General features: G+C 59.1%; 111 protein-coding genes and 1 tRNA gene (2 of these 112 cut by a window edge). 69 read left to right on the forward strand and 43 right to left on the reverse strand.

The genetic code is table 11. The features are described 5' to 3' along the window. The 5 genes in view from IF204_RS13610 to IF204_RS13630 are tightly spaced (at most 29 nt apart) and all read right to left on the reverse strand, a layout consistent with a single transcriptional unit that may run on beyond the window. Positions 1–241, reverse strand: partial view of a metallophosphoesterase family protein gene (locus tag IF204_RS13610; protein ID WP_194097644.1) — the beginning only. The gene continues 554 nt to the left of window position 1, outside the view; only the first 241 of its 795 coding nucleotides appear in the window; the start codon lies at positions 239–241; its stop codon lies off the left edge, out of view. After that, on the reverse strand, positions 238–1,134 hold the full coding sequence (locus tag IF204_RS13615; RefSeq protein ID WP_194097645.1) for a diacylglycerol/lipid kinase family protein: 897 nt from the start codon (positions 1,132–1,134) through the stop codon (positions 238–240). Before IF204_RS13615 ends, IF204_RS13610 begins: the two co-directional genes overlap by 4 nt. 29 nt (positions 1,135–1,163) lie before the next feature. Then, positions 1,164–1,763, reverse strand: a complete 600-nt coding sequence (locus IF204_RS13620) for a Smr/MutS family protein (RefSeq protein WP_194097646.1) — start codon at positions 1,761–1,763, stop codon at positions 1,164–1,166. Next, positions 1,763–2,701 (reverse strand): murein transglycosylase A, encoded by a 939-nt coding sequence (gene mltA, locus IF204_RS13625; protein WP_194097647.1) that lies wholly within the window; start codon positions 2,699–2,701, stop codon positions 1,763–1,765. The genes IF204_RS13620 and mltA overlap by 1 nt, the downstream gene beginning before the upstream one ends. A gap of 18 nt (positions 2,702–2,719) precedes the next feature. Next, positions 2,720–3,379, reverse strand: coding sequence for a Tim44/TimA family putative adaptor protein (locus IF204_RS13630; RefSeq protein WP_194097648.1), 660 nt, complete (start codon positions 3,377–3,379; stop codon positions 2,720–2,722). A gap of 102 nt (positions 3,380–3,481) precedes the next feature. Between IF204_RS13630 and IF204_RS13635 the strand changes: the two genes are divergently transcribed. Beyond that, complete coding sequence (locus tag IF204_RS13635) at positions 3,482–3,964, forward strand: FxsA family protein (protein ID WP_194097649.1); 483 nt, start codon at positions 3,482–3,484, stop codon at positions 3,962–3,964. A gap of 57 nt (positions 3,965–4,021) precedes the next feature. Next, the gene (gene secB, locus IF204_RS13640; RefSeq protein WP_194097650.1) at positions 4,022–4,519 is read left to right on the forward strand and encodes a protein-export chaperone SecB; all 498 of its coding nucleotides are present in this window, start codon (positions 4,022–4,024) and stop codon (positions 4,517–4,519) included. Here the strand turns inward: secB and dnaQ are convergent. From dnaQ to IF204_RS13660, 4 genes are read right to left on the reverse strand one after another with little or no spacing between them, the layout of a single operon-like run. Further along, positions 4,512–5,240, reverse strand: a complete 729-nt coding sequence (dnaQ, locus tag IF204_RS13645) for a DNA polymerase III subunit epsilon (protein ID WP_194097651.1) — start codon at positions 5,238–5,240, stop codon at positions 4,512–4,514. The genes secB and dnaQ overlap by 8 nt on opposite strands. After that, positions 5,233–5,826 (reverse strand): dephospho-CoA kinase, encoded by a 594-nt coding sequence (coaE, locus tag IF204_RS13650; protein ID WP_194097652.1) that lies wholly within the window; start codon positions 5,824–5,826, stop codon positions 5,233–5,235. Before coaE ends, dnaQ begins: the two co-directional genes overlap by 8 nt. Continuing rightward, positions 5,823–6,656, reverse strand: coding sequence for a shikimate dehydrogenase (locus IF204_RS13655; protein ID WP_194097653.1), 834 nt, complete (start codon positions 6,654–6,656; stop codon positions 5,823–5,825). The genes coaE and IF204_RS13655 overlap by 4 nt, the downstream gene beginning before the upstream one ends. Next, positions 6,653–7,252: a Maf family protein gene (locus tag IF204_RS13660; protein ID WP_194097654.1), complete on the reverse strand. Its 600-nt coding sequence runs from the start codon at positions 7,250–7,252 to the stop codon at positions 6,653–6,655. Before IF204_RS13660 ends, IF204_RS13655 begins: the two co-directional genes overlap by 4 nt. A gap of 398 nt (positions 7,253–7,650) precedes the next feature. On the opposite strand from IF204_RS13660, the gene IF204_RS13665 reads away from it, so the two are divergent. The 7 genes from IF204_RS13665 to IF204_RS13695 all read left to right on the forward strand — a co-directional run bounded on the left by IF204_RS13665 (position 7,651) and on the right by IF204_RS13695 (position 15,000). Beyond that, a complete protein-coding gene (locus tag IF204_RS13665) occupies positions 7,651–8,127 on the forward strand; it encodes a CopD family protein (RefSeq protein ID WP_194097655.1) in 477 nt (158 codons plus the stop codon). Positions 8,128–8,241: 114 nt separating this feature from the next. Beyond that, positions 8,242–9,513 carry a transcription termination factor Rho gene (rho, locus tag IF204_RS13670; RefSeq protein WP_167636336.1) on the forward strand — a complete coding sequence of 424 codons (1,272 nt, stop codon included), beginning with the start codon at positions 8,242–8,244 and terminating at the stop codon, positions 9,511–9,513. 16 nt (positions 9,514–9,529) lie between these two features. Continuing rightward, positions 9,530–10,810 carry a tRNA uridine-5-carboxymethylaminomethyl(34) synthesis GTPase MnmE gene (mnmE, locus tag IF204_RS13675; RefSeq protein WP_194097656.1) on the forward strand — a complete coding sequence of 427 codons (1,281 nt, stop codon included), beginning with the start codon at positions 9,530–9,532 and terminating at the stop codon, positions 10,808–10,810. Positions 10,811–10,821: 11 nt separating this feature from the next. Beyond that, complete coding sequence (gene mnmG, locus IF204_RS13680) at positions 10,822–12,684, forward strand: tRNA uridine-5-carboxymethylaminomethyl(34) synthesis enzyme MnmG (protein ID WP_194097657.1); 1,863 nt, start codon at positions 10,822–10,824, stop codon at positions 12,682–12,684. Further along, complete coding sequence (rsmG, locus tag IF204_RS13685) at positions 12,681–13,286, forward strand: 16S rRNA (guanine(527)-N(7))-methyltransferase RsmG (protein ID WP_194097658.1); 606 nt, start codon at positions 12,681–12,683, stop codon at positions 13,284–13,286. The genes mnmG and rsmG overlap by 4 nt, the downstream gene beginning before the upstream one ends. After that, on the forward strand, positions 13,279–14,076 hold the full coding sequence (locus tag IF204_RS13690) for a ParA family protein (protein ID WP_194097659.1): 798 nt from the start codon (positions 13,279–13,281) through the stop codon (positions 14,074–14,076). The genes rsmG and IF204_RS13690 overlap by 8 nt, the downstream gene beginning before the upstream one ends. Before the next feature lie 15 nt (positions 14,077–14,091). Then, positions 14,092–15,000 carry a ParB/RepB/Spo0J family partition protein gene (locus tag IF204_RS13695; RefSeq protein ID WP_194097660.1) on the forward strand — a complete coding sequence of 303 codons (909 nt, stop codon included), beginning with the start codon at positions 14,092–14,094 and terminating at the stop codon, positions 14,998–15,000. Here IF204_RS13695 and hemW read toward each other — a convergent pair. Genes hemW through rph form a run of 3 tightly spaced genes read right to left on the reverse strand, consistent with a single transcriptional unit; the run spans position 14,997 to position 17,465 of the window. Further along, positions 14,997–16,154 (reverse strand): radical SAM family heme chaperone HemW, encoded by a 1,158-nt coding sequence (gene hemW, locus IF204_RS13700; protein WP_194097661.1) that lies wholly within the window; start codon positions 16,152–16,154, stop codon positions 14,997–14,999. The genes IF204_RS13695 and hemW overlap by 4 nt on opposite strands. Continuing rightward, the gene (gene rdgB, locus IF204_RS13705) at positions 16,147–16,758 is read right to left on the reverse strand and encodes an RdgB/HAM1 family non-canonical purine NTP pyrophosphatase (RefSeq protein ID WP_194097662.1); all 612 of its coding nucleotides are present in this window, start codon (positions 16,756–16,758) and stop codon (positions 16,147–16,149) included. The genes hemW and rdgB overlap by 8 nt, the downstream gene beginning before the upstream one ends. Then, complete coding sequence (rph, locus tag IF204_RS13710; RefSeq protein ID WP_167636344.1) at positions 16,755–17,465, reverse strand: ribonuclease PH; 711 nt, start codon at positions 17,463–17,465, stop codon at positions 16,755–16,757. Before rph ends, rdgB begins: the two co-directional genes overlap by 4 nt. A 112-nt stretch (positions 17,466–17,577) precedes the next feature. Here rph and hrcA point away from each other — a divergent pair, with 112 nt between their 5' ends. After that, positions 17,578–18,636, forward strand: coding sequence for a heat-inducible transcriptional repressor HrcA (hrcA, locus tag IF204_RS13715; protein WP_194097663.1), 1,059 nt, complete (start codon positions 17,578–17,580; stop codon positions 18,634–18,636). A gap of 11 nt (positions 18,637–18,647) precedes the next feature. After that, positions 18,648–19,196: a nucleotide exchange factor GrpE gene (locus tag IF204_RS13720; RefSeq protein WP_194097664.1), complete on the forward strand. Its 549-nt coding sequence runs from the start codon at positions 18,648–18,650 to the stop codon at positions 19,194–19,196. Between the two features lie 66 nt (positions 19,197–19,262). Here the strand turns inward: IF204_RS13720 and mutS are convergent, their stop codons facing one another. Continuing rightward, on the reverse strand, positions 19,263–21,881 hold the full coding sequence (mutS, locus tag IF204_RS13725; protein WP_228069202.1) for a DNA mismatch repair protein MutS: 2,619 nt from the start codon (positions 21,879–21,881) through the stop codon (positions 19,263–19,265). A 128-nt stretch (positions 21,882–22,009) separates the two neighbouring features. On the opposite strand from mutS, the gene IF204_RS13730 reads away from it, so the two are divergent. Both IF204_RS13730 and IF204_RS13735 read left to right on the forward strand, forming a co-directional pair. Continuing rightward, complete coding sequence (locus IF204_RS13730) at positions 22,010–24,265, forward strand: NADP-dependent malic enzyme (RefSeq protein WP_194097665.1); 2,256 nt, start codon at positions 22,010–22,012, stop codon at positions 24,263–24,265. 12 nt (positions 24,266–24,277) lie between these two features. Further along, positions 24,278–25,144 carry a ribokinase gene (locus IF204_RS13735; RefSeq protein WP_194097666.1) on the forward strand — a complete coding sequence of 289 codons (867 nt, stop codon included), beginning with the start codon at positions 24,278–24,280 and terminating at the stop codon, positions 25,142–25,144. A 125-nt stretch (positions 25,145–25,269) separates the two neighbouring features. Here the strand turns inward: IF204_RS13735 and IF204_RS13740 are convergent, their stop codons facing one another. Next, positions 25,270–25,563: an SCP2 sterol-binding domain-containing protein gene (locus IF204_RS13740; RefSeq protein WP_194097667.1), complete on the reverse strand. Its 294-nt coding sequence runs from the start codon at positions 25,561–25,563 to the stop codon at positions 25,270–25,272. 72 nt (positions 25,564–25,635) lie between these two features. Beyond that, the gene (locus tag IF204_RS13745; protein WP_194097668.1) at positions 25,636–26,868 is read right to left on the reverse strand and encodes an argininosuccinate synthase; all 1,233 of its coding nucleotides are present in this window, start codon (positions 26,866–26,868) and stop codon (positions 25,636–25,638) included. A gap of 129 nt (positions 26,869–26,997) precedes the next feature. On the opposite strand from IF204_RS13745, the gene IF204_RS13750 reads away from it, so the two are divergent. Then, on the forward strand, positions 26,998–27,804 hold the full coding sequence (locus IF204_RS13750; RefSeq protein ID WP_194097669.1) for a YjgN family protein: 807 nt from the start codon (positions 26,998–27,000) through the stop codon (positions 27,802–27,804). On the opposite strand, the gene IF204_RS13755 is transcribed toward IF204_RS13750, so the two are convergent. Next, a complete protein-coding gene (locus tag IF204_RS13755) occupies positions 27,789–28,229 on the reverse strand; it encodes an NUDIX hydrolase (RefSeq protein ID WP_194097670.1) in 441 nt (146 codons plus the stop codon). The two genes, IF204_RS13750 and IF204_RS13755, sit on opposite strands and share 16 nt — an antisense overlap. Positions 28,230–28,306: 77 nt before the next feature. On the opposite strand from IF204_RS13755, the gene hslO reads away from it, so the two are divergent. The 7 genes from hslO (at position 28,307) to IF204_RS13790 (ending at position 36,543) form a co-directional block, all read left to right on the forward strand. Beyond that, positions 28,307–29,311, forward strand: coding sequence for an Hsp33 family molecular chaperone HslO (hslO, locus tag IF204_RS13760; protein WP_194097671.1), 1,005 nt, complete (start codon positions 28,307–28,309; stop codon positions 29,309–29,311). Beyond that, positions 29,295–29,888, forward strand: a complete 594-nt coding sequence (locus tag IF204_RS13765; RefSeq protein ID WP_194097672.1) for an NUDIX hydrolase — start codon at positions 29,295–29,297, stop codon at positions 29,886–29,888. The genes hslO and IF204_RS13765 overlap by 17 nt, the downstream gene beginning before the upstream one ends. Then, a complete protein-coding gene (locus tag IF204_RS13770; protein ID WP_194097673.1) occupies positions 29,879–31,018 on the forward strand; it encodes a CCA tRNA nucleotidyltransferase in 1,140 nt (379 codons plus the stop codon). The genes IF204_RS13765 and IF204_RS13770 overlap by 10 nt, the downstream gene beginning before the upstream one ends. Before the next feature lie 50 nt (positions 31,019–31,068). Then, positions 31,069–32,901 carry an ABC transporter ATP-binding protein gene (locus IF204_RS13775; RefSeq protein ID WP_194097674.1) on the forward strand — a complete coding sequence of 611 codons (1,833 nt, stop codon included), beginning with the start codon at positions 31,069–31,071 and terminating at the stop codon, positions 32,899–32,901. Next, a complete protein-coding gene (locus tag IF204_RS13780) occupies positions 32,898–34,718 on the forward strand; it encodes an ABC transporter ATP-binding protein (RefSeq protein WP_194097675.1) in 1,821 nt (606 codons plus the stop codon). The genes IF204_RS13775 and IF204_RS13780 overlap by 4 nt, the downstream gene beginning before the upstream one ends. Positions 34,719–34,760: 42 nt before the next feature. After that, positions 34,761–35,954 carry a class I SAM-dependent RNA methyltransferase gene (locus IF204_RS13785; RefSeq protein ID WP_194097676.1) on the forward strand — a complete coding sequence of 398 codons (1,194 nt, stop codon included), beginning with the start codon at positions 34,761–34,763 and terminating at the stop codon, positions 35,952–35,954. 82 nt (positions 35,955–36,036) lie between these two features. Next, the gene (locus IF204_RS13790; RefSeq protein ID WP_194097677.1) at positions 36,037–36,543 is read left to right on the forward strand and encodes a L,D-transpeptidase family protein; all 507 of its coding nucleotides are present in this window, start codon (positions 36,037–36,039) and stop codon (positions 36,541–36,543) included. Positions 36,544–36,549: 6 nt separating this feature from the next. Here the strand turns inward: IF204_RS13790 and dalA are convergent, their stop codons facing one another. Then, on the reverse strand, positions 36,550–37,065 hold the full coding sequence (dalA, locus tag IF204_RS13795; protein WP_194097678.1) for a divisome-associated lipoprotein DalA: 516 nt from the start codon (positions 37,063–37,065) through the stop codon (positions 36,550–36,552). Positions 37,066–37,238: 173 nt separating this feature from the next. Here dalA and IF204_RS13800 point away from each other — a divergent pair, with 173 nt between their 5' ends. Beyond that, complete coding sequence (locus IF204_RS13800) at positions 37,239–37,820, forward strand: L,D-transpeptidase (RefSeq protein ID WP_194097679.1); 582 nt, start codon at positions 37,239–37,241, stop codon at positions 37,818–37,820. Positions 37,821–37,968: 148 nt separating this feature from the next. Here the strand turns inward: IF204_RS13800 and hemH are convergent, their stop codons facing one another. After that, the gene (hemH, locus tag IF204_RS13805; protein ID WP_194097680.1) at positions 37,969–39,042 is read right to left on the reverse strand and encodes a ferrochelatase; all 1,074 of its coding nucleotides are present in this window, start codon (positions 39,040–39,042) and stop codon (positions 37,969–37,971) included. Between the two features lie 49 nt (positions 39,043–39,091). Continuing rightward, complete coding sequence (locus tag IF204_RS13810; RefSeq protein ID WP_194097681.1) at positions 39,092–39,913, reverse strand: methyltransferase domain-containing protein; 822 nt, start codon at positions 39,911–39,913, stop codon at positions 39,092–39,094. A gap of 25 nt (positions 39,914–39,938) precedes the next feature. On the opposite strand from IF204_RS13810, the gene IF204_RS13815 reads away from it, so the two are divergent. Genes IF204_RS13815 through IF204_RS13835 form a run of 5 tightly spaced genes read left to right on the forward strand, consistent with a single transcriptional unit; the run spans position 39,939 to position 42,985 of the window. Further along, a complete protein-coding gene (locus tag IF204_RS13815) occupies positions 39,939–40,697 on the forward strand; it encodes a ComF family protein (protein ID WP_194097682.1) in 759 nt (252 codons plus the stop codon). Further along, positions 40,684–40,938 (forward strand): glutaredoxin 3, encoded by a 255-nt coding sequence (grxC, locus tag IF204_RS13820; protein WP_194097683.1) that lies wholly within the window; start codon positions 40,684–40,686, stop codon positions 40,936–40,938. Before IF204_RS13815 ends, grxC begins: the two co-directional genes overlap by 14 nt. Then, positions 40,935–41,768: a carbon-nitrogen hydrolase family protein gene (locus IF204_RS13825; RefSeq protein WP_194097684.1), complete on the forward strand. Its 834-nt coding sequence runs from the start codon at positions 40,935–40,937 to the stop codon at positions 41,766–41,768. Before grxC ends, IF204_RS13825 begins: the two co-directional genes overlap by 4 nt. After that, on the forward strand, positions 41,761–42,207 hold the full coding sequence (locus tag IF204_RS13830) for a MarR family winged helix-turn-helix transcriptional regulator (RefSeq protein ID WP_167636367.1): 447 nt from the start codon (positions 41,761–41,763) through the stop codon (positions 42,205–42,207). Before IF204_RS13825 ends, IF204_RS13830 begins: the two co-directional genes overlap by 8 nt. After that, positions 42,200–42,985 carry a GNAT family N-acetyltransferase gene (locus IF204_RS13835; RefSeq protein ID WP_194097685.1) on the forward strand — a complete coding sequence of 262 codons (786 nt, stop codon included), beginning with the start codon at positions 42,200–42,202 and terminating at the stop codon, positions 42,983–42,985. The genes IF204_RS13830 and IF204_RS13835 overlap by 8 nt, the downstream gene beginning before the upstream one ends. On the opposite strand, the gene ubiG is transcribed toward IF204_RS13835, so the two are convergent. Then, the gene (gene ubiG / locus IF204_RS13840) at positions 42,982–43,716 is read right to left on the reverse strand and encodes a bifunctional 2-polyprenyl-6-hydroxyphenol methylase/3-demethylubiquinol 3-O-methyltransferase UbiG (RefSeq protein WP_194097686.1); all 735 of its coding nucleotides are present in this window, start codon (positions 43,714–43,716) and stop codon (positions 42,982–42,984) included. The genes IF204_RS13835 and ubiG overlap by 4 nt on opposite strands. Positions 43,717–43,772: 56 nt before the next feature. Here ubiG and pip point away from each other — a divergent pair, with 56 nt between their 5' ends. The 6 genes from pip to infB all read left to right on the forward strand — a co-directional run bounded on the left by pip (position 43,773) and on the right by infB (position 51,769). Continuing rightward, positions 43,773–44,744 carry a prolyl aminopeptidase gene (pip, locus tag IF204_RS13845; RefSeq protein ID WP_194097687.1) on the forward strand — a complete coding sequence of 324 codons (972 nt, stop codon included), beginning with the start codon at positions 43,773–43,775 and terminating at the stop codon, positions 44,742–44,744. Between the two features lie 57 nt (positions 44,745–44,801). After that, positions 44,802–46,250, forward strand: coding sequence for an ABC transporter substrate-binding protein (locus IF204_RS13850; RefSeq protein WP_194097688.1), 1,449 nt, complete (start codon positions 44,802–44,804; stop codon positions 46,248–46,250). A gap of 132 nt (positions 46,251–46,382) precedes the next feature. Continuing rightward, entirely contained in the window at positions 46,383–46,970 is a 588-nt protein-coding gene (gene rimP, locus IF204_RS13855) for a ribosome maturation factor RimP (protein ID WP_194097689.1), read from the forward strand. A 5-nt stretch (positions 46,971–46,975) separates the two neighbouring features. Further along, positions 46,976–48,583 carry a transcription termination factor NusA gene (gene nusA, locus IF204_RS13860; RefSeq protein ID WP_194097690.1) on the forward strand — a complete coding sequence of 536 codons (1,608 nt, stop codon included), beginning with the start codon at positions 46,976–46,978 and terminating at the stop codon, positions 48,581–48,583. 19 nt (positions 48,584–48,602) lie between these two features. Then, positions 48,603–49,238 carry an RNA-binding protein gene (locus IF204_RS13865; RefSeq protein WP_194097691.1) on the forward strand — a complete coding sequence of 212 codons (636 nt, stop codon included), beginning with the start codon at positions 48,603–48,605 and terminating at the stop codon, positions 49,236–49,238. Further along, on the forward strand, positions 49,235–51,769 hold the full coding sequence (infB, locus tag IF204_RS13870; protein ID WP_194097692.1) for a translation initiation factor IF-2: 2,535 nt from the start codon (positions 49,235–49,237) through the stop codon (positions 51,767–51,769). The genes IF204_RS13865 and infB overlap by 4 nt, the downstream gene beginning before the upstream one ends. A 343-nt stretch (positions 51,770–52,112) precedes the next feature. Here infB and IF204_RS20230 read toward each other — a convergent pair whose 3' ends face one another. From IF204_RS20230 to IF204_RS13885, 4 genes are all read right to left on the reverse strand, one after another. Further along, positions 52,113–52,247: a hypothetical protein gene (locus IF204_RS20230; protein ID WP_265588444.1), complete on the reverse strand. Its 135-nt coding sequence runs from the start codon at positions 52,245–52,247 to the stop codon at positions 52,113–52,115. Between the two features lie 85 nt (positions 52,248–52,332). Next, entirely contained in the window at positions 52,333–52,737 is a 405-nt protein-coding gene (gene mutT / locus IF204_RS13875; protein ID WP_322743288.1) for an 8-oxo-dGTP diphosphatase MutT, read from the reverse strand. After that, complete coding sequence (gene argJ, locus IF204_RS13880) at positions 52,734–53,948, reverse strand: bifunctional glutamate N-acetyltransferase/amino-acid acetyltransferase ArgJ (protein ID WP_194097693.1); 1,215 nt, start codon at positions 53,946–53,948, stop codon at positions 52,734–52,736. Before argJ ends, mutT begins: the two co-directional genes overlap by 4 nt. A 4-nt stretch (positions 53,949–53,952) precedes the next feature. After that, positions 53,953–54,816: a peptidylprolyl isomerase gene (locus IF204_RS13885; protein ID WP_194097694.1), complete on the reverse strand. Its 864-nt coding sequence runs from the start codon at positions 54,814–54,816 to the stop codon at positions 53,953–53,955. 186 nt (positions 54,817–55,002) lie between these two features. On the opposite strand from IF204_RS13885, the gene secA reads away from it, so the two are divergent. Together secA and IF204_RS13895 are read left to right on the forward strand one after the other, a co-directional pair. Continuing rightward, entirely contained in the window at positions 55,003–57,714 is a 2,712-nt protein-coding gene (secA, locus tag IF204_RS13890; protein ID WP_194097695.1) for a preprotein translocase subunit SecA, read from the forward strand. A 255-nt stretch (positions 57,715–57,969) separates the two neighbouring features. After that, positions 57,970–58,938, forward strand: coding sequence for a hypothetical protein (locus IF204_RS13895; protein ID WP_194097696.1), 969 nt, complete (start codon positions 57,970–57,972; stop codon positions 58,936–58,938). Here the strand turns inward: IF204_RS13895 and radC are convergent. From radC to dnaK, 3 genes are all read right to left on the reverse strand, one after another. After that, positions 58,933–59,688 carry a RadC family protein gene (gene radC / locus IF204_RS13900; RefSeq protein ID WP_194097697.1) on the reverse strand — a complete coding sequence of 252 codons (756 nt, stop codon included), beginning with the start codon at positions 59,686–59,688 and terminating at the stop codon, positions 58,933–58,935. The two genes, IF204_RS13895 and radC, sit on opposite strands and share 6 nt — an antisense overlap. Positions 59,689–59,752: 64 nt before the next feature. Continuing rightward, on the reverse strand, positions 59,753–60,904 hold the full coding sequence (dnaJ, locus tag IF204_RS13905; RefSeq protein WP_194097698.1) for a molecular chaperone DnaJ: 1,152 nt from the start codon (positions 60,902–60,904) through the stop codon (positions 59,753–59,755). A 74-nt stretch (positions 60,905–60,978) separates the two neighbouring features. Further along, the gene (gene dnaK, locus IF204_RS13910; protein WP_194097699.1) at positions 60,979–62,898 is read right to left on the reverse strand and encodes a molecular chaperone DnaK; all 1,920 of its coding nucleotides are present in this window, start codon (positions 62,896–62,898) and stop codon (positions 60,979–60,981) included. Between the two features lie 189 nt (positions 62,899–63,087). Between dnaK and IF204_RS13915 the strand changes: the two genes are divergently transcribed. Continuing rightward, complete coding sequence (locus tag IF204_RS13915; RefSeq protein ID WP_194097700.1) at positions 63,088–63,705, forward strand: alpha-ketoglutarate-dependent dioxygenase AlkB family protein; 618 nt, start codon at positions 63,088–63,090, stop codon at positions 63,703–63,705. Here IF204_RS13915 and IF204_RS13920 read toward each other — a convergent pair. Further along, the gene (locus tag IF204_RS13920; protein WP_194098236.1) at positions 63,702–64,523 is read right to left on the reverse strand and encodes an ABC transporter permease; all 822 of its coding nucleotides are present in this window, start codon (positions 64,521–64,523) and stop codon (positions 63,702–63,704) included. The genes IF204_RS13915 and IF204_RS13920 overlap by 4 nt on opposite strands. Positions 64,524–64,652: 129 nt before the next feature. On the opposite strand from IF204_RS13920, the gene cysQ reads away from it, so the two are divergent. The 9 genes from cysQ (at position 64,653) to IF204_RS13965 (ending at position 74,886) form a co-directional block, all read left to right on the forward strand. Beyond that, the gene (gene cysQ / locus IF204_RS13925; RefSeq protein ID WP_194097701.1) at positions 64,653–65,450 is read left to right on the forward strand and encodes a 3'(2'),5'-bisphosphate nucleotidase CysQ; all 798 of its coding nucleotides are present in this window, start codon (positions 64,653–64,655) and stop codon (positions 65,448–65,450) included. Continuing rightward, positions 65,451–66,251: a 3-deoxy-manno-octulosonate cytidylyltransferase gene (locus IF204_RS13930; RefSeq protein ID WP_194097702.1), complete on the forward strand. Its 801-nt coding sequence runs from the start codon at positions 65,451–65,453 to the stop codon at positions 66,249–66,251. It begins immediately after the preceding gene. Further along, entirely contained in the window at positions 66,248–67,477 is a 1,230-nt protein-coding gene (locus IF204_RS13935) for a glycosyltransferase family 2 protein (protein ID WP_194097703.1), read from the forward strand. Before IF204_RS13930 ends, IF204_RS13935 begins: the two co-directional genes overlap by 4 nt. Positions 67,478–67,616: 139 nt before the next feature. Next, entirely contained in the window at positions 67,617–68,510 is an 894-nt protein-coding gene (gene galU, locus IF204_RS13940; RefSeq protein WP_194097704.1) for a UTP--glucose-1-phosphate uridylyltransferase GalU, read from the forward strand. A 29-nt stretch (positions 68,511–68,539) separates the two neighbouring features. Beyond that, positions 68,540–69,523: a UDP-glucose 4-epimerase GalE gene (gene galE / locus IF204_RS13945; RefSeq protein ID WP_194097705.1), complete on the forward strand. Its 984-nt coding sequence runs from the start codon at positions 68,540–68,542 to the stop codon at positions 69,521–69,523. Further along, positions 69,483–70,736, forward strand: coding sequence for a glycosyltransferase family 4 protein (locus tag IF204_RS13950; protein WP_194097706.1), 1,254 nt, complete (start codon positions 69,483–69,485; stop codon positions 70,734–70,736). The genes galE and IF204_RS13950 overlap by 41 nt, the downstream gene beginning before the upstream one ends. Positions 70,737–70,750: 14 nt before the next feature. Further along, positions 70,751–71,761, forward strand: a complete 1,011-nt coding sequence (locus IF204_RS13955) for a glycosyltransferase family 2 protein (protein WP_194097707.1) — start codon at positions 70,751–70,753, stop codon at positions 71,759–71,761. Beyond that, on the forward strand, positions 71,758–73,461 hold the full coding sequence (locus IF204_RS13960) for a beta-1,6-N-acetylglucosaminyltransferase (RefSeq protein WP_228069207.1): 1,704 nt from the start codon (positions 71,758–71,760) through the stop codon (positions 73,459–73,461). Before IF204_RS13955 ends, IF204_RS13960 begins: the two co-directional genes overlap by 4 nt. Positions 73,462–73,464: 3 nt before the next feature. Continuing rightward, on the forward strand, positions 73,465–74,886 hold the full coding sequence (locus IF204_RS13965; RefSeq protein ID WP_194097708.1) for a sulfotransferase family 2 domain-containing protein: 1,422 nt from the start codon (positions 73,465–73,467) through the stop codon (positions 74,884–74,886). 2 nt (positions 74,887–74,888) lie between these two features. On the opposite strand, the gene IF204_RS13970 is transcribed toward IF204_RS13965, so the two are convergent. From IF204_RS13970 to IF204_RS14000, 7 genes are all read right to left on the reverse strand, one after another. Continuing rightward, a complete protein-coding gene (locus tag IF204_RS13970) occupies positions 74,889–75,356 on the reverse strand; it encodes a PTS sugar transporter subunit IIA (protein WP_167636393.1) in 468 nt (155 codons plus the stop codon). Between the two features lie 35 nt (positions 75,357–75,391). Further along, positions 75,392–75,958: a ribosome hibernation-promoting factor, HPF/YfiA family gene (gene hpf, locus IF204_RS13975; protein WP_167636394.1), complete on the reverse strand. Its 567-nt coding sequence runs from the start codon at positions 75,956–75,958 to the stop codon at positions 75,392–75,394. A gap of 228 nt (positions 75,959–76,186) precedes the next feature. Next, positions 76,187–76,939, reverse strand: coding sequence for an LPS export ABC transporter ATP-binding protein (gene lptB, locus IF204_RS13980; protein ID WP_194097709.1), 753 nt, complete (start codon positions 76,937–76,939; stop codon positions 76,187–76,189). Next, on the reverse strand, positions 76,939–77,418 hold the full coding sequence (gene lptA, locus IF204_RS13985) for a lipopolysaccharide transport periplasmic protein LptA (protein WP_322743289.1): 480 nt from the start codon (positions 77,416–77,418) through the stop codon (positions 76,939–76,941). The genes lptB and lptA overlap by 1 nt, the downstream gene beginning before the upstream one ends. 11 nt (positions 77,419–77,429) lie before the next feature. Further along, the gene (locus IF204_RS13990; protein ID WP_194097710.1) at positions 77,430–78,014 is read right to left on the reverse strand and encodes a hypothetical protein; all 585 of its coding nucleotides are present in this window, start codon (positions 78,012–78,014) and stop codon (positions 77,430–77,432) included. A gap of 3 nt (positions 78,015–78,017) precedes the next feature. Further along, entirely contained in the window at positions 78,018–78,983 is a 966-nt protein-coding gene (locus tag IF204_RS13995) for a KpsF/GutQ family sugar-phosphate isomerase (RefSeq protein WP_194097711.1), read from the reverse strand. A 12-nt stretch (positions 78,984–78,995) separates the two neighbouring features. Next, positions 78,996–79,607: a ribonuclease D gene (locus IF204_RS14000; RefSeq protein ID WP_194097712.1), complete on the reverse strand. Its 612-nt coding sequence runs from the start codon at positions 79,605–79,607 to the stop codon at positions 78,996–78,998. A 121-nt stretch (positions 79,608–79,728) separates the two neighbouring features. Between IF204_RS14000 and IF204_RS14005 the strand changes: the two genes are divergently transcribed. Next, positions 79,729–80,568, forward strand: coding sequence for a fumarylacetoacetate hydrolase family protein (locus IF204_RS14005; RefSeq protein ID WP_194097713.1), 840 nt, complete (start codon positions 79,729–79,731; stop codon positions 80,566–80,568). A gap of 144 nt (positions 80,569–80,712) precedes the next feature. On the opposite strand, the gene IF204_RS14010 is transcribed toward IF204_RS14005, so the two are convergent. Then, positions 80,713–80,799 (reverse strand) — tRNA-Leu (locus tag IF204_RS14010). A gap of 147 nt (positions 80,800–80,946) precedes the next feature. On the opposite strand from IF204_RS14010, the gene IF204_RS14015 reads away from it, so the two are divergent. The 9 genes from IF204_RS14015 to IF204_RS14055 all read left to right on the forward strand — a co-directional run bounded on the left by IF204_RS14015 (position 80,947) and on the right by IF204_RS14055 (position 92,753). Continuing rightward, positions 80,947–81,927 (forward strand): complex I NDUFA9 subunit family protein, encoded by a 981-nt coding sequence (locus IF204_RS14015; protein WP_194097714.1) that lies wholly within the window; start codon positions 80,947–80,949, stop codon positions 81,925–81,927. A 48-nt stretch (positions 81,928–81,975) separates the two neighbouring features. Beyond that, positions 81,976–82,773 (forward strand): undecaprenyl-diphosphate phosphatase, encoded by a 798-nt coding sequence (locus tag IF204_RS14020; protein ID WP_194097715.1) that lies wholly within the window; start codon positions 81,976–81,978, stop codon positions 82,771–82,773. A gap of 213 nt (positions 82,774–82,986) precedes the next feature. Further along, positions 82,987–84,414, forward strand: a complete 1,428-nt coding sequence (locus IF204_RS14025; protein ID WP_194097716.1) for an NAD(P)-dependent oxidoreductase — start codon at positions 82,987–82,989, stop codon at positions 84,412–84,414. Between the two features lie 9 nt (positions 84,415–84,423). Next, positions 84,424–85,131, forward strand: coding sequence for a hypothetical protein (locus IF204_RS14030; protein WP_194097717.1), 708 nt, complete (start codon positions 84,424–84,426; stop codon positions 85,129–85,131). A 12-nt stretch (positions 85,132–85,143) separates the two neighbouring features. Next, complete coding sequence (gene gltB / locus IF204_RS14035) at positions 85,144–89,685, forward strand: glutamate synthase large subunit (RefSeq protein ID WP_194097718.1); 4,542 nt, start codon at positions 85,144–85,146, stop codon at positions 89,683–89,685. A 320-nt stretch (positions 89,686–90,005) separates the two neighbouring features. Continuing rightward, positions 90,006–90,755 (forward strand): monofunctional biosynthetic peptidoglycan transglycosylase, encoded by a 750-nt coding sequence (mtgA, locus tag IF204_RS14040; protein ID WP_194097719.1) that lies wholly within the window; start codon positions 90,006–90,008, stop codon positions 90,753–90,755. 85 nt (positions 90,756–90,840) lie between these two features. Beyond that, positions 90,841–91,506: an FtsZ-binding protein FzlA gene (gene fzlA / locus IF204_RS14045; RefSeq protein ID WP_167636410.1), complete on the forward strand. Its 666-nt coding sequence runs from the start codon at positions 90,841–90,843 to the stop codon at positions 91,504–91,506. Next, the gene (queG, locus tag IF204_RS14050) at positions 91,487–92,539 is read left to right on the forward strand and encodes a tRNA epoxyqueuosine(34) reductase QueG (protein WP_194097720.1); all 1,053 of its coding nucleotides are present in this window, start codon (positions 91,487–91,489) and stop codon (positions 92,537–92,539) included. The genes fzlA and queG overlap by 20 nt, the downstream gene beginning before the upstream one ends. Before the next feature lie 25 nt (positions 92,540–92,564). After that, positions 92,565–92,753: a hypothetical protein gene (locus IF204_RS14055; RefSeq protein ID WP_194097721.1), complete on the forward strand. Its 189-nt coding sequence runs from the start codon at positions 92,565–92,567 to the stop codon at positions 92,751–92,753. On the opposite strand, the gene IF204_RS14060 is transcribed toward IF204_RS14055, so the two are convergent. The 3 genes from IF204_RS14060 to IF204_RS14070 all read right to left on the reverse strand — a co-directional run bounded on the left by IF204_RS14060 (position 92,750) and on the right by IF204_RS14070 (position 96,896). Continuing rightward, positions 92,750–94,957 (reverse strand): hybrid sensor histidine kinase/response regulator, encoded by a 2,208-nt coding sequence (locus tag IF204_RS14060; RefSeq protein WP_194098239.1) that lies wholly within the window; start codon positions 94,955–94,957, stop codon positions 92,750–92,752. The genes IF204_RS14055 and IF204_RS14060 overlap by 4 nt on opposite strands. A 5-nt stretch (positions 94,958–94,962) precedes the next feature. Continuing rightward, positions 94,963–96,135: an FIST N-terminal domain-containing protein gene (locus tag IF204_RS14065; RefSeq protein ID WP_194097722.1), complete on the reverse strand. Its 1,173-nt coding sequence runs from the start codon at positions 96,133–96,135 to the stop codon at positions 94,963–94,965. Positions 96,136–96,197: 62 nt separating this feature from the next. Continuing rightward, positions 96,198–96,896, reverse strand: a complete 699-nt coding sequence (locus IF204_RS14070; RefSeq protein ID WP_194097723.1) for a response regulator transcription factor — start codon at positions 96,894–96,896, stop codon at positions 96,198–96,200. 254 nt (positions 96,897–97,150) lie between these two features. Here IF204_RS14070 and IF204_RS14075 point away from each other — a divergent pair, with 254 nt between their 5' ends. The 5 genes from IF204_RS14075 (at position 97,151) to IF204_RS14095 (ending at position 102,446) form a co-directional block, all read left to right on the forward strand. Then, the gene (locus IF204_RS14075; RefSeq protein WP_194097724.1) at positions 97,151–97,672 is read left to right on the forward strand and encodes a CoxG family protein; all 522 of its coding nucleotides are present in this window, start codon (positions 97,151–97,153) and stop codon (positions 97,670–97,672) included. Positions 97,673–97,696: 24 nt separating this feature from the next. Further along, positions 97,697–98,182, forward strand: a complete 486-nt coding sequence (locus tag IF204_RS14080; RefSeq protein WP_194097725.1) for a (2Fe-2S)-binding protein — start codon at positions 97,697–97,699, stop codon at positions 98,180–98,182. 60 nt (positions 98,183–98,242) lie between these two features. Beyond that, a complete protein-coding gene (locus tag IF204_RS14085) occupies positions 98,243–100,606 on the forward strand; it encodes a xanthine dehydrogenase family protein molybdopterin-binding subunit (protein ID WP_194097726.1) in 2,364 nt (787 codons plus the stop codon). Between the two features lie 14 nt (positions 100,607–100,620). Next, positions 100,621–101,406, forward strand: a complete 786-nt coding sequence (locus tag IF204_RS14090) for an FAD binding domain-containing protein (protein ID WP_194097727.1) — start codon at positions 100,621–100,623, stop codon at positions 101,404–101,406. Between the two features lie 116 nt (positions 101,407–101,522). Continuing rightward, a complete protein-coding gene (locus IF204_RS14095; RefSeq protein ID WP_194097728.1) occupies positions 101,523–102,446 on the forward strand; it encodes a DMT family transporter in 924 nt (307 codons plus the stop codon). Positions 102,447–102,491: 45 nt separating this feature from the next. Here the strand turns inward: IF204_RS14095 and IF204_RS14100 are convergent, their stop codons facing one another. Beyond that, positions 102,492–103,358 carry a branched-chain amino acid aminotransferase gene (locus tag IF204_RS14100; protein ID WP_194097729.1) on the reverse strand — a complete coding sequence of 289 codons (867 nt, stop codon included), beginning with the start codon at positions 103,356–103,358 and terminating at the stop codon, positions 102,492–102,494. A 145-nt stretch (positions 103,359–103,503) separates the two neighbouring features. Here IF204_RS14100 and IF204_RS14105 point away from each other — a divergent pair, with 145 nt between their 5' ends. The 6 genes from IF204_RS14105 to dxs are packed head-to-tail and all read left to right on the forward strand — an operon-like array spanning position 103,504 to position 108,657. Then, positions 103,504–104,001: a MarR family winged helix-turn-helix transcriptional regulator gene (locus IF204_RS14105; protein WP_194097730.1), complete on the forward strand. Its 498-nt coding sequence runs from the start codon at positions 103,504–103,506 to the stop codon at positions 103,999–104,001. After that, positions 103,998–104,699, forward strand: coding sequence for a response regulator (locus IF204_RS14110; RefSeq protein ID WP_194097731.1), 702 nt, complete (start codon positions 103,998–104,000; stop codon positions 104,697–104,699). The genes IF204_RS14105 and IF204_RS14110 overlap by 4 nt, the downstream gene beginning before the upstream one ends. 2 nt (positions 104,700–104,701) lie before the next feature. After that, entirely contained in the window at positions 104,702–105,628 is a 927-nt protein-coding gene (locus IF204_RS14115; RefSeq protein ID WP_194097732.1) for a histone deacetylase family protein, read from the forward strand. Beyond that, positions 105,625–105,867 (forward strand): exodeoxyribonuclease VII small subunit, encoded by a 243-nt coding sequence (locus tag IF204_RS14120; RefSeq protein WP_167636429.1) that lies wholly within the window; start codon positions 105,625–105,627, stop codon positions 105,865–105,867. Before IF204_RS14115 ends, IF204_RS14120 begins: the two co-directional genes overlap by 4 nt. Before the next feature lie 53 nt (positions 105,868–105,920). Next, positions 105,921–106,724, forward strand: a complete 804-nt coding sequence (locus IF204_RS14125) for a polyprenyl synthetase family protein (RefSeq protein ID WP_228069509.1) — start codon at positions 105,921–105,923, stop codon at positions 106,722–106,724. Between the two features lie 7 nt (positions 106,725–106,731). Continuing rightward, entirely contained in the window at positions 106,732–108,657 is a 1,926-nt protein-coding gene (gene dxs / locus IF204_RS14130; RefSeq protein WP_194097734.1) for a 1-deoxy-D-xylulose-5-phosphate synthase, read from the forward strand. On the opposite strand, the gene IF204_RS14135 is transcribed toward dxs, so the two are convergent. Both IF204_RS14135 and IF204_RS14140 read right to left on the reverse strand, forming a co-directional pair. Continuing rightward, the gene (locus tag IF204_RS14135) at positions 108,654–109,499 is read right to left on the reverse strand and encodes an SDR family oxidoreductase (protein ID WP_194097735.1); all 846 of its coding nucleotides are present in this window, start codon (positions 109,497–109,499) and stop codon (positions 108,654–108,656) included. The genes dxs and IF204_RS14135 overlap by 4 nt on opposite strands. Before the next feature lie 16 nt (positions 109,500–109,515). Continuing rightward, entirely contained in the window at positions 109,516–110,244 is a 729-nt protein-coding gene (locus IF204_RS14140; RefSeq protein ID WP_194097736.1) for a DUF4253 domain-containing protein, read from the reverse strand. A gap of 192 nt (positions 110,245–110,436) precedes the next feature. Between IF204_RS14140 and IF204_RS14145 the strand changes: the two genes are divergently transcribed. From IF204_RS14145 to IF204_RS14155, 3 genes are all read left to right on the forward strand, one after another. Continuing rightward, positions 110,437–111,906, forward strand: a complete 1,470-nt coding sequence (locus tag IF204_RS14145; protein ID WP_194097737.1) for an AMP nucleosidase — start codon at positions 110,437–110,439, stop codon at positions 111,904–111,906. Positions 111,907–112,038: 132 nt separating this feature from the next. Then, positions 112,039–112,326 carry an HU family DNA-binding protein gene (locus IF204_RS14150; RefSeq protein ID WP_167636440.1) on the forward strand — a complete coding sequence of 96 codons (288 nt, stop codon included), beginning with the start codon at positions 112,039–112,041 and terminating at the stop codon, positions 112,324–112,326. Positions 112,327–112,396: 70 nt separating this feature from the next. Continuing rightward, positions 112,397–113,266: a DMT family transporter gene (locus IF204_RS14155; protein ID WP_194097738.1), complete on the forward strand. Its 870-nt coding sequence runs from the start codon at positions 112,397–112,399 to the stop codon at positions 113,264–113,266. Here IF204_RS14155 and aroC read toward each other — a convergent pair. Continuing rightward, positions 113,263–114,063: the 3' portion of a chorismate synthase gene (aroC, locus tag IF204_RS14160; protein WP_194097739.1), read on the reverse strand. It continues 303 nt past the right edge of the window; the window shows 801 of its 1,104 coding nt (coding positions 304–1,104); the start codon falls outside the window, past its right edge; its stop codon occupies positions 113,263–113,265. The genes IF204_RS14155 and aroC overlap by 4 nt on opposite strands.

Here is a 114,063-nt window from a genome sequence, read left to right on the forward strand (position 1 = left end):
GCTCGATCAGGTTTTCCAGCGGGGTGTCGTGATTGCCCGGCACCGAAAGTGTCGGCGCTTCGATACGGTCGAGGAACTGACGCGCATCAGCGAACTGCGAACGGCGCGCGCGCTGGGTGAAGTCACCCGACACACACACGAGGTCGGGCTTCAGATCGTTGATCGTCTTCACAAGCGGATCGACAAGCTCGTCTCTGATCTTGCCGAAGTGGAGGTCGGAAATATGGATTACGCGTTTCATGCACCTTCCTTGGGGACAAGGATCCGCAAAGCATCGGTGTGCATACGGAACTCTAACGGGGTTTTCATTTTGGCCTTCTCGCCATCGAACGCGACAAGTTCTTCTTTGCGGCCTGTGTCGATATCGAGCTCCTGAACCTTGTAAAGGTCGAAGTCGCGGCCCTGCTGCATCGTGCGGCGCACGAGACGCCAAACGTTTTTCAGCATGGTAAAGCGGCCTTGGCTGACAGCGGTGAAGACGGCGAAGTTGTCATCCTTGATGGCGTCCTCGCCTTCGAGGTTGAACATATCAAGCTGGTAGGAAGAGCGCGCGACGAACACGAGCGGGGTCTCGATGGTCTTTTGCACGCCTTCCGACATGATGCGGATTTTCAGCACTCGATCGAACTGCAGGAACGTCTTGAGCATGGAGATATGTGCAACGATCCGCGAACGACCCCAGTGTTTATAGGTCGCCTCGCGGTTCTTCAGGATCACCGGATAAACGCCGAGGCTGGCGTTATTGAGGAAAATCTGACCGTTCACCGACCCGACAGAGATCTTCTTCGGCTCGCCATGCAGCAGCGCCTTGGCAGCTTCCTCGGGGTCTTCGGGAATGCCCAATCCCCGCGAGAAGAAGTTGAACGTGCCAAGCGGCAGAACGCCCATCGTCACATCCTTGTCGAGCAGCAGCGACGAGATGCCCACGATGGTGCCGTCACCGCCCGCAGCGACGATTGTCGCGCAGCCTTGCTCCAGCGCCTTTTCGACGGCACCTTCGAAACCACTCTCGGGGTCGGTTTCGATCAGCTGGGCTTGGTCGCCCAGAATAGCCATCACGCGATCAATAGCATTCGCGTCATTGCTATTCGTTCCCGATTTCGGGTTGGTAATCACACAAATGGATTTCGACACAGTATCCGCACCTCAAATAGTGCGCCCTCTCAGCGCACTCGCTTGAGGTAGATGTAATAAGCGCCGTGTCCACCGTGTCGGGCGTGGGCGGGCGTAACTTGCAAAACAACGTGATTGAGGGGCGGTAGGCGAAGCCACTGCGGCACCTGATGGCGGAGAACGCCCATGCGCGTCGGGATCGGTCCGCCTTCGTCGCGGTCCTTGCCCTTGCCGGTGATGACGAGCAGCAGGCGGCGCTCCATCTCGAAGGACGACAGGACAAACGCGATAAGTTCGCTGTGCGCCTCGGCGATGGTCATGCCGTGAAGGTCGAGTTTGCCGTCCGGCACGATCTTGCCGCGGGTCATTTTGCGGTGCGTCTTGTGGTCCATCGACAGCGGCGCGGAACGAAGCGCGTCAGCAATCGGCGCGGCAAGGTCGTCTGCTTTGCGACCTTTGGATTTCTGACCGACGCGGAATTTTGGCAGCGGCGAAGGCGCCACGGGTTCCCGTTTCTTCGAGAGCGGGGCAGGCATCGCTTCGGGCGCGTCGATTTTTTTGCGGGTCGGGTCGAGCTTGGTCACCCGTTTCGCAACGAGGTCCCAGAGGTCCTTCTCTTCCTGCGAGATATGACGCGGACGGCGGGCCATTAGATGAGCCCCTCGGCCAGCTTGCACGGCAGCAATGCGACCATGCGGCCCGACTGCTGGTAGCTGCCCGCGATATGTCCTGCCTTTGCACCAGTGCCGACAAAGATGTCCGCGCGCTGTGCTCCTTTGATGGCTCCGCCAGTGTCCTGGGCGATCATCAAACTGGCGATAGCGTCAGGCGCGTCTTTCTCGATCCAAACCGGAGCGCCGTAGGTATTGTATTCTGGATCGACCGCAATCGTACGACCGGCCGTCACGCTACGGCCCATCACGCCAATGGGTCCGCTCTCGGGCGGGACATCCAGTTCGCGGAAAAAGACGTAGCTCTGGTTCTGTCGCATCAGTTCTTTAGCGTCGGTCGGGTGAGCACGCATCCAGTCCTTGATGCGCTCGGCCGATATCTCTGTCGGGTCAATCTTGCCTGCGTCTATCAGCTTTTTGCCAACGGATTGATAGGGGTAGCCGTTCTTTGCTGCGAAGCCGACACGCAGGGTGCCACCATCGGGCAAAGTCACGCGCCCCGAGCCTTGGATATGGAGGAAGAACGCTTCGACGGGATCGGAGAGCCACACGAGTTCGAGCCCGCGACCAGCCAGAGCACCGTCTTCAATCTCCGCGCGGGTCGGTAGGTCGCCTTCGGGCAGGCGATAGAGCGGATGACGGTAGGTGTCATCGGGCGTCAGACTGCCGGACAGTTCGGGTTCGAAATAGCCGGTGAACAGGGCAGGGTTGCCGTCGGTAATTTCGACAAGCACGAAGTGCGTTTCGAAATACATGCGCGCATCTTCAGCGCCATCCAACGCTACAACGCAATCAGCCCAATCGGGCCCCAGCAGATCGGCCGTGTTTCTGAAAACAGAAAGGGCCGCGGCGTGATCGTCCTCGGCCCATCCATTCAATTCGGAAAATGTCAGAAGCCTGTATGTGGCGTGAGCCATATCGGCCTCCGGCTTCTATTATTCGTCGGTCGCGACGAGCGTCCAGTTCGGATCGTTCTCGGTCATGCGGCGCGCAAAAGTCCAGATATCGCGCTGGCGCTTTGGAGTTTTATCTCCGCCCTCGACGATCTCACCCTCGGCGTTTCGCACGGTGTAGGTGAATTCACCAGTCATACGCATGGTGATCTCAGCCTCTTTGGTGGTCGGATCATACTCAGCGTGCTGGATGGCAACCTCGGAAACACCAAGGAATTCAGCGTCGATGGTCAGGCCCTGCGCGTTGCGTTCAGCAATCACGGACGAAAGAGCTTCGTCGACGTCAGCCGACAGGAAGGGACGCACGTCGGAAATGTCGCCTTTTTCGAACGCCATGAGGATCATCTCGTAAGCGCCGCGAGCGCCGCCAATGAAATCACCAACGGTGAATTCGGGATCCTGCTTTTTCATTTCAGCCAGAGCTTTGGCGGTCGGGCTGCTTTCGGGAACGTAGTCCACGATGTCGCGGTCCGGCCCACCTTCGATCACCTCGAAGTCGGCACGTTTCTGGACAGCGGCCTGATCGGCACGAACGGGCGGTTTTTCAAAGCCTTCACGAGTACCAAGAACACTCCGCAGCTTGATGATCAAAAAAATCGCAATGCCGGCAAGAACCAGCAGTTGGATAAGCGGAGAGTTCATTCCAAACCTCTTCGGGATAGTGGGGGCATTCCATTTCGTTGCCTCGCACTTATGTATGTCACAGGCCCGATCAAGTCTACCTTCGGGCAGAAAGGACCTATCATGTGGCTATTGTTGGCATTTATCGCGGTTCCGCTGATCGAAATCGCACTTTTCATCAACGTTGGCGGTCTTATCGGGCTGTGGCCGACGCTGCTCATCGTTCTGTTGACCGCGATCCTCGGTGCCAATCTTGTGAAGCGTGAGGGCGCAAAAGAATTGCTACGCCTCCGTCAGTCCTTCAACGATTTACGTGATCCGAGCGAAAACCTCGCCGGTGGCGCGATGATCCTGTTTTCGGGCGCACTGCTGCTGACGCCCGGTTTCTTCACCGATGCGGTCGGCTTTGCCCTGCTGATCCCCGCCGTCCGTACTTCCGTGTACAAATATTTGCGCGGCAAGGTGAAGGTTCAGAGCTTCACCTATGGCCAGACGATGCAGCGCGAACCGCGTGATCCGCAGCGCGGCGACACCATCGATGGCGATTTCGTAGAGGTAGATCCGGAAAAACGGCCCACCCATCCGTCCGGTTGGACGCGCCACTAGCCACCACCATGTCGGACTGATAAGCAGTCTCCGACTTGAATTTATGGGAGCCAACAAATGTCGGACAATCCGCAGCAGCCGCAACAGGCGCAAATCAAGAACCGCATCGTCGCTCAGTACATCCGCGACATGTCGTTCGAAAACATCCTCGCCCAGAAGGGCCTGAAGGGTGACCCGCAGCCCGAGATGTCCGTCAAGGTCGCTCTGGACGCTCGCAAGCGCGGTGAAAACCAGTACGAAGTCAGCACCAAGCTGACGGTCAACTCGTCGACCAAAGAGAACAAAGAGCCGCTGTTCATCCTCGAAGTTGACTACGCCGGTGTGTTCCACATCGAAGGCGTGCCGGAAGACCAGCTGCACCCCTACCTGATGATCGAATGCCCGCGTCTGACCTTCCCGTTCCTGCGCCGTGTTGTTTCCGACGTGACCCGTGACGGTGGTTTCCCGCCGGTGAACCTCGACCTGATCGACTTCGTGACGATCTACCGTCAGGAACTTGCCCGCCGCGTGGAAGCGCAGAAGGCAGAAGGCGCCGAAGCTCCGGTCGCTAACTAAGCTTTTTCCAGAGTGCGTCGTCGCCCAGTTTGTCGACAAAGGCAGCGTGGGCGGCGGCCTCTTCCTCGGTAATCCGCGAAGGAAGAGCATTCGGACGCGGCTTGGGCCGCCAGTCCTCGGTATCGCCGCCCGACGCGCTTCCAGCATTGCTGGACAGACCGAAGTCGGGCTGACGCCCCCCGATCAGTTCGAGATAGACCTCGGCCAGAATTTCGGAGTCGAGAAGCGCGCCGTGCAACGTACGCGACGAGTTGTCGATGCCGAACCGGCGGCACAACGCATCGAGCGATGCGGGAGAGCCGGGGAATTTCTTGCGCGCAATGGCCAGCGTATCGATGGCCTGATCCCACGGAATCTGCGGCAGGTTCAGCCAACCAAGCTCCGCGTTGAGGAAGCGCATATCGAACGCCGCATTGTGAATGACGAGCTTCGCGTTGCCGATGAAGTTCAGGAAATCCTGCGCGTGTTCGCGGAAAACCTTCTTGTCCTTCAGCAGCACCTGACCCGGTTGCAGCGGCTGCGGCGGCTCCAGAAGGTCGGGACCAATCCCGTGGACCTTGAACGCGTCCGCAGGCATTGACCGTTCTGGGTTGATGTAGACGTGATAGGTGCGCCCCGTCGGCATGTGGTTCTGGAGCTCGAGGCAACCGATTTCGACCAGACGATCGCCGCTGTCGGGATCAAAGCCTGTCGTTTCGGTATCGAGTACGATCTCACGCATGGGAACTCCGCTCTGTCAGTTCGGCGATCAGGTTTCGCACGTCTTGGCGGGTGCCGTCTAGGGTCAGGGTCTCGATCACGTGGTCGGCGCGTTCACGTTTTTCGGCATCGGGCATCTGCCGCGCGAGGATCTGGGCGAACTGGTCCTCGGTCATTGTTCCACGGGAAAGCACGCGGTCTTTCTGCACATCGGCAGGGGCGGTGACGACGAGGACGGAATCCAGCCAACTGTCGGCGCCCGTTTCGAACAGCAACGGAATGTCGAACACGACCAGCGGCGCGTTGGTGGTGGCAAGAAACTCCGCACGGTCGGCAGCGACAAGCGGGTGAACGATGGTTTCGAGCGTTTTCAGGACCATAGGGTCTTCGGAAATAAGCGATTTTAGTGCGTTACGGTCAACTGCACCGTCACGGATCGCGGATGGATAGGCATCACCGACGGGTCCGACAGCCGCGCCGCCGACGCGGTAGAGCTTGTGAACCGTCGCATCGGCGTCCCAGACGGGAACGCTTTCGTCGCGAAACATCTTGGCGGTCGTCGATTTGCCCATGCCGATCGAACCGGTGAGGCCGAGCTTCCACGTCATCCCAGAACCGCAGCGCGCAGATCGTCGTCGACTTCGGGGCGCTTCCCGAACCAGCGCTCGAAGCCAGGAACAGCTTGGTGCAGCAGCATTCCGAGGCCATCAACGGTCACGCAGCCCATTTGTTCTGCCTCGTACAGCAGCTTGGTACGGAGAGGGTTGTAGACAATATCCGTGACCAGCGTGCCAGACCGCAGTTGGTTCGTCGGCACTTTGAACTCGTTCGCGCCCTTCATCCCCAATGAAGTCGTATTGATCACCGTATCGCATTCGCCCATCGCAGCACCGGCGTGGACCCATTCGACCACGCGGATGCGGGCACCGAATTCATCACGCAGCGCGTCCGAATTGGTGCGGGTGCGGTTCGTCAGCAGAATTTCCGGCGTTCCGGCATCGAGCATCGCCGTCAGAATAGCCCGCGACGCCCCACCCGCACCGAGCACAAGGGCAGGGCCGGTTGTCGGGTCCCAGTCAGGTGCCTTCTGACGCAGGTTCGCCATGAAACCATAGCCGTCAGTATTGTCGGCCTGAATTTTGCCGTCAGCGCGGAAGATCAGCGTATTCGCGGCACCGATCAGCGAGGCGCGGTCGGACACCATATCCGCAATCTCTAGAGCGGAGACCTTATGAGGGATGGTGATGTTGCAGCCAACGAAACCCATCTCGGGCATGGTGCGCAGAACACGTTCCAGATTGTCAGGCTCGACGTGCATCGGAATGTAGTGGCCCTTGATCCCATAGCGCTTCAGCCAGTGTCCGTGCAGGATCGGCGAGCGGGAATGGGAAATCGGGCAGCCGATGACACCGGCTAGCGGAATGCGTTCTTCGCTCATGCGTCCAGTACTCCCCGCACGATCAGATAGTTCACCAGTTCGACCATCGGCAGCCCGAGGATCGTGAAGTAGTCGCCTTCGGTTCGGGCCATCAGGCGGATGCCTTCCTCCTCGATCTTGTAGGCACCGACCGTCCAACGAATGCTGTCCCAGTTCCGGTTGACATAATCATCGAGGTAAGCGTCGCTGAAATCCCGCATCGTCATGCGCACCACACCGACATGACGCCAGAGCGGTTCTGCGTCCTTATAGATGACAGCAGCCGAAAGCAGACGGTGCGTTTTGCCGCGCATGGCTTTCAGCTGCGCGCGCGCCTCTTCGGGGCTCTCGGGCTTGGACAGGACCTGACCATCGAAATCCAGCACCTGATCGCAGCCGATCACCAGTTTGCCGGAGTTCTTCTGGGACACCTTGCGGGCCTTTGCCTCTGCCAGCGCATCAGCGATGTCGCGCGGGTGTGCCTCTTCCGCCTGAAGAGACATCTTTATCATTTCTTCATCGACCCGTGGCAGAACGGACTCGAACGGAATGTTGGCGTTACGCAGGAGCGTCTGACGGATTTCCGATCCGGAGGCGAGGATGATCTGGTCAGTCATTGTGGATAATTTCGGGGGTAACCCTGTGATTTCGAAGCGATAACTCGTGGACGTCTTAGGCGTTGACAGCTTTCCACGCAAACACCCTCTGAGTCGACCACGATTCCATCACAGGTTTCACAGATGGGGATGGGATAAAGCGGCCCTGTGGGTATGTGGATGGGAATCGACAAAAGACTCCACAGCCAAAAAGAGTCAACGCGACTCACCGAGTCAAGTCTGCCTTAAAAATAAGGCCGATAGTGATTCCCACAAGAATCTGCATGACTGTGAGTCATTGTGGAAATGTAGATAAGTTGGTGGAGAAGTCCCGATAAGCCAGTTATCCACACTACCAACAAACAACTACAATCTTTCTTTCTTTATTTATTATTTAAGAGGGAAAGCGTGAGGACCGCATGCTCGACACTTTTTACGACTTTCTTGGCTGGGCTTATCCTTGGACCAAGTCGATCCATATCATGGCAGTGATTTCGTGGATGGCAGGGATATTCTATCTCCCGCGTCTCTTCGTGTACCACGTCGAAGGGCCGAGAAGAGAAGGCGTACCCGAGGGCAGCGATATGGACATCCTGTTTCAGAAGCAGGAACGCTTGCTCCTGAAAGCGATTATGAACCCCGCTATGATCGCAACGTGGATCTTTGGGCTCCTGATGGTCCTGACGCCCGGAGTCGTCGACTGGAGCTTCGTATGGCCGTGGACGAAGGCTATCGCGGTCATTGGCATGACATGGTTTCACATGTGGCTGGGAAAGCGCCGTAAGGACTTTATGAAGGGCGAGAACACCCTGACCGGTCGGAACTACCGGATGATGAACGAGCTGCCGACGCTTCTCATGATCGTGATCGTTATCTCGGTCGTCGTTAAATTCTGAATTTGACTCGCGCCGCAGGGCAGGGCTAATAGAGGTGCCTCCCCGTCCGGGGAAGGAATCTGTCTGAATATTGCTAAAACGAACGCGGGCCGGATGGCCCCTAAAGGGTATGCCATGTCGCAAGACCGTTTGAACCTTGCCGATCTCAAAGCCAAGAGCCCGAAAGACCTCCTTTCGATGGCTGAAGAGCTGGAGATCGAGAACGCCTCGACCATGCGCAAGGGCGACATGATGTTTGCCATTCTGCGCGAACTTGCCGACGACGATTGGGTCATTGGCGGTGACGGCGTGCTTGAGGTTCTTCAGGACGGCTTCGGCTTCCTGCGTTCGCCCGAAGCAAACTATCTGCCGGGTCCGGATGACATCTACGTTTCCCCCGACATGATCCGTCAGCACTCGCTGCGCACCGGTGACACCGTCGAGGGTGTCATCAAAGAGCCCAACGACAATGAACGTTATTTCGCGCTGACCAGCGTCGAGAAGATCAACTTCGAAGATCCGGAGCGTGCACGTCACAAAATCGCGTTCGACAACCTGACGCCGCTCTATCCCGACCAGCGCCTGAACATGGAAATCGAGGATCCGACGATCAAGGACCGTTCGGCCCGTATCATCGACCTCGTTGCCCCGATCGGTAAAGGTCAGCGTTCGCTGATCGTGGCGCCGCCGCGTACGGGTAAGACGGTTCTGCTTCAGAACATCGCGCACTCGATCGAAAAGAACCATCCGGAGTGCTACCTGATCGTTCTGCTGATCGACGAACGCCCCGAAGAAGTCACCGACATGCAGCGCTCGGTCCGTGGTGAAGTCGTCTCGTCGACCTTCGACGAACCGGCGACCCGGCACGTGCAAGTATCTGAAATGGTTATCGAAAAAGCGAAACGACTGGTCGAACACAAGCGCGACGTCGTCATTCTGCTCGACTCGATCACCCGCCTTGGCCGTGCTTACAACACGACCGTCCCGTCCTCGGGTAAGGTTCTGACCGGTGGTGTCGACGCCAACGCGCTGCAACGTCCGAAGCGCTTCTTCGGTGCTGCCCGTAACATCGAAGAGGGCGGCTCGCTCACCATCATCGCGACCGCGCTGATCGACACCGGCTCGCGCATGGACGAAGTCATCTTCGAAGAATTCAAAGGTACGGGTAACTCGGAAATCGTGCTTGACCGTAAGGTTGCTGACAAGCGCGTCTTCCCGGCTATCGATATTCTCAAGTCGGGCACCCGTAAAGAAGACCTGCTGGTCTCGCCGAAGGACCTTCAGAAGACCTATGTGCTTCGCCGCATCCTCAACCCGATGGGTACCACCGATGCTATCGAATTCCTCATGGGCAAGCTGAAGCAGACCAAGACCAACGGCGAATTCTTCGACTCAATGAACACCTGATCCGCGGAGGGCGGACATGGATACCATTTACGCCCTGGCCACCGCGTCAGGCAAAGCCGGCGTTGCGGTTGTTCGCGTCTCGGGCCCGTTGGCCTTTGAGGCAGGACGCCGCATGTCTGGCGATCTGCCCAAAAGCCGTGGCGTCCGCCGGATTGTAGACGGGCAGGGCGATCTGATCGACGAAGCGCTGGTGCTGGTGTTTGAGCCAGGCAAGAGCTTCACCGGTGAGGCTGTTGTCGAGTTCCAGCTGCACGGTTCACCCGCGATTGTGGCGACGGTTTTGCGTGAGCTGTCCGAAATCGAAGGTCTGCGTCATGCCGAAGCTGGCGAGTTTACCCGCCGCGCGTTGGAGAACGGGAACCTCGACCTCGCACAGGTCGAGGGCCTCGCCGACCTCATTGAGGCTGAAACAGAAGCTCAGCGAAAACAATCACTTCGCGTCTTTCAGGGTGCTTTGGGGACCAAGGTTGAAAGCTGGCGCGATCGGTTGGTACGCGCTGCTGCTTTGGTCGAAGCCACCATCGATTTTGTGGATGAAGACGTGCCCGTCGACGTAATGCCCGAAGTTCGGGAATTGCTGACGTCCGTTCGCGATGAGATGCAAATCGAGGCCGATGGCGTCCGCGTGGCAGAGCGCATCCGCGACGGCTTTGAGGTTGCCATCGTTGGCGCGCCCAACGTCGGTAAGTCGACTCTGCTCAATCGTCTCGCTGGTCGTCAGGCTGCCATTACGTCCGACATCGCAGGTACGACTCGTGATGTTATCGAGGTTCGAATGGACCTTGGTGGCCTACCGGTCACCATCCTCGATACTGCCGGTTTGCGCGAAACCGACGATGTGGTCGAAAGCCTTGGTATCGGGATCGCCAAACAGCGTGCCGCGGCCGCAGATCTAGTGATCTACATGGTTCTCGATCCGTCTGAGGTCGAACATGACTTCGGCAATGACAGCCTTGTGGTGATCGCCAAAGATGATGATCAGAAGGCTGATGGCTTGGGGATTTCGGGTAAAACCGGCGCTGGCGTTGATCGCCTGGTGAGCGTGATTGAAGAACGCTTGCGCTTTAAAACAGCGCGGATCGGCGTTGCAATGCGTGAACGCCATCGTATTGCGTTGCTGAAGGGGTGTGACGCGCTGGACCTCGCGATGGGTTTAGTGGACTCGCAGACCGAGTTGGCCGATCTTATCGCGGAAGAGATTCGTACAGCGGCGAGGGCGACGGAATCGCTTGTTGGACGTGTTGATGTCGAGGATTTGCTGGACGTGATCTTCTCCAGCTTCTGCATCGGCAAATAGGAGTGTTTCACGTGAAACAAATGGACTTTGATGTTGTCGTCATTGGCGGTGGCCATGCAGGTACCGAAGCGGCCCATGCCTCCGCCCGTATGGGGGCAAAGACCGCTCTGGTCTCGCTGACGTTCGATTCGCTCGGTGTTATGTCGTGCAATCCGGCAATCGGTGGCCTTGGGAAAGGCCATTTGGTGCGCGAAGTCGATGCCTTGGATGGCGTCATGGGGCGCGCTGCTGATGCTGCGGGCATCCAATTCCGCTTGCTGAACCGCAAGAAGGGCCCGGCGGTGCAGGGGCCTCGCGCGCAGGCTGACCGAGCGCTTTACAAACAAGCTATCCAGAAATTCACTGTCGACCAGCGCAACCTGACCGTCGTTGAAGGTGAAGTCACAGACCTCCTTATGTCGGGCGACCGCGTTTCGGGCGTCGAGCTCGCTGACGGATCGCAGATCAATTGCCGCAATGTTGTGCTGACTACAGGCACTTTTTTGCGTGGCGTCATTCATATTGGCGACGTGTCAAAACCCGGAGGCCGGATGGGCGACAGGCCTTCGATTAAGCTCGCCGAGCGCCTCGATAGCTTCGAATTGCCGCTGGGCCGACTGAAAACGGGTACTCCGCCTCGCCTCGATGGCCGGACGATCAAATGGGATCTTCTGGGCAACCAGCCTGGAGACGACGAGCCGGTCCTGTTCTCATTCATGTCCAAGGCGGTTATCGCGCCTCAAATCGCCTGTGGTATTACGCATACGAATGAGCGCACGCACGACATCATTCGCGAAAATCTGTCGCGATCCGCGATGTATGGCGGACATATCGACGGGGTAGGGCCGCGTTATTGCCCATCGATCGAAGATAAAGTGGTGCGTTTCGCTGACAAAACGTCCCACCAAGTTTTCCTTGAGCCCGAAGGCGTTAACGATTCCACCGTGTATCCCAACGGCATTTCGACTTCGCTTCCTGTGGAGGTTCAGGAGGATTACGTTCGCTCGATCTATGGCCTTGAGGATGTGAAGATCCTCCAGCCGGGATACGCGATTGAGTACGATTACGTTGATCCTCGTTCACTTAAGCCGACGTTGGAGCTGCGCGACGTGCAGGGCCTGTATCTCGCAGGCCAAATCAACGGTACGACCGGCTATGAGGAGGCAGCTGCCCAAGGTCTGGTAGCTGGCTTGAACGCCGCGAGGGGCGATGCGGACGCGATTACGTTCTCGCGCACAACCAGCTATATCGGAGTGATGATTGACGACCTTATCACGCGCGGCGTTTCGGAACCGTACCGGATGTTCACATCGCGCGCTGAATTTCGTTTGTCTCTCCGCGCTGACAATGCCGATCAGCGTCTAACCGAATTCGGCCGCAATTCCGGATGCGTCGGCGATGAGCGCTGGTCTGCATTTTCAAAAAAGATGGATGATATTCGCGAGGCCAAGGTGGAGCTGCAGCAGGTCAGCTTGACCGCGTCCCAAATTGCGAATTCTGGGGTGAACCTTAGCCCAAGCGGGCAAACTCGGTCTGCTCTTGATGCTCTGTCGTTAGCAGAGTTTGAAGACGAGCAACTTGTTAGCTTGGTGCCGAGCGCGACCGCTTTCGAAAAGCCTATTCGCGAACAGATCAAGCGGGATGCTTTGTATGCGCATTACATCTCTCGCCAGGAGAAAGATATCGAGAGCCTTCAACGCGACGAGCAACTCATAATTCCAGGCGCATTTAGCTATTCAGGTATTTCGGGGCTTTCGAACGAACTGCGGTTGAAGCTTGAAAAGGCGCGGCCGTCTACAATCGGACAGGCGGGGCGCATCGAGGGAATGACACCGGCCGCTTTGGTGCTGCTAATTTCCCAGATACGAAAGCAATCGAAAGCAAAATCGGCATGATCACCGGTCTTGATGTTTCACGTGAAACAGAGGACCGCCTTCGAGCATTCTCTGATCTCGTTCTCAAGTGGACGACAAAGATCAATTTGATCGCGAAGGGCACTCAGGATGACATTTGGGATCGACATATCATCGATTCCGCCCAGGTCTGGTTGAATGCGCCTGCAGAGTTCTCCAATTGGGTCGATATCGGTTCTGGCGGAGGTTTTCCAGCCATCGTTCTTGCTACAATCGCCAGAGAACAGATGCCAGGCGCTCGGTTTACCCTCATCGAAAGCGATCAACGGAAAGCAACTTTCCTCCGCACGGCAATCTGGGAACTGAACCTCAATGCAAAGGTTATCGCCAAGCGGATCGAAGAGGCCGACCCACAGAATGCTGATGTCGTTAGCGCCCGTGCGCTTGCGTCCCTCGATCTGCTGCTGGGATTTGCTGACCAGCACCTGAGGAAAGGCGGTGTCGCACTTTTCCAGAAGGGGAAAGGTGTCAACGACGAAATTGATGCCGCAAAGCAGAATTGGTCCTTTGCCTATGAACTCCACGACAGTATCACCGACGCTGAGGCCAAATTGGTAGCAGTGAGGGAAATCGCCCGTGTCTGACCTGAGCAGAACGACAGCTCCGAAAATCATCGCAATCGCAAACCAGAAGGGCGGAGTTGGCAAGACAACGACGTCGATAAACCTCGCGGCTGGCTTGGCTGAGTTGGGTTGTCGCGTGCTCTTGGTCGACCTCGACCCGCAAGGCAACGCATCGACCGGGATCGGCATCGAGCCTGATCAGCGCGAAGTAACTACATACGACATTCTTGCTGGCGATGCGAACCTCTACGATGCCGTGCAGGAGACGCGTATCGCCAATCTTTTGGCGATTCCTGCAAATACGGACCTAAGCTCGGCCGATATTGAACTTATTTCCAACGAAAAGCGCAGCTTTCTTCTCTACGATGCGCTTCGTCAGCCCTCTGTCGACGCATTCGCGTTAGATTACATCATCATCGACTGTCCACCGTCGTTGAACCTCCTGACTATCAACGCAATGGTCGCCGCAGACTCCGTGATTGTTCCGCTCCAGAGCGAATTCTATGCGCTTGAGGGTCTATCCCAGCTGATGTTGACTATTCGCGAGGTCCGCCAGACAGCCAATCCTGATCTTCGGATAGAAGGTGTAGTTCTGACGATGTTTGACCGCCGCAACAATCTGTCGACGCAGGTAGAGCAGGACGCTCGCGAAAACCTCAAGGATCTCGTGTTCAAGACGATGATCCCGAGAAATGTGCGTTTGAGCGAAGCTCCGTCTTACGCGATGTCGATTATGGAGTATGATCCCAATTCGCGAGGTGCGAACGCGTACCGAGAATTGGCAGCCGAACTCATTCAGCGCCAAGCATAAGAGCAGGAGGCCGATATGGCAGACAAACCGAACCGTAATCGTGGGTTGGGCCGTGGCCTCTCGGCTTTGATGGCTGATGTGAATGCACCCATAGAACGCACGCCGGCTGCCGCTGACAGCGCACCGCGCCGCCCGGACATGATGGTCGCGATTGAACGTGTCGAGCCTAATCCGGACCAGCCGCGCCGCTCTTTTGCGGATGAAGCGCTACAGGAGCTTGCGTCTTCCGTAAAAGAGAAGGGCGTCATTCAGCCTTTGATCGTCCGGACGTCGCCGCGTGACGCTTCGAAGTACGAGATTGTTGCCGGTGAACGTCGCTGGCGTGCATCGCAGATCGCGCAACTGCATGAGTTGCCAGTCATCGTCCGCGAATTCTCTGACACCGAAGTTCTCGAGGTTGCGATCATCGAGAATATTCAGCGTGCTGATCTCAATGCGATTGATGAGGCGGCAGGCTATAAGCAACTCATGGACCGCTTCGGCCATACGCAAGAGCAGCTGAGCCAGGCACTAGGGAAGAGCCGTTCGCACATTGCGAATTTGCTCCGTCTGCTCAATCTTCCCCGTGATGTTCAGACTTATGTGATCGAGGGCCAGCTATCCGCTGGGCACGCGCGTACGTTGGTTGGCAACGAGCAGGCTGCGGAAATCGCGCAAAAAATTATTCAACAGGGACTTTCGGTGCGCGATGCTGAAAAGCTGACTAAAGCTGATCCGGCGAAGCAAAAAGCGACCCAAAACAACCGCGTTCGTGCTGCCGCAAAAGACCCTGATACGGCCCAAATCGAGCAGGAACTTTCGTCTCAGATCGGGATGAAGGTGTCTATCGATCACGACGCAAATGGCGAAGGTGGCCGCATCAGTATCCGCTACGAGTCACTTGACCAGTTGGATGACGTGATGCGGATCCTGTCGTCGTCTTAATCGACCAGCAACTCGCGCAGCACTGCGTTGAGCAGGGGCCGGCCTTCAGGTGTCAATCTGAGCCGGCCTTTTTCGTGGGTCAGGAAGCCCATGTCTTCGAGCCGCGCGACATTCGGCTGCAAGGCGTCGCCGCCAAAATTAGAAAGCCTGTTGAGGTCAACGCCGTCCGTTACGCGAAGGCCCATAAGCAAAAACTCATGCAATTGATCGTCCAAACTCAGCGTATCAGAGACGTTTTCACCATTTCCGCGCTGCTCTACCGCTTCGAGCCAAGCGTTCGGCATACGATAGGTTTCAGTTGCATACTTCCGACCGCCAAGGGTCAGGCGTCCGTGAGCACCAGGGCCTATCCCCGCGTAGTCACCGTAGCGCCAATAGATCAGGTTATGCTGGCTCTCAGAGCCTTCAGGCGCGTGATTAGACACTTCGTAAGCGGGGAAGCCCATCTGCGCAGCGACTTCCTGTGTGACATCGTACATGTCAGCAGCGGAGTCCTCGTCGGGGAGGCCGCGAAGTTTTCCGATGGCATACCGATCACCGAAGGCTGTGCCTTGCTCGATCGTCAGTTGGTACATTGAAATGTGGTCGACCGCCAAAGAAAGAGCCTGTTTCAGCTCGTTCCGCCATTCTTGTGTTGTCTGGTTCTGCCGCGCGTAGATGAGGTCGAAGCTCACACGATCAAACACACCGCGCGCAATATCAAACGCTGCGAGGGCTTCTTCGACACTATGCAGACGCCCAAGAGCGCGCAAATCCAGATTGTTTAGTGACTGAATTCCCATCGAGACGCGGTTCACACCAGCGTCGCGGTAGCCGCGGAAGCGTCCAGCTTCGACAGAGGTCGGATTGGCCTCCAGCGTGACCTCTGCGCTGTTGGTCATTGGCCAAGTTCTACGGATCTTCGTCATGATCGCGTCAACAAGTTCCGGATCCATCAGGCTGGGCGTCCCTCCACCGAAGAAGACGGACTTCAATAAGCGGCCTTGGGTCAGCGCACCGACGCGGTCAATTTCGGAGAGGTAGGCGCGAGCCCATCGATCCTGGTCGATAGAGCTCGCCACGTGACTGTTGAAGTCACAGTAGGGGCATTTCGACTGGCAGAAGGGCCAGTGAATGTAGAGGCCGAAGCCCCCGTGTTGCCAATCTTCAAGCAAAGCAGCCCTGCACGAACTTGGCGAACGCGTCCGCGCGGTGGCTGATCTTGTTCTTTTCCCAACGATCCATCTCACCGAAGGTCACGTCGTAGCCCTCGGGCTGGAAGATTGGATCATAGCCGTGACCCTGATCGCCACGCATCGGCCAGACGATCTGTCCATTCATAACGCCAGCAAAGACTTCGTCGTGACCATCAGGCCATGCAAGTACGAGGGTGCAGCAGAAACGCGCAGTGCGCGGGAAGGGGGCGTTTGCCTCCTCCAGCTTGTTCCACGTCTTTTCCATCGCCATGACGAAGTCGCGACCGTTGGGCGTTTCGGCCCAGTCGGCAGTGTAGACGCCAGGGGCGCCGTTCAGGCCGTCGATTTCGATGCCGGAATCATCGGCGAGTGCGGGCAAACCAGTCTCTTTTGCAGCGTAATGTGCTTTGATACGCGCATTGCCGACAAACGTGTTTTCGGACTCGTCAGGCTCTTCGAGGCCGTGATCGGCGGCTGATGTCACCTTGATCCCGAACGGCGCGAGCATTTCGCTGATCTCTTCGAGCTTGCCCTTGTTGTGGGTCGCTAAGACGAGCTCTTTTCCCTCGAAACGGCGTGTCATGCGGTCGCGGCCTTTTGTGCGGCGACCAGTTCAGCGATGCCTTTGTCCGCGAGGTCGAGCAGCTGGGTCATCTGATCGCGCGAGAAGGTGGCACCTTCGGCGCTCATCTGGACTTCGATCAGGCGGTTGCCGGTCATGACGAAGTTGCCGTCGACGCCTGCTTCGGAGTCTTCAGGATAATCGAGATCGAGAACCGGCTGGCCTGCGTAGATACCGCAGGAGACAGCGGCGACGGGCTCGGGCAGCGGATCGCTGGTGACGAGGCCGGCTTTCATCAGCTTGTTAACGGCCAGCTTCAGCGCGACCCAACCACCGGTGATCGAGGCGCAGCGGGTGCCGCCGTCGGCCTGAAGAACGTCACAGTCGATGGTAATCTGGCGCTCGCCAAGGGCCACGCGGTCAACACCAGCGCGCAGCGAGCGGCCGATCAGGCGCTGGATTTCAACGGTACGGCCGCCTTGCTTGCCGCTGGCAGCTTCACGGCGCATACGCGAACCGGTCGAACGGGGCAGCATACCGTATTCGGCAGTGACCCAACCGAGGCCGGAATTTTTGATGAACGGAGGCACGCGATCTTCGATCGTAGCGGTGCACATAACGTGGGTATCGCCAACCTTGATGAGGCAGGAACCCTCGGCATGTTTGGTGACGCCGACCTCGATCGAGACGGGGCGCATTTCATTTACCTGACGACCGGAAGGGCGCATATTCAATCTCCTTGCTGTACCGCTAGCGGGATACGCGGGTTGATACTGAAAACCAACCCCGATTGACGTTCCACATAGGTGCCCTTTATTTGAATGGAAGGGTTAGGAAACGATGACACGATCGCCTCTGTTAGAAGATATGAACGACCGCTCGCGCGAGGTATTCCGCCGCGTTGTCGAAGGCTATCTGGAAACCGGCTCGCCGATAGGATCGCGGTCTCTCACCCATAGCATGTCCGAAAAGGTCAGCGCGGCCACGATCCGCAACGTGATGCAGGACCTCGAATATATGGGGCTGTTGGGCAGTCCGCATACCTCTGCCGGGCGCATTCCGACGCAGAACGGGTTGCGGATGTTCGTTGACGGATTGCTCGAGGTGAACCTGTCGGGCGAGGATCGTCAGAAGATCGATCAGACGATGGGCACCAATTCCGGCGATTTAAACGGTCTGCTGGACCGTGTTGGCTCAGCGCTATCCGGCGTGACGCATGGTGCGTCGCTGGTGCTGACGCCGAAGCATGAAGCACCGATCAAACACATCGAATTCGTCTCTATTGCAGCCGAAAAGGCGCTGGTCGTTCTTGTGTTTGCAGACGGCAATGTCGAGAACCGCCTGTTTACACCGCCCGCCGGTCAAACGCCGAGCTCGCTGCGTGAGGCTGCGAACTTCATCAATGCGATTGCAGAGGGGAAAACGCTGTCGCAGCTCGCCTCCGCCGTGACCGCAGAGATCAAGAAGCGCCGTCAGGAGATCGACACGCTTGCCGCTCAGATGGTCGAGAGCGGTATCGCGGTCTGGGAAGATCGCGGCGAATCCACCGAGCGACTCATCGTGCGTGGGCGAGGCAACCTGCTGGGCGAATCCGGCACTCCGGATGACCTTGAACGCATCCGAACGCTGTTCGACGACCTTGAGCGCAAGCAGGACATCGCCGAATTCCTCGAACTCGCCGAAGATGGCGAGGGTGTGCGCATTTTTATTGGCTCCGAAAACAAGCTTTTTTCACTTTCGGGTTCCTCTTTGGTGGTTTCTCCCTATATGAACGCCGACCGTAAGATTATTGGCGCCGTAGGCGTCATCGGACCGACGCGGCTCAACTATGGCCGGATCGTTCCGATCGTGGATTACACAGCGCAGCTGGTCGGGCGTATGATTTCCGGCCAGAATTGAGGGAAACGAGAATGAGCGAAGAACCGAAAAGCCTCGATGAACTGGCAGCAGAAGGCGACGAATTCGAGCAGGAAGCCAATGAAGCGAATGCCGAAACGATCGCTGCCCTGACCGCAGAGCGTGACGAATTCAAGGACCGCTTTATGCGTGCCGTTGCGGATGCCGAGAACGCCCGCAAGCGTGGTGAACGTGACCGCCGTGAAGCAGAACAGTACGGCGGCTCCAAGCTCGCCCGCGATCTGCTGCCGGTCTACGACAACATGCAGCGCGCGATCGAAGCGATTTCTGAAGACCAGCGTGAGGCGCAGGCTGCGCTGATCGAAGGTATCGAACTGACCATGCGTGCTCTGATCAACGTGTTCGAAAAGCACGGCATCAGCCGCATCGCGCCGGAAGTCGGTGAACGTTTCGACCCGCAGCAGCACGAAGCGATGTTCGAAGCTCCAGTTCCGGGTACAAAGGCAGGCGAGATCATTCAGGTTTCGGGCCACGGCTTCTTCCTGCACGACCGCCTACTGCGTCCGGCACAGGTTGGCGTGTCGTCGATGCCTGCTTCCTGAGGTCGCTCGGGGGCGCTGCCCCCGAACCCCCGAGGTATTTTTATCAGAATGAAGAGGGCTGGTGCGTTATTGCGCCAGCTCTTTCAGTTCGTAGAGCAGGGCAAGCGCTTCACGCGGGCTCAGGTCGTCGGGGAAGATGTCCTTGAGTTTGGCATCGACCTTTGACGGTTCGATCTTGGTTTGCGGAGTGGGCGGCGCGGCGACAGCGGCAAAGAGTGGCAGGTCGTCGATAATCGCCTTCTGTTTACTGCCGCCCTCGCGGTCGCCTTTTTCCAACGCTTCAAGGACGACCTTCGCGCGTTCGACCACGGCAGGCGGCAGCCCTGCAAGGCGGGCGACTTGCACACCGTAGCTGCGGTCGGCGGTGCCTTTGCGAACTTCGTGCAGGAAGATAACGTCGCCTTCCCATTCGCGGACGGCCACGGTGGCATTGGCGACGCCGTCGAGCTTGTCCGCGAGCTGGCACATTTCGTGATAATGCGTTGCGAAAAGCGCGCGGCAGCGGTTCACGTCGTGCAGGTGCTCGAGAGTGGCCCACGCGATTGAGAGGCCGTCATAGGTGGCTGTCCCGCGACCGATTTCATCGAGGATCACCAGAGCGCGGTCGTCGGCTTGATTCAAGATCGCGGCGGTTTCCACCATTTCGACCATGAACGTCGAGCGGCCACGGGCAAGGTCGTCGGAGGCGCCGACGCGGCTGAAGATCTGGCTGACGAGGCCGATGTGGGCGGACTGGGCTGGAACCCAAGCGCCCATCTGAGCGAGGACAGCGATTAGCGCGTTCTGACGAAGGAAGGTCGACTTACCGGCCATGTTCGGACCAGTGAGTAGCCAAATGTTTGTGTCGGTCAGCTCACAATCGTTGGCAACGAACGCTTCGCCGTCCTTTTTTAGCGCCTGTTCCACGACGGGGTGACGGCCGCCTTTGAGCTCGAATGCGCGTGAGCTGTCGATCACGGGGCGGACCCAGTTTTCAGCGCGGGCAAGGTCGGCGAGGCCGCAGCAAACGTCGAGCTCGGCTAGTGCGCGGGCCATGGCAGAGAGACGACCGGCTTGGCCGATGATTTCGTTTCTTAGGCTGGAAAAAAGCCGCTTTTCGATCTCCAGCGCACGCCCACCGGCATTCAGGATACGGGTTTCGATGTCGCTAAGCTCGACGGTCGTGAAACGCACCTGATTGGCGGTCGTCTGACGGTGGATGAAGGTCTCGTTCAGAGGCGGAGCCATCATCTTTTCCGCGTGGGTGGCGGGGGTTTCGATGAAGTAGCCGAGGACGTTGTTGTGCTTGATCTTCAGTGAATTGACGCCGGAGAGCTCAGCGTACTGCTGCTGCATCCGAGCGATCACGCCACGGCCTTCGTCGCGGAGCTCGCGCGCTTCGTCGAGCTCGGCATCATAACCGGGTGCGATGAAGCCGCCGTCGCGGGCGAGCATAGGCGGTTCGGCGACAAGCGCTTGGTCCAGAAGGTCCAGCAACTCGTCATGGCCGGTCAGATCTGCTGCGGATTGGGCGAGCAGCGCGGGCATGTCGTCGTTCAGGTAGGCCGCAACCTGCTCGGCTTGGGTCAGGGTATTGCGAACCGCTGCGATATCGCGCGGACCACCGCGATCCAGTGCGAGGCGGGACAGGGCGCGGTCGACGTCGTGAACACTGCGGAAACAATCGCGAAGGGTGCCGCGTAGTTTGCTGTCTTCGGTCAGGAAGGTGATAGCGTCCTGCCGCACCATGATCGTTTCGAGGTGGCGGGAGGGCGACGACAGCCGGCGTTCCAACAAACGCGCACCTGCAGCCGTGAGCGTCCGGTCGATTGTTGCCAGCAGTGATCCAGCGCGACCGCCAGTGGTGCCGTGCGTCAGCTCCAGCGAGCGACGCGTGGCGGCGTCGATCTGCATATTGGCGGCTTCGCCTTCGACAACCGGTGTGCGGAGCAGGGGCAGATTGCCCTTCTGCGTAATCTCCAGATATTCAACGATTGCGGCCATCGCGGAAATCTGGGCGCGGGTGAAGGTGCCGAACGCATCCAGTGAGGCGACATCATAGAGACTACACAGGCGCTTTTCGCCCAATGTGCTGTCAAATGCACTCCGCCCGAGGTCGGTGACAGAGGCGCCAGCTTCGCGAACGACCTTCTCCATCGCCGATCCATCGGCGAGCAGAACTTCGCGCGGGGTCAGGCGGGCCAGTTCGGGGGACAGACGGTTGGTGCCGCAGGTCATCACGTTGAAGGCGCCGGTCGAGATATCGACCCAAGCCAGCGCACTCTCGTCGCGGACCTCGGCAAATGCAGCAAGGAAGTTGTGACGGCGGGCGTCAAGCAGCGAGTCCTCGGTCAGCGTGCCGGGTGTGACCAGACGCACGACGTCGCGCTTGACCACGGCCTTGTAGCCGCGCTTCTTCGCTTCTGCAGGATCTTCGAGCTGTTCGCAGACACCAACACGGAAACCCTTACGGATCAGAGTGAGCAGATACCCTTCGGCGGCGTGAACGGGGACGCCGCACATGGGGATGTCCTGGTCGTTCAGTTTGCCGCGTTTTGTCAGCGCGATATCGAGCGCCTCTGACGCCGCAACCGCATCGTCAAAGAACATCTCGTAGAAATCGCCCATGCGATAGAACAACAGCGCGCCGGGGTGGGCTTCCTTGATTTCGAGGTATTGCGCCATCATTGGCGTCACGTTGCTCATATCTGTTCCTCTGCTCGTGCGGAAACTTACCTAAAGCGCCAATGTTAGCGACGAAAGTAGAAAACAACGCCGTTGCGGCTGAGGGTCAAGGGGCTGTAATCCTGATGGGCGCTAACGGAGGAACAAATATGACCAAGGCACGTGTCACGCGAGAAGATGCGCTGACGTTTCACATGGAACCGGCCCCGGGCAAGTGGGAGGTCTCGGCCACCGTGCCTATGATGACGCAGCGCGATCTGTCGCTTGCGTATTCCCCCGGTGTTGCGATCCCGTGCGAAGAAATCCACGCCGATCCTGAAACCGCCTACGACTACACGAACAAGGGCAATCTTGTTGCGGTGATTTCGAACGGTACGGCTGTTCTCGGCCTTGGTAACCTTGGCGCGCTGGCTTCGAAGCCGGTGATGGAGGGCAAATCGGTGCTCTTCAAGCGGTTCGCCGATGTGAACTCCATCGACCTTGAGCTCGACACCGAAGATCCGGACGAATTCTGCCGTGCCGTGCGCCTGATGGGACCGTCGTTCGGTGGTATTAACCTCGAGGACATCAAAGCGCCCGAGTGTTTCATCATCGAGCAGCGCCTCAAGGAAGAAATGGACATTCCCGTCTTCCACGACGACCAGCACGGCACCGCCGTGATCTGCGCTGCCGGTCTGATCAACGCGCTGCATCTGTCGAGCAAGAAGATCGAAGACTGCAAAATCGTCCTCAACGGCGCTGGCGCTGCCGGTATCGCGTGCCTCGAACTGGTTAAGGCCATGGGTGCGAAGCAGGATAACTGCATCATGTGCGATACCAAGGGCGTGATCTATCAGGGCCGTACCGAAGGTATGAACCAGTGGAAGTCTGCCCACGCCGCTGTCACCGATGCCCGCAGCCTCGCTGATGCGATGAAGGATGCTGACGTGTTCCTCGGCGTTTCGGCCAAAGGTGCCGTGACGCAGGAGATGGTTGCCACGATGGCGCCGAACCCCGTTATCTTCGCAATGGCGAACCCCGATCCGGAGATCACTCCGGAAGAAGCGCATCAGGTCCGCGAAGACGCCATCGTCGCTACCGGTCGTTCGGACTACCCGAACCAGGTGAACAACGTGCTCGGTTTCCCGTACCTTTTCCGCGGTGCGCTCGACATCCATGCCCGTGCGATCAATGACGAGATGAAGATCGCTTGTGCGAATGCTCTGGCCGAACTCGCCCGCGAGGACGTACCGGATGAAGTGGCGCTGGCCTATGGTCGCAAGCTGTCATTTGGCCGTGACTACATTATCCCGACCCCGTTCGACCCGCGTCTGATCCACCGCATTCCGCCCGCCGTGGCGCGTGCTGGTATGGACACCGGCGTTGCGCGTCGTCCGATCGTGGATATGGAAGGATACGAGCTGTCGCTGAAGTCCCGTATGGACCCGACCGCGAACATCCTGCGCAACATCAACGCCCGCGCCCGTGCGGCCCAAGCAACCATCGTGTTCGCGGAGGGCGACGATCCCCGCGTGCTGCGCGCTGCGGTACAGTACCAGCGCAACGGCCTTGGCAAAGCGCTCGTCATTGGCCGCGAGAAGGAAGTCGAGGACCTGCTCATCGCCGAAGGGATGGCCGACGCTGTTTCGGAAATCGAAGTGGTCAACGCGCGTAACACCGAGCATCTAAATACCTACAAAGACTTCCTCTACAAGCGGCTCCAGCGCAAAGGCTACGACCGTCAGGACATCCACCGCCTCGCGGCGCGTGATCGTCACGTCTTCGGAGCGCTGATGGTGGCGCATGGTCACGGCGACTGTCTGGTCACTGGCGCGACGCGCAAATCGGCCCACGTTCTTGAATTGATCAACCACGTGTTCGATGCGCAGCCGAAAACCGGCGCGGTCGGCATCTCTGCAGTGCTGAACAAGGGCCGCATCGTCCTGATCGCGGATACGCTTGTTCACGAATGGCCGGACGAGTTGGACCTTGCGGACATCGCAGAGCGCGGCGCTGAAGTTGCGCGTGACCTCGGCCTCGAGCCGCGCGTCGCTTTTGTTTCGTTCTCGACCTTCGGCTATCCTGTGTCTGAACGCGCGGAGAAGATGCACATTGCGCCGAAAATCCTCGACGCGCGGGGTGTGGATTTCGAATACGAAGGCGAAATGACCGTAGACGTCGCGCTGAACCCCAAATCGGCAGAGCATTACCCGTTCAGCCGTCTCACAGGGCCCGCCAATGTGCTTGTCGTTCCGGCCCGTCACTCGGCCTCGATCTCGGTAAAGCTCATGCAGGAGATGGCTGGCGCAACCGTGATCGGTCCGATTTTGTCTGGTGTGGACAAGCCGATTCAGATCTGTTCGACGGTATCGACTGTCAACGACATCCTGAACATGGCAGTAATGGCGGCCTGCAAGGTCAAATAAACGGAGCGAACTATGGCGGTATGGAATCTCGGGTCGATCAATAGCGACATCGTTTACTTTGTGCCGCACATCGTTGCTCCAGGTGAAACCCTGCCGTCCACGGGGCGGCAGGTGTTCCTTGGAGGGAAGGGCGCGAACATGTCCGTCGCCATCGCCCGCGCGGGCGGTACCGCTCGCCATATCGGCGCGGTGGGGCATGGCGCCGGCTGGACCGTTGAACGTCTGACCGAATACGGCGTCGACACCCGTGCGATCCGTCGCATCGAGGCTGATCCGGCAGAGGCAGTGATTGCCGTGGCTGCTGATGGTGAAAACTCGATCATCCTGCACCAAGGCGCGAACGTTGAAATCCCGATGGACCTCGTGGCGAACGCTCTTTCCGAGGCTCAGGTCGGTGACTGGGTCGTGACGCAGAACGAAACCAACGCGCAGGTGGAAGCGCTGGAGCTTGGCAAGCGCATGGGCCTCAAGATCGCCTACGCCGCTGCGCCGTTTAGCGCGGATGCCGTGGCAAAGGTTCTGCCGCTGCTCGACTTCCTCATCCTGAATGAGATCGAGATGCAGCAGCTCCGCGATGCGCTGGGCAAGGAACCCGAAGAGCTTGGCGTTCAGTCTGTTATCGTGACGATGGGCGGGAAGGGTGCGTTGCTGGTCGAGGATGGCAAGCGGACCCAGTTCGACGCGCTGCCTGTCACGCCGGTCGATACGACGGGGGCCGGTGACACGTTCACCGGTTACGTCCTCGCCGGACTGGATCGTGGAATGCCGATCGGTCAGGCGATCGGTCAGGCCACGCGCGCGGCGGCGTTGATGGTGACGCGGAAGGGTACCGCTGACGTGATTCCCGATCTGGCCGAAGTTCAGGAAATGCGGCTCTAAACCAGCGGAATACGCAAAAAGATTATGTTAAAAGCCCGCGCGAGCGGGCTTTGTTTTGTCCAGTTGCAGGTGTGGTTGGTCGTCAGCTGATTCAGAATTACCAGAAATCCTCTAACCCATTGATTTCATAGAGACTGCGAAATCAGCTGACCAAGCTTCATCGCCACTGCGGGATTGCCCGACACCTTCAGTTTGCCCATCATGACGCCGGTCATGGGGTTGAGCTTGCCGTGAAGCAATTTCGACAGATTATCCGTAGAAATGCGAATAGTGCAGTCGGCTGGAGCGTCAGCGGTCGCAACGCCCTCCGGCCCAAGCACGATGCAACCATCATCGCCGCAGTCGAACTTCAGCGTATCGCTGAGCGACGCGCGCTCGGTGCCTTTGCGAATGATCGCAACGTTGTCTTCAAAAGTCATGGGCCGCCCCCTGATTGCCGTTAACGTCAACGGCTAGGGGACGGCCCATTTTCAATCAATCGAAACGCTGCGTCAGCCTTTGTCGGCAACGCGGCGGTTACGGGTCGCGATCAGTTTGAGGCGCAGCGCGTTCAGGCGGATGAAGCCAGCGGCGTCCTTCTGATCGTAAGCACCGGCGTCTTCTTCGAAGGTGACGTGCTTTTCGGAATAGAGCGAGTAGTCCGACCAACGGCCAACGGTAGTTGCCGAACCCTTGTAGAGCTTCAGACGAACGGTGCCCGTGACGTTTTCCTGCGACTTGTCGATCAGGGCTTGCAGCATCTCACGCTCGGGCGAGAACCAGAAGCCGTTGTAGATCAGCTCTGCGTAACGCGGCATGATGCTGTCCTTGAGGTGGCCAGCGCCTGCGTCGAGGGTGATCTGTTCGATACCGCGGTGAGCTTCGAGCAGAACGGTACCGCCCGGAGTTTCGTAGATGCCGCGCGACTTCATACCGACGAAGCGGTTTTCAACGAAGTCGAGGCGACCGATGCCGTGCTTGCCGCCAAGCTCGTTGAGCTTGGTCAGGATGGTCGCGGGGGACATGGCTTCGCCGTTGATGGCAACCGCGTCACCCTTTTCGAAAGTCACTTCGATGAATTCGGGCTCGTTCGGTGCTTCTTCCGGCGAAACGGTGCGCTGGTAGACATATTCAGGTGCTTCTGCAGCCGGATCTTCCAGTGCTTTACCTTCCGACGAGGTGTGCAGCAGGTTGGCGTCGACCGAGAACGGTGCCTCGCCGCGCTTGTCCTTGGCGATCGGAATCTGGTGTGCTTCGGCGAATTCGATTAGTTTGGTGCGCGAGGTCAGATCCCACTCACGCCACGGCGCGATGACCTGAATTTCAGGGTTCAGCGCGTAGGCGGACAGTTCGAAACGAACCTGGTCGTTGCCTTTGCCGGTTGCGCCGTGAGCCACAGCGTCCGCACCGGTTTCTTTCGCGATCTCGACAAGGCGCTTGGAGATCAGCGGGCGGGCGATCGAGGTGCCCAGAAGGTAGAGACCTTCGTAAAGCGTGTTGGCGCGGAACATCGGGAAGACGAAGTCACGCACGAACTCTTCGCGGACGTCTTCGATGTAGATGTTTTCGGACTTGATACCGAGCAGTTCTGCCTTGGCACGGGCCGGTTCCAGCTCTTCACCCTGACCGAGGTCGGCGGTGAAGGTCACGACTTCGCAGCCGTACTCCGTCTGCAGCCACTTCAGGATGATCGAGGTATCAAGACCGCCAGAATAGGCGAGGACGACTTTCTTGGGCGCGGACATCGGCAGGCCTCCAAATTCACGTATCGCCAGCGCGATATAGGTTTTTGCGACCGCAAGCAAGGGAACGCCATTGACCGAACGGAAAGAGATTGCGATCTAAACTCTGTATTTCATTCAAAGGGTCAAATTATGGGCTGGGACATCGTCAAACACTCGCTTCGCATGGTCGTTATGAACCTCGGAGCCGCGCTGCGCGTCACCCTCGCGCCGATCGTGATTGGGTTGCTCCTCGTCTATCTGATTGGCCTGGCGCTCGGCGTCGATTTCGGTGCGCTGTTTACTGATCCCGCCGTTCTGGACACGCTTTCAGGTGACGCATCTGCTGTTGATCCGGCCAGCGGTCTTTCGGATCCGCAGTTGCAATCGGTTGCGATGCTCGTTCCCATTTCCATCATTCTTTACCTCTTGATGGCAAGCTGGATGGCCGTGTCGTGGCACCGCTACATCCTTGTCGAGGACAAGCTCGGCATCGTGCCCTCGTTCAACTTTGGCACTGTGACCGCCTATGCAGGAAAATCCCTTCTGATCGGCTTGATCATCATGCTGGCGATCGGACTGTTGAGCGTGGTGCTTTTCCCGCTGCTCGGGTTCACGTTTGGTTTGTTCCTCTACGCATTCATCTTCGGTATCGGTGTCAGCTACCTCGTGTTCCGGCTTTCGATCTGCCTTCCGGCCCGCGCCATCGGGGAAAAGATGGGTATCCGCGAAAGCTGGAGCAAAACGGCAGAACTGTCGGGCGCGATTTTCCAAGCGGCGCTTTTCATCGCGTTGATCAATACCGTCATCGAGGCGGTGCGCACAGCGATTGGTGTTTATATGCCCATCGTCGCAGAGGGTCTGTCGATGCTCGGCACGTGGATCATGACGCTTGTTGGCATCAGCATCCTGACCACGCTTTACGGCATGATCGTCGAAGGGCGTCAGTTGCCGAAGTAATTGGCAACAAACCAGTTATCGCCCTCGTTGGTCAGCAGAACAAGCGCTTCGTTGAGCGTTGCCCAGACCGCCGTGTGACCCTTTTCCAGCGGTGGACCGAGCCGCTGGATCGGGCGCGCGGTATAGATGTGGCAGACCTTCTCGGCCCAGTAGCCGTAGTCGGGCAGGTAGCAGTAGCGTTTGTAGACACCCAGCTTGCGCGGCGCGCCCATTGTGTAGCCGGTTTCCTCATAGACCTCGCGGTGAAGGGCAGGGACTGGATGCTCGCCGGGATCGATCCCGCCGCCAGGCAGCTGGAATTCGGGCTCCGGCGCTTCCTGAAACGTCAGCAGAAAACGTCTATCCCGCTCAAGGATCACATACGCGCCGGGGCGCCTGCGGTAGCGTTGATCGGCCCTCACGGCCTCGCCAAATCGTCTGATCACCACGTACCCCCTTGGACCCGCGCTTGATGTGCCTATATGGAAGCGGTATGCCAACTTCCGCACATCAAGGAAAGCCCATGACCCTCGGCAGTCAAATCGCCTGGGACGATACCGTCCTTCCGTTTCAACTCGATCGCTCGGACGTTCGCGGCCGCGTCGCGCGTCTTGACGGAGTGCTCGACCAAATTCTGAGCCAGCACGATTACCCTGCGCAGATCGAGGCTCTGGTGGCCGAGATGGCGCTGCTGACCGCGCTGATCGGTCAGACCATGAAACTGCGCTGGAAGCTGTCGCTTCAGGTGCGCGGTGATGGTGGTGCTCGCATTATCGCGACCGATTACTACGCTCCCCAAAAAGAGGGCGAGCTGGCCCGCATCCGCGCCTATGCGTCGTTCGACAAAGAAAAGCTGGACCCGAACGCACCTGCGTTTGACCAGATCGGACGCGGCTACTTTGCCATTCTGATCGACCAAGGTCAGGGCACGACCCCGTATCAGGGCATTACCCCGATCTCGGGTGGCTCGCTGACCTCGTGCGCAGAGACGTACTTTGCCCAGTCCGAACAGCTGCCGACCCGTTTCGAGTTGTCGTTTGGCAAGTCGCAGATGCGTGGCGGTGTCGAAAGCTGGCGCGCTGGGGGTGTTATGCTGCAGCACATGCCCAAAGCGTCCCCGTTTGTCGCGTCCGAAGGTGGCAGCGGCGAAGAGGGCCTGCTGACCGCGAACGACATCCTCGACGAGGATGAAGGCGACAACTGGAACCGTGCGAATGTGCTGCTGGACTCGGTCGATGACCTCGAACTGATCGGGCCGACCGTTCAGCCGACCGAACTGCTCGTCCGTCTGTTCCACGAAGAACAGCCGCGCGTGTACGATCCGCAAACGGTGAAATTCGGGTGCTCGTGCTCGTCCGATCGCGTTCGCGAAAGCCTGTCGATCTACTCGGCAAAGGACATCGCGCACATGACCACCGACGAAGGCATCGTGACCGCCGATTGCCAGTTCTGCGGCGCTCATTACGAGTTCGACCCGAAAACGCTCGGCTTCGAAGCCACGGAAAAGCCGGATGACTCCGACGCTTGATCCGCATGAAAAATTGCGCGCTGCCCTGACTGTTCAGGGCGGCGACTCTTCGGATTTCGACCTGAATCCGAACCTGAAACTCCCCCAACAGCGCCAGCTCCGCCCCGCCGCCGTTCTGGTGGCGTTCGATGAGGCTGGCCAACTGGTGCTGACAAAGCGTTCTGCCCGTCTGAAGCATCACCCCGGACAGATCGCCTTTCCCGGCGGTAAGGTCGAAGCGGGCGAGACGTTGATCGAAGCCGGACTTCGCGAGGCCAACGAAGAAGTCGGCCTGAACCCTGATCAAGTTGAAATTCTTGGCCTTTTGCCGCCACATGAAACGGTGACGGCGTTCCTCGCCACTCCGGTGCTCGCATTGATCAAAGGTGATTTCACCCCAATCCCCGAAGCTGGCGAGGTCGAAGAAGTGTTTCGCGTACCCTTCGAACATATCGCAAATCCGGCGAACTACCGCATCGAAAGCCGCCGTTGGCAGGGCACCAGACGGTCGTTTTACGTTGTCCCGTATGGTCCGTATTATATCTGGGGCGCCACAGCGCGCATGCTCAGAGGACTGGCGGAACGGCTATGCGCATAACGGCTGACTGGCTCACATCCGAACGCTCGCAAACGGTGTGCCGTATGCTGACGGATGCAGGCTATCAGGCGTTTTTCGTGGGCGGCTGCGTGCGGAATGCGCTGATCGGCGCGCCTGTGTCCGACCTCGATGTTTGCACCAGTGCATTGCCTGAAAAGACTCTAACACTGGCGAAAAAGGCCGGTTTGAAAGCCATTCCGACAGGCATCGACCACGGCACGATCACCGTCATCTCGGGCGGTGAGCCGTACGAGATCACCACGTTCCGCCAAGACGTCGAAACTGACGGTCGGCACGCGGTCGTGGCGTTTGCTGACAATATCGAGGACGACGCAAAGCGTCGCGACTTCACGATGAACGCGCTCTACGCCGCACCGGACGGGACCATTATCGACCCTGTCGGCGGCATTCCCGATCTCGAAGCGCGGCACGTCCGGTTTATCGGCAATGCGGACAAGCGCATCCGCGAGGACTACCTCCGCATCCTTCGGTTTTTCCGGTTTACCGCGTGGTACGGCGACCCTGAGATCGGGATCGACGCCGATGGCCTTGCTGCTTGCGCAGAGAATATCGACGGGCTGGAGGCTCTTTCAGCAGAGCGTATCGGCGCGGAGATGAAAAAACTGCTCAGCGCCCCCGATCCTGCGCCTGCGCTGGCGGCGATGCAAAGTTGCGGTGCGCTCAACGCGATCCTGCCAGGGGCAACCGCTCAGCCGCTTGCCGTGCTGGTCCATCTGGAAGGGGGGACCGCGCCTGACGCGATGCGCCGTCTTGCCACTATCGGCGGGAAAGAAGCTGTCGAACGGCTCCGTTTGTCGAACGCTGAGGCAAAGAAACTGGAGATAATTCGGGCTGGATTAGGGACTGATATCGACGAACTCGGCTACCGTTTCAAGGAAACCGCCGTCGATACATACCTCGTGCGGCAAGCGTTGATGGGGCAGCCCTTTGATCTTGATGAACTCGCCGACATCCAGCACGCGACCCGTCAGGTATTTCCAGTAAAAGCTGCCGATCTCATGCCGGAATACCAAGGACCAGCCCTCGGCCAGCGCCTCCGCGAGCTTGAGGAACGTTGGATCAAATCGGGCTTCACCCTCTCCGCGGCAGAACTGTGCGAACGTGACTAATTCCCCTCGCGAGGCGCCGCGCTATGTTGCGGCATATTCGAGAGGCCGCCGTGTTCAAATTTTTCGAGGGATTGGTCGATCCCTACAGCAATTACCAAGAAAACGACAATCCGCCGCAGAAGCTCTGGCCGTTCCTGCGGTCATTTGCGTATGAATTCCGCTGGGTCTTCGCGATTACGGGCATCCTGTCAGTCTGTATCGCGTTTTTCGAGGTTTGGCTGATCTCCTACATGGGGCGTCTGATCGACCTGCTCGATGGCGAACCGATCGAGGTCTGGGGCAGCCACGCCGCCGAATTCATCATCGTTGCAATCGTCATCCTGACCCTGCGCCCGATCATTTACGTCGCGCAGTTTGCGCTGTTGAACAACACGATCCTCGTGAATTTCCCGACCATGATCCGGTATCGCGCGCACCGCCACGTGCTGCGCCAATCCATCGGCTGGTTCGAAAATGACTTCGCTGGACGGATCGCGAACCGCATCATGCAAGCGCCGCCCGCAGCGGGTGAGGTCGCGTTCCAGACCTTCGACGCCATGACTTTTGCTGTCGCCTATGTCATCGGTGCGGCCTATCTGTTGGCCGATGCCGACGCGCGGTTGCTCATTCCGCTGTCGTTCTGGCTGTTCCCCTACATCGCGCTGCTGGTGTGGGTTGTGAAACGTGCCGGACCCGCGGCCGAAGCGTCATCGAATTCGCGCAGCCGCGTGACGGCGCGGGTTGTCGACAGTTACACCAACATCCACTCGGTCAAGCTGTTCGCGCACCACGGCAAAGAGGTCGACTACGCCCAAGAAGCCATTGAGGACGCACGTCAGACCTTTATCCGCGAGATGCGCCTGCTGACGATCATGGACCTCGTTCTGATGGTGCTGAACGGTCTGCTGATCGTCGGCGTTGTCGGTTTCGCGATGTATCTCTGGTTCGGCGCGCTGGCCTCGGTCGGTGTCGTCGCTGCGGCGACTGCACTTGCGCTGCGCCTCAATGCGATGAGCGGTTGGATCATGTGGGCGACGAGCAGTTTCTTCCGCGAGCTTGGCGTTGTGCGTGAGGGCATGATGACCATTTCGCAGCCGATCACGCTAACCGATAAGCCGACGTCGCAGACGCTGTCGGCGGGCAAGGGTGAGATCACCCTTCAAGGCCTGAGCCACCACTACGGACGTAAAACCGGCGGCCTCGACAATATCGACCTTATTGTGAAACCGGGCGAAAAGGTTGGCCTTGTTGGGCGCTCCGGTGCAGGTAAATCGACTCTACTCAAGCTGCTTTTGCGGTTTTACGATGCCGAAAGCGGGTGCATTCTGATCGACGGGCAGGACATCTCCGAGGTGTCGCAGGACAGTTTGCGCCAGACTATAGGCATGGTTCAGCAGGATAACTCGCTACTGCACCGCTCGGTACGCGAAAACATCCTCTATGGCCGTCCTGATGCCACCGAGGACGATATGATCCGCGCAACGAAAGAGGCGCAGGCGCATGACTTCATCCTAGATCTGGAGGATGCTGAGGGCAACAAGGGCTACGATGCCCGCGTGGGTGAGCGCGGCGTGAAACTGTCCGGCGGCCAGCGTCAGCGTATCGCGATTGCGCGTGTTCTGCTGAAGGACGCGCCGATCCTTTTACTGGACGAGGCGACCTCCGCCCTCGATTCCGAGGTCGAGGCGGCCATCCAGGACACCCTTTATGGCCTTATGGAGGGCAAAACGGTTATCGCCATCGCACACCGCCTTTCGACGATTGCACAGATGGACCGGATCGTCGTGATGGACCAAGGCCGCGTGGTCGAGGACGGATCGCACGACGAACTGCTGGCGCGGGGCGGCATCTATGCGCGTCTGTGGCAGCACCAATCGGGCGGGTTCATCGGAGAAAGCGCATGAAGCTTGTCGACCTGATCCGCCCGTTCCGCCGTGTCGACACGCCGCCGCCGAATACGCTCTGGCCGTTCATCTGGTGGTGTCTATCCGGTTCGTGGCCCGCGCTGACGATTGCTGCCATTGCCTGTTCGTTGGCCGGCTCGCTCGAGGTTGTGACGGCTTATCTGCTCGGCGCAGTGCTCGATGCGACCTCGGGCACGGCAGAGGGATTCTGGCAGGACCAATGGCCGCTCGCCGTGGTGTTCATCGTTTTCTACATCGTCCTGCGGCCGATCATCTTCGGCGTCTCCGCGCTGTCTAACAGCATCATCGTCCAGCCCAACGTCGGCCCGCAGATCCTCTCGCGTCTGCATCGCTGGACGATGGGTCATTCGGTGCGGTTCTTTGATGAGGACTTCGCGGGGCGTCTGACGCAGAAACAGATGCAGGTGTCAAACTCTGTCACCGAGCTGACGAGCGAATTTCTCAACACCATCTGCTTCGCCATCGCGTCGGTCGTGGGCGCGCTGATCCTCGTCCTTGGCGTCGACATCTGGATGGCGGTCGGGCTGCTTGCGTGGTTTGTGGCCTATATCCTGATGATCTCGTGGTTTATTCCGCGGGTCCGCCTGCGGGCCAAAGCACGGGCGAATGCGCGGGCGGCGATCACGGGGCAGGTTGTGGACACGTTTACCAACATCCGCACCGTGAAGCTCTTTGCCCACGATGATTTCGAAGACGCCGTCGCGCTGGACGCCATGAACGAATTCCGTAATCGCGCGGTGGAGTTCGGGCGCGTAGCGGTTGCCTTCCGTCTGGCGCTGATGACGATCGCTGGCGTGGTGCCCGTCATGCTGATCGGCGGCACGGTTTACATGTGGACGCTGGGGAGCGCGACGGCAGGCGATATCGCCGCGACAGGCGCGATTGCGCTGCGTTTGTCTCACATGACGGGCTGGGTGAGCTTCACACTGATGGGCATGTATGGCCATCTGGGTGAGGCAGAGGACGGTATGAAAACCCTCACGCCTGCGCATGACCTGACCGACGATGCAAACGCGGCAGAGCTTGTGGTGCCGCGCGGTGAGATCAAATTCGACGATGTCACCTTTGCTTACGGCGAACGGAACGGCGGTGTGCGTGACATCGCCCTCACGATTCAGCCGAGCCAAAAGGTCGGGATCGTTGGCGCATCGGGTGCGGGCAAATCGACGCTCGTGTCGCTGTTGCTGCGCCTTTATGACACCGAACAGGGCCGCGTGCAGATTGACGGGCAGAACGTTTCGAACGTCACGCAGGTCAGCCTCCGCCGTCATATCGGCATGGTCACGCAGGACACGTCGATGTTTAACCGTTCCGCCATGGACAACATCCGCTACGGGCGTCCCGATGCAACGGATGCAGAGGTGATGGAGGCCGCGCGCAAGGCCGAGGCGCATACCTTTATTCCCGACCTTCGCGATGCACGCGGACGGACCGGCTATGACGCGTTTCTAGGCGAGCGTGGCGTGAAACTCTCAGGTGGCCAGCGTCAACGTATCGCGATTGCGCGCACGATCCTTAAGGACGCACCGATCCTCGTTCTGGACGAAGCGACCTCCGCGCTCGACTCCGAAGTCGAAGCTGCCATTCAGGAAAGCCTCGATCAGGTGATGGAGGGCAAGACTGTCCTCGCCATCGCGCACCGTCTTTCGACCATTGCGCGGATGGACCGGATCATTGTGATGGAGGGTGGGCGCATCGTTGAGGACGGCACCCACGACGATCTGCTGGCACGAGGTGGCATCTATGCGCGGTACTGGGTGCGGCAGTCGGGCGGCTTTATCGGTACAGACGACTAGGGCCGCTGGCGCGGGTCAACGCTTCGCTGTAAAAGCGCTCCCATGAAAATCGAAAGCATCACACACCTTGGTATGGGCCGCGCCGAAGACGGCACGCTCGTTCCGCGCGTTCTGCCTGGCGAAACCGTCGAACTGACCGACGATGGCGCCCGAGTTCTTGAACCGTCCGCAGACCGCGTCAGCCCACCGTGCCGTCATTTCAAAGCCTGCGGCGGCTGTGCGATGCAGCACGCCTCTGACAGATTCGTGGCTGAATGGAAGGCGTCGAACGTCGCTAAGTCATTGGCAGCGCATGGAATTGATGCGAATATACAGGGTGTAGATACATCACCCGCGAACTCCCGCCGCCGTGCGAAGTTCAGCGGTCGCCGCACGAAGAAGGCCGCGTTGGTCGGCTTTCATGCGCGCGCCTCGGATACGATTGTCGAGATCCCCGACTGTCAGCTGATTTCGCCTGCGCTCAAGGCGACGTTGCCCGCGCTGAACGAGTTGACCAAGATTGCCGGCAGCCGCAAAGGTGAAGTCGCGATGACAGTCACCGAAAGCTCCAGCGGTCCCGACATTCGTGTCGAGGCGGATAAGGAGCTGACCGAGGAGCTGCGCATCGAACTGGCGCAGTGGGCGAATGCGCATGGCATTGCCCGTCTCGTGTGGCGCGACGAACCTGTGGTGACCATCAATGTGCCGGTGCAGTCTTTTGACGGCATTCGCGTCCTCCCACCGCCGGGTGCGTTCTTGCAGGCGACGGTGCAGGGCGAAAATGCCCTCCAGTCCGCCGTGAAACAGATCCTCGGTAGGGCTGCCAAGGTTATCGACCTGTTCGCGGGTTCGGGCACGTTCAGCCTGCCGCTCGCCCGGAATGCCGAGGTTCACGCTGTGGAGGGCGAAAAGGCGATGATGGACGCGCTGGATCGTGGTTGGCGGGAAACACGTGGCCTCAAGCTGGTGACGACCGAAACGCGCGACCTGTTCCGCCGCCCGATGCTGCCTGACGAGCTCGACAAATTTGACGCTGCTGTCATCGACCCGCCGCGCGCAGGTGCCGAGGCGCAGATCGCAGAGATCGCCTCGTCGAAGCTGAAGACTGTCGCGATGGTGTCCTGTAATCCCGTGACCTTTGCCCGTGACGCCCGCACGCTGATCGACGCTGGCTTCGAGATGGGTCCGGTAACCGTTGTGGACCAGTTCAGGTGGTCTCCACATACGGAGGTCGTCTGTGCGTTCACTCGTCAGTGATGACCTATCGGACAGGTAGAACAGAACACGCTTTTCTTGTACGGTGGCTCCAATAAAAGCCATCAAGGCGAGGCAGTGAGCAATGTTTATCCGTAGCGTTTTTGCGCTTGGCGCGGCAGCGGCGTTATCCGCTTGTGCAGCGTCCAATCCCGCAGACAAAAAATTCCTGACCTATAATGGGCCGGAAGTAACCAGTGTTTATATCGATAAGAGCGATCGCGCGATGTACCTGCTTCACAACGAAGAGGTGCTGAAAACTTATCAGTTCGGTCTGGGATTCGCGCCCGAGGGTCACAAAGAATTCGAAGGCGACGGACGTACGCCCGAAGGTGGCTATTGGATCGATTGGCACAATCCCAACAGCAATTACCACCTGTCGCTGCGGGTTTCGTACCCGAATCCGACCGACATGGCGCGCGCTGCCAGCATGGGCCGTAGTCCCGGTGGCAACATCTTCATCCATGGCACACCGACCGGAGTCGATTCGACCTCCGACTGGACTGCCGGATGCATCGCGGTCACGAACGAAGAAATCGAAGAAATCTACGCGATGGTGAAGGCGCCGACGCCGATCTACATCATGCCATAACAGGCATCAGCGGCGGCCGGTCACCATAGTCCACCAGATCTTGCCGCCGCGTTCCTGAAAGAAGTCGAAGCCCAGTTCGTTGGCCGTCGGGTCGAGAATCACCGAGCGGGTGTCTTCCTTCTGAAGCCAGCTTGCGAGCGTCTGAAGTTCGGTCTCGTAGGTTTCCGAGATATTCTCGCCCATAATGCGACCCGAATAGCCCACACGTCGACCGCGATCGAGCGGGGATGAGCCGTCAGAACCGAAGTGCCACGGACGATTCTGCACGGCCATGTCGCGCGAGTGAGTCGCTGCGGCAGCATTAAGCTGGGCGTTGAGTTGCAGCGCGCCGCGTCCCGCGGTTTGGCGCATGGCGTTCACAGCATCGAGGAAACGGTACTGGATCGTCGCGGTATCGGCATCGGAGATGCGGTAAACCTGTGGCAGAGGCAGACCATCGGGACCGAGTCGCACCTGCTTGGGCGGTTCACACGCCGCCAGAGCGGTTGCAGCCAGACCGAAAACCATAAAACGCCGATTCATAAGCGACTCCAAAAATTAGCTAAGCAACGCATAGCGACTTGTTCGTATCGTTTCAAACGCGGGAAAGCGCCAGTTTCGTTCAACTCAAATCGCTGTGAATTGCAGGGAATGCACGCCAATAGTAAGTTAAGCGCAGAAACAGGCGGAGAGCAGCCGCCCGTGTGGAGTTTAGAATGACCGATCAACTTACGCGTCGCGGCTTTGTTGCAGCCGCAGCCGCCCTCGCAGGGACCGCTTCCTTCGGGCAAACCGAAAATTCGACCGAGGTCGAAGCCGATATCTCGCGCTCGGTCACGCATAACATTTCGAGCTTCCGTTCACTGGACTGGCAGCCGTACTTTACCGATCTGACCAACGGTGCAATTCTCGTGGATATTCAATCGCGTGCGCTGCATTTCTGGTCGCAGGATCAGAGCGTTTACAAGCTCTACCCGACCTCTGTGCCGCTGACCGATGACCTTACCCGTAAGGGCCGTACGGAGATCACACGCAAGATCGTCGGGCCCGAATGGCGTCCGACTCCGTCGATGAAAGAGCGTAATCCCGAGTGGCCCGACTATATCGGCCCTGGTCCGGATAACCCGTTGGGTACGCACGCAATGTATCTGTCGTGGACCTACTACCGAATCCACGGCACCCACGACACGCGCAAAATCGGTCGACGTTCGTCTAACGGCTGTATCGGCCTCTACAACGAGCACATTGCCGAACTTTTCAGCCTCTCAAATGTGGGCACACAGGTTCTGCTTATCTGAACCAAACAAATATCACGCGGCGCTGGCAAAAACGTGAGCGATCGGGCACATTAGGGCCATCAGGTTGTCTGACTTGATGTGCCGTGCGCTGTCCTCAACAACAGGCTGCGGCAATTCAAAAAGCCGGTGGGGATCCACCGGCTTTTTCTTATTCGATCCATCCCCGCAGATTCTGCGTGATGACATGCGTCAGCGCATCAATGTGCGCCGGATCGTCATTAAGGCAGGGGATGTAGTTGAACTTCTCACCGCCGGCGTGCTCGAAGCTCTCTTTGATCTCTTCGTTGATCTCTTCGAGCGTTTCGATGCAGTCGGCGCTGAACGCGGGAGCGATCACAGCGATATTCTTGTGACCGGCTTCGGCCAGACGAGCGACTTCCTCGACCGTGTAGGGCTGGAGCCACTCTTCGGGGCCAAACTTCGACTGGAAGGTCGTGATGATCTTGTCGTCCGCCCAACCAAGCGCCTCTTGCAGCAGGCGCGTCGTCTTGTGGCAGTGGCAGTGGTACGGATCGCCTTCCTCAGTGAGGTAGCGTTTCGGCAGGCCGTGGTAGGAGCAGACCAGCTTGTCCGGCTTCACATCCATCGCGTCATAGGCGCGCTGCACAGATGCGGCGAGCGCCTTGATGTACTCCGGTTTGTCGAAATACGGCGGGACAATACGGGCGGCGGGCTGGAATTTCTCTTTCATGAGCGCGCGGAAGAACTGGTCGTTCGCGGTGGCCGAGGTCGCGCCCGCGTATTGCGGGTAGAGGGGGAAGAACAAGATGCGGTCGCAGCCAGCTTTCACCATCTCGCGAACCTTGGCTTCGGTCGACGGGTTGCCGTAGCGCATACAGAAATCGACAATCACGTTGTCACCGAACTCGGCAGCCAGACGCGCTTTGATCGCATCGGTCTGGTCACGGGTGATGGTCATGAGCGGGCTTTCGTTCCGCTCGTTGTTCCAGATCGAGCGGTAGGCAGCACCGGACTTCTGCGGACGGATCGACAGAATGATGCCCTGAAGGATCGGTTGCCATTTCCACGCGGGGTAATCGATCACGCGCTGATCGCTGAGAAACTCGCTCAGATAGCGGCGCATCGACCAGTAGTCCGTCCCGTCGGGCGTGCCGAGGTTGGCAAGCAAAACACCGATGCGGCGCGGTTTGATCGCCGGATGGGTTGCGGGCGCGTGCTCGGGGCGGGTCGCTGTGCCGCCAGTGTTTTGAAAATCTTTCATATTTCTCCGTCCCGTGAGTGCCGCGTACTTATGCTGAAGCTTCTACGTTTCAATTATCCGATTGGTTCACCGGACCCTTTGCCGCATTCAGCGCCTCGGCCAGACTGAATTTCGCAGACCCCGGTCGCAGCGGTTTCTGCTGGCTTTCGTCAGGGGCCCAACCGGCGAGGAAGATCACCTCGAACGTTGCTGTAATCCTACCATTTTCGGTGCCGAAGTGCTGCTGGTAAAGGTCCGCCGCGGTTTCGAACACCTCGCGGCGGGTCGGCGCGCGGTGGCGGGCGTTCAGAGCATTGGCCTCACCCATCGCCCGCAGGTCGCGCATCAGTGCCCACGCGTCCTGATAGCTGACGGTGAACGGCACGGCGTCAGCAACGGGCAGCGCGAGGTTGCACCGCTGGAGTAGGGCGCCCACATCGCGGATTTCACCCATCGGTGCGATGCGCGGTGACAGGCCACCGGTCACACGCGACTCCGCCTCGGCCAGAACGGTGCGCAGCTCGTGCAGAGTCTGACCGCCAAAGAGCGCGGCAAGGAACAGCCCGTCGGGGCGCAGTGCGCGATGGCTCTGGATGATCTGGCCCACAGGGTCATTCGCCCAGTGCAGCGCCATCGCATGAATGACCAGATCGCGGCTCTGCGGTTCCAGATCGAGCGTATCGTGATCGGCCACCTGTGCGGCATTGGGGAATTGGTCGCCCCAGAATTCAGGGTTACCCGAGACAACAGCAGCGTCGGTGAACGTCCTGTTAACCTCGTTCAGTCTTTCATGAAATTCGTCGGCAACCGTTTCGAGCATGAAAGTTGCAGTCATACGCGCACGGTTGCGTGCGAGCGCCTGTCGGTCGGTAAGAAGCGGCTGGTTGTTCATAACTATGGTTTAGGGAAAGTCGTCCATGTTGCAAAGCGTCGTCCGCCTCATCATGCCTCAGCAGTGTGTGCTGTGCGATGAACTGATCGAGTCGGACGGAGGTTTGTGCCCCGCTTGCTGGCGGGACGCAACGCTCGTTGCCGGAACCGTGTGTGACGGCTGCGGGACGCCACTGGTCGGGCAGGGCGATGATGTGGCTCACTGTGACGACTGCCTTCAGACCCCGAGGATTTGGACAAAAGGGCGGAGCGCGCTGGTCTATGAAGGCATCGGAAAGCGTCTGGTCATGGGGTTGAAGCACGGCGACAGGCAGGATCTGGTGCCAACGCTGGCGCGGATCATGGCGCGGTCCTCGCGTCCGCTGCTTGAGGACGACACCGTTATTGTGCCTGTTCCGCTGCATTGGTCTCGATTATTGCGGCGGCGGTACAATCAATCCGCGCTGCTCGCGCTCGAAATTGGAAAGATCGTCGGGCGGCCTGTTCTGGTCGATGGCCTTGTGCGGGTCCATCGCACCCGACCGACCAGAGGTCAGACCCGCGCAGAGCGTGAAATGTCCCAGCAGGATTCGATCAGACCGCATCCGAAAAAGGGCAGTCGCCTCAATGGTCGAAGCGTGATGATCGTGGATGATGTGATGACTACGGGCGCCACGCTCAAGGCAGCAGCGCAGGGTGCATTGCTCGCTGGCGCAAAGCAGGTTTGCGTTCTTACACTGGCGCGCGCCGTGTCGGAGGCCTACATATTCCGTAAACCGAATGAGGCACGACATGAAGACAGTTGAAATCTACACTTCTCCGATCTGTGGCTTTTGCCACCGTGCAAAGCATCTTCTGACTGCCAAGGGTGTCGAATACACGGAATACGATGTGCTCGAAGATCCCGACAAGCGGCCCGAAATGATGCAGCGCGCCAACGGCGGACGTACCGTTCCGCAGATTTTCATCGGCGGTGAGCATGTAGGCGGTTGCGATGACCTCTACGCGCTGGACCGCGCGGGTAAACTCGACCCGATGCTGGCATGAAGGCGGCTCTGCTCCAGCTGACATCGTCGGATGATCCGCTCGCCAACCTTAACAAGGTGAGCGGTATGATGGAGCAAGCTGCAACTTCGGGTGCTGGGTTCATCCTGACGCCCGAAGTCACCAACATGGTCAGCATGAGCCGCAGCCACCAGCGCGAGCATCTGCAGACCGAAGAAACAGACCCCGTTCTGGCCGGATTGCGCGAAAAAGCTGCCGCGCTGGGCGTCTGGCTGGCGATCGGATCGCTCGCGCTGAAAGTTGAAGGCGAGGAGCGCTTTGCTAACCGGTCGTTCATGATCGGCCCCGATGGCGAAATCCGCGCCCGCTACGATAAAATCCACATGTTCGATGTCGAGGTTTCCGAGACCGAGGTCTACCGCGAATCCGATGGTTTCCGTCCTGGCGATCATGCGGAGGTATGCGAGACGCCGTTCGGCACCGTCGGTCTAAGCATCTGTTATGATTTGCGCTTTCCGTACCTTTACCGCGATCTGGCAAAGGCCGGAGCGACGATTATCCTGATCCCCGCCGCATTCACACCCGCCACCGGACGCGCCCATTGGGAGCCGCTGCTGCGCGCTCGTGCGATCGAGAACGGTGCCTATGTTCTGGCTGCCGCCCAGACAGGAAAGCACTTTGCCAAGGTTGGAAAGCTGCGTGAAACCTACGGGCATTCGATGGCGATTTCACCGTGGGGCGACATTCTTGCGGATAGCGGCACCGACGAAGGTATTGTTTTCATTGAACTGGATAGCGGTGAAGTGTCAAAAGCGAGAAACCGCATTCCTTCACTGACACACGACCGATCCTATCGCGCTCCAAATGAATGATTCGACCAACAACCTCGCCGTCACGCTGTTCAGCGAAATCCTCGTTGTGGACCAGTTGGCGCGTGCGAACGTGGATCGCGTACTGCCCAAGGGCATGGAGTTGTCGCATTTCTCGGTCTTGAACCACCTTGCCCATGCAGGCGGAGAGCGCACGCCGGCGCAACTGGCCAAGACGTTCCACCTGACACGCGGCGCGATGACGAACACGCTGGGCAAGCTTGAATGGGCGGGGTGGGTTCATATCCGTCCCGATTGGGACGATGCGCGGCGCAAGCTTGTGTCGATCAGCCCTGCGGGCCTTCAGGCACGTGATGCCGCTTTGGCTGCAATGACGCCCGTGATTTCGGGCCTCGTGAATAAGGTCGGCGCGGCCAAAGTGCGCGCCGTCCTGCCGATCCTGCGTGAACTCAGACAGCAATTGAGCGAAGCCGATGATTAAGAGCGAAGGCATCGCCAGCGACCTGCTGGTCATGCGCGGCCGAACCGAGGTTGAGGAATACAGCGACCATTTCGTTTTCCGCACGCCCACCCAGCCCGATTTCTGGTGGGGCAATTGCGTGATCGAGAAAATGCCGCCGCTGTCTCCCGAAGCGCCGATCAAACGCTTCCAAGAGGCGCTGCCGGACAGTAATCACCTCGTCGTCGGCTGGGACATCCCCGATTTCCGCCTTGGAGCGATGGCCGAGTGGTACAAAAAGCGCGGCTACGAGATCGACAGCACGATTTTCATGTCGGTGGACGGTGATATCAACCGTTTCGACATGCCCGAGGGTATCGACGCGCGTCCGCTGAATGGCGATGCCGACTGGGACCAACTGATCGAATTGCAGTACGCCATCGGCGTCGAGTTGGGATTTGGCGCATCCAACCACTACGACTACCTGCGTGGTCGCAACAAAACCCGTCGCGAACAGATCGCAAATGACGAGGGGCAGTGGTTCGGTGCGTTCGACGGCGACACGCTTGTCGCTGCGTTGGGCATTTTCCACGATGAACGCGTAGCCCGCTATCAGGCGGTGGAGACGAAGCCCGAGTATCGCCGCCGCGGGATTTCGTCGGGTCTTCTTTGCGTTGCCTACGACTGGGCCAAAAACCGCGCGCCCCGCGCTCGGGTGTTGATTGCGACCGACGAAGACGGCGATGCGCGGCGGGTCTACGAACGGCTCGGTTTCGAGACGTTCCAGACCATCACCGGTGTCATTAAAAGAGCCTATTAGGGCTTAATCGCTGCAGTGACGTAGTTCACGGACAAATCCTTGTCCGACACCGACCATGTCCAGAGCACCGGATTGAACACAAATCCCTTGCGGTCGACCGGATCGAGGCCAGCCTTGCGAATAAGGTCATAGAGCTCGTCCGGCGTGATGAACTTGTGCCATTCGTGCGTACCCTTCGGCAGCCAGCGCATCACCCATTCCGCACCGAGGATCGCTACGGCAAAGCTTTTGGGATTGCGGTTGATGGTTGAACAGATGTGCAGGCCGCCGGATTTCAGTAGCTGCTGGCACGCGGTCAGATAGGCGAGCGGATCGGCCACGTGCTCGACCACTTCCATGTTCAGAACGACGTCGAACTGTTCACCCGCTTCGGCCATCGCTTCGGCGGTCGTGTGGCGATAGTCGATATCGAGCCCCGACTGTTCGGCGTGGGTCTGGGCGACGGGGATGTTCCGCTCCGCTGCATCGACGCCGACGATGGTCGCCCCAAGGCGCGCCATCGGCTCGCACAGCAGGCCGCCGCCGCAACCGATATCCAGAATGCGTAGCCCTTCGAATGGCTTACGGTCATCAAGGTCGCGTCCGTACTCTGCCGCGATCTGCTGGGTGATGTAGCCGAGGCGCACGGGGTTCATCATGTGGAGCGGTTTGAACTTGCCGTTCAGGTCCCACCATTCGGCGGCCATTGCCTCGAACTTTGCAACTTCGGCGGGGTCAACGGTGATGGACATAATATTGTGCTCCACTTGCGATGGTCTGACGCGATGTCGTGCTATATAGAGTGACCATGGACAAGGTCTCTGGTCAAAGACGCGCAGTGCCGCACCTTTATCCCCCAAGCAACCCGTTTGACCAGCGAATGCTGGACGTGGGCGATGGGCATAAGGTCTATGTAGAACAATGTGGTCGGCCCGACGGCATTCCCGTGGTGATTTTCCATGGTGGACCGGGTGGTGGCTGTAGCCCGACCATGCGTCGCTATTTCGATCCCAAAGTTTACCGTGTCGTGCTGTTCGATCAGCGCGGCTGTGGGCGGTCGACGCCGTCGGCCAGTGTGACAGCGAATACGACGTGGCACCTTGTGGCGGATACCGAACTGATCCGCGAAACGCTCGGCATCGATAGCTGGTATGTCTTCGGCGGAAGCTGGGGCGCGACGCTCGGTCTGATCTACGGACAGACGCATCCCGAGCGGGTTAAGGGCCTGATCCTGCGCGGTGTGTTCCTGATGACCCAGCGCGAGCTCGACTGGTTTTATGGTGGCGGCGCTGGGCAGTTCTGGCCCGAGCTGTGGAACCGCTTCGAACGCATCATCCCGCCCGAAGAGCGCGGCGATCTGATCGAAGCCTACCACAAGCGCTTGTTCGACGCGCCGATCCCCGAGCAGACGAAATACGCCCGTGCGTGGAGCAACTGGGAGAACGCGCTCGCGTCGATCGAATCCAACGGATTTTCCGGTGAAGCCCCAGGCGAGTACGCCCGCATCTTTGCGCGGCTCGAAAACCACTATTTCATCAATCACGGCTTCCTTGATGAGAAGACCGCGATTCTGAACAACATGGACAAGTTGCAGGGCATCCCTGGTTATATTGTCCAAGGACGGCTTGATATGATCTGTCCGCCGCGTTCCGCGTGGCTTGTGCACCAGAAATGGCAAGGGTCGCAGCTGCGGATGGTCCCGATGGCCGGTCACGCACTTTCAGAGCCGGGAATTACGCGCGAACTCGTTCGTATCATGGACGAGATCGCGCATCACTGAGCCGTTTACGTGGCTGATAAAGCTCCGTAAGCTGTGCGTCCGTGAGAGGAGGGCCTGATGGCACCGATCAGCAGACGTAAACTGTTCCATTCGGGTGTGGCCGCCGCGGTGCTTATGGCAACCGGCGTCGCAGTCGAAGCGCGTCCGCGTGGCGGTACGCTGAGGGCAGGTCTGTCGGGTGCATGGTCCACAGATAGCTGGGATAGCCGCACGCACGCCGGTGCCTTCATGATGGCCGCTGCGCACGGTGCCGTCTTTGATACGCTGACAGAAGTCGCTGCCGACGGCTCGCTGCGCGGTGAACTCGCGACTGGCTGGGAAGCGTCGGACGGTGCGCGCCAGTGGGTGTTCAACCTACGCCGCAACGTGCGTTTCCATAATGGTGCGCCCTTCACCGCTGACGATGTAATCGCGTCGATCCTGATGCACGGCGGCACGCTTTCGGGCGCTGCGCCGATTGCCGAATCAATCGCGCGGATCGACCGTTTGGACGACCATCAGGTGCGCTTTGTGCTGCACACGGGGAACGCCGACTTCCCGTATCTGATGTCGGACTATCACCTCATTATTTACCCGCACGCCGATATGCAGGCTGCGATGGAGCGCGGGATCGGCACAGGCCTTTACCGTGTTGAACGCTTCACGCCCGGTGAGCGGATGACCGCTGTACGCGTGAACGGTCACTATAAGGACGGCTCTGCGGGTTACTTCGACCGCCTTGATTTCTTCGGGATGAACGATGCCGCTTCACAGGCCGAGGCCTTGAGCCAAGGCCGCATCGACGTGGCTGACCTCGCTACTGTGGGTGCGGATCGCATCATCCAGACCGTCGGCAACCGTCACATCAATTTTGCGATGCCGGCCGATATGGCGCCGTTCGACGATGCCCATGTCCGCAAGGCACTGAAGTACGGCATCGATCGCCATGAGTTGCTCGACACGCTTGCCGGTGGGCACGGTACGATTGCCGCCGACACGCCCATCGGGCCTGCAAACCCTTATTTCGATGCATCTTTGCTGCCTGTCGGCTTTGATCCCGACCGTGCACGCTGGCACCTCGCGCAGGCGGGTGTACCGAACCTCTCCGTGGAAATCTCGGGCGGCGCTGCTGCGCGGCTCTACGCCAATTCGGCGGATCGTGCGGGGATCACCATTAACCCGGCGCTGGGCGCTGACTGGGCTGCCCGCGATTGGTCGGGCCGCGTGACCGAAGACTGGATGTTCAGCGCGGGTTACATGACAGGTGCCCCGTGGAACCATTCGCGCTGGGCGGACGACCGTTTCGACAGTCTTCTGCTCGCCGCGCGCGCCGAACTAGACACCGATCTGCGCCGCGAGATGTACCACGAGATGCAAGCAATTCTGCGTGATGACGGCGGGGCGGTGATCCCGATGTTCGCCGACTGGCGTCACGGGGTCAGCAAACGCATCGGTACTCCCGAGGTCATCGGCAACCTTTGGCACCTCGATAACGCCCGTATGGCGGAGCGATGGTGGATGGCATGAGCAAGTGGCTTGCAAATTTCCTTTTGCAGGCCTATATCGCCTTTCAACAGCGGCACCTTCGGTCACTGACCTGAGGTTCCACCGGGAAATATCGACGGGCCGCGAGCCCGTTTTTTTGTTTTTGGACTACCGATGAATGATCTTATCGCCAAAGCGGCAATGGACCGCCGTGTCGCAGAGATAATTACCCCTGTCGTTGAAGACATGGGGTTCGAAATCGTGCGCGTCCGGCTGACGAAAACCACCAAACAGACCACGCTTCAGGTTATGGCCCAGAAGCCCGACGGCACCATCGAAGTGGATGACTGCGGCGAGATTTCGACCGCGATCTCTGCTGTTCTGGACGTCGAAGACCCGATTATCGAAGCTTACGACCTTGAAGTGTCGTCGCCGGGCATCGACCGCCCGCTGACCCGCCTCAAGGACTTTGATCAGTGGGCCGGTTATGTGGCCAAGCTCGAAACCGATGAGCTGATCGACGGTCGCCGCCGCTTTAAGGGCGTGCTTCAGGGCACCGAAGACGGTGAAGTCCTCATCACTCTGGACGACCAGAAGGATGACGTGACCATCGGTCTGAAATTCGAATGGCTGTCGGACGCCAAATTGGTGCTGACAGATGAACTGATCCGCGAAGTACTGCGCGGTCGCAAGGACAAGGGCCAGATCGACGAGGCCCAGTTTGACGAAGTTGAGACCATCATTGATGGCGACGAGGAGTAACTGACATGGCAATCACCTCTGCCAACCAGCTCGAACTGCTGCAAACCGCTGAAGCAGTCGCGCGCGAGAAGATGATCGATCCGGGCCTCGTGGTCGAAGCGATGGAAGAGTCGCTCGCCCGCGCTGCGAAGTCGCGCTACGGCTCCGAGATGGACATCCACGTCTCGATCGACCGCAAGACCGGTAAGGCGACCTTTACCCGCGTCCGCACCGTCGTCGAAGACGAAGAGCTGGAAAACTACCAAGCTGAGATGACCGTCGAGCAGGCCAAGCAGTACATGGAAAACCCGCAGGTGGGTGACACGTACTCCGAAGAAGTTCCGCCGGTTGAACTCGGCCGTATCGCTGCGCAGTCGGCCAAGCAGGTCATCCTGCAAAAGGTCCGCGAAGCCGAGCGTGACAAGCAGTACAACGAATTCAAAGACCGCGTTGGCACCATCGTCAACGGTCTGGTCAAGCGCGAAGAATACGGCAACGTCATCGTCGATGTAGGCGCTGGTGAAGCTGTTCTGCGCCGCAACGAGAAGATTGGCCGCGAAGCATATCGCCCCGGTGACCGCGTTCGTGCGTTCGTTAAGGACGTCCGCCGCGAACAGCGTGGCCCGCAGATCTTCCTGTCGCGTACCGCTCCGGAATTCATGTCCGAGCTGTTCAAGATGGAAGTGCCGGAAATCTACGAAGGCATCATCCAGATCAAAGCTGTCGCCCGTGATCCGGGTTCGCGCGCAAAGATCGCCGTTGTGTCCTACGATGGCTCGATCGACCCTGTCGGCGCTTGCGTCGGTATGCGTGGTTCGCGCGTACAGGCCGTTGTGAACGAGCTTCAGGGCGAAAAGATCGACATCATTCCGTGGAATGAAGACACCCCGACCTTCCTCGTCAACGCACTGCAACCGGCTGAAGTATCGAAGGTTGTTCTGGACGAAGAGGCCGGCAAGATCGAAGTCGTGGTTCCGGAAGAACAGCTGTCACTGGCCATCGGCCGCCGTGGTCAGAACGTGCGTCTGGCTTCGCAGCTGACCGCTCTCGACATCGATATCATGACTGAGGAAGAAGAATCCAAGCGTCGTCAGGCAGAGTTCGAAGAGCGCACCAAGCTGTTCGTCAACACTCTGGATCTCGACGAATTCTTCGCCCAGCTTCTGGTTTCGGAAGGCTTCACCAACCTCGAAGAAGTCGCCTATGTCGACCTCGACGAACTGCTGGTGATCGACGGTGTTGACGAAGGCACCGCTGAAGAGCTTCAGGCCCGTGCTCGTGATTTCCTCGAAGCGCAGAACCGTGCAGCCCTCGAAAACGCCCGCAGCATGGGTGTCGAAGAGAGCCTCATCGAGTTCGACGGCCTCACCCCGCAGATGGTCGAAGCTCTGGCCAACGACGGCGTGAAAACTCTTGAAGACTTCGCAACTTGCGCAGACTGGGAACTCGCAGGTGGTTGGACCACCGTCGACGGCCAGCGCGTGAAGGACGACGGTGTTCTGGAACAGTTCGATGTCAGCCTCGAAGAAGCGCAGACCATGATCATGACCGCCCGCATCATGCTGGGTTGGGTCGATCCGGCCGAGCTCGAAGCTGATGAAGACGAAGAAGAAGTAGAGGAGGCAGAGGAGTAATCCTCGGAGACCTTGTAAATTGACACGTGGCGGCCAACATAAGAACAGGGAAGCGGACTCCGAGCGTAAGTGCATTGTCACTGGCGAAGTCCAACCCAAAGCAGGACTGATCCGATTTGTGGTCGGTCCTGACAATCAGGTCGTACCCGACGTGCTTGAGAAACTGCCGGGGCGTGGACTGTGGGTCACCGCCTCGCGCGATGTGATTGAAAAGGCGGGCAAGGGACAGTTCTCGCGCTCCGCCAAAATGGCCGTAACCGTACCGGACGCACTTGTAGACGAGGTGGAACGCCAGCTCGTCAAGCGCGTTGTCGATCTAATCGCCCTAGCTCGCAAGGCGGGCCTCGCGGTTTGCGGCTTTGAAAAGGTCAAAGGCTGGCTGGCCGGCGGAGAAAACGTCCGCGTTCTGCTCCAAGCGAACGACGGCTCAGTCCGCGGTAAGGCCAAACTCTGGACGCCTCAGGGCGCCCGCTATTTCGACTGTCTGAGTGCCGAGGAATTGGGTTTGGCTTTCGGACGGCAAAGTGTGATACATGGCGCGCTCGCGACTGGCGGACTCAGCGACCGTGTTGTAGAGGAAGCAGCGAAGCTGAAAAGCATGCGCGACACTGACGGCGGCAATGGGGCCACCGGAAAGGATAAAGAATCGACATGAGCGATAACGACGGTAAAAAACCACTTGGTCTCCGCGGCGGCGCTGGCAATGTGAAGCAAAGCTTCAGCCACGGACGCACCAAGAACGTCGTGGTAGAAACCAAGCGTAAGCGCGTCGTGGTACCGAAGCCCGGCGCGTCGAAGTCCGGTTCGGCCTCGCCGAAAGCCGGTGATCCTTCGCGTCGTCCGGCTGGCATTTCGGATGCCGAACTGGAACGCCGTATGAAGGCACTCGCGATGGCGAAAGCCCGCGAAGCAGATGATCAAGCCAAGCGCGAAGCCGAAGAACGTGCACGCGAAGAAGAGCGTGAGCGCCGTAAGGCCGAAGCCGAAGCCAAGGAGCGCGAAGAGCGCGAACGCGAAGAAGCACTTCGCGCCAAGGCCGAGGAAGAAGAGCGCAAGAAGCGTGAAGCCGAAGAGGCCGCCAAGCGCGACGCACAGCAGAAAGCTGCCGCCAAAGAGAAGCGCCAGCAGCCCGCAGCTGCATCGCAAGCTCCGGCTGACCCGTCGGTTGCACAAGCTGCCGAAGCGCGCGGTGCTGGTCCGACCGGTGCACGCAAGCCGGATCGCGAACGCGACAACCGTAACAACGACACCAAGCAGAACCGTGGCAAAGGCCGTGGCGACGACAACCGTCGTTCGGGCAAACTGTCGCTGAACGACGCACTGTCGGGTCGCGACGGTGGTCGTCAGCGTTCGATCGCAGCAATGCGCCGTAAGCAGGAAAAGGCCCGCCAGAAAGCTATCGGCGGCCAGCAGCAGCGTGAAAAGGTTGTCCGTGAAGTCCAGCTTCCGGAAATCATCACCGTTGCGGAGCTTGCCAACCGTATGGCCGAACGTGTCGCTGACGTTGTGAAGTCGCTGATGCAAAACGGTATCATGGCGACCCAGAACCAGTCGATCGACGCGGACACCGCAGAACTGATCATCGAAGAATTCGGCCACCGCGTTCAGCGTGTGTCGGATGCCGACGTTGAACAGGCGATCGATCAGGTCGAGGACAAGACGGAAGACCTTCAGGCCCGTCCGCCGGTTATCACCATCATGGGTCACGTTGACCACGGTAAGACCTCGCTGCTCGACGCAATTCGTAAAGCAAACGTTGTTTCCGGCGAAGCCGGCGGCATCACTCAGCACATCGGTGCTTATCAGGTAACCACCGACTCTGGTGCGGTTCTGTCGTTCCTCGACACTCCGGGCCACGCGGCGTTTACTTCGATGCGTGCCCGCGGTGCTCAGGTGACCGACATCGTTGTTCTCGTAGTTGCTGCTGACGACGCGGTCATGCCGCAGACCATCGAAGCAATCGCTCACGCGAAAGCCGCGAAGGTTCCGATGATCGTTGCCATCAACAAGTGCGATAAGCCGGAAGCCAACGCTGTGAAGGTTCGTACCGACCTGCTCCAACACGAAGTTCTCGTGGAAGAAATGGGCGGCGACGTTCAGGATGTCGAAGTTTCGGCGAAGACCGGCAAAGGTCTTCCGGAACTGCTCGAAGCGATCGCGCTTCAGGCTGAAATCCTCGAACTTCAAGCGAACCCAGATCGCGCTGCTGCCGGTGCTGTCATCGAAGCCCAGCTCGACGTCGGTCGTGGTCCGGTTGCCACCGTTCTGGTTCAGAACGGCACTCTCAAGCGCGGCGATATCTTCGTCGTGGGCGAGCAGTGGGGTAAGGTCCGCGCGCTGATCAACGACAAGGGAGACCGCGTCGAAGAAGCTGGCCCGTCGGTTCCGGTCGAGGTCCTCGGCCTCAACGGTACGCCGGAAGCCGGTGACGTGCTCAACGTTGTCGAGACCGAAGCTCAGGCCCGCGAAATCGCTGACTACCGTGCTCACGCTGCCAAAGAGAAGCGTGCCGCTGCCGGTGCTGCAACGACCCTTGAACAGCTCATGGCGAAAGCCAAAGAGGACAAGAACGTTGCCGAACTGCCGATCGTGGTTAAAGCCGACGTTCAGGGTTCTGCCGAAGCTATCGTTCAGGCGATGGAAAAAATCGGCAACGACGAAGTCCGCGTCCGCGTTCTGCACCACGGTGTAGGCGCGATCACCGAAACCGATATCGGCCTCGCCGAAGCATCGGGCGCTCCGGTCATGGGCTTCAACGTTCGTGCAAACGCTCCGGCCCGTAACTCGGCCAACCAGAAGGGCGTCGAGATCCGCTACTACTCGGTAATCTACGACCTCGTAGACGACGTGAAGAAAGCGGCCTCGGGTCTGCTGTCTGCCGAAGTCCGCGAAAACTTCATCGGCTACGCGTCGATCCGCGAAGTATTCAAGGTCTCGAACGTTGGTAAGGTTGCTGGCTGTCTCGTCACCGAAGGTGTTGCCCGCCGCTCGGCCGGTGTGCGCCTTCTGCGCGACGACGTGGTTATCCACGAAGGCACGCTCAAGACGCTCAAGCGCTTCAAGGACGAAGTCAAAGAAGTCATCTCCGGTCAGGAATGCGGTATGGCTTTCGAGAACTACGACGACATCCGCCCTGGCGATGTCATCGAAATCTTCGAGCGCGAAGAAGTGGAGCGCAGCCTGTAATCGGGCTGCCCACAAACCAATTAAAAAAAGGGACAGTCGAAAGACTGTCCCTTTTTCGTTTCGGAGTGGCGCTTGGTATTTAGTTACGTGCGATGGGCGTTCCTGCGAACTGGCGACCGTTGACCTCCACAACGATACGACCGTTTTCGAGAGCCTTAACGAAAAGACCCTGCACAGAAACGCAACTTCCTACCACGATGGTTCTGAGCATTTTGACACCTGTTTGCATGAGTGATGTCTTGTTCTACCGCAGGGTTATTGGGTGCGCACGAAAATTTCACGCAAATGACACAAATTATTTTTATCTTGCGTGATGATTTCTGCGTCGCAGCAAAGAATGCTGCTATGCAGCTTTGTTGACTGGCTTTCCAACGAACTGACGGTCCTCGACGCGGACAACAACACGTCCGTCTTCGAGTTGGCGGACGAACAGTCCTTGGACAGACACACAGGTGCCGATGGTGATGGTGCGGAACATTGTCCGATTCTCCAAAAAGATACTGGGTACATTACAACTTTAAGGAAAATCGGCTCTTCGATTAAGCAAGCAGAGGGATTGTTCCCTATAGCCAGTCGCGGAGGATCGGTATCAGAGGGATATCGGCAGGAGGCATTGGGTAATCCCGAAGCTCGTTTCCACGCACCCACTTCAGCGTCTGGCCTTCCTGTGCCTTCGGCGTACCGTTCCAACGACGGCAGGCAAAGAGGGGCATCAGGAGGTGGAAATCATCGTAGCTATGGCTCGCAAAAGTAAGAGGCGCCAGACAGGCGTCCCAGGTTTCGATGCCCAGTTCCTCATGCAGTTCGCGAATCAGGGCTGCTTCAGGTGTCTCGCCAGGCTCGACTTTGCCGCCAGGAAATTCCCACAGACCAGCGAGGGATTTGCCTTCGGGACGTTGTGCGAGCAGAACGCGCCCATCGACATCGATGAGCGCAACTGCGGAAACGAGGATGATCTTCTTGCTCACGAGCGATAGTCCGCGTTGATCCGGATGTATTCGTAGGTCAGGTCGCAGGTCCACACGGTCGAAGCGCCAGAACCAATGCCGAGGTCGACACCGATCACCAGCTCTTCGTTCTTCATGTAGGCCGCGGCTTCGTCTTCCGAATAATTCGGCGCGCGCCAGCCGTTCTCAGCCACGGTGATATCACCGAAACGGATCGACAGGCGGTCGCGGTCGGCTTCAGCGCCCGACTTGCCCACGGCAGCCACGATGCGGCCCCAGTTAGCGTCCTGACCGGCGATAGCGGTCTTCACGAGCGGAGAGTTGGCGACCGAAAGACCAACGCGCTTGGCATCGGCGTCATTGGCGGCGCCAGTAACTTGGATTTCGACAAACTTGGTCGCACCTTCGCCGTCGCGGATCACCTGATGCGACAGGTCGAGCATGACCTTGTGGAGCGCGTCCTCGAAGTCCGCATTTCCGGTGACGTCGACGCCCGAAGCGCCGGTTGCACCGATCAGCAGCGTGTCGGAGGTGGAGGTGTCGCTGTCGACGGTGATGCAGTTGAAGGTCTTGTCGGTCAGCTTCGAGAGGATGCCCTGAAGCGCCTCGTGGCCGATCTGGGCGTCCGTAAAGATGTATACAAGCATCGTCGCCATGTCGGGCGCGATCATGCCCGACCCCTTGGCGATGCCCGAGATCTTCACCTGCTTCCCGTCCACATCGATCGTCGCAGCCGAGCCCTTGGGGAAGGTGTCGGTGGTCATGATCGCCTTCGCGGCTTCAGGCAGCGTTTCGGCGGACAGGTTGCTCTGCAGTTCGCTGATCTTGGCTGTGATGCGGTCGTAGGGCAGGGGCTCGCCGATCACGCCCGTGGAGGACGTAAAGATGCGGTCTGTCGCGATGCCAGTTTGCTCGGCCACCGACGCGCAGAGGCTATTCACAGCTTCCACACCGTTGCGACCGGTGAAGGCATTGGAATTGCCCGAGTTTACAATGATGGCGGCCCGTCCCGCCTGCGATTTGCCGTTTTTGGCCTGACAGTCCAGCACGTTGGCCGACCGCGTGGCAGAGCGTGTGAAAACGCCCGCAACGGTGCTGCCTTCCGCCAGTTCGGCGAGCATCACATCGGTGCGGTTCTTGTACTTCACGCCAGCCATTGCGGTAGCAAAGCGGACGCCCTCGATAACTGGAAGTTCAGGGAAAGAGGCAGGAGCAAGTGGCGAGACGGGCATGTTTTTACTGGTCCAGAAGCTGGATGTTGGAGATCAGAGCGGGATCGAACTCGACCTCGCTGCGGGTAACGTCAGCACCTTCTTCGAGCCCGGCGACGTATTCGTCAATCGCAGCGGTCTGGATTTCGTTCGCAAGCTGGCCAGCGGTCTGCTGAAGCGTCGGTGCTTCGGTGTCACGGGTGTCTTCCAGCTTTACGATGTGCCAGCCGAACTGGGTCTGGACCGGATCGGAGACTTCGCCTTTTTCAAGCGAGGTGACGGTGTTTTCAAACTCGGGGACCATGACGCCAGTGCCGAACCAACCGAGGTTGCCGCCGTTGGCCGAGGTGGTGTCGAGCGAAACGTCTGCCGCAACGTCAGCGAATTCCTCGCCAGCGCCGAGGCGTTCGACGACAGCCTGCGCTTCTTCTTCGGTTTGCACGAGAATGTGAGAAGCGTTGTATTCGGTGGCCGGTACGAAGTCGGCGACCATCTTTTCGTAGGCGGCGTTCACGGCCTCTTCCGAAACGGCTTCTTCGCTCACACGGGCGAGCACTTCACCGGCGAGAATGGTGCGTTCTTCGTTTTCAATCGCGTACTTCGCGCGGGCCGGTACGTTCTCAAGGTCGTCAGCCAGAAGTTGCTGTTGAATCAGTTGGTTAAGAACACCTTCCCACAGCACGTCAGACGGAAGCTGCTGGTACTGCTGGGGCAGGGCGGAGGCTGCAATGATGATGTTGGCAACGGTGATGTCGGTACCGTCAACAGTCGCAACGACCGTGTCGGCGTTCACGTCCGCCGTTGCGGCTTCGGCAGTGTCCTGCGCTTGTGCTGCGGCTGCAATCAGAGCGACAGCGCTTGCCGTGGCGAATGTGGCAAATTTCTTCATTAATCCGTTCCTATTAAGGCCACGGAAGCCCGTGGCGTTGACAGTTTATGGCCCTCCCCCTATTTCCCTTCAAGGCTCCTGAGGGAGGACAGCTTGCCAATGTGTAGGCTTTGAGGACTGGGCCGACAAGGAACGTCCTCATCATAACGACGTCAACAAGCCCCGATACGAGGGCGCGGAGAAAACATGCTGGGATTCGGAACGCTTGCCAAAAAGGTGTTTGGCACCGCGAACGACCGCCAAGTTAAGGCAACACGGCCGATTATCGCAAAAATCAACGCGCTGGAGCCGGAGTTCGAAAAGCTTTCCGACGAAGGACTGAAAGAGAAGACCGCGGAATTCAAGGAGCGTATCGCCAAGGGCGAGAGCCTTGACGACCTGCTTCCCGAAGCGTTCGCAAACTGTCGTGAGGCCGCCAAGCGCGCCCTCGGCCTGCGTGCCTTCGATGTGCAGATGACCGGCGGCATCTTCATGCATCGCGGCAACATCGCCGAAATGCGCACCGGTGAAGGTAAGACGCTCGTCGCGACCTTCCCCGCTTATCTCAACGGCCTCACCGGTCGCGGCGTCCACGTCGTCACCGTGAACGACTACCTCGCCAAGCGCGACGCCGAATGGATGAGCAAGGTCTACTCGGCGCTCGGTCTGACGACCGGCATCGTGGTGCCGAACCAGCCCGAAGCGGACAAGAAGAAAGCCTACGCCTGCGATATCGTCTACTCGACGAATAACGAGCTGGGCTTCGACTATCTGCGCGACAACATGAAGTCCGAGCTGAACCAGATGATGCAGCGCGACCATTACTTCGCGATTGTGGACGAGGTCGACTCGATCCTGATCGACGAAGCGCGTACGCCGCTTATCATTTCGGGCCCTGCGCAGGACCGCTCTGACCTTTACATGGCGATCGACCGTGTGATCCCGACCCTGTCGGACGACCACTACACGATGGATGAAAAGTCCCGTCAGGTGACCTTCACCGACGACGGTAATGACTTCCTCGAACAGCGCCTCCGCGCCGAAGCGATACTGCCCGAAGGCCAGTCGCTCTACGATCCGGAGAGCAGCACTATCGTTCACCACGTGAATCAGGCGCTGCGTGCCCACAAGCTGTTCCAGCGCGACAAGGACTACATCGTTCGCGACGGCAAAGAGATTGTCCTCATCGACGAATTCACCGGCCGCATGATGTCCGGCCGCCGTCTGTCGGACGGTCTGCACCAAGCGATCGAAGCCAAGGAAAACGTGGCGATCCAGCCGGAAAACGTGACCCTCGCCTCGGTGACCTTCCAGAACTACTTCCGCCTTTACGACAAGCTCGCCGGCATGACCGGTACTGCAATGACCGAGGCTGACGAATTCGCCGAAATTTACGGCCTCGGCGTGGTCGACATTCCGACCAACCGTCCGGTCCAGCGCCTCGACGAGCACGACCAGGTGTATCGTACGGCGCAGGAAAAGTTCGGCGCGATCGTCAAAGAGATCGAGAAAGCCCACGAGACCGGTCAACCGGTGCTGGTCGGTACGACCTCGATCGACAAGTCCGAATACCTGTCGACCCTGTTGAAAAATGCAGGCGTGCCGCACAACGTTCTGAACGCGCGCCAGCACGAGCAGGAAGCGCAGATCGTGGCTGACGCTGGTAAGATGGGCGCCGTCACTATCGCGACCAACATGGCTGGCCGTGGTACCGACATCAAACTCGGCGGCAACGTCGAGATGAAGGTGATGGACGCAATTGCAGCCAGCCCCGAAGCCGACCCCGATGAAGTCCGCCGCCAGATCGAAGCAGAACACGCCTCGGCCGAGCAGGAAGTCAAAGACGCGGGCGGTCTGTTCGTTCTCGCGACCGAGCGTCACGAATCCCGCCGTATCGACAACCAGCTGCGCGGTCGTTCGGGCCGTCAGGGTGACCCCGGCCGTTCGGTGTTCTTCCTGTCGCTCGAAGACGACCTGATGCGCATTTTCGGCTCCGACCGTCTGGACAAGGTCCTGTCGGGTCTAGGCATGAAAGAGGGCGAAGCGATCATCCACCCGTGGGTGAACAAGACGCTCGAACGCGCACAGGCGAAGGTCGAAGGCCGCAACTTCGACATTCGTAAGCAGCTTCTGAAGTTCGACGACGTGATGAACGATCAGCGTAAGGTGATCTTCCGCCAGCGTCGTGAAATCATGGAAAACCATAACCTCTCCGAGACCGTCAAAGACATGCGTCACGACGTGATCGAGGATCTGGTCGACCAGTACGTCCCCGAGCGTTCCTACGCTGATCAGTGGGATATGCAGGGGCTCTATGCTGCTGTGATCGAAAAGCTGGGCATCGACATGCCGGTCATCCAGTGGGCCGAAGAAGACGGCGTTGACGATGAAGTCGTCCGTGATCGCCTCGTCGAAGCCGCTGACAAGATGATGGCCGAGAAGGAAGAAGCCTTTGGCTTCGACACCATGCGCAACATCGAGAAGCAGATCCTTCTGCAGACCATTGATGGCAAATGGCGTGAACACCTTCTGCGTCTCGAACACCTGCGTTCGGTCGTTGGTTTCCGTGGCTACGCGCAACGCGATCCGCTGAATGAATACAAGACCGAAGCCTTCCAGCTGTTCGAAAGCCTGCTCGAGTCGCTCCGTGAGGAAGTGACCCAGAAGCTGTCGCGCGTTCAGCCGATGACCAAGGAACAGCAGGAAGAACTGCTCAAGCGCTACATTCAGCAGCAGCGTGAGGCGCAAGCGGGTGCGGCTGCTCCGGCACCGACACCTGCCGCTGAGGCTCCGGCAGCCGAGGCACGTCCGGGTTTTGATGAAAACGACGAGTCGACTTGGGGCAACCCGAGCCGCAATGACCCGTGCCCCTGTGGTTCGGGCGAGAAGTTCAAGCACTGCCATGGCCGCATTGCCTGATCCTTTCGGTCTTTTGTGATTAGCGGGCGCCCCAGTGGCGCCCGTTTTCATTTGTGGGAACCGATTCCAATCGGATAGGTGACTTCAGCGCGATGGCATAGTTTTGCCCTGTTTCGCGCGACACGAGAGGCCGGAACGGTCCAATTCAGGGCAAATGCCTCATTTCGGCCCATATGTTTCCCACTCGCGGGCCTCTGGATACCACTTTTACGAGCGATCTTTGTCTGGAACGAAACGGCATTGATTGGGGGCGTTATGTCCTTCCTCCGCAAGACACTCACCATCGGATCGACCTTCACGGTCGCGCTGTGCATCGGCTTCGTGATGCAGAACGAAAACGCGATGGCGGCGAGGTTCGGTGAGGACACGCCGGAGGACTACACAGTCTCCATCCAGACGCCGACGCTCTGGGCGCCCGAGGTTGCGACCGCATCGTTCGAGCTGCCCGCGTTCGAGACCCCCGAAGTGCCGATGATGGTTCCGCAGTTGGCCGCCGCTGTCATGCCCGACGCTGCCGTCGGAGCGGCCCCTCAGGTCGAGATCAGCTGCACACCGTCGCTGAGTGCACAAACCGGTGACTTCGCGCTTGTGCGGCTGTCCCTGAATGCCTCGTGCTATCCGTCGACCGCGCTGACCATCCACCATCAGGGGATGATCTTCACCGCGACGACCGATGCTGCTGGGCAATTGCTTGTCGATGTTCCCGCACTGACTGAGCACGCGATTTTCATTGCGGAATTTGCGAATGGCTATGGTGCTGTCGCCATCTCGGAAGTGCCTGAGCTGGCCCAATACGACCGCGCGGTGCTGCAATGGAAGGGCGAGGCCGCTGTGTCGATGCATGCCTTCGAATTCGGCGCAGGATTTGGCGATACTGGCCATGTCTGGTCTAACTCGCCACGATCGGCTTTCGCAGCTGACGAAGGGCAGGGCTTCCTGATGAAGCTGGGCGATAACAGCGCCGAGAACGCGCACTTGGCAGAGGTCTATACATTCCCCGCTAGCGAACCTGGTCAGGAAGGCACTGTCGAGCTGAGTACCGAGGCTGTCATCACCGCCAACAACTGCGGTCAGGACGTCGCCGCACAGAGCATTCAGGTCAACGGCGCCGCGCTTCCCGATGCGGTCGATCTGACGCTACGGATGCCCGATTGCAGCGCGATTGGTGACATCATCGTCCTGAAGAACATGTTCCAAGACCTCCAGTTTCCGATCCGCTCATAACAGCCCTTCGGCTCGGAAGCTGAGCTCTGACGACTTGCCAATAATCAGGTGGTCATGAAGCGATAGACCGAGGACTTTGGCTGCCGCCTCGATCTGCTGCGTCACGCTGATATCCGCCTCGGATGGGGTAGGGTCGCCGGACGGGTGATTGTGCACGAGGATCAGCGCAGAAGCGTTCAGTTCGAGCGCACGTTTGACGACCTCGCGGGGGTAGACGGGCACATGATCGACGGTACCTCGCGCCTGTTCTTCATCGGCTATCAGCACGTTCTTTCGATCGAGAAACAGGATGCGGAACTGCTCGATCTCTCTGTGCGCCATCACGGTGTGGCAGTAGTCCAGCACAGCGTCCCAACTGCTGATGACGGCGCGCTGCATGACCTTAGCTCGGGCTAGACGCTGTGCGGCTGCCTCAACGATCTTCAGTTCGCAAACCACGGCCTCACCCACGCCGTTGATGCCACGTAGCTGAGCATCGGGCGCGGCTATCACCCGACCGAAGTCGCCGAAGTGCTCAATCAGTGCGCGCGCCAGCGGTTTGACGTCCTGACGCGGGATGGCCCTGAACAGCACAAGCTCAAGCATTTCGTAGTCGGCCACAGCTGCAGAGCCGCCCTTCATGAACCTCTCGCGCAGACGTTTGCGGTGATCCCGCAGATAGGACGGAGCTTTGGCACCCGTTACGGGTACCTCATCAGAGGCTGCAAGAAAAAGGAGTGGCGCTTCGGCCATGTGGGGATGCTCGGTCATATGCAGAGCATCGCAAAAAGTACCTAATAAAGCGTAAAGGGCGATCCGAGGACCGCCCTTAGTCTTAGCCTTTCATGGAATCCCAGAAGCCTTTGACCGCCGAGAAGAACCGCGAGGTGTTCGGGTTGTTTTCGGCGCTCTCTTCTTGGAATTCGGCAAGGAGCTCTTTCTGACGCGCTGTCAGCTTGACCGGCGTTTCCACCTGCAACTCGATCAGCATATCGCCCTGACCGCCGCCACGGAGGGCAGGCATACCCTTTCCGCGCAGACGCATCTGGCGGCCGGACTGGCTGCCTTCGGGAATGCGGACGCGGCTGCGGCCACCGTCAATCGTCGGCACTTCGACGTCACCGCCGAGCGCTGCATCGACCATCGACACAGGTACGCGGCAGAACAGCGTCGCGCCGTCGCGTTGGAACAGCGAATGCTCTGCGACCTCGATAAAGATATAGAGATCGCCGGTTGGTCCGCCACGCATACCGGCCTCACCTTCGCCAGCGAGGCGAATGCGGGTGCCGGTTTCGACGCCAGCCGGAATATTGACCGAGAGCGATTTCTCTTTCTCAACACGTCCCGCACCGTGACAGACCTTGCACGGGTTCTTGATGATCTGGCCGTTGCCGTTACAGGTCGGGCAGGTGCGCTCTACGGTAAAGAAGCCCTGCTGCGCACGGACCTTACCCATGCCCGAACAGGTCGGACAGGTGACGGGCTCGCTGCCGCCTTCGGCGCCGGTGCCGTCACAGGAGCCACAGGCCACTGCCGTCGGTACACGGATCGTCTTCTGGCTACCCGTGTAGGCTTCTTCGAGCGAGATACCGAGGTTGTAGCGCAGGTCGTTACCACGCTGAGCGCGCGGACGTCCGCCACCACCACGGCCACCCATGAAGTCGCCGAACAGATCGTCGAAGACGTCCGAGAAAGCAGATGCAAAGTCGCCATTTCCACCGCGGTATCCGCCGCCTGCGCCCGGATGTCCGCCCATACCGCCGTCGAATGCCGCGTGACCGTAGCGGTCGTATGCAGCTTTCTTTTCGGGGTCTTTCAGGACGTCGTAGGCTTCGTTCGCTTCTTTGAACTGCGATTCGGCGTCGGGATTGTCCGCATTGCGGTCAGGGTGGAGTTCCTTGGCTTTTTTACGATAGCCCTTTTTGATTTCCTCAGCGGTCGCGCCTTTGGAAATGCCGAGCACTTCGTAGTAATCGCGTTTGGACATTCGTTCCCCCTTAAAGGCAAGGAAAAAGACCGGCCCGGTTTGTCAGGCCGGTCTTTCCGTTTGTGCCTTGGGCCTTATTGGCCGCGCTTGTCTTCGCCGAGATCTTCGAAATCGGCATCGAGGATGTCGTCGTCGGCACCCTCTTCGTCAGCGGCCTTCTGCGCCGAGTTGCCGCCGTCTGCCTCATCCTGGCTTGCCTTATAGATGGCTTCGCCAAGCTTCATCGCAGCTTCGGTGACGTTCTGGATGCCGGCTTTGATCTTGTCCGGGTTGTCGTTTTCCAGTTCGTCCTTCAGAGCGGCCAGAGCTAGTTCGATGGCTTCGACGGTCGACGGGTCAACCTTGTCGCCATGTTCTTCGATCGACTTCTCGGTCGAGTGGATCAGGCTTTCAGCCTGGTTCTTGGCTTCAACCAGTTCGCGGCGCTTTTTGTCGGCGTCAGCGTTGGCTTCGGCATCCTTGACCATCTTCTCGATGTCGGCGTCCGACAGACCGCCAGAAGCCTGAATGGTGATCGACTGCTCTTTGCCGGTGCCTTTGTCTTTGGCAGCGACCGAGACGATACCGTTGGCGTCGATGTCGAAGGTGACTTCGATCTGCGGCATGCCGCGCGGAGCCGGCGGGATGTCTTCGAGGTTGAACTGACCGAGCATCTTGTTGTCGGCAGCCATTTCACGCTCGCCTTGGAAGACGCGCAGGGTCACGGCCGACTGGTTGTCCTCGGCGGTCGAGAAGACCTGGGACTTTTTGGTCGGGATCGTGGTATTGCGGTCGATCAGACGGGTGAATACACCACCGAGGGTTTCGATGCCGAGTGACAGCGGGGTCACGTCGAGCAGAACGAGGTCTTTCAGGTCGCCCTGAAGAACACCGGCCTGAATGGCAGCGCCCATGGCAACGACTTCGTCCGGGTTCACACCCTTGTGCGGCTCTTTACCGAAGAACTTCGATACTTCTTCCATGACCTTCGGCATACGGGTCATACCGCCGACGAGAACAACCTCGTCGATGTCCGAAGTGGTCAGGCCGGCGTCTTTCAGAGCAGCCTGACACGGCTTGATCGAGTTCTTGATCAGGTCCGAAACAAGGCTTTCCAGCTTCGCGCGGGTCAGTTTGATGACCATGTGCAGCGGCTGGCCGTTGGTGCCCATCGAGATGAACGGCTGGTTGATTTCGGTCTGCTGCGACGAGGACAGTTCGATCTTGGCCTTTTCAGCAGCTTCCTTGAGGCGCTGCAGAGCCATCTTGTCCTTGGTCAGGTCGACGCCATGCTCTTTTTTGAACTCGTCAGCGAGGTAGTTGACGATGCGCATGTCGAAGTCTTCACCACCGAGGAAGGTGTCGCCGTTGGTCGACTTCACTTCGAACAGGCCATCGTCGATCTCGAGGATGGTGACGTCGAAGGTACCACCACCAAGGTCATAGACCGCGATGGTTTTGGTTTCTTCCTTGTCCAGACCGTATGCCAGAGCGGCAGCGGTCGGCTCGTTGATGATGCGCAGCACTTCGAGACCGGCGATCTTGCCGGCGTCTTTGGTTGCCTGACGCTGGGCGTCGTTGAAGTAAGCCGGAACGGTGATAACGGCTTGGGTTACTTCTTCACCGAGGTACGACTCGGCGGTTTCTTTCATCTTCTGGAGGATGAAAGCCGAAACCTGCGACGGGGAGTACTTGTCACCGCGTACTTCTACCCATGCGTCACCATTGCCACCGTTCACGATGGAATAGGGGACGAGTTTCTTGTCTTTTTCTACTGCAGCGTCATCAACGCGGCGACCAATCAGACGCTTTACAGCGAAGACGGTGTTATCCGGGTTGGTGACAGCCTGACGCTTTGCCGGCTGGCCGACGAGGCGTTCATCTTCGGTGAAGCCGACGATCGACGGCGTGGTACGGGCACCTTCGGCGTTTTCGATAACGCGCGGCTTGGAGCCGTCCATGATGGCAACGCAGGAGTTGGTGGTACCGAGGTCAATCCCGATGACTTTTCCCATGTTTCAAAGCCCTTTCTTAAGCGGTTTGAGCGGCGCGAACCCGATCGGCGGCATCCGCACCTTGCTGGTTGTTCCAGAACGGAAATAAATCCGTTCATTGGATCAAGCGGTATATAGGAGGCGACATTGCGCCCTGCAACGGGGTGAGAAGTACAAACTGTGCTAAATTTGCAACTTGGTGATCGAGCAATGAAAAATAGTCCCGAACCAACGGTCGTCGTGCGCCAGATTCCCGTGTGGAAGCAGCTTTTGTCGCCCGAGCAGCAGATCGCAATGGTTGAAGATTTACGCGGAGTGGTGAAGTCCGCCCCTCTTTTTTCTCCCGTCACGCCAAGCGGGAAGGAAATGTCTGTACGGATGACCTCCGCCGGTAAATTCGGATGGGTTACCGATCGCCGCGGCTATCGCTATGAGCCGAAGCACCCTTCTGGCGTTCCGTGGCCGGAGGTGCCTGCGAGCGTGCTGGATGTCTGGCGCACAGTCAGTGGGTTTGATCGCGATCCCGAAAGCTGCCTCATCAACTTCTACGGCTTCGACGCCAAAATGGGGATGCATCAGGACAAGGACGAAGCGGATTTCAACGCACCCGTAGTGTCCATTTCGCTCGGCGATGCCGCGCTGTTCCGGATCGGCAATCTTGAACGCGGCGGCAAAACCGAAAGCATCTGGCTGGAAAGCGGAGATGTCTGCGTCATAGGCGGCGAGGCGCGTTTGCTCTATCACGGTATTGATCGCATTCGCGCGGGATCGTCGTCGCTGCTCCCCAATGGCGGACGGATCAATGTCACAATGCGAGTGGTGACTTAGCGGCCAGCGCCCCAGCTTGCTGATGCGTGACGGCGGGTGAAGAATTCAGCCATCAGGCCGAGCACTAGGCAGGCGACACTTACCACGACCGGATACCAGATCGAGCTGTGGTGCGGGAAATAGTTCTCGAACACATAGCCGCGTTCCTGATCGATGCAGTGGAACAGCGGGTTCCAGTCGAACAGCGCGAGGATGTAGCCCGGCGTGGCGTTCGCGACGAACATCTTGCCCGACGCGATCATGTTGGTACGGGCGTAGACCGTTTGCGCGATGCGGGCAAAGTCGGGGAACCACGGCTTCATCGATAGGAAGATGATCCCCACACCGATGCCCGAGAACCACGCCAGCAGGAACATCGCCATCGCGCCAATGGGGTCGTCAATCTCGATCGGGTTTCCGATAACGTGATAGACGTAGAGAATCGTCACCATCGACAGCACCTGCGTATAGAGCGAGGCCAAAGCGGCCGATGCGATCATGATGATAGAGTTCAATGGCGCGTGCTTCAGGATCGACGACGTTGCGCCTTCGGCACCGAAAACAGCGCCCATTGCCTTCGCGTGCGTCATGAACAGAAACACGCCCGACATAATATAGAGTAGGAAGTCGCCGCGGATTTGCGCTCTTCGAACGCCTAAAACCTGAAACATTGCGTAGAAAGCGCCCACGAAAATAAGCGCCTGCAGCATATTCAGCAGGAGACCTACAATCGCATTCTTGTGGCCCTTGCGGATTTCTCGCACGGTCGAATGGAATGTCAGTTCAGCGATATTTAACGCCGATGCCCACATAGACTGTGGTTTGTAGGTGTTGAAAATCTGCTGATCCATTCGGGTCCTATTCGGAGACAAAGCCAACGCGAGGCTTGCCGTTCCAATGTGGCTTTACCATAAGAAGCGTCGACGACGCGATCAATATTAGGCGATTGCATTTATTAGGAGATTAACATGGATTTGGTTAAACTTACGACGGTGATGCGCCGCCTTGCTCTCGAAGCCGGTGACAAGATCATGGAGATCTACAACAGCCCCGATTTCGAAGTAAAAACGAAGAGCGACGAAAGCCCCGTGACCGAGGCCGACGAAGCGGCCGACGCCCTGATCTCCGCCGGTCTGCGCGCTGAGTTTCCGGATGTTGCGCTGGTGACTGAGGAGCAGGCCGACAGCCACGACCAGAACGTCAGCACCTTCCTCATCGTCGATCCGCTCGACGGCACCAAGGAATTCGTAAAGCGTCGCGGCGATTTCACCGTGAACATCGCTTATGTCATGGACGGCTCGCCGGTGCGCGGCGTTGTCTATGCACCCGCGAAAGAGCGCTTGTTCTACACCGACGCCGGTGGCAACGCGGTCGAGGAAATGGGTCCGTTCGATAAAGAAACCGTGGGCGAGACCAAGCCGATCCGCGTCAGCACGCCTGACAACAACGCTCTGCTGGTCGTTGCGTCGAAATCGCACCGCGATCAGGCGACTGATGACTATATCAACAAATACAATGTTGCCGACTCCAAGAGCGCCGGTTCGTCGCTGAAATTCTGCCTCGTTGCCACAGGCGAAGCCGACATCTATCCGCGCGTTGGCCGCACGATGGAGTGGGACACCGCAGCCGGTCATGCCGTTCTGGTCGGTGCAGGCGGCGACGTCGTGCGTTTCGACAACCACCAGCCGCTGCGCTACGGCAAGGAAACCTTCGCAAATCCGTTCTTCATCGCCTACGCTCCCGGCGTTGATCTGAAGGAGGCTTGATTGCCCACACTTATCGTCATTCCCGCCCGCTACGCATCGACCCGTTATCCGGGTAAGCCGCTTGTCGAACTGACCGGCGCCTCGGGCGAGGCCAAGAGCCTGATCCGGCGTAGTTGGGATGCTGCGATGCAGGTTAAGGGTGTGGATCGCGTCGTTGTCGCGACTGACGACGACCGTATCCGCGAAGCTGCGGAAGCGTTCGGCGCGGAGGTCGTGATGACCTCCGAGGCCTGCCAGAACGGCACCGAGCGCTGCGCCGAAGCCTTTGATACGCTGGGTGGCGGGTTTGACGTGGTGGTGAACCTGCAAGGCGACGCGCCACTGACGCCGCCGTGGTTCGTTGAGGAACTGATCGAGGGGCTGAAGAAGTCTCCGGTCGCTGAAGTGGCTACGCCGGTTCTGAGGACCGAGGGTGAAGCTCTGAACGGTTTCCTCGACGACCGCAAAGCAGGCCGCGTCGGTGGCACGACTGCTGTTTTCGGTATCGATAACAACGCGTTGTACTTTTCGAAGGAAGTTATTCCGTACACCGGAAAGACCTACGGCGACGAAGACGAAACGCCTGTGTTCCACCACGTCGGCGTCTATGCCTACCGTCCTTCGGCGCTGGCGGCCTATTCGCGCTGGAATGCCGGTCCGCTGGAAAAGCTCGAAGGTCTGGAGCAGTTGCGCTTCCTCGAGCGCGGTGTGCATGTCCTCTGCGTCGAGGTCGAAGGTCGTGGCCGCAAGTTCTGGGAACTGAACAACCCCGAAGACGTGCCACGCATCGAAGCCATGCTCAAAGGTATGGGGGTCGCGTGACGACCCCGCGGGTCAGCGTCATTGTTGTCAGCCGCAATCGGCCCACCGCTCTGCGGCGGTGCATCAATGGCCTGTCCCAACTTTTCTACACCAATTTCGAGATCGTTGTTGTCGCGGACATGGACGGTTTCGAGGAACTCGTCGGGCGCGGCTATCAAGGTCGTATCAAGCTCGTCCGGTTCGATATCCCCAATATCTCGATGGCGCGAAACGTCGGTTTGCAGAACGCGGCGGGGGATATTGTGGCGTTCATTGACGACGACGCAGTACCAGAGCCGCGCTGGCTCGATCATCTTATCGCACCGATTGCATCTGGTGATGCTGTGGCGGCAGGCGGCTATGTCCTTGGTCGCAATGGCATTTCGCTACAATGGCCCGCGCGGAGTGTGAATTGCGAAGGACGCACGCAGCTCCTCACCATCGAGGGCGATGAAACGGTCGTTGTGCGCGGCGAAAAGAGCGAGGCGATCAAGACCGAAGGCACGAACATGGCCTTTGATCGCGAGTTTGTTTGTAAACTCGGCGGCTTCGATCCGGCGTATCAATTCTATATGGACGAGACGGACCTGAACCTGCGGATCGCTGCCGCTGGTGGTGACACCGCGATCGTCCCCAAGGCTGTTGTCCATCACGGCTACCACTCAAGCGAACGTCGCCGCGCGGATCGTGCGCCGATGAGCCTGTTCCATACGGGGCGAAGCATCGCCGTGTTCCTGCGTAAGCACGCACCCGAGGACATTCGTGGGCGGCTTCATCGTTTTCACCGGAAAGAGCAGGAAAACGGCGCGATCAAACATCTGATCGAGGGGCGGATCGAACCGCGCGATGTGAGGCGGCTCATGAAAACCTATGACGTCGGCGCTGATGAAGGCCACTTGGCGCGGCCGCAGGACTTGCAGCCTATCGGCGCGTCCGAACAGCCTTATCTGACGTTTGAGGCGGAGACCAAGCCGATGGGCCACATTTCGATGAACGCGCGTTGGTATAACTATAGTCAAATCCACCAGAAGGCGGTTGAGGCACGTGATGACGGACACCGCATCACGATCTTGAGGTATTCACTCACCGCTCTACGTCACCGCGTAAAGTTCACTGATGAAGGAATCTGGTTGCAACAGGGCGGGCTTTTCGGGAAATCGGAGAGGAGCGACCCTGCCTTCAGAATCTGGACCAAGCGCGCTCGGAACGTGCGCGAACTGCAACGAATTGAAGCACTACGTACCTAAAACGGTCTAAATCACGACCTTGGTGTTACGTTTGACGCGGAAATGTAACAAACTGCGGGTAGCCCTCACTTTGGTTAAGAGGGCCCGCGTGATATAAGAATTATTGCCCCACAGGGCGTTTGTATATTTGGAGAGTAGAATGCAGAAAAAGGTAACAAAGGCGATTTTCCCTGTTGCCGGTCTGGGTACCCGTTTCCTTCCTGCGACCAAGTCGGTCCCCAAGGAAATCATGACCCTCGTTGATCGCCCGCTTATCCAGTACGCCATTGATGAAGCCCGCGCCGCAGGTATCACCGACTTCATCTTCGTTACCTCCAAAGGCAAATCGGCGCTCGAAGATTACTTTGACTGCGCTCCGGAGCTGGAAACATCGCTCCGTGAAGCCGGCAAGGACAAGCTGCTCGAAGTGCTGCAATCGACCTACATGGAAAGCGGTGCGATCGCTTACATCCGCCAGCACCGCGCGCAGGGCCTCGGCCACGCTGTCTGGTGTGCCCGCCGTCTGATTGGCGACGAGCCTTTCGCCGTGATTCTGCCTGACGACGTCATTGCCGCTGAAAAGCCGTGCCTGCAGCAGATGGTCGAAGCCTACGCTGAAACCGGCGGTAACATGGTTGCTGCGATGGAAGTGGCTCCGGAAAAGGCATCGGCTTACGGTGTGCTTGACGTGAAAGACGACATGGGCAGCGTGGTTTCGACCCGCGGCATGGTCGAAAAACCCAAGATGGAAGACGCACCGTCGAACCTCGCAGTAATCGGTCGTTACATCCTCGGCCCGCAGGTTATGGAGAACCTCGGCAAGATTGACCGCGGCGCTGGCGGCGAGCTTCAGCTCACCGACGCGATTGCCCGCGAACTGACCGAAGGCCGTGAAGTTTACGGCTACCGTTTCCGCGGCGAGCGCTATGATTGTGGCTCGAAAGCTGGCTTCCTTCAGGCGACCGTTGCATTCGGTCTGGCACGTGAAGAGCTTCGTGACGAATTCCAGGACTTCCTGGATGAGATGTTGGCGGTACGTAAGGCGGCCCAATAAGGTCGCCTCCCGCGAGGGAAGGGAATTCTATGAGCAATGTGCTTGTGACCGGCGGTGCCGGTTATATCGGCTCGCACGCGTGTAAAGCGCTGCGGGCCGCAGGCTTTACGCCAGTGACTTTTGACAACCTGATTACGGGTTGGCAGGACGCCGTGAAATTCGGCCCGTTCGAGCAAGGCGATCTGCTGGATCGTCCGCGTCTCGACGAAGTTTTCGCGAAATATAAGCCCGTAGCCGTGATGCACTTCGCCGCGCTCAGCCAGGTTGGCGAGTCGATGAAGGATCCGGGTGCGTACTGGCGCAACAATGTGGTCGGGTCGCTGAACCTGATCGAAGCAGCTGTTGCGGCAAATTGTATGCAGTTCGTTTTCTCGTCCACCTGCGCCACCTATGGCGAGCAGGACGGCGTGACGCTTGACGAAAACTGCGTACAGGAACCGATTAACGCCTATGGCGCATCGAAGCGTGCGATCGAAGATATCCTCGAGAATTTCGAACAGAGCCATGGCCTGCGTTCTGTCATTTTCCGCTATTTCAACGTGGCTGGCGGCGATCCCGATGGTGAAGTTGGCGAATTCCACCGTCCTGAAACGCACCTTATTCCGCTGATGCTCGACGCAATTGACGGCAAGCGTGCGGCGCTAACCGTATTCGGCACCGACTACGATACGCCCGATGGCACCTGCATCCGCGACTACGTCCATGTGTGCGATCTGGTCGACGCGCACGTGCTCGGTGTGAAGTGGCTTGAGGATGGCAAAAAGAGTCGCGTGTTCAACCTTGGCACTGGTAGTGGCTTTTCGGTTCGTGAAGTTATTGCCTATTCGGCAGAGGTCACGAACAAGGAAGTCCCCATTGTTGAGGGGGATCGACGTCCCGGTGATGCAACAAAACTCGTTTCTGGCAGCACACGCGCCATTGAGGAGTTGGGCTGGACGCCGCAGCGGTCTACACTGAAAACAATGATCACCGATGCGTGGCGTTGGCACCAGAGTGGACACTACGACAAATGAAGACACTCCAAGGGTTCTCGACCTGAGTAGATTGGCCTCGCGGGCCGGGAAAACCCTGACTGGAATTGACCGTGTGGAACTGGCGTATCTACGCCGGTTCCTTGCTGATTCTGCACCCTGCTTTTTCCTCTGCCGGACTTCGCACGGTTTCGTGCTGATGGACCGCGCTGGCGGGAAGGCTTTCGAGAAGGCTGTGACAACTGGCGCATGGGGGCGGGCGGACCTGCAATCCTACCTCGCGCGGCGCAAACGGCATGAGGTCCGCGCGGCGCACAGTCTTGTACGGCGCCACCGGATCGGTCGAGGGCGGCACGGTCGCTTGGTGCTGCTGCTAACGACCTATCTGCCCGCAAATTCGGAGCTTTACCTCATCGGTCACCAGAACCTTGATGAGGCGACGCTTCAGGCACTCGACGTCGGATTTGGCGGCAATATCAACGTCATGATCCACGACACCATTCCGCTCGATTATCCGGAAACACAGCGGCAGCGGGTTGTGGAACGGTTCGAGGATGCCATCAAAGCGGTGTCGAAACATGCGGCGCGCGTCATCTGCATCTCTGATTTCGCGGCAGAGCGTGTGAAACAGCACCTTGAAAAAGCGGGCAATGTACCAAAGATCATTGTGTCTCACCTCGGCGTCGACAGGCCCGATCCGAAGTTCGCCGAAGTCCCGAAACATATCGATCTCAGCGACGACTACTTTGTCATCGCGGGCACTATCGAGCCGCGCAAAAACCACATGCTGCTTCTTGAAGTCTGGCAGTCGCTCGATCCCGAAAACCGTCCGCGTCTGTTTGTTTGTGGATCGCGCGGGTGGCTGAACAAGACCGTTTTCGACCGGCTCGACCGCGGGATAAAAGGGGTGGAGGAATATCCCGACCTGAGCGACGGAGCTTTGGCGGCGATCATTCACGGCAGCCGCGCACTGCTCTGTCCGTCGCTCGTCGAAGGCTTCGGACTGACACCGGTTGAGGCAGCCTCCATGGGCGTTCCGGTCATTTGCTCAAATATTCCCGTATTCCGCGAAATACTTGGAGATTATGCCGATTATCGCGATCCTCGGGATAACTTTTCTTGGCGAACTGCCGTTAACGAAATAATGGGAGTATCAAGAGAAGAACATGTGACAGCCTTCGTGCCATCGACGTGGGAACAACACTTCTCTAAGGTATTTGGCACAAAGTCTGCACACGCTAAGCCTGAGCAGTAAGCGGAGAGACGGATTTGGGTTTCTGGAGTTCATATCGGCTTCGGCTGGAGCGGCGTCACCGCTTGGTGCGCGCGATCCGCAAGCGGCGTGAACTCGAACAGGTTGCCGACCGCACGAGCCAGATCAGACCGAGCGATCTTCTCGTCTTCTCGACTATGCGGAACGAGGACCCGCGTCTACCGCACTTCCTTGACTACTATCGCGCGATGGGCGTGAACCATTTCCTGATCGTGGATAACGACAGTGATGATGGCGGCCGCGAATTCCTTGCCGAACAGCCCGACGTTTCCATCTGGCGCACGTCCGCCAGCTACAAGCGGTCGAAGTTCGGGATGGACTGGATTAACTGGCTTTTGCTGCGTCACGGCCATGGGCACTGGTGCCTCGTCGTCGATCCTGACGAGCTGTTCGTCTATCCGTTCTGCGATTCCCGCCCCATCCGCGCGCTGACCGACTGGCTGGACGCATCGTCGATCCGTTCGTTCTCTGCCATGCTGCTCGACATGTACCCCAAGGGGCCGATTTCGAGCATTCCCTATCGCCGTGGTGACAACCCGCTCGATATTGCGCAGTGGTTCGACAGCGGGAACTACACCATCAGCCGCAATAGCAAATACGGGAACCTGTGGATCCAAGGCGGCCCGCGTGCGCGCGAATTTTTCCAGGATATGCCGGAGCGTTCGCCCGCGCTGAACAAGGTGCCACTGGTCAAGTGGGACCGCCGCTACGCCTATGTTTCCAGCACGCACATGCTTCTGCCGCGCGGTCTGAACCAGGTTTACGACGAATGGGGCGGCGAGAAAGCCAGCGGCATTCTTCTGCACACGAAATTCCTCGATACGCTAACCGTCAAAGCGGCGGAGGAAATGTCGCGCGGTCAGCACTACGCCGGCAGCCACGAATATCGCGCCTATTTCGAAGGTCTGAGAGATAACACCGATCTCTGGTGCAAGTGGTCGGAGAAATACATCAACTGGCGCCAGCTCGAAATTCTGGGGCTCATGTCCAAAGGAAACTGGGCATGACACAGACGCAGGTTGGTATCGTCATGCTCATCCACTCGGCCTTCAATAGGGCCGAGCAAGTGATCCGTCATTGGTCCGCTGCGGGATCGCCCGTTGTTGTCCATGTCGACAAGGCGGTGAACGATGAGAAATTCAAAAGCTTCGTTGGGAAGCTTCGCGACCTTGAGACAGTGCGTTTTTCCGAACGCCATCGCTGCGGTTGGGGCACATGGGGGCTTGTGGCCGCAACGCAGAGCGGCTCCGAGGTCATGCTCAAAGAGTTTCCGGATGTCACGCACGTTTATCTGGCGTCCGGATCGTGTCTGCCGCTGCGCCCCGTGGCCGAGCTGACCGAATACCTCAGCCAGCACCCGCGCACCGATTTCATTGAAAGCGCGACAACTGCGGACGTTCCGTGGACGGTAGGTGGGCTCGATCAGGAACGGTTCACGCTGCGCTTTCCGTTCTCATGGAAGAAACAGCGCCGCCTGTTCGACTGGTATGTCGATTTCCAGCGCCGCATCAAATTCCGCCGGAAGATTCCCGAGGGCCTCGTGCCGCACATGGGGTCGCAGTGGTGGTGTCTGACGCGTCAGACGCTTTCGGCGATCCTCGAAGACCCTGAGCGTGACACCTACGATCGCTACTTCAAGAAGGTCTGGATTCCGGACGAAAGCTACTTCCAGACGCTCGCGCGCCTCTACTCTCCCAAGATTGAGAGCCGTTCGCTGACCCTGTCGAAGTTCGATTTCCAAGGGAAGCCGCACATTTTCTATGACGACCACCTCCAGCTCTTGCGGCGGTCGGACTGCTTTGTTGCGCGGAAAATCTGGCCCCATGCGGACCGGCTCTATGACACATTCCTCGGTCCTGCGTCCGAACTGCGTGCGAACGAGCCGAACCCCGGCAAGATCGACCGTATCTTTGCCCGCGCCGTTGATCGCAGAACGCGCGGCCGTCCCGGCCTCTATATGCACAGCCGTTTCCCGAACGATGACTGGGAAAATGGCGTCACTGCGAGCCAGTTTTCGGTGTTCGAAGGGTTCTCCGACCTGTTCGAAGACTTCAACCCGTGGCTGGCCAAGGCGACCGGCGCCCGCGTGCACGGACATTTATTCGCGCCAGACAAGGCCTGGTTCGAAGGCGGTCAATCGACGTTCGTTGGTGGGTTGTCGGATTCTGCCGAGCTGCGGGACTACAGCCCGCGTAGCTTCCTGCGCAGCCTTGTCTGGAACACGCGCGGTGAGCGCCAGTGTTTCGAATTCGGCCCGCTGGACAATCAGGCGATCAGCTGGGATCTCGCACGCGACTCGAATGCGCAAATTAGCGTAATTTCAGGTGCTTGGGCCGTCCCGCTGTTCAAATCAAACCGCAATTTCGCGGACCTGCGCGAAGAAGCGGCACGGCTGCAGAAGATCGAAAGCGAGCACCTCGACATTCTCCGTTCGATTTACACCAAATCGAAGGTGCGTATCTGGACCATGGCTGACTTTATCGAGTCGCCGATGGAAGCGCTGCAAACCGTGGTCGACGAAATCACGGGCAAAAGCCTGCGCCGCCTTAACGAAGCGCCGCGGATGGCGGACCTGACCGGCTTTGGTCAATTCCTGCAAAATCTCAAGAACCAAGGGATGCACCCCTATCTTATGGGCGATTTCCCTGTAGAATCGGCACCAGTCAACGCGCCGCGCCCCAAGCGCAAACCCTATCTGGTTCGATAATTTTTGATGGCCAAATTCGATTATTTCGTCGTGTTCGCAGAGATGCGGACCGGCTCAAACTTTTTGGAAACCAACCTCAACGCTTTTGACGGCATTCAATGTCACGGCGAGGCGTTCAATCCGCATTTCATCGGCTACCCGAACGCCCATGCGATCCTTGGTGTGACGCAGGGCCAGCGCGAAATTGACCCGATGCACCTCGTGAAAACGATCCGCGACAAATCGGATGGCATCGGGGGCTTCCGGTACTTCCACGACCACGATCCGCGCATTCTGGACAATCTTCTGGCGGACAAACGTTGCGCCAAGATCATCCTGACTCGCAATCCGATCGAGAGCTACATTAGCTGGAAGATTGCGCAAGCGACGGGTCAGTGGAAACTGACAAACGTCAAAAATGCCAAAAGCGAGGTCGTATCGTTCGATGAAGGCGAGTTCGAAAACCATCTTGCCGCGCTGCAAGAGTTTCAGGTGCAGCTACTAAATTCGCTTCAGAAGTCCGGTCAGACCGCGTTCTACGTCGCCTATGAGGACCTTCAGGACGTCGACGTGATGAACGGGCTGGCAGCGTTCCTAGGTGCGGATGCGCGGCTGGACGGGCTGGATAAGACTCTCAAAAAGCAGAACCCTGCACCGATCTCCGACAAGGTCGACAACTTCCCACAGATGGAAAGTGCGCTGGCGCGGCTCGACCGCTTCAACCTGACCCGCACCCCGAATTTCGAGCCACGTCGTGGCGCGATGGCACCGCAATTCGCGGCGGCTGCAAATTCTCCGCTTCTGTATATGCCGGTGCGCGGTGGCCCTGAGGCGGCGGTCGTCGCGTGGCTGAAATCGCTCGATGGCGACAATGTCCGCACGGGGATGAACCAGAAAGACATCCGTCAGTGGAAGCGCAAGCACGTCGGGCATCGGACCTTTACCGTGCTCCGCCACCCCGTCGCTCGCGCCCACTCGGCGTTCTGTGAACATATCCTCGGCTACGGCGATACGACGTTTGGCGAAATCCGGAAAACGTTGAAGCAGATGTTCAACGTTCCGTTGCCGAAAGAGACGCCGCCGACCGAAAACTATGACGCCACGGCACATCGGGCGGCGTTCATCGGTTTCCTCGAATTTCTGAAGGCAAACATCGCGGGGCAGACATCGATTCGCGTCGATCCGGCGTGGGCCACGCAGACCGCAGTCGTTCAGGGATTCGCGAATTTCTGTTCGCCCGACATGGTGATCCGCGAGGATCGGATCAAAACCGATCTGGCGTACCTCGCGTTCAGTGTCGGCCGCGACGATGCGCCGGACTTCGATACGAACTGCGATCCGTATCGTGGGAAACTCCAGTCGATCTATGATGCTGAAATCGAAAAGCTCGCGGCTGATGTCTATCAGCGCGACTACATGACGTTCGGCTTCGGAAGCTGGAAATAGCCTCAGGCGACTTTCTGGGTGGAGTGCGCTTCGGTCAGGATCGTGTAGAGCGTAGCCGGATCGCTGTTGGCCCGCAGCTTCGCACAGATATCCTTGTCACGCATGGTACGCGAGACCAGAGCGAGCGCCTTCAGGTGCTCTACGCCTGCTGCGTCGGGGGCAAGCAGAGCGAAGACCAGGTCAACCGGCTGGCGGTCCACCGAGTCAAAATCGATAGGTTTATCAAGGCGTAAGAACAAACCACAAACCTTGTCCGCCTTTTCGAGGCGGGCATGGGGCAGAGCGATACCCTGTCCCACGCCGGTAGGTCCGAGGCTTTCGCGGTCGACCAAGGCGTCCACAACATCGGTGGCATCGAAACCATAGAACTGTTGCGCCAGATCAGCGATGTCGTGAAACAAGCGCTTCTTGCTGGTCGAGGCCGAAATGGTCTTGACCGCTTCTGGTCGCAGAATAGCCGAAAGTTGCATTTACTCGCCTTGGCGCCTGTACTCGAGCTGGGCGCTTAACGCGGATCTACCCAACCAATGTTCCCGTCTTCACGGCGGTAAACCACATTCAGGCCGCCATGCTTCTCGTTGCGGAAGACCTGAACCGAACCGTGTGCGAGCTCCATCTGCATGACTGCTTCGTTGACCGAGAGAGCGGGGATTTTCATCTCCATCTCGGCAATGATCACAGGTGCGTCGGTTGCTGCTTCGGCCTCATCGGACTCTTCCGTTGCGGCGAGGATATAAGAGGAACCGGCCATAAGTTCAACCGGAGTCGAGCGCTCGGCATGGTGGTCCTTCAGACGGCGTTTGTAGCGGCGCAGTTGCTTGTCCATCTTTTCGCAGCACGCATCGAACGAGCCGTAAATATCATGGGTATGGGCGCGGGCCTGACAGGTCAGGCCGGTTGAAAGGTGCACAACGGCTTCACACACAAACTCTGAGCCCGACTTGGAAAACACGATCACGGCGTCGGTCGGACGGCCGGCGTATTTTTCGAGGGTCGCACCGAGTTCGGTTTTGACGTGGCTTTGAAGAGCATCACCGACATCGATCTGTTTGCCGCTAATTTGGTACCGCATTGTAACTCCTCTCAATTGCTAGGCACGGGACATGACAGGTAGCACCGCGTTATCGCGGGGCCACAGGCGCCGTGTCTTAGGGAAGATGACATTGTGATGATTGCAGCCGCTCTGGGGCCTTGAAACCCTGAGGGAGCGCGCAGTGAATTCACGAACATTGTCATCAGTTTCATGACACGACTGTTCACGCCGTTTGTCAATGAGTCTGAGGGAGTATGCGAATTCCGCTTAGTTTACGCGGAAAGATTGACCAAGGTAGACGCGGCGGACGTTCTCGTCTTGGACCACTTCTTCGGTCGTACCGGACATGAGAACCTTGCCGTCGTGCAAAATGTAAGCGCGATCAACGATCTCCAGCGTCTCACGAACGTTATGGTCCGTGATCAGCACGCCGATACCGCGGTTCTTCAGATCGGCGACAAGATGCCGGATTTCACCGACCGCGATGGGGTCGACACCGGCGAAAGGTTCGTCGAACAGCACGTATTTCGGGCCCGCGGCAAGGCAACGCGCGATCTCCACACGGCGGCGCTCACCACCCGAAAGGGCCAGCGCAGGCGCGCGGCGGAGGTGTTCGATCGAGAACTCTGACAGCAATTCCTCAAGGCGGCGCTGGCGGCGGTTCACATCCTTCTCCGCGATCTCGAGGATCGACAGGATATTGTCTTCGACGTTGAGGCCACGGAAGATCGACATTTCCTGCGGCAGGTAACCGATCCCGAGGCGCGCACGGCGGTACATGGGCAGGTTGCTGACTTCGCGGCCATCAACGGTCACGCGCCCGCCTTCGGCGTTTACGAGGCCTGCGATGGAATAGAACGTTGTGGTTTTACCGCAGCCATTGGGACCAAGGAGGGCGACGACTTCACCGCGACCAAGCTCGAGCGATACGTCACGAATGACGGTGCGCTTGCGGTAGCTTTTGCGAAGGTTTTCGACCTTGAGGCCGACATCACCTTCTGTGACGGCGAGATCAGGCATCAGTTGTTGCCTTGGACAAAGGTGGTGCGGACGCGTCCCGTCAGTTCGGCGTTGCCGGTCGACAGGTCGATGTTCATGGCGCTGGCAGAGATCGCGCTGCGGCCTTGGGTGACGAGCACGTCGCCGGTCAAGTCGAGCGATTTGCCTGCGAGGTCATAGTCTGCTTCCTGCGCTTCGACGGCATCGGTTGCGGTGACGAAGGTTACGCCGCCGGAGGCCAGAAGATGCATGATGTCGCCGGTTTCGTCGTCGTATTCGACAGACACTGTTCCGGCGGAGATACGCAGATCGCCCTGAACGATGAGCACTTCACCGCTGAACGTCGCCTGACCGTTTTCCTGATCGACCGAAAGCGAGTCTGCAGTGATTTCAACGGGTGCGTCGGGGTCCGGCTCAATCGCGCCAAGCGAGATGTTGGTCTGTGCCATGAGCGGCGAGGACAGAGCGGCGAGGGCGAGAGCGGCATAGAACGAACGCACGGTGTAATTCCTTATTGCTGGGGCTGATATACCAGCCGGACGCCCTGATTGAAAACAATATGAGCGCCTTCTGACCCGCGTGTGATCGACAGATGGCCTGCCGTGAGCGCGCCGTAGGGAGCACGAACCTCAAGCGGAGCGATGGACTCCACAGTGCCTGCATCAAGGTCGGCATTTAGGCCCTGCGTCTCCATCAGATAGCCGTCGGTAGCATCAAGGCGAACCAGATTGTGCAGATTGACGAGGCGGCTGGAGGTATCGACCTCGCCCACGCCTGCGCCGATGTTGACCGAGCGGCCATCGCCGGTTTGCAGGTTGATTGCGATTTGCTCGACCGCAAAGGCTCTGCTGTCTTCCAGCGGACGAGCGACCTTGGCAGAGACCGCAAACGTGTCACCGTCCACCGTCACGCCAGAGATATTCGGCCCTGCGAGGCGCGGTTTGCTGGCGATATCTTCGATCTCCGCATAGGGGATCGTGTCCACATCGCTGTTTGTGCGGGCGAATAAAAACAGTGTCGAAAGTAGCGCAAGTGAGGCCAGCGGAAGGATCACCTTCGCGTAGCTGACGAACTGACTGTAGGAGTTGTTCGGCACCGCTTAAGCAACTCCTGCACGCAGACAGTCGTGGATATGGAGGATGCCGCAGCTTTCGCCGGTGCCATCCAGCGGCACCACGAACAGACATGTGATCTTTCGTTCGTTCATCTGGGCCAGTGCCTCGGCAGCGAGTGCTTCGGGCGCGATGGTGCGCGGGGCAGGGGTCATCACCTCGCCGGCGGTGCGGTCCAGAAGACCATCCATGTGGCGACGAAGGTCACCGTCGGTGATGATGCCGATCAGGCGGTTGTGGTCATCTGTCACGCCGACAACGCCAAAGCCTTTCTGGCTGATCACCAGCAGCGTGTCGCTCATCGCGGTGCTCGATGTGACCAGCGGTAGGGTGTCCGCGCTGTGCATCAAGTCGCGGACACGGGACAGGCGAGCGCCCAGCTTGCCGCCAGGGTGGAATTGGCGGAAATGCTCCGCACCGAATTCACGGTGCTCCATCAGCGCAACGGCCAGCGCATCGCCAAGCGCGAGGGTCATCGTGGTGGAAATCGTCGGGACGACGCCGTGGCCACACGCCTCGCCCAGTTGGGGCAGGACAAGCTGTACGTCGGCCTGCTGCATCAGGGTACTTTCAGCGCGGGAGGCCACACCGATCATAGTGATGCCGAAGCGGCGGGTGTGCGCGATGAGGTCGGCCAGTTCAGGCGTCTCGCCCGAGTTGGATAGGATCAAAACCACGTCACCTTTAGAGATCATGCCCAGATCGCCATGCGATGCCTCCGCCGGATGGACGAAGTGGGCAGGCGTACCGGTCGAGGCGAATGTCGCAGCGATTTTCTTGCCGACATGGCCGGATTTGCCCATGCCCGACACGATCACGCGGCCGGGAGCATCAAGGATAACTTGCGCTGCATGGGCGAGGTTCTGCCCGACAGTTTCCGAAAGAATGGCAAGCGCGCGCGATTCCTCGTCGATGACGTTACGAGCGGTCGCGATGATCTTGTTGCGGTCCATGGGTGCCATCCGTCAGTGCGCGAAAATATCGGGGTCGGTCCAGCCTAGCAGATCAAGCTTGGCGCGGGTCGGCAGGAAGTCAAAACAGGACTGCGCGAGCTCGGTGCGGTTTTCGCGGGCGAGGCGGATGTCCAGCTCGGCCTTGAGCTTGTGAAGGTGCAGCACGTCCGACGCAGCATAATCGAGCTGGGCATCGGTCAGATCCGCCGCCCCCCAGTCCGACTGTTGCTGCTGTTTGGAAATGTCGACGCTGACGACTTCTTGCAAAAGCTGCTTGAGCCCGTGGCGATCGGTGAACGTGCGCACCATCTTGGACGCGATCTTCGTGCAGTAGACGGGGGCCGCCAGAGCGCCAAAGGCATGGTACATCGCGGCAATGTCGAAGCGCCCGAAGTGGAACAGCTTCAGCACGTTCGGGTCTTCGAGCATCTTGCACAGGTTCGGTGCCTCGGTCTGGCCCATTTCGACCTGCACAAGGTGACAATTCCCGTCGCCGCCCGACATCTGGATCAGGCAAAGGCGGTCGCGGTGCGGGTTCAGCCCCATGGTTTCGCAATCGATTGCCACGACAGAGCCGAGATCCAACCCGTCGGGAAGGTCGTTCTTGTACAGGTAATTCGCCATAGAGATGCCTTTTCCGCTTTGCGAACGGGATAGAGAAACGCACAGCCCGACGCAACACGAGGGCGCTTGCATCTGGACAAATGGGCATTACCGTTCGCCGCAACAACAGGAGGGGTTTCGGATGAAACTGGTCAGATTTGGTGAGCGCGGTTCGGAAAAGCCGGGCGTTGTGGGGCAGGACGGTCTTTTGCGTGACCTCTCGGAGCATGTGGCCGACATCGCGGCTGAAGCGCTGGGCGATCTTGATGCGCTGAAGGGCATTGATCTCGATAGCCTTCCGCTCGTTGATCAGGACGTCCGCATTGGTGCCTGCGTCGGCAACATCGGCAAGTTTATCTGCGTGGGTCTGAACTACTCCGACCACGCGGCCGAGGCTGGCATGACGGTCCCGCCGGAGCCGATCATCTTTACCAAGTACAACAGCGCGATCTGCGGGCCGAACGATCCGATAATCATCCCGCGCGGCTCTGAAAAGACCGACTGGGAAGTCGAGCTGGCCGTCGTTATCGGCAAGATGGCCAAGTACGTGTCCGAGAAAGATGCGCTGGATTACGTCGCAGGCTACGCGATCTGTAACGACGTGTCCGAACGTGCTTATCAGACCGAACGCTCCGGCCAGTGGGTCAAAGGCAAGTCCTGCGACAACTTCGGCCCGTTCGGCCCGTGGCTCGTGACGCCCGACGAGGTGAGCGACATCGACTCGCTGGATATGTGGCTCGACGTGAATGGTGAGCGGATGCAGTCCGGCACGACCGAAACCATGGTCTACAAGGTGCCTTACCTGATTTCTTATCTCTCGCAGTTCTTTACCCTGTATCCGGGCGATGTGATCTCGACCGGCACGCCTCCGGGAGTCGGTATGGGTATGACCCCGCCGAAGTACCTCAAGGCGGGCGATATCGTGACGCTGGGAATCAAGGGACTTGGCGAGCAGAGCCAGACCTGCGTCGACGACGAATAATCACGGAATCAGTGCGGCCATCATCAAGTCGGTGATGGCCTGACGAAACGCGCGCGACTCAGCGTGAAGCGAAAGAACGTGATGAAGAAAACGCAACCATCCCGTCGGCTCTATCAGAGCTAAGTTATTGAAACTTGGGGGGGATGGTGCCCAGAAGAGGACTCGAACCTCCACGGCCTTGCGGCCACTGGCACCTGAAGCCAGCGCGTCTACCAATTCCGCCATCTGGGCACAGATGATTGGTGTGAGCGGGCTTCTATGGCTGGTGCAGGGGAGTGTCAACACGGATTTCGAACTTCTCTGCAAAAAGTTCATTCTGCCTTGTCTGGCAAAGGGTCCAAGGTTAAACCCGACACAAGTTTTCCAATGAGGCGCACCATGTCCAAGCTTGTCACCATCTACGGCGGATCGGGTTTCGTAGGCCGCTACATCGCGCGCCGGATGGCCATGCAGGGCTGGCGTGTCCGCGTTGCTGTCCGCGATCCGAACGAAGCACTGTTTGTAAAACCCTACGGTGCCGTCGGTCAGGTCGAACCTGTTTTCTGCAACGTTCGTGACGACGCAAGCGTCGCCGCCGTTATGGAAAGCGCCGATGCCGTCGTGAACTGCGTGGGTATTCTGGCTGAAAAAGGCAAGAACACCTTCGAGGCCGTTCAGTCCGCAGGTGCTGCCCGCATCGCTCGCATCGCGGCAGAGCAGGGCGTGACCAACCTCGTTCACATCTCGGCCATCGGTGCTGACGAAGAATCGGACAGTGACTACGCCAAGACCAAAGCCGCCGGTGAGCAGGCCGTTCTGGATGCCTTCCCGAACGCCATGATCCTGCGCCCGTCGATCATCTTTGGCACCGAGGACGAGTTCTTTAACCGCTTCGCTGGTATGACCCGCACCTCTCCGGTTCTGCCTCTGGTTGGCGCTGACACCAAATTCCAGCCCGTATGGGTTGATGACGTGGCTCAGGCTGCTGTCATGGGCGTCACCGGCAAAGCTGCCGGTATTTACGAACTCGGCGGTCCGGACGTTATGACCTTCCGCGAACTGATGGGCACCATGCTGCGCATCATCAACCGTCGCCGCGGTGTCGTTGGCCTGCCGTTCTGGCTGGGCAACATCCTCGCAACCGTGATGGGTGTAGTTCAGGCCGTTTCTCTCGGTATCGTCAAAGCACCGATCACCAAAGATCAGGTCGCAAATCTTCGCTCGGACAACATTGTTTCGGCAGATGCGAAGGGTTTTGCTGATCTGGGCATCGATCCGACCGACCTCGAAGCGGTGCTGCCTGATTATCTCTGGCGTTTCCGTCCGTCGGGTCAGTATGATGCGATCAAGAAATCTGCAAAGAATTTGAAACAAGCCTGAGCGGTATTTTGAAACGTCGTTCGGGCTGATTGACTGGAAGTTATTGTCATGAGTTACCTGAACGACGTCATCCTCGGTATTATCGAGGGGGTGACCGAATTCCTGCCGATCTCGAGCACCGGCCACCTTCTTCTCGCTCAGCACTGGATCGGTGAACGGTCCGACACCTACAACATCGTTATTCAGGCCGGCGCGATCCTCGCTGTGACCCTGATCTACTGGAAGCGTATCACCGACCTGCTGCTCGGCTGGAACGATCCGGAAAACCGCGATTACCTCATCAAACTTACCGTAGCCTTCCTGATCACGGCTGTTCTGGGTCTTGTGGTCAAGAAAATGGGCTTCGAGCTGCCGGAAACGATCCAGCCCGTCGCCTGGGCGTTGGTGATCGGTGGTATCTGGATGATCGTCGCCGAACGGGCGGCGGAGCGGCTCCCCGACAGCGCGAAGATCACGATGACCGTCGCTGTGGCGGTCGGTATCGCGCAGATCGTCGCTGGCGTGTTCCCAGGCACTTCGCGTTCAGGCACCACAATCTTTGTCGCGATGCTGCTTGGCACCTCGAACCGTGCGGCTGCGACCGAATTTGCGTTCCTTGTCGGCATTCCTACCATGTACGCAGCGAGCGCCTACGAGATTGCAAAAACGCTGACCAGCGACACTGGTGTCAGCGAAGACTGGACCGCGCTGGGCATCGCGTTCGTTGTATCCACCATCACCGCATTCGTTTCGGTCAAATGGCTCCTTGGCTACATCCGCTCGAACCGTTTCACCGCCTTCGCCATTTACCGGATCATCTTTGGCGGGCTGCTCCTTGCTCTGCTGGGGATGGGAGTGCTGGCGTAAGGGTTCGAATCATTCACGAGTCGCCCTCAAAATCGGGCGATTCGTGCGCCGAAATGCGCTAAGGGAAACTATACTGACCTATTTTTTTACAAGCGGGGCGAAAATAATGCGCCAAACACCGCCCAAACCGCAAATTAGGTCAACATTACTGCCTTTTCATTTTGAGCAGATGCTTCTATTCAGGCCATCCGAAGAGATTGCGGAGGATGGCCCGTGGCTACAGACAAGATGCTCAAGTTCGTAACGATTGATCGCGACATGCCCACCAAGCGTGACGCGGAAGATCGTCGTCAGGACTTCAACGAGATTTATGCCGAGTTCGCCGCCGCCAAGGCCGAAGAACAATCGAGCCGTTGCAGCCAGTGCGGCGTTCCGTACTGCCAGTCGCACTGCCCGCTGCATAACAACATTCCCGACTGGCTGCGCATGACCGCGACCGGCCGTCTGGACGAAGCTTATGCGATCAGCCAAGCGACCAACTCCTTCCCGGAGATCTGTGGCCGCATCTGCCCGCAGGACCGTCTGTGCGAAGGCAACTGCGTCATCGAACAGTCCGGCCACGGCACTGTCACCATCGGATCGGTCGAAAAGTACATCACCGACACCGCTTGGGAAAAAGGTTGGGTCAAGCCGATTACCCCGATTTCGGAGCGCACCGAGTCCGTTGGCATCATCGGTGCCGGTCCGGCCGGTATGGCTGCTGCCGACATGCTCCGCCAAGCTGGCGTTCAGGTCACGATCTATGACCGTTACGACCGCGCAGGCGGCCTGCTGACCTACGGTATTCCCGGCTTCAAGCTGGAGAAAGACGTTGTCATGCGCCGTGCCGACCTGCTGAAAGACAGCGGTGTCGAATACGTCATGAACTGCAACGTCGGTGAGGACATCTCCTTCGAAGACATCCGCGCCAAGCACGACGCTGTTCTGATTGCGACCGGTGTTTGCAAGTCGCGCGACCTGCCGGGCTCGGACGCCAAGGGCATCGTAAAGGCGCTGGACTATCTAACCGCGTCGAACCGCAAGAACTTCGGTGATGATGTTCCGGCATACGACTCGGGCGAACTGAACGCCGAAGGCAAGAACGTCGTCGTCATCGGCGGTGGTGATACCGCGATGGACTGCGTTCGTACCGCGATCCGTCAGGGTGCGAAGTCGGTGAAGTGCCTCTATCGCCGCGACCGTGCAAACATGCCGGGCTCGCAGCGTGAAACCCAGAACGCCGAGGAGGAAGGCGTCGAATTCGTGTGGCTGACCGCTCCGAAGGGTTTCCAAGGCGACACCGTCACCGGCGTCGAAGTGCAGAAAATGCGCCTCGGCCAGCCGGACGCATCGGGCCGCCGTTCGCCGGAAGTTATCGAAGGCGCCGACTATGTCGAACCCGCTGACCTCGTCGTCAAAGCACTCGGTTTCGAGCCGGAAGACCTGCCGAAACTCTGGGGCACCGACGGTCTGGAAGTGACCCGCTGGGGCACCGTAAAGGCAGAGTTCGGCACCGGTCAGACCAGCCTCGATGGCGTATACGCTGCCGGTGACATCGTTCGCGGTGCTTCGCTGGTTGTTTGGGGTATCCGTGACGGCCGCGAGGCCGCTCAGGCGATCCTGCGCCAGTTCAACGACGCTGCCAGCGTCGCTGCCGAGTAAGGTACGGACATGCAGGACCTGCGCTCCATCATGGTAGGCCTGTCGGTGGCTTTCGCTGCCGGCTGGGCCATGCCTGCCGGTGCGCAAGGTCTGTCCATGCCCGATGGTTGCGAAGTCTACGCGACGGTCCAGAACCGCGATTGCACGGTGATGCAGCTTTATACCTGCGAAGCCGATCCGGACGGATACCAGCAATCGATGACTTTTGGGCCCGATGGCCTTGAGTTCGTCAGCGTGATCGACAGCGAAGCGCAGTGGATCCGCAGCTTCAGCCCGTTTTCGGGTGCGATCGACGAACTCGACAGTGACAACGCCGATCCGGCGTCGTTCACCGAACTGCTGGAAACGGGTGAAGATACCTACGATTTCACCCAGACCTCGCCGCAGCTCGGCACGCGCCGCTACACCGGTGTGGACCAGCTGACGGGCCGCAAGGTGACGATCGACGGCGTCGAGCTTGAAGAGACCGCGTACCGGATGCGCACCTACGATGCGGAAGGCAACGAAGTCTACCGCGCCGAAGGACATGAATTCATCAGCCGTGACTGGCGCCGTTTCTTTGCCGGAACAGGCACGCTCACGACACCGCAAGATACATTCGACGAAGACGGCCGACCGGCGAATTTCGCCTTCCCCGGAGAAGCCGGCTTCATGTCAACGAATCCCGAATATGGCTGCGGCGCGATCCTTTCGCGCGCCTCGGTGCATCGGAACTAAAGGAGACGCCTCATGACCACTTATGACGAAAATTGGGTCGCCGCCGAAGAGGCCAAGCGCAAATGGATGGCTGAGAACAGCCTCTACCGCACCGACGATGAACACTCGTCCTGCGGCGTAGGTCTCGTGGTTGCTATCGACGGTAAGCCGTCGCGCAGCGTTGTCGACAAGGGCATCACCGCGCTCAAGGCTATCTGGCACCGCGGTGCTGTTGATGCCGACGGCAAGACCGGTGACGGCGCAGGTATCCACGTCCAGATTCCGGCGAACTTCTTCTACGACCAGATCCGTCGCACCGGCCACGAGCCCGAGATCGACAAGCGTATCGCTGTCGGTCAGGTCTTCCTGCCGCGTACCGATTTCGGTGCGCAGGAACGCTGCCGTACCATCGTGGAGTCCGAAGTGCTCCGCATGGGTCACTACATCTACGGCTGGCGCCACGTTCCGGTGAACACCGAGTGTCTCGGTGAAAAGGCGAACGCGACCCGTCCGGAAATCGAACAGATCCTGATCCGCTGCGAAAAGGATATCACGGAAGAAGAGTTCGAGCGTGAACTCTACATCATCCGTCGTCGCATCGAGAAAGCTGCTGCCGACGCGCAGATCAACAGCCTCTATGTCTGTTCGCTGTCGACCCGTTCGCTGATCTACAAGGGCATGATGCTCGCAGAGCAGGTTTCGGTGTTCTATCCGGACCTCGAAGACCCGCGTTTTGAATCGGCCTTCGCGATCTATCACCAGCGTTACTCGACCAACACCTTCCCCGAATGGAAGCTGGCCCAACCGTTCCGCATGCTTGCCCACAACGGCGAGATCAACACGCTGAAGGGCAACGTCAACTGGATGAAGAGCCACGAGATCCGCATGGCCTCGGGCGCATTCGGTGAACTGGCCGAAGACATCAAGCCGATCATCCCGAACGGCACCTCGGACTCGGGCGCTCTGGACGCCGTGTTCGAAGTTCTCGTCCGTGCGGGCCGCAACGCCCCGATGGCGAAAACCATGCTCGTTCCCGAAGCATGGTCGAAGCAGGCTGTCGAAATGCCGACTGCTTGGCAGGACATGTATGCCTACTGCAACGCCGTGATGGAGCCGTGGGACGGCCCTGCTGCGCTCGCCATGACCGATGGTCGTTGGGTTTGCGGTGGTCTCGACCGTAACGGTCTGCGTCCGATGCGCTACGTCGTCACTGGCGACGGTATGCTGATCGCTGGTTCTGAAGTCGGCATGGTTCCGACCGACGAAGCGACCGCAAAGGAAAAAGGCGCGCTTGGCCCGGGTCAGATGATTGCCGTCGATATGAAAGAGGGCAAGCTCTACCACGACACGGAAATCAAGGACACGCTGGCTGCCAGCCAGTCCTTCGGTGACTGGATCGAAAAGATCGTCGATCTCCATGACTTCATGGGCGACATTCAGGAAAAGGCGACCTTCTCGGGCGCGGAACTGCGCAAGCGTCAGGTCGCTGCTGGCTACTCGCTCGAAGAGCTGGAGCAGGTTCTCGCCACCATGGCAGAGGACGGCAAGGAACTCGTGGCCTCAATGGGCGACGACACCCCGTCGGCTGTTCTGTCCAAGATGTACCGCCCGCTGTCGCACTTCTTCCGTCAGAACTTCAGCCAGGTGACCAACCCGCCGATCGACTCACTGCGTGAAACCCGCGTGATGTCGCTTAAGACGCGTTTCGGTAACCTCAAGAACGTGCTCGACGAAGACAGCTCGCAGACCGAGATCCTCGTTCTGGAAAGCCCCTTCGTTGCCAACGGCGAATTCGCCCGCATGGTCGAACAGTTCGGTGAAAGCGTTGCGATCATCGATTGTACCTTCCCTGTAGGTGCAGGTCAGGAAGCACTTCGCGAAGGTCTGGAGCGTATCCGTTCTGAAGCCGAAGACGCTGTGCGTTCGGGCGCTGGTCACATCGTACTGACTGACGAACACCAGAACGACGGCAAAGTGCCGATGCCGATGATCCTCGCGACTTCGGCTGTCCACTCGTGGCTGACCCGCAAGGGCCTGCGTACGTTCTGCTCGCTGAACGTCCGTTCGGCAGAGTGTGTCGATCCGCACTACTTCGCCGTTCTCATTGGTTGTGGCGCGACGACCGTGAACGCTTACCTCGCTCAGGACAGCCTTGCTGACCGTATCGAGCGCGGCCTGCTGGACGTTTCGCTCACCGACGCGATGCGCAAGTACCGCGAAGCTGTCGATGGTGGTCTACTCAAGATCATGTCGAAGATGGGTATCTCGGTTCTGTCGTCCTACCGTGGCGGTCTGAACTTCGAAGCTGTCGGTCTGTCGCGTGCAATGTGTGCCGAATACTTCCCGGGTATGCACAGCCGTATTTCGGGCATCGGTCTGCACGGTATCCAGCGCAAGCTGGAAGAAGTCCACGCACACGGCTGGCGCTCTGCTGCTGCAAACGTCCTGCCGGTCGGCGGGTTCTACAAGTCGCGCCGTTCGGGCGAGAAGCACGCATGGGAAGCACAGACCATGCACATGCTTCAGGCCGCGTGTGACCGTTCGTCCTACGAACTGTGGAAGCAGTACTCGTCGTCGATGCAGTCGAACCCGCCGATCCACCTGCGTGACCTGCTGGCCATCAAGCCGATGGGCAAGGCGATCCCGATCGAAGAAGTTGAATCGATCACCGCGATCCGCAAGCGCTTCGTCACGCCTGGTATGTCGCTCGGTGCTCTGTCGCCGGAAGCCCACAAGCTGCTGAACGTTGCGATGAACCGCATCGGCGCGAAGTCGGACTCGGGTGAAGGTGGTGAAGATCCGGCACACTTCGTTCCGGAACCGAACGGCGACAACCCGTCGGCCAAGATCAAGCAGGTTGCTTCGGGTCGTTTCGGTGTCACCGCCGAATACCTGAACCACTGTGAAGAGCTTGAAATCAAGGTCGCGCAGGGTGCGAAGCCGGGTGAAGGTGGACAGCTGCCGGGTATGAAGGTTACCGACCTGATTGCGCGTCTGCGTCACTCGACCAAGGGCGTGACCCTGATTTCGCCGCCGCCGCACCACGACATCTACTCGATCGAAGACCTTGCTCAGCTGATCTACGACCTCAAGCAGATCAACCCGACCGTAAAGGTCACGGTGAAGCTGGTTGCTTCGTCGGGCGTCGGTACGATTGCTGCCGGTGTTGCCAAGGCCGAAGCCGATACGATCCTTATCTCGGGCCACAACGGTGGTACGGGCGCGTCGCCTGCGACGTCGGTGAAGTATGCCGGTCTGCCGTGGGAAATGGGTCTGACCGAAGCGCACCAGGTTCTCGCTATGAACAACCTGCGTGAGCGCGTCACCCTGCGTACCGACGGTGGTCTGCGTACCGGCCGCGATATCGTCATGGCTGCGATGATGGGTGCCGAAGAATACGGCATCGGTACCGCTGCTCTGATCGCGATGGGCTGTATCATGGTGCGTCAGTGTCAGTCGAACACCTGTCCGGTGGGCGTCTGTACCCAGAACCCTGAGCTGCGCGCCAAGTTCACCGGCACCGCAGACAAGGTCGTGAACCTCATCACGTTCTACGCCACCGAAGTGCGCGAAATCCTCGCGTCGATCGGTGCCCGTAGCCTTGATGAAGTGATCGGTCGCGCCGACCTGCTGACGCAGGTTTCGCGTGGTTCGGCTCACCTCGATGACCTCGATCTCAACCCGCTGCTCATCACTGTCGATGGCGCGAACAAGATCGTCTACGACCGTAACAAGCCGCGCAACGAAGTGCCGGACACGCTGGACGCCGAAATCGTCAAGGACGCAGCACGCTTCCTCAACGATGGTGAGAAGATGCAGCTGGAATACGCTGTTCAGAACACCCTGCGTACCATCGGTACCCGCACGTCGAGCTATATCGTCAAGAACTTCGGTATGCGTAACAACCTCCAGCCCGACCACCTGACGGTCAAGCTGAAGGGCTCCGCAGGTCAGTCGCTGGGTGCATTCGGGGCGCCGGGTCTGAAGATCGAAGTTTCGGGCGATGCCAACGACTACGTGGGCAAGGGTCTGTCGGGTGCAACCGTTGTGGTTCGTCCGCCGATGAACTCGCCGCTGGTTGCGTCCGAGAACACCATCATCGGTAACACCGTCCTTTACGGTGCGACCGACGGTTACCTCTTCGCGGCTGGCCGCGCTGGCGAGCGTTTCGCGGTCCGTAACTCGGGCGCGAAGGTTGTTGTCGAAGGCTGTGGCTCGAACGGTTGTGAATACATGACCGGCGGTGTTGCCGTGATCCTCGGTTCGATCGGTGCCAACTTCGGTGCTGGTATGACCGGCGGGATGGCGTACCTGTACGATCCCGAAGGCGAGAGCGCCGCGTTGATCAACATGGACACGCTCGTTTCGTGCCCTGTCAGCGTCGATCATTGGGAAGAGCAACTGAAGTCGCTCGTCGAGCGTCACGCTCTGGAAACCGGTAGCGTCAAAGCCGCTGAGATCCTCCAGCACTGGGATCTGGAAAAGGCCAACTTCGTTCAGGTCTGCCCGAAGGAGATGCTCGCGCGTCTTCCGCACCCGCTGACCATTGAAGAGGCTGCTATTCCGGCTGAATAAGCGGGCCTAGAGAATCAGAAAACGCCGGTGGGAAACCTCCGGCGTTTTTTATTGCGCAAAAGGCGCTCAATACGCAGTCAAACTGTTGCGGGTGTGCAACGAAAATTGTGTCCTCTGCGCAGCGAACCGCGATTTGCTGTTACATTGCTATGGCTAATGACGGGCACCGGCCTGAGACTGAACTCAGGTAGAAGTCCTAATTTGGTAGTGAGCACGATGTCTCCGTTTGTCGAAAAGACCGAACGCCCGACACCAGTACCCGCAAATGCCAGGGTCGTGGTGACTTTCCAGCTTGGCGGTAGCCAACTATATCTGTGGGCATGCCGAAACGCTCAAAAACCGAAGACCCCGATGACATCATCGAACCAGTCGCACAGCCCGCTACGGCTCGTCTCCGTAAACGGGTGAGGCGTCTGCTGCTGCGCGGCGGCGCGGTGGCTATCCTGTTCGTTTTCTTTGTCATTCTGGTCGGTCGGTTCCTTAATCCGTGGACCACGCTCTATATCCTGTCCGAAGCGAAACGCCTCGGTGGTGTGGACTATGAATTCGTGTCGATGGAAGACATCGCGCCGGTGATGGCGCGTTCTGCTGTCGCTGCCGAGGACGCGAATTTCTGTCTCCATTGGGGGCTGGACCTCGATGCGATCCGATCTGCGATGAACTCTGGTGGCAATCGTGGCGGCTCTACTATTTCGCAGCAGGTGGTGAAGAACCTTTACCTCTGGCCCGAGCGCACATGGTCGCGCAAAGCGCTAGAGGCCGTCCTGACCCCAGCGGTGGAGCTTGTCTGGCCCAAAGAGCGTATCCTTGAGGTCTATTTGAACATCGCCGAGTTTGACGAGGGGGTCTTTGGCGTCCAGGCGGCCGCACAAAGTTACTTTGGCGTCGATGCTGCCAACCTCACCGCTGTGCAGGCGTCACGGCTCGCCACGGTGCTGCCTGCGCCCAAATCGCGCGATGCGGCGAACCTGTCCGAAAGCTTCCGGTCACGCGCTGCCAGCATCCGCGACGGCGCTGCTACGATCGACCGCGATGGCCGCGCCGCTTGCTTCCAAGCCAACGACGACTAGTTCAGCACAATGCACCGTGACTGGCGGGGACTTGCACAAAATGCGCCGTTCAGTCACAGAAGACGAAGCTGCACCGGGACCCAAAATGAACGTTCTTTACCATTATCCGCTGTCTCCGTTTTCTCGCAAAGTCCGCCTTTGCCTTGGTGAAAAGCGGATCGAGGTAAAGCTGGTCGAGGAGCGCTATTGGGAAAAAGACGCAGAGCTGATGCGTCGCAATCCCGCTGGAAAAGTCCCGATTCTCAAGCTCGAAAGCAAAGTGCTGACCGAAAGCACGGCGATCTGCGAGTACCTCGAGGACGCCTATCCGCAGCCCCCGCTGATGCCGCGCTCGGCTGACGACAAGTACGAAGTCCGCCGTCTGATCAGTTGGTTCGATGACAAGTTCTATCACGAGGTCACAACGAAGCTCGTCGGCGAGCGGGTGTTCCGCAAAGTGATGGGTACGGGTTATCCCGACAGCTCCAACGTCAAAGCAGGTGCGAAGGCGATCAAGTATCACCTCGACTACATGGCGTGGCTGCTCGAAAAGCGCCGCTGGCTTGCTGGTAACTCGATGACGCTGGCCGACTTCGCCGCCGCTTCGCATCTGTCGTGCCTCGACTACATCTCGGATGTGGACTGGAACCGTTCGGAAGTCGTGAAGGACTGGTACGCGAAGATCAAATCGCGCCCCGCATTCCGCTCGATTCTCGCCGACCAGATCCCCGGATTCCCCGTCCCGCCGCAGTATGCCAACCTCGATTTCTAAGGATACGGTGCGGGCCTTCGCGCTCGACGCCGGCTTTAGCGACATCGGTTTTTGCAGGCCGACAGATGTTCCCCAGATTGCAGAGCGGCTGGATCAGTTCGTCGCCGAGGGCCGTCACGGGCAGATGAACTGGATGGCCGAACGGATGCACTGGCGGGGAAATCCCACGGCCCTCTGGCCCGAGGCGAAATCCGTCATCATGCTGGCAGAGCTCTATACGCCAGAGCACGATCCGATGGCGGTGATCGGTAAGCCGGACCGCGCTGCGATCAGCGTTTATGCCCAGAACCGCGACTACCACGACGTTGTCAAAAAGCGGCTGAAGAAGGTTGGACGCTGGCTTTTGGATCAGCAGAAAGGCGAAGAGATTAAAGTCTTCGTCGATACCGCGCCCGTCATGGAAAAGCCGCTCGCGCAGGCGGCAGGGCTGGGATGGCAGGGCAAACATACCAATGTATTGTCGCGGAACCTCGGCAGTTGGTTCTTCCTTGGCGCGATCTTCACGACTTTAGAATTCGCCCCCGATGGAGCCGAAGTGTCCCACTGCGGATCGTGCCGCGCTTGTCTCGATGCTTGCCCGACAAACGCGTTTCCCGCTCCCTACCAGATCGACGCGCGCCGCTGCATTTCCTATCTGACGATCGAGCATGACGGGCCGGTTGATCCCGAACTGCGCGCCAAGATGGGCAATCGGATTTACGGCTGCGACGACTGCCTCGCTGCATGCCCGTGGAACAAGTTCGCCGTCGAATCGAGCGAGATCAAATACGCAGCCCGTGAGGACCTGCTCGAGCCGCCACTCGCAGAGCTTGCGATCCTCGATGATGCAGCTTTCCGCTCACGGTTTTCTGGCAGCCCAATCAAACGGATCGGGCGGAACAGGTTCGTGCGCAACGTGCTGTACGCAATCGGAAATTCTGGCGACTTGTCGCTTGCCAATACGGCCCGCGGCCTGACCGACGACGCCGATCCAGTTGTTGCAGAGGCCGCCCGCTGGGCTTGGGATCGCTTGAACGACGCCAATGTGCTATGATTGACCTCCGCAGGAGGAGGAAATCATGCAAAAACATATTACCGACCAGCCTCGTCACCGCACCTATGTATCGCGCGCCAAGGCTTTCTTGACGTTTGAGCGTCAGTCCACCCGCCACCCGTCTTATACCGCGCTGCATCGCCAGCCGAAAGTCGCCGGATCGGGGACAAAGGCGCGTCAGTTCGCGCGTATCGAACGGGGGATATTGGCTTAGAACTGATGTGAGGCCGACTCCAAGAACAGATGGAGTGAAATCGGATCAAGCGGTTTGGTGAGCACCTCTATACCGTGCTTCGAACATTCCGCTTGAACCGCTGCCGTCCTGTTCGCCGTGATCAAACGGGCAGGGACCTCGCCAAGCATGTCGCGCAATCGGTTGATAACGTCCGTGCCCTTCTCGCCGCCATCGAGTTTGTAGTCGACCAGCATCGCGTCAGGCGCGAGGTCGATTTCCTGAAGGAGCTGGATTGCTTCGTCGCCCGAGTTAACGTCAATCACCTGCACGTTCCACTTTTCCAACAGCAAAGTCAGTGCCTTACGCATATCGAGGTCATTTTCGACCAGCAGCGTAACCAACCCGTCATGGCGCCATGACGAATGGGTCACGGGGCCTTCGGGTGCGATTTCTTCTGCCATTTCAAATGACAACGGGACCGTCACACGGAAAACGGTGCCTTTGCCGGATTCGGATTCGACAGTCAAAGGATGGCGCAGCAACCCGCAAGCGCGGTCGACAATGGCGAGGCCAAGGCCCAGCCCCTCGGACGCAGATGACCGCGCATCAAGGCGGTGGAACTCGCGGAAAATGATCTCCTGATCCTCGGGCGCAATGCCCGCGCCGGTGTCCCAAACTTCGAGCCTCACGGACCGGCGCATGCGCCGGACGCCGACTAGCACCTTGCCAGTGTCAGTGTAGCGGATCGCATTCGATATCAGGTTTTGCAGAATGCGCCGCAGGTAAGTGGCGTCGGAGCGGACGACCAGATTGACCGGCAGAACCCGCAGATCGAGACCTTTTTGCCGCGCAATTGGTTCGAATTCATCGCGAAGCTGTTTGAGCAGTGCACCAAGGTCGATTTGCCGGACGTCGACTGCCGCGCGGCCTGCTTCGAGCTTCGAAATATCAAGCAGCGCCGCGATCATGTCCTGGACCGAAAACAAAGCGTTCTGCGCTTTGCCGATGACTTCCTTCTGGCGCGGCGACTCGCATTCTTCGGTGAGTGACGACAGGTAGAGCGTCGCGGCAGAGAGTGGCTGAAGTAGGTCGTGCGACGCCGCCGCAACAAAGCGCGAGCGGCTGGCAATTGCGCGTTCGGCCACGGCGAGGGCGTCCTCAAGCTCCAGCGTGCGCTCGGTCACACGCTGTTCGAGGTGCTCGTTCACCTGCCGCAGCTGGCGGGCGAAATCACGCTCGGAGGTCACATCGGTGATCGACACCACGAACCCGCGGTCGGGCATTTCCTGCGCGAACATGTCGAACCAGCGGGTTTCGCCGCGTTGGAATTCGATACGCAGGGGCGGGCGCTTCTCGGTGGACTGAACCCAGTCTTCAATCAGGACATTCGGCTCTGAATTCAGCGGGGTAATGTCGTTCTGGATGAGCTTCAGAATCGACACGAAATCGAGGCCAACGCGCATCTGGGTCAGCGGAATCGACAGCATGTGGGCGAGGCGCTGGTTGAAGCCGACCAAACGACGCTCGCTGTCAAAAATGCCGACGCCTTGATTGATGTGTTCAAGCGTCGCGCGGATCAGCTTTGCCTGATCGTCCATCAGGCGGCCACGCTCCATCCGTTCGAGGCGGATGATGTCCGAGATATCGGTTTGCATGATGACGGTCTGACCGTCTTTCATGCGATGTTCGGATACCTGCACCCAGCGGTCCCAGATAAGGCTGACGTTGAACATCACATGTTCTTCGCCATGCCGAAGCATCCGCTGACGGGCCCAATCCGCTGAAGATGTGCCGTCGGGCAGATGCAGATAGCGGCTTTTGCTGATGAGTTTGACGTAGGCTTCGAAACTCAGGCCCGGTTCGAGGTCACCCCGAATGTCGGGCATGTGCATCCCGAAGCGCGAGTTGCAGAGGACCAGAATGCCATCGGAATCAAAGAGGCCGAAGCCTTCCTGAATGGTTTCGATCGCGCTGGCGAGGTCAGAGCGGGCCTTCTCCGTCTCTATATTGGCTGTCGCGAGACGCGCGTTGGACTCGTTCAGCAGGTCGAGAGCGTGTTCGAGGTCACGTGTACGTTCGCGCACCTGTTCTTCCAGCAGAACGGCACGCTGGAACTGCGTATAGGCGACGTTCTGATCGCCGTTAATTTGCTCGATCCTGCGCATCAACGACGCGCAAATTTTCAAAAGCTTCTCGCGTTGTTTTTCAGGCGGGTCGAGCGGGTTGAGCAGGGAGTCGGAGATCATCGTCATTCGCCGTCCGGCGCAAAAATCGCCACCCCTGTCATGGTCTGGTTCACGTGCAATCCGTTGATCTGCTCACCGTAGGTCGAGAACCCGACGACGCGGTGGCGGGACAGAATGGACGAAAGATCACCCAGGATCTGGCGCTGCTGCGCTTCGACACGGCGGAGCATACAGTCGCAGCCGAAGATCGCCTCGGCTTTGCGCCCGCCGGTGACACGTTGAAGTTCGCGTTCAAGGTGATGCGCCATATCCTCGGGCCGTGCGAGGGTCAGCACGAGGCCCTCGTCGATGGCCGAAAAGAACACGAGGTCGCCGTTCTCCAGCACCTGCTGGATCGAGCGGACATGGTGGCTGGCGCCAAGCCGCACCACGACGGGATGGGCAGCGAAGGTGAACGATGAAAGGTCTTCGAACTCCTTGCCGAGCAGCCGCGCATATTCCTTGGCCGCTGGTTCGGCGTTGATCTCGTGCACGATGCGGCGCTCCGGATCGGCTGACGTCACGACCATGCGCACTTCGCTCGGCATCAGGTGGTCGAGGCTGAAGACCTTCACGGGACAGACCGTGCGAACGAAGCACAACACCGCGGCGTGTTGATGCGTCTCGCCGTTCAGGGCGACCAGCGTTTCCTGAAACTCGTTGTTGTCACCCGCAGAGCCGCCAAACAGCGGAACAGGCCCCAAACCGTTGGCAATCGTCGCGGCGACTTCGTCTTCACGCACTGACAGGCCGTCGATCGCGAGGAACGCGAACTCGTGTGGCCATTGGCTTGCAGATGCGGTGAGGCTTGTGCGGGACCGGATCATCTGGCTGATGAGGTCTTGCTGGTCGAAGTTATCGAGGTCGGGGATCAGCAGCGGCTCGACGCTGAAATGACTAACCGGAAAGCCGATGGCGACGATGGTCCCTTCGGCGTAGCCGTCACGGCTGATCTCGCCCGCAGTCGTGCAGCCGATTGTTTGCGCGTTACCGAATATCTTTGCCGCATCGTTCATCCACTGCTGGAAATCAGGAGCGATGCTGGCAAGGATGACGACAAGCGAGAACGGACCGTCTCCCAAACCTCCGGCAAGCCCCCTGATCGGATCGGGGTGAGCGCAGTCGATTTGGGCACTCTTCACGATGCCGTCCAGATGGCTCGCTGCGTGTTGCAGCGAGAGCGTACGTGCCTGCATCTGCATGTCTCCTCCTGAACAAGCGCGGCCCCACGCGGTGGGTTATGGGGATCGTAGAGCCCTCATGACATGTCCCGCAAGACAGAAGCAAAACTGGCTTCCTGCGCGAGCAGCACGGCTTGGGTCCGGCTTTGGACGCCGAGCTTGCGCATGATGGCGGTGACGTGCGCTTTTACGGTCGTTTCCGCAATGGAAAGGTCGAACGCGATCTGCTTGTTCAGTTTGCCGTCGCAGATGAGCTGCAAAATGTTCGCCTGCTGGCGAGTGAGCTTCGACAGGCGTGCGATGGCCTCTTCTTGATCGGTGACCGGGCGGTTCGGATCGGTGTCGAGCGGTACACCTTCGGGCACATAGGTGCCGCCGTTTTGAATCTGGTCAAAGGCAGAGCGGAAAATTTCGCGCTGGCTATGCTTGGGCACGAAACCGGTCGCGCCCGCGCGCATGGCGGAGCTGATCATGCGGTGGTCGGCCATCGAGGACACGACAACGATCGGCGTCGTGTCGGCAGCCGTGCGCATACGGATCAGACCATCAAGGCCGTTCACGTCAGGCAGATTGAGGTCGAGCACGATCACATCGGGTTTCGCCCCGTCACGGATCTGCTGCAGCGCGCCTTCGAGGTTTTCGGCAGTCGTGACCTCGTTGATCTGGGTCACAGTGCGCAGAGTCATCGACAAAGCATCGCAGAAGAGCGGATGGTCATCGACGATCATCGCCTTGGTGAATGCGTTGGTTTTCAGACTTGTGGCGACGTCCTGCATACACTGTACCCCGAATTGGAATGAACCTTACTGTATCAGCCTCATGTGAGCGCAACCACGGCACAAAGGTCGGATGAAAGCGGGCGGATTACAGCAGGGTAGGTCCATTAGGTTGAACGATCCCAGCCTCGAGTCAATCGAAAGTGTTTGGCAAAGGCGGCGCGGCTGGCGCAGGTTTGTATAAACCTTTGGTCTAATATTCAGGTCTCTGACCTTAGGCTTAGCTTGGTTTCAGGAAAGAGGAGGAGGGATACGTGGAACTAGCCGATTCCCGCGTCATAAACGCGAGTCCCGAAATTGTCTGGGCTGCGTTGCTCGATCCGGAGGTGCTCAAAGCCTGCATTCCGGGTTGTCAGGAAATGGAAGGCTCGGTCGAAGACGGCTTTACCGCTGTCGTCGTCCAGAAGATCGGACCGGTCAAAGCGACGTTCAAAGGCAACGTCCAGCTGACCGATATCGTTGAAGGTCAAAGCTGTAAAATCGTCGGCGAAGGCAAAGGCGGCCCCGCCGGTTTCGCCAAAGGCGGCGCGGTTGTCACGCTGGCCGCCGATGATGGTGGTACGCTGCTGACCTATGACGTCGATGCCAAGATGGGCGGTAAGATCGCACAGCTCGGCAGCCGCATTATCGACGGCGTGGCCCGCAAGCTCGCCGATGAATTTTTCCAGAAGTTCCAGAACGTTGTCGAAGGCCCCGAGGAGGACGAGGTCGCCGCTGACGCATCGGAAGAAGAAGTCGTGAAAAAGGGTTTTCTCTCGCGATTTCGCAAGAGCTGAGCCTGCATATAGGAAGGAGGACCTATGACAAAAGCTACGATCACGGTGAACGGCAAGCCCGTCACCGCTGAGATCGAAGGGCGCACGCTGCTCGTCGATTTCTTGCGCGAAAAAGCCCACAAGACCGGCACCCACGTTGGCTGCGACACCTCGCAGTGCGGCGCGTGCGTGGTTCATGTGAACGGTGTTGCAGTCAAATCCTGTACGATGTTCGCCGCAGAGGCTGACGGTGCGGAGGTGACCACCATCGAAGGCATAGCCGGTGCTGACGGTTCGCTCTCGGCCATTCAGGCCGCGTTCCAGGAACACCACGGTCTTCAGTGCGGTTTCTGCACGCCGGGCATGATTATGTCCGCATCCGCGCTGCTGAAAGAAAACCCCAAGCCGACCGAAGCGGAAATCCGGCATTACCTTGAGGGTAATATCTGCCGCTGCACCGGCTACCACAACATCGTCAAAGCGATCATGGCCGCCAGCGGTCAGGATGTGACGAGCATCGCCGCCGAATAATCAAGTGTCCGGCGGAGAGGAGCCGCCTGTCACACGCAACGATTTTCCAGGGAGGACAAGATGCCAAAGGATCATGGTATCGGCGCTAGCAGCAAGCGGCGCGAAGACGTCCGGTTTCTGACCGGCACCGGTCGTTATACCGACGACATCAATCTACAGGGCCAGGCTTACGTCCATTTCGTCCGTTCGGACGTGGCACACGGCACCATTAATTCCATCGATACATCCGAAGCCGAAAACATGCCGGGCGTTGTCCGCATTTTCACCGGCGCGGACTTCGAGGCCGTTGGCAGCATTCCGTGCGGATGGCAGGTGACAGACCGTTTTGGTGAAGCCATGCAGGAACCGGCTCACCCCGTTCTCGCGCAGGGCAAGGTGCGCCACGTCGGCGACCCGATCGCCGCTGTTGTGGCCGAGACCAAAGAGCAGGCCCGTGATGCTGCCGAAGCCATCATGGTGGACATCGACGAACTGCCGGCCGTCGTGAACATGAAAGAGGCGCTGGCCGAAGGTGCGCCGAAGGTGCACGACGATCTGAAGTCGAACCTCTGCTACGACTGGGGCTTCGTCGAGGATAACAAGGCTGCCGTCGACGAGGCGATCAAGAACGCCGCCCACGTCACCACGCTGGAGCTGGTCAACAACCGTCTGGTCGCAAACCCGATGGAGCCGCGCGTTGCCGTGGGTGACTATGGTTTCGCCAACGACGAGTCGACGCTCTACACCACTTCGCAGAACCCGCACGTCATCCGCCTGCTGATGGGTGCTTTCGTTCTGAATATCCCGGAGCACAAGCTGCGCGTCGTCGCGCCTGACGTCGGCGGTGGTTTCGGTACCAAGATCTTCCACTACGCCGAAGAAGCTTTCGTAACGTTCGCGTCGCGCGCGCTGCGCCGTCCGGTCAAATGGACCTCGACCCGTTCCGAAGCGTTCATGTCGGACGCTCATGGCCGCGACCACGTGACCAAGATCGAACTGGCGCTCGATGCGGACAACAACTTCACCGCAGTCCGCACGGAAACCTACGCGAACATGGGCGCTTACCTGTCCACCTTCGCACCTTCGGTTCCGACGTGGCTGCACGGCACGTTGATGGCGGGTAACTACAAGACCCCGCTGATCTACGTGAACGTCAAAGCCGTGTTCACCAACACGGTACCGGTCGACGCTTACCGCGGTGCAGGCCGTCCGGAAGCGACCTTCCAGCTGGAGCGTGTGATCGACAAAGCCGCCCGCGAACTGGGCGTCGATCCGATTGCACTGCGTCGTCAGAACTTCATCTCGGAGTTCCCTTACGCGACTCCGGTCGCTGTCGAGTATGACACCGGCGACTACACCGCGACGATGGACAAGCTCGAAGAGATCATGGACCTCTCCGGCTTCGAAGCGCGCCGCAAAGAGTCCGAGGCGAAGGGCAAATGGCGCGGTCTCGGCGTGAACTGCTACATCGAGGCTTGCGGTATCGCGCCGTCGAATCTCGTGGGTCAGCTCGGCGCTCGCGCCGGTCTTTATGACGCCGCAACCGTCCGTGTGAACGCGACCGGTTCGATCAGCGTCATGGTCGGTGCGCACAGCCACGGTCAGGGCCACGAGACGACCTTCCCGCAGGTCATCGCAGAGATGATCGGCATCGACGAAAGCCAAGTGGACATCGTTCACGGTGACACGTCGAAGATCCCGTTCGGCATGGGCACCTACGGGTCCCGCTCGCTGGCGGTCTGCGGCTCGGCCATGGTCCGCGCGGCAGAGAAGGTTATCAACAAGGCAAAGAAGATCGCCGCCCACCTGCTCGAAGCATCCGAAGCGGATATCGAGCTGAAGGACGGTAAGTTCAGCGTGGCCGGTACGGACAAGGAATGCGCATGGGGTGACGTTACCCTCGCGGCTTACGTTCCGCACAACTACCCGCTCGAAGACATCGAGCCGGGTCTGGAAGAAACCGCGTTCTACGATCCGGCCAACTTCACCTACCCGTCGGGCGCCTATGCCTGCGAAGTCGAAGTGGATCCGGACACCGGCAAGGTGACCATCGCCAAGTTCGCGGCAGCCGACGACTTCGGCAACGTTGTGAACCCGATGATTGTCGAAGGCCAAGTCCACGGCGGTATCGCTCAGGGCATTGGTCAGGCCATGCTGGAAGGTGCGGTCTATGATGCCGAAGGCCAGCTGCTTTCGGCATCCTACATGGACTACGCGATGCCGCGTGCGGATGATCTGCCGTTCTACATCGTGGACCATTCCTGCGCGACGCCCTGTACCCACAACCCGCTGGGTGTGAAGGGCTGCGGTGAAGCCGGTGCGATCGGTTCTCCGCCTGCCGTGGTGAACGCCGTCATCGACGCGCTTGCCTCAGGTGGCAAGAACGTGCCCCATATCGACATGCCACTGACGCCTCACCGCGTCTGGAAAGCCATGAACGCCTGAGAGGAGGACGACACATGTACGCATTCGACGTAACCCGTCCGAAGACCGTCGACGAAGCCGTTGCGGCGCTGTCCCAAGAGGACGCACAGGCGCTGGGCGGTGGGCAGACCCTGATCCCGACGCTTAAGCAGCGCCTTGCTGCGCCGTCGGCTCTGGTCAGCCTTGCCGGCATCGAGGATATGAAAGGCGTCTGTCAGGACGGCGACACCCTCGTCATCGGCGGCGGCACCACGCATGGGACCGTTGCTTCCGAGGGTGGGGCCTATCCGGCGCTCGCTGCTTTGGCTTCGAACATCGGCGACCCTGCTGTTCGCAACCGCGGCACCATCGGCGGTTCGCTTGCCAACAACGACCCGTCGGCTTGCTACCCGTCGGCGGCGCTGGCCTCGAACGCCACGATCGTGACCAACTCGCGCGAGATCGCGGCAGATGACTACTTCCAGGGTCTGTTCACCACAGCGCTCGACGAAGGCGAAATCATCACTTCCGTCCGTTTCCCGATCCCGCAGGCCGCGAACTATCAGAAGTTCGTCCAGCCCGCGTCCCGCTTTGCTCTGGTCGGCGTTTTCGTCGCTAAGCACGCGGACGGGGTGCGCGTTGCAGTAACCGGCGCGTCCGAAGACGGCGTGTTCCGTTGGTCGGACGCTGAGGACGCCCTTTCGGGCAACTTCTCGCCGGACGCAGTGGACGGCCTGACCGCATCGGCGGACGGTCTGATGACTGACCTGCACGGCGACGCGGAATACCGCGCCCACCTGATCAAGGTTCTGACCAAGCGCGCTGTCGCCGCTTGCCAGTAAAATAGCCGGTCGGGCCGCCCATCGGCCCGACCACCATCATGCAGGGGCGGTTGTGCGCTTTCTGTTGTAGCTCCGGCTGAGGCTTTGACCTAAGCAACCTGTGAAAGCAGGTTTCCATGCAGCCATTACAAGCCATCCTATTCAAACTCGGCGCTGTTGCGGTCTTTGTGACCATGCAGGCGCTTATCAAATCGACCTCCAGCCATATTCCGGCAGGTGAGGCGGTATTCTTTCGATCCTTCTTTGCGCTGCCGATCATCATCGGCTGGCTCGCCATGCGGAAAGAGCTGTCGACCGGTTTCAAGACCGAGAGCGTCATGAACCATTTCTGGCGCGGGATCATCGGCACAACCGCGATGGGGCTCGGCTTTGCCGCGCTCCGCTATCTGCCGCTGCCCGAGGTGACGGCGGTAGGCTACGCCACCCCGATCTTCATCGTTATTTTCGCTGCCATGTTCCTGAACGAGCAGGTGCGCCTGTTCCGCTTTGCCTCTGTCGCCGTGGGCCTCATCGGGGTCATGGTCGTCATGGCTCCGCGCCTATCGGTCGGTGAGGAAGGCATGGCAACTGGCCACGCGCTGGGCGCGATGCTGGCGCTGACCAGTGCGGTCTGCGCGGCGCTAGCGCAGGTTTTCATCCGCAAGATGACGAAGACCGAAACCACGTCGTCCATCGTGTTCTGGTTCTCGATCACCGCGACTCTGCTGTCGCTCGTCACGATCTACTGGGGGTGGTCGATGCCGACGCCTACCGAATGGTTCGTGCTCGTCACGGCCGGCCTTCTTGGCGGTGTGGGGCAGATCCTGCTGACGAGCAGCTATCGCCTCGGTGACGCGTCGCTGGTGGCGCCGTTCGACTACGCGTCGATGATCTTCTCGGTTGGAATCGGGTTCTTCTTCTTTGCCGAAGTGCCGTTGCCGTCGACGCTTGCCGGTGCGGGCATCGTCATCGCGGCGGGCATCGTCATTATCCTGCGTGAACGTCAGCTTGGCCTAGAACGCACGAAGGGCCGCAAGGCCGTATCGCCGGGCGGCAAATAAAAAGGGCGCCACTAGGGCGCCCTCATCAAACCTATCCGCTTTGACTTACTTGCGAACGAGCGCTTCGTAGTCTTCGGCGATACTGCGGGTGATGTCGCCCACGGTGAAGGTGTAATCGCCGATCTGACCGACCGGAGTCACCTCGGCCGCAGTACCGGTGAGCCAGCACTGTTCGAAATCAGCGAGCTCTTCGAGCTGGATGCGGCGTTCGTGGACGGTAATGCCCTTGTCCTTCAGCATCTGGATGACGGTCTGGCGGGTGATGCCGTTCAGGATCGCATCCGGGATCGGGGTGTGAACTTCACCGTCCTTGACGAAGAAGATGTTCGCGCCGGTCGCCTCGGCGACGTAGCCACGGTAATCGAGGAACAGCGCGTCCGAGCAGCCTTTGGCTTCGGCAGCGTGCTTCGACATGGTGCAGATCATGTAAAGACCGGCGGCTTTCGCTGCGGTCGGGATGGTTTCGGGCGACGGACGCTTCCACTTTGCGATGTCGAGCTTCGCACCCTTCATCTTGGCGTCGCCGTAGTAGGCGCCCCAAGTCCACGCAGCGACAGCCATGCGAACCGGATTCTTTGCCGAAGCAACGCCCATGTCCTCACCCGCGCCGCGCCATGCGACAACGCGCACGTAAGCGTCGGTCAGGCCGTTGGCATCGAGCACGGCCTTCTTCGCGGCTTCGATTTCTTCGACCGAGTAGGGGATCGGCATGTCGAGAAGTTCGCCCGACTTCAGCAGACGCTCGGAGTGCTCTACGCTCTTGAAAATCTTGCCGTTATAGGCGCGCTCGCCCTCGAAAACGGAGCTTGCGTAATGGAGTGCGTGGGTCAGGATGTGGACGTTCGCATCACGCCATTCGACGAGCTTGCCGTCCATCCAGATTTTGCCGTCACGATCGTCGTAACCCGCCATGATATTCCCCTTCCGGTACAGAATGTTTCGCGTAACCGGCCCTGTAGGTCTTTTTGTTGCGCAAATTCCGGAATTCGCTAGCAGTCTGGGGTTGGAGTGTCAACAAGGCTGACTTATCCTGCGATGAACCATTGGGGATGCAAAAATGAACGAAACGCCAAGCAGCCAGTCTCTCCTTTTCCTGACGGACGAACAACTCCGCAAAGGGATCGAGGCGATGTTCTTTGCATATCGGGGGTTTACTGCTGATCCGGACCGCATTCTGCAGGAGAAAGGATATGGCCGCGCGCATCACCGCGCCGTCCACTTCATCCACCGCAGCCCCGGAACGACGGTGAATAATCTCCTTTCAATTCTTGGTGTTACAAAACAGTCCCTCAATCGTGTGTTGCGCACTTTGATCGAGGACGGTCTAGTCGAGAGCAGGGTAGGGCCTGAAGACAAACGCGAACGACATCTGTATCTGACCGAAACGGGGTCGGTGCTCGAGCGCGAATTGACCGAGGCCCAACGGGACCGCATGCGTATGGCATACAAGGCCGCAGGACCCTCCGCAGTGGCGGGGTTCCGGCAGGTTCTGGAGGCCATGATGGACGAAGATATCAGGCGCCAATACGAAGCGCTAAGGGACAAGACTACATGAGTGCTGACGACGCTCACCTTCTGATCGTAGATGATGACGAGCGTATCCGCTCGCTTTTACAGAAATTCCTGATCCGTAACGGCTATCTTGTCAGTACCGCGCGGGACGCTGCGCACGCGCGCCGTCTGCTGGCCGGATTGGATTTCGACCTGATCGTTCTCGACGTGATGATGCCCGACGAAGATGGGATGACGCTGTGCCGCGAGTTGCGCCAACGCATCTCGACGCCGATCATGCTGTTGACTGCGAAGGGTGAGACCTCTGATCGTATCGCGGGGCTTGAGGCTGGTGCGGACGATTACCTCGCTAAACCGTTCGAACCCAAGGAACTGCTGTTGCGGATCAACGCGATCCTGCGCCGTGTTCCGCAGGTTCAGGTGAAGCCGACATTGCCGAAATCTCTGATGCTTGGCCCGTTTCGTTACGACGTGGAGCGAGGCGAGTTGTGGAATGGTGAGGATCTCATCCGTCTGACCGCGACCGAAAGCCAATTGATGCGGATTTTCTCGACCAGTCCGGGCGAGGCACTGACCCGCTCGCAGTTGGTCGAAGAGCTGAGCCGTTCCGGCCAGCAAACGCAGGAACGCGCCGTGGACGTGCAGATTACGCGCCTCCGCCGCAAGATCGAAACAGATCCTAAACAACCACGATATTTACAAACGGTACGTGGCTCCGGCTACATGCTTCAACCGGACTGATTATGACCACTGCACTTCTGACCCACCCCGATTGCCTCGAACATGTGACGCCATCGGGCCATCCCGAGCAGGTCGCCCGTCTGACCTATGTGCTCGACGCGCTGAAGGATATCGACCTCAAGCAGTACAAGGCGCCGCTCGCGGCCGAGGACGATTTGTTGCGCTGCCATCCGCAGGGATACATCGACGAAATCCGCGCGAAAGAGCCGACCGTCGGTTTCCAGCAGCTCGATGAGGACACGCATATGTCCTTCGGGTCGGTGAATGCGGCGTGGCGTGCGGCAGGTGGTGCAGTGAAGGCCGTCGATCTGGTGCTGGGCGATGAAGTGAAGAACGCATTCGTTGCGACCCGCCCGCCGGGTCACCACGCTTTGGCCGACGCGCCGATGGGGTTCTGCCTGTTCGGAAACGTCTCTATCGCAGCGAAACATGCGCTCGATTTTCACGGGCTGGACCGCGTGGCGATTGTAGATTTTGACGTTCACCACGGCAACGGCACCCAAGCGCTGTGTGAAAACGACCCGCGCATTCTGGTCGTCACTTCACAGCAGGTTCCGCTCTGGCCCGGATCGGGCGAGCCGTCGGATCGCGGGCAGGCTGGCAATATCGTCAACATCGCTTTCCCGCCGCAGGCATCTTCGGACCAGTTCCGCAAAGTCTATGAGGAGCAGGTGTTCCCGCAGCTTGAAGCCTTCAATCCGCAACTTCTGCTGATTTCCGCCGGATTCGATGCACATAAGGATGATCCACTGGCAGAACTGGCGTTCGAGACCGAAGACTATACATGGGTCACTGAACGACTTGTCGATGTGGCCGACAAATGCTGTCAGGGGCGCGTGGTATCTGTCCTCGAAGGGGGCTATAACCTCGACGCGCTGGCTGCCTCGGCTGCGGCGCATGTGAAGGTACTGGAGGAACGAGGTCGATGACCGAAAAGCCCGTTGAAGAGATGAGCTTCGAAGAAGCGATGAAGGAACTCGAAAACGTCGTGAACCGCCTCGAGCGCGGTGACGTGGCGCTTGAGGAGTCGATCACGCTTTACGAACGCGGTGCCAAGCTCAAAGCCCGTTGCGAAACCAAGCTGAAAGAAGCCGAAGAGAAGGTCGCCAAGATTACTCTGAACGCTGACGGAGCACCGACCGGAACGGCTCCGCTGGACGCCGGCTAATGGACTTCCAGTCCGCGCTGCTCCGCGCCCGTGATGCGGCCGAGGCCGAAATCATGCTGGCGCTCAAAGACATTGATCTGCCCGTTGCCGAAGCCATGCGCTACGCCGTGCGCGGCGGTAAGGGCTTGCGTGCATTTCTCGTGATCGAAAGCGCGCTGCTGCACGGCGTGATGAACGCATCCAAAGCCGCTGCCGCGATCGAGTGCGTCCACGCCTATTCGCTGGTCCACGACGACATGCCCTGCATGGACGACGACGACCTGCGCCGCGGACAGCCGACCGTGCACTGCAAGTGGGACGAGGCGACGGCTGTCCTTGCTGGCGATGCTCTGCAATCGCTCGGGTTTCTGCTGCTGTCCGAGACCAGCTGCGAGGCCGAGCTCCGCATCGACCTGATCCGCAGCTTTGCCCGCGCCGCTGGTGTGCGCGGTATGGTGGGTGGCCAGGCGCGCGATATTGCTGCCGAAACCGCTGCCACCCCGTTGACGCTCGAAGAGATTACCCGCCTGCAAGCAGGCAAGACCGGCGCACTGATCACGTGGTCTGCCACCGCTGGCGCTCGCATGGCCGGTGCTGATATCACGCCGCTGCGCACATATGGCGACGCTCTCGGTCTGGCATTTCAGATCTGGGACGATGTTCTGGACGTAACAGGTGATGCAGCGACCGTAGGAAAGGCCGTGGGCAAAGACGCGAATGCTGGCAAAGCGACATTTGTTTCGTTGCTTGGCCTCGATGCAGCAAAGCGTCGCGCCGCTGATCTCGTGACCGAGGCTTGCGATGCCCTATCTACTTATGGTGAAAGCGCGGAAACCCTCCGTGAGGCTGCACGTTTCGTGATCGCCCGCGACAAGTGAGACGACAATGACCGACCGACCGATCACTCCGACGCTGGACAAGGTCCAAAGCCCTGCCGATCTGCACCGCATGAGCGATGCCGAATTGCGCCGTCTGGCCGACGAACTGCGCATCGAAACGATCAGCGCGGTATCGGAAACGGGTGGTCACCTTGGTGCCGGCCTCGGAGTGGTCGAACTCACGGTCGCGCTGCACGCTGTGTTCGATGCGCCCAAGGACAAGATTATCTGGGACGTCTCGCACCAGTGTTACCCGCACAAGATCCTCACGGGTCGCCGTGATCGCATCCGTACGCTGCGTACCAAAGACGGCCTGTCCGGTTTTACCAAACGCTCCGAGAGCCCGTACGACGCATTCGGCGCGGGCCACTCGTCGACGTCGATTTCTGCCGCGCTGGGCTTTGCCGTGGCGCGTGACCTTGGCGGTGTGACGCCCGAAGGTGTTGGCGACGCAATTGCCGTCATCGGTGACGGCTCGATGTCCGCCGGTATGGCGTTCGAGGCGATGAACAACGCTGGTCACCTCGACAAGCGGATGATCGTCATCCTGAACGACAACGAGATGTCGATTGCGGAGCCGACCGGCGCGCTGTCGTCCTACCTCTCGCGCCTTTACACAGGCGAGCCGTTTCAGGACCTGCGGTCCGCCGCCAAAGGCGCGGTCAGCCTGCTGCCAGAGCCGTTCCGCGAAGGTGCCAAGCGCGCCAAGGACATGCTCAAGCACATGGCCATTGGCGGTACGATGTTCGAAGAACTTGGGTTCTCCTACATCGGTCCGATCGACGGTCACGACATGGACCAACTGCTGTCTGTCCTGCGCACCGTGAAAGCACGCGCCGATGGCCCTGTTCTGATCCACGCGATTACCAAAAAGGGCAAGGGCTACGCCCCCGCTGAGTCCGCGCGTGACAAGGGCCACGCTACGGCCAAATTCGATGTGCCGAGCGGTAAGCAGCACAAAGCGCCGTCGAATGCGCCGAGCTATACCAACGTCTTTGCCGAGGCGTTGATGAAAGAGGCCGCGAAGGACAGCAAGATCTGCGCAATTACCGCTGCCATGCCGGACGGCACCGGCCTCAAGAAATTCATGGAGCGCTACACCTCGCGTTGCTTCGACGTGGGCATTGCCGAACAGCACGCGGTGACGTTCTCTGCCGGTCTCGCGGCTGGCGGGATGAAGCCATTCTGCGCCATCTACTCGACCTTCCTTCAGCGTGGTTACGATCAGGTCGTCCACGACGTCGCGATCCAGCGTCTGCCCGTCCGCTTTGCCATCGACCGCGCCGGTCTGGTTGGCGCTGACGGTGCGACCCACGCCGGTTCTTACGACATCGCGTTCATGGCGAATCTGCCGGGTATGGTCGTCATGGCCGCCGCCGACGAGGCCGAACTGACCCGTATGGTTGTCACCGCTGCGCACCATGACGAAGGCCCGATCGCTTTTCGCTTTCCGCGCGGCGAAGGCGTCGGTGTCGAGATCCCTGAGAACGCAGAGCCGCTCGAAATTGGTAAAGGGCGCATGATCGTCGAAGGCTCCGGCGTTGCGATCCTGTCGTTTGGCACCCGTCTGCAGGAAGTCATGCAGGCCGTCGAAGCGCTGAACGCCAAGGGTATCACGCCGACCGTAGCGGACGCCCGTTTTGCCAAGCCGCTGGACCGCGACCTGATCCTTGATCTCGTCGCGAAGCACGATGCGCTGATCACGATTGAAGAGGGCGCTGTCGGTGGTTTCGGAAGCCATGTCGCGCAACTGCTCGCGGACGAAGGCGTGTTCGATCACGGCCTCAAGTTCCGCAGCATGGTGCTGCCCGATACCTTCATTGACCACGCCAGCCCGCGCGATATGTACGCGACCGCTGGTCTGAACGCGGAAGATATCGAAACCAAAGTGCTCGAAGTTCTGGGCGTCGCGAGCGTGGCGAAGCGGGCTTAACCTTCCCGCTTCAACAGATCGTCAAGGCCAGCACGATAGTCCGGATATATGAGGACGACGCCAAGCTCGTCCTTGATCCGGTCGTTCCGCACTTTCTTGCTTTCGGCATAAAACGACCGCGCCATCGGGGTCATTTCCGCCGTCTCGAAATCCTCGGCAGGAGGGATTGGCATTCCAAGCAATTCGGCGGCGTATGCAATGACGTCTTCGGGCGGAGCGGGATCGTCGTCACAGACGTTGTAGGCAGTACCGGGGTTCGGACGGTTGATCGAAGCCAGCAGAACCTGCGCGATGTCTTCGACATGTGTCCGGCTGAAAACCTGTTCTTTTTTGATAATTCTGCGAGCTGAACCACTACGAACTTTGGAAAACGGACCCCGCCCCGGACCGTAGATGCCTGCGAGCCGGAAAATGTGAAGCGGCACATCCATGCTGCGCCAATCAGTTTCGGCCATCACGCGCAGCTGGCCGCGCTTGGTGGCGGGGGTCAAATCGGCACTCTCGTCCACCCAGTCACCATTGTGATCGCCGTAAACGCCAGTGGTGGAAAGGTAACCGACCCACGCAAACTGATCGCGTCGCTTCGCGATCTCGTCACGGAGTTCGTTCAGCACGGGGTCGCCATCCTCGGAAGGAGCAGCAGAGATCAGTAGGTGTGTGGCGTCATCCAGCGCGGCGGTCAGGTCCGATCCTGGCCAGATAACCGGCTCGACGCCCTGAGCCTTGAGCGTTTCGATTTTCTCGGCCTTGCGAGTCGTGCCGATGACGCGCCAATCTTCCGGTAGAATGTCCGTCAGCGCTTGCGCGGAATAGCCGTGGCCAAACGAGAGAAGGGTCGGCATCGGAGCTCCTTTCAGCTTAGTCCCACCAGAAATACCAAGATGGGTTTTTGAGCAGCCAACATGCAAGCGCGTCGAGGCTGTCACTGCCTTGATCGACGCGGTCGGGGCAGTAGGCGTAGTGCTCTTCCGCCAGCTTCAGCGCGTCCTCGGCTGTGGTCGGTGGGCGCTGGACGTGGAAAACGAGCGTGTCGAACTGATGCCCGATGAGCCGCGCGCCGTAGCGGTCACGCCAGCGGCGCATGAGGGCGACGTGCACCTCGCTCACAGGGAATTCGTTCCAGCCGCCAGCGTCGAAATGCGCGGGTACCTCTGTCGGGTCGGAGGTCGGGATCAGGCCAATGTAGACCGTGTTCGCGGGCTTCTGGGTCAGCGGGTTCTGCGCAGCGATCTGAATGGCGTCGAGCGGTTCGTGGCGCGGCGTGATGGCGATGTCTTCGCGCGGTGGCTGCTCGCGCTTCGCCTCTGCGAACCAGCTATCGAAATCGAACTTGTTCGCGGCCGACAGGACCTCGGCCACCGACCGTTTGGACGGCAGATCGTTGAGCATCTCCAGCGAGCGCAGCGAGCCTAGGATGATCGGCGTGTGCTCGCGGTTGTTGGCTTCCTTGGCGATGACCGCCTGCGCATCCGTGCCGCTGCATTCAATCAACGGAAATGGCGTCTTTACCGGCCCGACGTGCTGCGTCTGGTCGTAATACAGCGCGGGCCGCTTCTTTTCTCGCAGGAGGCGTTTGAGCAGGTTCATTCGGTCTATCGGAGTTGTTTGGCGCGTTCTGCCATCAAAGACCTTGGGGCAGCAAGGCCGCTTACGTCTTGAAGACGTTTCATAACTAGTGTCAGATTTGGAAATGGAACGGTTTACCGCAAATCACTTTAAAGAGCCCCGCCATCCGGGCGGACGTGCTCGACCGTTCACGACTTTATCCGAGGAAATTGTATGACGATTGGGATCAACACGCCCGCACCGCGCCCTACCGAGAGCTTTACGTCCGCCGCCGCCGCCGTTGATCGCTTGATCGAACTTTATGACGAAGCCGTCGTTTACCTGTCGCAGGCTTTCGCGAATGCCGTGACCTCGGGAATGCCGGACGGCCGGTTCCGTGCTTACTACCCCGAGATCCGCTTCACCTCGACCAGCTACGGTCTGTCGGATAGCCGCCTGTCGTTCGGCCATGTCGCGACCCCCGGCACCTATTCGACGACCGTCACCCGTCCGCGCCTGTTCGCGAACTACCTGCGTCAGCAAATCGACCTTTTGATCAAAAACCACGATTGTCCGGTTGAGATCGGACCGTCCGAGACACCGATGCCGGTTCACTTCGCGATGGCAAACGACGACGCCGTCACCGTTCCGCACGAGGGAGCGCTGACGTTCAGCCTGCGTGATGTGTTCGACGTACCGGACCTTTCGACGACCCACGACGACATCGTGAATGGGACAGGGTTTACCTATCCCGACGGCTCACAGCCGCTTGCGCCGTTCACAGCGCAGCGCGTCGACTATTCGCTGGCCCGTCTTGCGCACTACACCGCGACCGCGCCGGATCATTTCCAGAACCACGTGCTCTTCACCAACTACCAGTTCTATGTGGAAGAGTTCGAAGCCTACGCGCGCATGGTCCTGTCCGATCCGGAGAGCGGCTACACAGGTTTCGTCGCCCCCGGCAATGTCGAGATCACCAAGTCCGACGAGGCGCTCGTGCAGCCCGCAAAGATGCCCCAGATGCCGACCTACCACCTCAAGCGTGCAGACGGCTCGGGTATCACTCTGGTCAACATCGGTGTTGGTCCGTCGAACGCCAAGACAGCCACTGACCACATCGCCGTTCTGCGCCCCCATGCGTGGCTGATGGTGGGTCACTGCGCGGGTCTTCGTAACTCGCAGCGTCTCGGTGACTTTGTGCTGGCGCACGCCTATCTGCGCGAAGATCACGTGCTTGATGACGACCTTCCTGTCTGGGTGCCGATCCCCGCGCTGGCCGAAATCCAGATCGCGCTGGAAAGCGCCGTGGAAGCGGTCACGGAGCTGCAAGGTTTCGAGCTCAAGCGCATCATGCGCACGGGTACGGTGGCCACCATCGACAACCGTAACTGGGAATTGCGTGACCAGTCTGGTCCGGTCCAGCGCCTCAGCCAATCGCGTGCTGTCGCGCTCGATATGGAGAGCGCAACCATCGCAGCCAACGGTTTCCGCTTCCGTGTGCCCTACGGCACGCTGCTGTGTGTGTCGGACAAACCGCTCCATGGTGAGTTGAAATTGCCGGGAATGGCGTCCGATTTCTACAAAACGCAGGTCGCAAGGCACCTCATGATCGGCGTCCGCGCCATGGAGAGCCTGCGCGAGATGCCGCTCGAACGGATACACAGCCGCAAGCTTCGGAGCTTCGAAGAGACTGCATTCCTTTAAAATAAGGGGATTTCCGCCGAAATATGGTTTTTTTGACTTGCAAAAGGACCTGTTTCGTTGTGGTGATCAACAACACGCCGCTAGACTTAGCGGGAAGAGGCCCCATCGGGCAGAACAAGGGAGACCATGCAAATGGCAAAGCCGATGACCAAAGCGCAGCTCGTAGCTGCCATCGCCGAAAAAGCCGGCACCGACAAGAAGACCGCTGCCGCCGGTCTTGAAGCCCTGACCGATATCATCACTTCGGAAGTTTCCGAAGGTGGTGCTGTGACCCTTCCGGGCATCGGCAAGATCTACTGCCGCGAACGCCCCGAGCGTATGGTCCGTAACCCGGCCACCGGCGAGACCATGCAGAAGGAAGCCGACAAGGTCGTGAAAGTCACGATCGCCAAAGCGCTGAAGGACAGCGTGAACGGCTAATCGGGCATTGCATCCGATAGGTTATTGGGAAAGGGTCGCCGCGAGGCGACCCTTTTTCTTTGAGGACATTATGGATATCCGCTCTATTTTCATGGGCTTGGCGTTCGCGCTGATGTGGTCTTCGGCGTTCACATCGGCACGGGTAATCGTGCAGTACGCGCCGCCTATGACGTCGCTCGCACTGCGGTTCCTCGTGTCCGGTATCCTCGGCATCGCGATTGCCTACGCGATGGGCCAGCGCATCAAACTCAGCCGCGCCCAATGGAAAGCGACGTTCATCTTTGGTGTCTGCCAGAACGCGCTGTATCTGGGTTTGTTCTTTGTTGCGATGCAGACGATCGAAGCTTCGCTGGCCGCTATCCTCGCTGCCACCATGCCGCTGATCGTTGCGTTGTTCGGCTGGGTGCTTGGCGACCGCCCACGCCCGCTCGGAGTGCTGGGGCTGCTGCTCGGCTTTGGCGGGGTCGCGATTATCATGGGGGGGCGTATCGGCGGCGAGGTCGATGTGAACGGCCTGATCCTCTGCGCCATCGGTGTGACCGCGCTGGCTATTGCCACCCTGTCGGTGCGAAATGCGTCCTCGGGCGGCAACGTGCTGATGATCGTGGGGCTTCAGATGCTCGTTGGCGCCACTGTGCTGGCCGTACCTGCCGCGCTGCTTGAAACGGGTCCGATCATCATGAGCTGGCAACTCATCGTCGCGTTCTTCTACACGACGCTCGTGCCGGGCCTTCTGGCGACGCTGGTGTGGTTCCTGCTGGTGCAGCGGGTCGGTGCCGTCAAAGCGGCGACCTTTCACTTCCTGAACCCGTTTTTCGGGGTCGTGATCGCTGCGGTCCTGCTGGGCGAGGCGCTAGGCATTGCCGACGTCATTGGCGTCGCCATTATTGCCGCAGGCATCCTCGCCGTGCAGCTCTCCAAACAGAAGAAGCTGGCTTAACCGATCTGGCCGCGAACGCCGCCGGTCTGTGCGCGGTCCAGTAGGATGTGATCGAGGATCACACACGCTGCCATCGCTTCACCGACCGGAACGGCACGGATACCGACGCAGGGATCGTGACGGCCTTTGGTGACGACCTCGGTCGGCGAGCCGTCCATCAGGATCGAGCGGCGCGGGCTGAGGATCGACGAGGTCGGCTTGACCGCGAAACGCACCACGATGTCCTGACCGGTGGAGATACCGCCAAGGATGCCGCCTGCGTGGTTCGAGCCGTAACGGATTTCGCCGTTCTCGTAGAAGATCTCGTCCGCATTATCGCGACCAGTCAGCGCGGCAGCGTTCATGCCCTCGCCAATCTCGACGCCCTTAACGGCGTTAATTGACATCATCGCAGCAGCCAGATCAGTGTCTAACTTGGCATAAACAGGTGCGCCAATGCCTGCGGGAACGTTGCGGGCGACGACTTCGATGATCGCGCCCACGCTGTTGTGGTCGTCCTTCCGCAGCCAACCGAGGTAGTCTTCCCACTCGTGCGCAGCCGTCGCGTCAGGGCACCAGAAATCGTTCTGGTCGATGGTCGCCCAGTCAAAACGGTCACGGTCGATGGTCTTTTCGCCCATCTGGACCATGTAGCCTTTGATCTCGATACCCGGAGCGAGCTGCTTCAGCACCTCGCGCGCCACACCGCCCGAAGCCACACGGGCCGCGGTTTCACGCGCCGACGAACGGCCACCACCGCGGTAATCGCGCAGGCCGTATTTCTGGTGGTAAGCCAGATCGGCGTGACCGGGGCGGAA

The organism is Marivivens aquimaris, from assembly GCF_015220045.1.
In the GTDB taxonomy this organism is placed as follows: Bacteria; Pseudomonadota; Alphaproteobacteria; order Rhodobacterales; family Rhodobacteraceae; genus Marivivens; species Marivivens aquimaris.

Coding starts and splice junctions, on each gene's coding strand:
- ubiG (WP_194097686.1), bottom strand. CDS start 43,716: ATGTCCATCACCGTTGACCCCGCCGAAGTTGCAAAGTTCGAGGCAATG.
- IF204_RS13970 (WP_167636393.1), bottom strand. CDS start 75,356: ATGCAACTTTCGGCTATTCTGCGACCAGAAGCGGTCAAGACCATTTCG.
- secA (WP_194097695.1), top strand. CDS start 55,003: ATGCTGGGATTCGGAACGCTTGCCAAAAAGGTGTTTGGCACCGCGAAC.
- IF204_RS20230 (WP_265588444.1), bottom strand. CDS start 52,247: ATGTTCCGCACCATCACCATCGGCACCTGTGTGTCTGTCCAAGGACTG.
- IF204_RS13780 (WP_194097675.1), top strand. CDS start 32,898: ATGAAGCTTGTCGACCTGATCCGCCCGTTCCGCCGTGTCGACACGCCG.
- IF204_RS13770 (WP_194097673.1), top strand. CDS start 29,879: ATGCGCATAACGGCTGACTGGCTCACATCCGAACGCTCGCAAACGGTG.
- cysQ (WP_194097701.1), top strand. CDS start 64,653: ATGGATTTGGTTAAACTTACGACGGTGATGCGCCGCCTTGCTCTCGAA.
- IF204_RS14120 (WP_167636429.1), top strand. CDS start 105,625: ATGACCGAAAAGCCCGTTGAAGAGATGAGCTTCGAAGAAGCGATGAAG.
- IF204_RS14110 (WP_194097731.1), top strand. CDS start 103,998: ATGAGTGCTGACGACGCTCACCTTCTGATCGTAGATGATGACGAGCGT.
- dnaQ (WP_194097651.1), bottom strand. CDS start 5,240: ATGCGTGAGATCGTACTCGATACCGAAACGACAGGCTTTGATCCCGAC.
- IF204_RS14155 (WP_194097738.1), top strand. CDS start 112,397: ATGGATATCCGCTCTATTTTCATGGGCTTGGCGTTCGCGCTGATGTGG.
- IF204_RS14115 (WP_194097732.1), top strand. CDS start 104,702: ATGACCACTGCACTTCTGACCCACCCCGATTGCCTCGAACATGTGACG.
- IF204_RS13825 (WP_194097684.1), top strand. CDS start 40,935: ATGAAGGCGGCTCTGCTCCAGCTGACATCGTCGGATGATCCGCTCGCC.
- IF204_RS14080 (WP_194097725.1), top strand. CDS start 97,697: ATGACAAAAGCTACGATCACGGTGAACGGCAAGCCCGTCACCGCTGAG.
- IF204_RS13750 (WP_194097669.1), top strand. CDS start 26,998: ATGGGCTGGGACATCGTCAAACACTCGCTTCGCATGGTCGTTATGAAC.
- rho (WP_167636336.1), top strand. CDS start 8,242: ATGTCGCAAGACCGTTTGAACCTTGCCGATCTCAAAGCCAAGAGCCCG.
- IF204_RS13915 (WP_194097700.1), top strand. CDS start 63,088: ATGAAAAATAGTCCCGAACCAACGGTCGTCGTGCGCCAGATTCCCGTG.
- dnaJ (WP_194097698.1), bottom strand. CDS start 60,904: ATGTCCAAACGCGATTACTACGAAGTGCTCGGCATTTCCAAAGGCGCG.
- galE (WP_194097705.1), top strand. CDS start 68,540: ATGAGCAATGTGCTTGTGACCGGCGGTGCCGGTTATATCGGCTCGCAC.
- IF204_RS14070 (WP_194097723.1), bottom strand. CDS start 96,896: ATGCAGGACGTCGCCACAAGTCTGAAAACCAACGCATTCACCAAGGCG.
- IF204_RS14085 (WP_194097726.1), top strand. CDS start 98,243: ATGCCAAAGGATCATGGTATCGGCGCTAGCAGCAAGCGGCGCGAAGAC.
- dalA (WP_194097678.1), bottom strand. CDS start 37,065: ATGAATCGGCGTTTTATGGTTTTCGGTCTGGCTGCAACCGCTCTGGCG.
- IF204_RS13790 (WP_194097677.1), top strand. CDS start 36,037: ATGTTTATCCGTAGCGTTTTTGCGCTTGGCGCGGCAGCGGCGTTATCC.
- IF204_RS13655 (WP_194097653.1), bottom strand. CDS start 6,656: ATGAGCGAAGAACGCATTCCGCTAGCCGGTGTCATCGGCTGCCCGATT.
- IF204_RS14015 (WP_194097714.1), top strand. CDS start 80,947: ATGTCCAAGCTTGTCACCATCTACGGCGGATCGGGTTTCGTAGGCCGC.
- IF204_RS13960 (WP_228069207.1), top strand. CDS start 71,758: ATGACACAGACGCAGGTTGGTATCGTCATGCTCATCCACTCGGCCTTC.
- IF204_RS13665 (WP_194097655.1), top strand. CDS start 7,651: ATGCTCGACACTTTTTACGACTTTCTTGGCTGGGCTTATCCTTGGACC.
- lptB (WP_194097709.1), bottom strand. CDS start 76,939: ATGCCTGATCTCGCCGTCACAGAAGGTGATGTCGGCCTCAAGGTCGAA.
- IF204_RS14030 (WP_194097717.1), top strand. CDS start 84,424: ATGCAGGACCTGCGCTCCATCATGGTAGGCCTGTCGGTGGCTTTCGCT.
- IF204_RS14000 (WP_194097712.1), bottom strand. CDS start 79,607: ATGGCGAATTACCTGTACAAGAACGACCTTCCCGACGGGTTGGATCTC.
- IF204_RS13695 (WP_194097660.1), top strand. CDS start 14,092: ATGGCAGACAAACCGAACCGTAATCGTGGGTTGGGCCGTGGCCTCTCG.
- gltB (WP_194097718.1), top strand. CDS start 85,144: ATGACCACTTATGACGAAAATTGGGTCGCCGCCGAAGAGGCCAAGCGC.
- IF204_RS14125 (WP_228069509.1), top strand. CDS start 105,921: ATGCTGGCGCTCAAAGACATTGATCTGCCCGTTGCCGAAGCCATGCGC.
- IF204_RS14090 (WP_194097727.1), top strand. CDS start 100,621: ATGTACGCATTCGACGTAACCCGTCCGAAGACCGTCGACGAAGCCGTT.
- galU (WP_194097704.1), top strand. CDS start 67,617: ATGCAGAAAAAGGTAACAAAGGCGATTTTCCCTGTTGCCGGTCTGGGT.
- IF204_RS13800 (WP_194097679.1), top strand. CDS start 37,239: ATGACCGATCAACTTACGCGTCGCGGCTTTGTTGCAGCCGCAGCCGCC.
- IF204_RS13730 (WP_194097665.1), top strand. CDS start 22,010: ATGACCAAGGCACGTGTCACGCGAGAAGATGCGCTGACGTTTCACATG.
- IF204_RS13850 (WP_194097688.1), top strand. CDS start 44,802: ATGGCACCGATCAGCAGACGTAAACTGTTCCATTCGGGTGTGGCCGCC.
- IF204_RS13815 (WP_194097682.1), top strand. CDS start 39,939: ATGTTGCAAAGCGTCGTCCGCCTCATCATGCCTCAGCAGTGTGTGCTG.
- rimP (WP_194097689.1), top strand. CDS start 46,383: ATGAATGATCTTATCGCCAAAGCGGCAATGGACCGCCGTGTCGCAGAG.
- IF204_RS14145 (WP_194097737.1), top strand. CDS start 110,437: ATGACGATTGGGATCAACACGCCCGCACCGCGCCCTACCGAGAGCTTT.
- IF204_RS14150 (WP_167636440.1), top strand. CDS start 112,039: ATGGCAAAGCCGATGACCAAAGCGCAGCTCGTAGCTGCCATCGCCGAA.
- infB (WP_194097692.1), top strand. CDS start 49,235: ATGAGCGATAACGACGGTAAAAAACCACTTGGTCTCCGCGGCGGCGCT.
- IF204_RS14005 (WP_194097713.1), top strand. CDS start 79,729: ATGAAACTGGTCAGATTTGGTGAGCGCGGTTCGGAAAAGCCGGGCGTT.
- rsmG (WP_194097658.1), top strand. CDS start 12,681: ATGATCACCGGTCTTGATGTTTCACGTGAAACAGAGGACCGCCTTCGA.
- IF204_RS13735 (WP_194097666.1), top strand. CDS start 24,278: ATGGCGGTATGGAATCTCGGGTCGATCAATAGCGACATCGTTTACTTT.
- IF204_RS14135 (WP_194097735.1), bottom strand. CDS start 109,499: ATGCCGACCCTTCTCTCGTTTGGCCACGGCTATTCCGCGCAAGCGCTG.
- IF204_RS13635 (WP_194097649.1), top strand. CDS start 3,482: ATGTGGCTATTGTTGGCATTTATCGCGGTTCCGCTGATCGAAATCGCA.
- IF204_RS13630 (WP_194097648.1), bottom strand. CDS start 3,379: ATGAACTCTCCGCTTATCCAACTGCTGGTTCTTGCCGGCATTGCGATT.
- radC (WP_194097697.1), bottom strand. CDS start 59,688: ATGACCGAGCATCCCCACATGGCCGAAGCGCCACTCCTTTTTCTTGCA.
- pip (WP_194097687.1), top strand. CDS start 43,773: ATGGACAAGGTCTCTGGTCAAAGACGCGCAGTGCCGCACCTTTATCCC.
- queG (WP_194097720.1), top strand. CDS start 91,487: ATGCCAACCTCGATTTCTAAGGATACGGTGCGGGCCTTCGCGCTCGAC.
- IF204_RS14055 (WP_194097721.1), top strand. CDS start 92,565: ATGCAAAAACATATTACCGACCAGCCTCGTCACCGCACCTATGTATCG.
- IF204_RS13740 (WP_194097667.1), bottom strand. CDS start 25,563: ATGACTTTTGAAGACAACGTTGCGATCATTCGCAAAGGCACCGAGCGC.
- IF204_RS13745 (WP_194097668.1), bottom strand. CDS start 26,868: ATGTCCGCGCCCAAGAAAGTCGTCCTCGCCTATTCTGGCGGTCTTGAT.
- IF204_RS13830 (WP_167636367.1), top strand. CDS start 41,761: ATGAATGATTCGACCAACAACCTCGCCGTCACGCTGTTCAGCGAAATC.
- IF204_RS13950 (WP_194097706.1), top strand. CDS start 69,483: ATGCGTGGCGTTGGCACCAGAGTGGACACTACGACAAATGAAGACACT.
- IF204_RS13835 (WP_194097685.1), top strand. CDS start 42,200: ATGATTAAGAGCGAAGGCATCGCCAGCGACCTGCTGGTCATGCGCGGC.
- rph (WP_167636344.1), bottom strand. CDS start 17,465: ATGCGCCCTTCCGGTCGTCAGGTAAATGAAATGCGCCCCGTCTCGATC.
- IF204_RS13720 (WP_194097664.1), top strand. CDS start 18,648: ATGAGCGAAGAACCGAAAAGCCTCGATGAACTGGCAGCAGAAGGCGAC.
- IF204_RS14105 (WP_194097730.1), top strand. CDS start 103,504: ATGAACGAAACGCCAAGCAGCCAGTCTCTCCTTTTCCTGACGGACGAA.
- IF204_RS14020 (WP_194097715.1), top strand. CDS start 81,976: ATGAGTTACCTGAACGACGTCATCCTCGGTATTATCGAGGGGGTGACC.
- mutS (WP_228069202.1), bottom strand. CDS start 21,881: ATGAGCAACGTGACGCCAATGATGGCGCAATACCTCGAAATCAAGGAA.
- dnaK (WP_194097699.1), bottom strand. CDS start 62,898: ATGGGAAAAGTCATCGGGATTGACCTCGGTACCACCAACTCCTGCGTT.
- IF204_RS13895 (WP_194097696.1), top strand. CDS start 57,970: ATGTCCTTCCTCCGCAAGACACTCACCATCGGATCGACCTTCACGGTC.
- fzlA (WP_167636410.1), top strand. CDS start 90,841: ATGAACGTTCTTTACCATTATCCGCTGTCTCCGTTTTCTCGCAAAGTC.
- IF204_RS13810 (WP_194097681.1), bottom strand. CDS start 39,913: ATGAACAACCAGCCGCTTCTTACCGACCGACAGGCGCTCGCACGCAAC.
- hslO (WP_194097671.1), top strand. CDS start 28,307: ATGACCCTCGGCAGTCAAATCGCCTGGGACGATACCGTCCTTCCGTTT.
- IF204_RS14100 (WP_194097729.1), bottom strand. CDS start 103,358: ATGGCGGGTTACGACGATCGTGACGGCAAAATCTGGATGGACGGCAAG.
- nusA (WP_194097690.1), top strand. CDS start 46,976: ATGGCAATCACCTCTGCCAACCAGCTCGAACTGCTGCAAACCGCTGAA.
- mnmE (WP_194097656.1), top strand. CDS start 9,530: ATGGATACCATTTACGCCCTGGCCACCGCGTCAGGCAAAGCCGGCGTT.
- IF204_RS13995 (WP_194097711.1), bottom strand. CDS start 78,983: ATGGACCGCAACAAGATCATCGCGACCGCTCGTAACGTCATCGACGAG.
- rdgB (WP_194097662.1), bottom strand. CDS start 16,758: ATGACACGCCGTTTCGAGGGAAAAGAGCTCGTCTTAGCGACCCACAAC.
- coaE (WP_194097652.1), bottom strand. CDS start 5,826: ATGACGTGGAAGCTCGGCCTCACCGGTTCGATCGGCATGGGCAAATCG.
- dxs (WP_194097734.1), top strand. CDS start 106,732: ATGACCGACCGACCGATCACTCCGACGCTGGACAAGGTCCAAAGCCCT.
- IF204_RS14140 (WP_194097736.1), bottom strand. CDS start 110,244: ATGAACCTGCTCAAACGCCTCCTGCGAGAAAAGAAGCGGCCCGCGCTG.
- secB (WP_194097650.1), top strand. CDS start 4,022: ATGTCGGACAATCCGCAGCAGCCGCAACAGGCGCAAATCAAGAACCGC.
- grxC (WP_194097683.1), top strand. CDS start 40,684: ATGAAGACAGTTGAAATCTACACTTCTCCGATCTGTGGCTTTTGCCAC.
- IF204_RS13620 (WP_194097646.1), bottom strand. CDS start 1,763: ATGGCCCGCCGTCCGCGTCATATCTCGCAGGAAGAGAAGGACCTCTGG.
- IF204_RS13660 (WP_194097654.1), bottom strand. CDS start 7,252: ATGACTGACCAGATCATCCTCGCCTCCGGATCGGAAATCCGTCAGACG.
- IF204_RS14065 (WP_194097722.1), bottom strand. CDS start 96,135: ATGCAGGCACGTACGCTCTCGCTGCAACACGCAGCGAGCCATCTGGAC.
- IF204_RS14095 (WP_194097728.1), top strand. CDS start 101,523: ATGCAGCCATTACAAGCCATCCTATTCAAACTCGGCGCTGTTGCGGTC.
- hrcA (WP_194097663.1), top strand. CDS start 17,578: ATGACACGATCGCCTCTGTTAGAAGATATGAACGACCGCTCGCGCGAG.
- hpf (WP_167636394.1), bottom strand. CDS start 75,958: ATGCGGTACCAAATTAGCGGCAAACAGATCGATGTCGGTGATGCTCTT.
- mtgA (WP_194097719.1), top strand. CDS start 90,006: ATGCCGAAACGCTCAAAAACCGAAGACCCCGATGACATCATCGAACCA.
- IF204_RS13885 (WP_194097694.1), bottom strand. CDS start 54,816: ATGAAGAAATTTGCCACATTCGCCACGGCAAGCGCTGTCGCTCTGATT.
- mltA (WP_194097647.1), bottom strand. CDS start 2,701: ATGGCTCACGCCACATACAGGCTTCTGACATTTTCCGAATTGAATGGA.
- IF204_RS13765 (WP_194097672.1), top strand. CDS start 29,295: ATGACTCCGACGCTTGATCCGCATGAAAAATTGCGCGCTGCCCTGACT.
- IF204_RS13785 (WP_194097676.1), top strand. CDS start 34,761: ATGAAAATCGAAAGCATCACACACCTTGGTATGGGCCGCGCCGAAGAC.
- hemH (WP_194097680.1), bottom strand. CDS start 39,042: ATGAAAGATTTTCAAAACACTGGCGGCACAGCGACCCGCCCCGAGCAC.
- argJ (WP_194097693.1), bottom strand. CDS start 53,948: ATGCCCGTCTCGCCACTTGCTCCTGCCTCTTTCCCTGAACTTCCAGTT.